This window comes from Sorangium sp. So ce1153, from assembly GCF_051521595.1.
Taxonomy (GTDB): Bacteria; Myxococcota_A; Polyangia; order Polyangiales; family Polyangiaceae; genus Sorangium.
Genome location: NZ_CP150361.1, coordinates 14,352,411 through 14,467,297, shown reverse-complemented (window position 1 = coordinate 14,467,297; position 114,887 = coordinate 14,352,411). Strand labels below are relative to the sequence as shown.

The following is a 114,887-nucleotide window of genomic DNA, read 5'->3' as shown; positions in this document are numbered from 1 at the left end:
ATGCTCACCGGACAGCTGCCGTTCAAGGCGCCGACGCCGGCGGCCCTGCTCGCGGAGATCCAGCGCGTCAAGCCGATCCGCCCGCGCATGCTGCGCCCCGAGGTCCCCCACTCGCTGGACGTCGTGACGATGCGCGCGCTCGCGCTCGACCGCGAGGAGCGCTTCCCGAGCGCGGCCTCGATGCTGGACGCGCTCGAGCAGGTGCAGATCGAGGCGGCGATCGGCGGCGGCGCGCCGCCGGAGCCCACGGGCGAGCCCGCCGATCCGGACTCGGAGAAGGTGGAGTATTTCTACCGGAAGAGCGTCCTGCCGCCGCCCATGGAAGAGTGAGCGGCACGCTCCGGTAGGGAGCCAACGATGCGAGCAGTCGTCATTCGCGAGCCAGGCGGTCCTGAGGTCCTCGAGGTGCGCGAGGTGGAAGCGCCCGACGTGCCCGAGGGGCACGTGCGCGTGGCCGTCCGCTTCGCCGGGGTGAACCGCGCCGATCTGCTGCAGCGGCTCGGCATGTACCCCGCGCCGCCGGGCGCGCCGCCGGACGTGCCGGGGCTCGAGTACGCGGGCGTGATCGAGGCCGCGGGGAAGGGCGCGCGCCGCTTCGCGCCGGGCGATCGCGTCTTCGGCCTGGTGCCGGGCGGCGCCTACGCCGAGCGGATCGTCGCCCACGAGCGCGAGGTCGCGCCGGTGCCGGAAGGGCTCTCCGACGAGGAGGCGGGGGCGGTCCCGGAGGCGTTCGTGACCGCCTACGACGCGCTCGTGACGCGCGCCCGGCTCGCCCCCGGCGAGCGCGTGCTCGTCCACGCGGTCGGCAGCGGCGTCGGGACGGCCGGCCTCCAGATCGCGCGCGCGCTCGGGTGCTTCGTCGCCGGGACGTCGCGCACGCAGGACAAGCTGGACCGCTGCCGGGAGCTCGGGCTCGACGCCGGCATCGTGGCGTCGGGCGGGAAGTTCGCGGACGAGGTGCTGAAGGCGACGCGCGGCGCCGGGGTCGACGCGGTGCTCGATCTCGTCGGCGGCGCGTACGTCAACGAGGACCTCAAGGCGTGCGCGGCGCGGGCCCGCATCGCGCTGGTCGGGCTGACGGCCGGCGGCGCCGCGGAGCTCGACCTGCGCGAGCTGCTGCGCAAGCGCGTCGAGCTGATCGGCACCGTGCTCCGCTCGCGCCCCCTCGAGGAGAAGATCGCGGCGGCGCAGGTGCTCGAGCGGAACATCTCTCCGTGGCTCGCGCGCCGCGCGGTGCGGCCGATCGTCGACCGGGTCTTCCCGCTCGGCGAGGCAGCCGCAGCGCACAGTTACGTGGCCAGCAACGCCTCGTTCGGGAAGGTGCTGCTCCGGCTCGACGCGTGAGGGGCGCGTGCGCGTGAACGATCGACGACGGCGTCACTCACCGCGGCCGAGGAGCCGCGCGAGCGCGCCGGCCTCGGCGTCGTGGGCCGCGGCCTCGTCGGCCGGCGTCCACGACATGTCGAGCTCCAGCCGGTACGAGCCCTCGAACGCGTGCGGCGGCGCGCCGCCCCACTCCTCGGGCGAGAGCATCGAGAGGTAGCGGACGCCGTCGCCGCGCCGGTAGAGGTGGTAGACGTGGCCGGGCCGCTTCTTGAAATTGCACGCCGCCCGGTGCAGCTCGCTGTCGCGCTGCGCGGCCTCGAGGACCTGGCGCGCCTGCTCCTGCAGCGCCCGGATCTGCCGGGCGATCTGCGCGAGCTTGCCGCCGGTGACCGCGCCGAGCAGCGCGTCGGCCTGCTGGATCTCGCGCGCCACGTCGACCAGCTCGTGCGGCGCGGAGAGCCGGCTCAGGGGATAGGGCGAGGTGCTGGCGGGACCGTCGTGGCGGCCGGCGCCGTGCTTCGTGTAGCCGTCGTCGCTCATGCGGAGACCCGGAGCTTAGTGCAGCGCGCCGCCGCGCTGTAGCGGCGACGGCGCCGGAAGGCCGTTCCGGCCGGCTCGGGCGACCGCCGCGGCGGGCTCGTCGGCGCGTCCGCCGGCGCGTCCGCTATCGCCGGGGTCGCCGGGGCGCCGCCCCGACGGCCGTCACGGGTCGGGGCACCCGTCCTCGTCGGCGACGCCGTCCTCGTCCTCCGCCTGCGCGGGGCAGCGGTCCTCGTCGTCGACGACGCCGTCCTCGTCGTTGTCCCCCTCGGGGCACCCGTCGTCGTCCTGGAAGCCGTCGCGATCCTCCGCGAGCTCGCTGCACTGGTCGGCCTCGTCGTCGACGCCGTCGCCGTCGACGTCGTGGACGCGCGGGGACCAGGCGACCGAGAGGACGGCGCGCAGCGGCGTGGTGCCGACGCCGCCGATCAGCGCGGTGCCCACGCCGCCGAGGAGCGACACGTCGCCGAGCGCGTAGCGCGCCGCGAGGCCGAGCTCCAGCGCGGCCATCTCCTGGCGCTCGAACGGCGCGACGGGGGCGAGCGGCAGGTGGCCGTGCGCCTCCAGGAAGAACGTCGCGCGCCCCTCCGGGTCGATGCCCAGGATCTGCGGCCGGAACGAGAGGCCGAGGCCGAAGGGGAGCTCGTGGCCGAACACCGTGGGGCACGGGTCGACGCCGCGAGGATCGATCGGGGTCGCCTGGCACGCGAAGCGGGCCTGGCTGCCGCGGAGCTTGAGCCCGGCCGCGAGGTGCGCGCCGAACGCGATCAGCCGGTACTCGGCGAGGAGCCTGAGCTCGTTCGTGACGCTCCCCTCGCCCACGAACGACGCCTCGTCGCCCGTGGGCAGCGTGAAGCGGTTGTGCAGCGCGAGCGCGAGCCCGCCGAGATCGCCGCCGGTGGGCTGCAGCAGCGTCAGCTTGCCGACGAGGCCGAGGTCGCCGATCGCCTGCGCCGGGACCCACGTCTCGCCGAGCACCCGCGTGGCGTCGGACGTCGGCTCGTCGCCGGTCTGGTACGCGACGACGGGCAGCGTGAGCCCCACGAGGAGGCGCCGCGCGATGCCGACGCCCGCCGCGAGATCGGCGCTGACCTGGTGGCGGATGACGTCGAAGTGGACCGCGGCCGACCCCGGATCGCGGAGCACGATGGGGCGATAGGCGTACGAGGCCCAGAGGCTCGCGCTCCACTCGCCGGTGTCCGGGGTCGCGGCGGGCTCCAGGTAGACGCCGGCCCCGGGGTCGATCGAGGCGCGGAACCCGCGGAGATCCGCCGAGGGCTGGGCGGCGGCGAGCGAGGCGACGGAGGCGGCGAGCAGCGAGGACAGGGCGATGGCGCTCGGTCGCATGGCCAGACGAGACTAATCCAGCGCAGCGAAAAGTGGGGGCCCGTCGTCCGCGCCGCGCCGATGGCCGGCGCGGCGCGGACGACGGCCAACGCCCCGCGCCGGCCGCCAGCGCTGGGCGGACGTCGACGGAGGGCGCCGGCGCGACGGCCGGCCGTGACGGAGCGCGCGGATGCCCGAAACATCGCGTTCCGCTGCGGGTTGTGCGATAGCGGGGGCATGGACTCCATCCGGATCCGGGGCGGGAAGCCGCTGTCCGGCAAGATCCGCGTCAGCGGCGCGAAGAACGCGGCGCTGCCGATCCTCTGCGCGACGCTGCTCTCCGACGGCGAGAGCCTGCTGCGCAACGTGCCCGCGCTGCGCGACATCGACACGACCTCGGCGCTGCTCCGCTTCCTCGGCCGCAACGTCGAGACAGCGCCGCCGATCGTCAAGGTCGGGGCCGGCGACAACGTGCGGCCCGAGGCCCCGTACGAGCTCGTCAAGCAGATGCGGGCGAGCGTCATGGTCCTCGGCCCGCTCCTCGCGCGCTTCGGCCGCGCCAAGGTGTCGCTCCCCGGCGGCTGTCAGATCGGGACGCGGCCGGTGGACCAGCACCTCAAGGGCCTCGAGGCGCTCGGCGCGACGATCCGGCTGTCGCGCGGCTACATCGTCGCCGAGTGCAAGCGGCTGCGCGGCGCCGAGGTCGTGTTCGACCTGCCGACCGTGACCGGCACCGAGAACCTGATGATGGCCGCCGCGCTCGCCAAGGGGCGGACCACGCTGGTGAACTGCGCGCGCGAGCCGGAGGTCGAGGAGCTCGGCCGGGTGCTCAACAAGATGGGCGCGCGCGTGAGCGGCGCCGGCACGGACGTCATCCACATCGAGGGCGCGGACGAGCTGGAGCCGTTCGACCACGCGATCATCTCCGACCGGATCGAGGCCGGCACGTACATGGTCGCGGCGGCCGCGGCCGGCGGCGACGTGCTGATCGAGAACGCGCCGCTCGAGGACCTCGAGGCGGTCGCGGCCAAGCTGCGCCAGGCGGGCGTCGAGGTGGGCCGCGAGGGCGACTGCGTGCGCGTCCGCCGCGAGGGGCGGCCGCTGCGCGCCGTCGACGTCACCACCGCGCCGCACCCGGGCTTCCCGACCGACATGCAGGCGCAGTTCATGGTCCTGATGTGCCTCGCGCAGGGCACGTCGCGGATCGTGGAGACGATCTTCGAGAACCGCTTCATGCACGTGCCCGAGCTCTCGCGCATGGGGGCGCACATCGACGTGGACGGCCACACGGCGCACGTCCACGGCGGCGCGCCGCTGTCGGGCGCGACCGTGATGGCGACGGATCTGCGCGCGAGCGCCTCGCTCGTCATCGCCGGGCTGGTGGCGACCGAGGGCGAGACCGAGGTGCTGCGCGTCTACCACCTGGATCGCGGCTACGAGTTCATGGAGCGCAAGCTCGCGCAGCTCGGCGCCGACACGGTCCGCGTCGAGGGGCGGGCCGGATGAAGAAGCCGCTCACCATCGCGGTGCCCAAGGGCCGGATCCTGAAGGACCTGATCCCGCTCATCCAGCGCGCCGGCCTCGACAGCACGCCGCTCCAGGAGAACGACCGCCGCCTGGTCCGACCGACGGCGGACGGCGCCTTCCAGTACGTGTTCCTGAAGCCGGACGACGTGCCCACGTACGTCGAGTACGGCGCCGCGGATCTCGGGGTCTCGGGCCGGGACACGCTGCTCGAGCGCCGCCACGACCTCTACACGCCGCTCGATCTCGGGATCGGCCGCTGCCGCCTCGTCGTGGCGGGGCCGGAGGAGACGCCGATCCCGGATCTGCCGCGCGTCGCCACGAAGTACCCGCGGATCGCCGGGGACCACTTCGCGAGCAAGGGCGTGGTGGCGGAGATCATCCCCGTCCACGGGTCGGTGGAGCTCGCGCCGCTCGTCGGGCTCTCTCACCTCATCGTCGATATCGTCGAGACGGGCGCCACGCTGCGCGAGAACCGCCTCGAGGTGCTCGAGACGGTGACCGAGGTGAGCACGCTGCTCATCGCGAACCGCGCTTCGTACAAGCTGCGGAGCGACGATGTCCGCCCGCTGGTCGAGCGGCTGCGGGCCGCGACGGCCAGCGTGCAGCGGTGAGCGACCCCGCGCTCGCCATCGCCGCTCGCTGATCGAGGAAAGACGCGACCGGAGACGCCACCGGAGACCGGAGAGGAGGCCCCGCTGCTATCGCTATTCGCCGCGCTGCCGGCCGACATCGACACGTGGGTGGGAGGTGGGACCAGCGTCGTCGCGGGCGTCCACCGCGACCCGCCGGGGACCCACCGCCTCGACGCCTTCGCGCAGGCCGAGGTCGGGCTCCGGATCGCGAGCGACTCGCTCTACTTCCGGCTCGATCTCGACATGCAGGCCGCCTCGGCGCCGCTCGGCCTGCCGGCGTTCGGCCTGCCGGCGTTCGTCTACCCCGAGTGGTCCTTGCCGGCGCCGGAGCTCAAGATCGGCCCTCCCGAGTGGGCGATGCTCCAGATCGGCCGGGAGGATTACCACCTCCGGCTCGGCATCATCACGCACGCGATTGGCATCGAGGACTGGGACAACTGGGTCAACTACTTCCCGACGTACTCGACGATGATCAGCACCGTGCCGGGCCGGATGCTCGGCGTGGAGCCAGGGCTCGTGCTCGGCGAAGGGTACGAGGTCAACGTGTTCGGCGGCTTCGACCTCGACGTCAACGCGCCGACGTTCGGCGCCGGCCTGACCACCATGCAGGCGCTCTGGTCGACCTGGTCGGGCGTCGCGTTCTACCCGACGATCGACTTCTACTCGGCGGTCGTCGCCCTGGAGCTCTATCCGGCCGAGGCGCTGACCGTGTCGATCGACGGCAGCGTGGGGCTGGTCGGCTTGCCGGACGAGGCCGGGGCGACGAAGCTGAAGCCGTGGGTCGGAGGCGAGTTCATCGCCAACATCCTTCCGACGATGGCAATCCATCCGCTCGTTCGAGTCCAGGGTCTCCACGAGCCCGGGGGCGCGCTCTCGGCGTTCCTCTTCGCGCCGCAGCCGAGCCTCTCCGCGAGCGCCGGGCTCACCTATTCGCCGTTCGACGAGCTCAAGATCAGCCTCGAAGGCAAGGCTTCCCGGGTCGAGGACGACATCCTTCCCGGCCTCTTCGCCCTGGTGGCCCTCCGCCGGCCCGAGCCGCCGCCTTACGCCGCCAAGTGACGAGACCACGGCGCGGAAGGTTTCGTATGTTTCCAGGAATCATCCGGGTTGGCTCCGTTGGGCCCGGAAGAGCGCGCCGGACCGTGACCGACCGTGACCGACCGTAACCAAGCGTTACCGATCGTTACGATCATTCCCTGAGCGGCTACGCCCCCCACGCCCGCGACGCCGTCGCCCCTCTTTCGCGTCTAGCCCGGGCTCGCCCTTGTGATAGGGTGGCGGCCCCTCTCATGAAAATCCACGAGTATCAAGGCAAGCAGGTCTTCGCCCGCTACGGGGTACCGGTACCGAAAGGGGAGCCCGCTTTCCAGGCGAGCGAGGTGGCGCCGATCGCCGAGCGGCTGATCGCCCAGACCGGCACCCCGGTCACCGTCGTGAAGGCGCAGATCCACGCGGGTGGGCGCGGCAAGGGCGGCGGGGTCAAGGTCGCGAAGGGCGGCAGCGCCGAGGCGACCGCGCTCGCCGAGAAGATCCTCGGCATGCAGCTCGTCACCAAGCAGACGGGCCCCGAGGGGCAGAAGGTCCGCCGGCTCTACATCGAGCAGGGCCTCGACATCGCGCGCGAGCTCTACTTCGCGATGCTCGTCGATCGCGAGCGCCGCCGCATCGCGGTGATCGCGTCGACCGAGGGCGGCATGGACATCGAGGAGGTGGCCCACAGCACGCCGGAGAAGATCTACAAGCTCTTCATCGATCCGGTGCTCGGCCTCGCCCCGTACCAGGGGCGGCAGCTCGCGATCGCGCTCGGGCTCACCGCGAAGGAGACGCAGCGCCAGTTCCTCAAGCTCGTGGCCTCGCTCTACGCGTGCTTCACCGCGGAGGACTGCTCGCTGCTCGAGATCAACCCGCTCGTCGTGACCGGCGCCGGAGACGTCTTCGCGCTCGACGCGAAGGTCAGCTTCGACGACAACGCCGAGTTCCGCCACCCCGAGTGGAACGCGCTGCGCGACGTCGACGAGGAGGACCCGGTCGAGCTCCAGGCGAAGCGGTCCGGGCTCTCGTACGTGTCGCTCGACGGCGACATCGGCTGCCTCGTGAACGGCGCCGGGCTCGCGATGGCGACGATGGATATCATCCTCCATTACGGCGGCAGGCCGGCGAACTTCCTCGATGTCGGCGGCGGCGCCTCGCAGGAGCAGGTGAAGACCGCGTTCCAGATCATCCTGCAGAGCGAGCGGGTCCGCGGCATCTTCGTGAACATCTTCGGCGGGATCATGCGCTGCGACGTCGTGGCGGGCGGGGTCATCGCCGCCGCGAAGGAGCTCGGGCTCAAGGTGCCTCTCGTGGTGCGTCTCGAGGGCACCAACGTCGAGGCCGGCCGCAAGCTGCTCGACGAGAGCGGCCTGACCATCCAGTCGGCGAGCTCCATGGCCGACGGCGCGCAGAAGATCGTCGCCGCCACGCGCGGCGGCAAGGCCCAACCCGGCGCCTAGGCGCCCGCGAGCACCGAGCCCCGAACCCAGTTGAGCAGCGAGCGACCGGCGACAGCCGAGCTCCTGTCCACGTCGAAGTCCACGTCGAAGGTAGAGTAATCAAGCGATGAGCATCCTCGTCAACAAGGACACGCGGGTCGTCTTCCAGGGCATCACGGGCGCCTACGGCTCGCAGCACGCCCGCGCCTGCATCGAGTACGGGACGAAGGTCGTCGCCGGCGTGACGCCCGGCCGCGGCGGCCAGCGCTTCGAGGACAAGGTGCCGATCTTCGACACGGTCGAGCAGGCCGTGCGCAACGAGGGCGCCGATGTCTCGTGCATCTTCGTGCCGCCGGTCGGCGCCGCGGACGCGATCACCGAGGCCATCGACGCCGGGTGCAAGCTCGTCATCTGCATCACCGACGGCGTGCCGGTGCTCGACATGGTGCGCGTGCGTCGCTTCCTCGAGGGCAAGCCGGCGCGCCTCATCGGGCCGAACTGTCCCGGCGTGATCACGCCGGGCGAGTGCAAGATCGGGATCATGCCGGGCCACATCCACAAGAAGGGCCACATCGGCGTCCTCTCCCGCTCGGGCACGCTGACCTACGAGGCGGTCGGCCAGCTGACCGCGCTCGGCATCGGCCAGTCGAGCTGCGTGGGCATCGGCGGCGATCCGGTCGGCGGCATGGACTTCATCGACGTGCTCGAGCTCTTCAACCAGGATCCCGACACGCACGGGGTCGTGCTGATCGGCGAGATCGGCGGGACGGCCGAGCAGCGCGCGGCGGCGTGGATCAAGCAGAACATGAAGAAGCCGGTGGCCGCGTTCATCGCGGGCCGCGCGGCGCCTCCGGGCAAGCGCATGGGCCACGCCGGCGCGATCATCGCGGGCGGCGAGGGCACGGCGGCCGAGAAGATCGCGGCGCTCGAGGCGGCGGGCGCCAAGGTGGCCGCCACGCCGGCCGAGATGGGCGTCGCGATGCAGGCGGCGCTCGCCGCGGCACGTTGAGCCGCGCGCTGATCCTTCCCGCAACGATGTGACGATGTGAAGCAGCGCCGCCGCCTCGCAGAGAGGCGGCGGCGCCCGGTTCAGTCATCCAGCGTGATCGTCCGCCGCTCGGCCGCGCTCCGCATCGCGGCCTCGATGATGCGGATCACGTCGCGCGCCTCCTCGGCGCGCACGGGCGGCGGCGCTCCGTCGAGGATCGCCGCGGCGATGCCCTCGTAGTAGGCCTCGTACGCGCCGGGCAGGGTCTCGATCGTGCGGCGCTCGCCGTCGGCGGTGACCAGCGTGCCGAACCAGCGCGGGTCCTCGCGCCCCCACTCCGGCGTGCCCGGGCGCTTGCCCGCCTTGAGGGCGTCCTCCTGGCCGTCGATCCCGTGCTTGAGGAAGCTCCCGCCGTCGCCGTGGACCGCGAAGCGCGGGCCCGGCTCGCGCGTCAGCGTCGAGGAGCGCACGATGACCCGCCGCCTGCCGTGGTCGAGCGTGAGGTGGAAGTAGTCGACGGCGCGCGCCGCGGACCGCTGCGTCAGGAGGTCGGCGGTGACCGCGCGCGGCGGGCCGAAGAGCACGAGGGCCTGGTCGATGAGGTGCGCGCCGAGGTCGTAGAGGATGCCCGAGCCCGGCGAGTCCTGCTCTCGCCAGCCTTGCTTGATGGCGGGGCGGAAGCGGTCGAAGTGCGCCTCGTACGAGGCCACCTCGCCGAGCAGGCCCTGCTCGACGCAGCGGCGCACGGTGAGGAAGTCGGCGTCCCAGCGGCGGTTCTGGAACACGGAGAGGAGCCGGCCCCGGCGCGCGGCGAGCGCGATGAGCTCGTCCGCCTCGGCGCTCGTGATCGTGAACGGCTTGTCGACGACCACGTGCTTGCCCGCCTCGAGCGCCGCGCGCGCGAGCGGGAAATGGGTCTCGTTGGGCGAGGCGATGACCACGAGGTCGATCCCGGGCTCGGCGATCAGCACCTCGGGGGTCGGGTGCACGGCGACGCCCGAGTGGTCGGCCATGACCTGCCCCTCCCGGCGGGTCGCGATGGCGGCCAGGCGCAGCCGAGGGATGGCCCGGATCAGCGGGGCGTGGAAGACGGCGCCGGCGAGGCCGTAGCCGATGAGGCCGACATAGACGCGCTGGGACATGGCAGGACGGGCTCGCTGGCGACGCTAGCCCGAAGAGATGCGCGGGGGAAGGGCCGGGCGCTCAGCCTCGCACGCGCCGCCGGTCAGGCCGCCGGAGCGCCGCGTCGACCGCCTCGGCCAGCCCTGGAGCCCTGCGGCGCAAGCCCTTCAGGGTGAGGTCCTCTTCGAGGAACCATCGCCAATGCGTCTGCTCGTCGGCGATCGTCGCCGGATCGAGATCTTCCAGGCGACGTTGCACGGCCCTTCCGATCAGCGGAGCTTTCCTCGCGAGCCATGAGAGCGTGACCTCTCCGTTGAGGAATTCGTCGTACCACGACTGGCGTTGCTCGAGGATGGCGTCATCGTCCTGCAAACGTAGCTTCTTCAGCGTGAAGCGGGCACGATCTCGCTGATTGATGGGGATTTGCTCCTCGATCATCACGAGCTCGAGCGAAGGGAGGGGGATCTCGAACCAGCCGTCCTCGATCTCGAAGGGGTCGAGCACGCGGTCGTTCCACGTCCCCTTCCGGCTGTTCATCTCTCCGGACGCGAACCGATAGTTGTCCCACTCGTATGCCTTCTCCGGGTGCGTGGAGCGGCTCAGGTAGTGATCGACCGTGCCCCGGCGGGTCCACATCGCCGAGTACCCGCAGCGGTTCTTGAACCCGTCAGCGAGGGGATGCGCCATCGAGCGCCAGAGAGCCGGCATGGCCTCCGGCTGCGCGTCAGGATGCTGGGCGAGGCAGGCGTTGCCCGGCGACCGCACCTGCTCGTCGAAGCTCGCAGGCTCCGGAAGGTGTTCGATCCGGATCACGTCCCGCGCTCCTCGACGAAGGCCAGCCACCGTGGCCAGAACGGATCTTGATCGGCGAGCGTGTCGTGCAGCGCGCGGTCGACCTCCTCGCATGTTCGGGCGCGTCGAGGCTCCTCCCCGCGCATGAGCGCGCTCGCGTCGTCGATCGCCTGCTCCGCTTCGACCGAGCGCGCGCGGTGAAGGTTGAACGCTGGCGACGTGAGCCAACGGGAAGCGTCGCCGAAGCGCGCCCAGGGCACCTCTCGCAGCGATATGGCGCGGGCTTCGAGCTCGAACACGAAGAGCTTGTCCCGCTCGGAATCAAAGTGGGGCTCGAGCGAGGCGAGGACCATCGGCGCGTGCGTGGTGATGTGCGCCTGGACGTCCATCGATGGAGCGAGGGCAGCGAGCACCCTGAGCAGCGCAGGAGCGATGCGACGCTGCCACTCCGGGTGAAGGTGGTTCTCAATCTCGTCCACGAGGAAGACGAGCTCGCTCACGGGCTCCTGCTTCAGCAGGCGGCTCGCCTCGACGTGCTCGTGCCACGCCCATACGATCAGGTACGCAAGGCTGATGATGCGGCGCATCCCGGCGGAAGCATGGATGACGGGCACCTCACCGTAGCCGGTATCGATGGTGGGAAATTCTCGCGTGTCGTCCACGAAGAGGCGGACCGGCTTGCCCGCGAGGATCGTCTCGGCGCCGCCCCGTGGGTTGGGGGACAGCTGCTCGAGGGTCTCACAGAGGTGCTGAAATGCTCGCCCGCCTTGCGTCTCGGGCTTCTTCTCCTGCCAGCTCACCCAGTCGCGGATGAGACCATTGCAGATGGTCTTCCCCTGATGCAGTTTGCCATTCATGATCTCTTCGGGATCGAAGAAATACGCTGGCTGGCGTCGCGCTCTGTCGGCGTTGGCGTGCAGAGAGGTCTGCCCTGATCCTCGCGGTCGCTTGTAGTCCTCCGGATCGAGGTTTCGAGCTGGATCCCACAAGGCGAAGGACCCATCCGCCCGCGCATAGAGCACGATCGCGCGAGCCCGCACGCCGGCCGTGCTCCACTCCTGGGACTCGAAGCGGAACCGCGACGTGTTGCCGGTGCCGTCGTCCATTCGATAGGATATCTTGGGTTCTTTTGCTCCGCCCAGCGGCCACGCCGGGCTCCCTGCCCAGCTACCCGACAGCGCCCACCAGATCACGTCGAGCACGAAGCTCTTGCCGAGGCCGTTGTCCCCCGTCATCACGTTGAGCCGCCGGCCGAACTCCAGGCGCAGCGCCGGGGCTGGGCCGACTTCCACGAGTTCCAGAGCGCGCAGCATGACGCTGTTCCTGTACCAGAACGTCGAGCCGGCGCCCAACCGTCGACGTGCAGAGACACCTCGCCGGCAGCATGCGGGACCCCGAGGCGGCGGCGCCGGGGTCGCCCGCCGTTCAGTGCGTCCGTCCTCGCGCCACGGTCGCGAAGAGAGCAGGCGGCCGCGCCTCAGGCCGAACGGCGGCGATGAGCTGCGCACAGAGCCACCGACCCCCGCAACCGACAACCTGCCACATCATGTGCCGCAGGCTCACTCCTTGTGGTCCGAGCATGACGGTTCGAGCAGACACACGGGGGCTCCTTGCGATAGCGTCTCCCGTTTGGAGGCTTGTGATGCACGCCAAGAGCGTCCTTTCTGTAGTCGCGCTGACCACCTTGATCGCGGGCGGCGCCTTCGCGGCCGGGTGCAAGAGCAGCGCTGAGGCCACCGTGACCGAGGAGTCGGTCGAGGCGGCCCCGGTCGCCCTCGAAGAGCCGTTGACGGAGGAGCACGACGGCGGCTCGGTCGGGTGGGAGTTCGCGCCCGACGGCGCCGTGCGGGCGGTCGTGAAGGGGCCTGATGGCCGGCCTATCGACAAGGACGTGAGCGGCACGCTCACCTGGAAAGGGCCGAACGGCGACGCGCAGATCCCGCTCGCGGTCGACGCGAAGACAGGGCTCCTCATCGCGGCCGGGCCCAGGCTCGAGGCCGACCTCACCGAGGTGAAATACAACATCGTCGTCGCCGGGAAGCCGTGGAACGGCACGCTCCACGTGCCCGCGGGGGGCACGAAGGTCATCGTCGAGGGCGCGAAGAAGGCCGAGCGACGGCCCGTCCCCCCGGGCAAGACGGGCCCGAACGGCGGGGTCATCCAGGTGGTCGGCGACGACACGATCGAGGTGGTCGCGGACAAGGCCTCTGGCCAGGTCAGGGTGTATGTCCTCGACGACAACTTCAAGCCGGTCCCCGTCGGCGACCGCAAGATCAAGCTCGGCTTCGTGGGCTCGGGCTCCGAGCTCATCCTGCTGAACCCCGGCCCTGGCGGCCTCTACTGCGTCGGGACGATCTCGGCGAAGGTGAACCCCGTGAAGCTCACGGTCGTCGTGGCGCACCCGACCCACGCCGACGTGGTGCTCGTCGGCTATCGTCCCGGCGTGCACGTGGTGGTCGGCCCGAGCGCGCCGTCGCTGAACGTCGTCGTGGCGACGACGTGGAACGTGGGCGTGAAGGTCAAGGCGGCTCCTGGCGTGGTGGTGGTCCACGATGACGACGACGACGACGATGACGACGGGCGAATCCACGTCGTCCACGTGCACGGAAAGCACAAGGGCAAGCACAAGCACCACCACGGGCACGGCCACGGGCACTGGAAGTGAGCTCGCGCGGCGCTGGGCGGCGCACCTCACCGCCGAGGTCGACGCCGCCTCGCTCGCCGTCTTCCGCGTCGGCTATGGCGCCCTGATCGCCTGGGAGGTCGTCCGGTACGCCCTCCACGACCGGATCACCCGCTACTACGTCGAGCCCGGCTTCTTCTTCAGCTTCGTCCCCTTCGTCCGCCCCTGGGGCGGGACGGGGATGTACTGGCACTTCGCCGCCGTCTTCGTCCTCGCGCTCCTCTGCGCCGCCGGGCTCTTCTACCGGGTGAGCGCCGCGCTCCTCTGCGCCGCGCTCACGTATGTATTCCTCCTCGACAAGGCGCAGTACCTCAACCACCTCTATCTGCTCTGCCTCCTCGGCCTGCTGCTCGCCGTCGCGCCGGCGCACCGCGCGCTCTCGCTGGATCTCCTCCGCGCGCGGCGCGCCTCGACGGCCGGCGCCCCGCCCAGCGTGCCGACGGAGACCGTGCCGCGCTTCCACCTCTTCGCCCTGAAGGCCCAGATCGCGATCGTCTACTTCTACGGCGGCGTCGCGAAGCTGAACGGCGACTGGCTCCGCGGGCAGCCGCTCACGATGTGGCTCGCGGAGCACGCCGGCGCGCCGCTCGTGGGGCCGCTGCTCGCCTCGCCTGCAGCGGGGCTCGCGCTCTCGTATGCAGGGCTGCTCATCGACCTCTCGATGGGCTTCCTGCTCTTCTCCCGACGTACCTTCCCGTTCGGCGCGGCGATCGCGGTGACGTTCAACCTCTCCAACGCTTTCCTGTTCAAGATCGGGATCTTCCCCTACGCGATGATCGCCTCGCTCGCGCTGTTCGCCGATCCCTCGTGGCCGAGGCGGCGCCTGCCCTTCCTGTTCGGGCGCGCGGACCGCGCGGGCGGCGGCGCCTCGGTTCCTGGTCCCGCCCTCGCCCCCTCCCCCTCCCCGGGCTCCTCCCCCGCGGCGTCGTGGCGGCGCTCCCTGCCGCTCGCGGTGCTCCACGCGTACCTCCTGCTCCACCTCGTCGTGCCGCTCCGTCACTGGCTCTATCCAGGCGACGTCGCCTGGAACGAGGCCGGGCACCGCTTCTCGTGGCGCATGAAGCTGCGCGACAAGAACGTGAGCGAGCTCGACATCGGGGTGATGGATCCGAGGACCGGCGTGCGCGAGTCGCTCGATCTCGAGGAGTGGCTCACGGACCGCCAGCTCGGCGAGATGAGCACGCGCCCCGACATGATCGTCGACTTCGCGCACCACGTCGCCGACCGCTGGCAGGAGGCCTTCGGCGTGCGGCCGGTCGTCACCGCGAGGGTCGTCGCGTCCCTGAACGGAGGTTCCTTCCGCGATCTCGTCGACCCGACGCGCGATCTCGCGTCGCTACCGAGAGGGCTCTTCGAGGTCGTGCTGGCGCCCTGATGAAGAAGGGCATGATGAGGGGAAGAGATTCAACCGCCAAGACGCCAAGAACGCCAAGAGAACGAGAACAAGAATGTATCAAATTCTCTCTCACTCCTCTCTGCTTGGCGTCCTTGGCGCTTAAATCTCTTTCTCCCGGCGCTCCCGCGCGCGAGACGCGCGCTCCCCGATCGTCACCCCTCCTCGGCTGACGGGCCGATCATGCGCTCCGGCCTCACGACCTCGTCGAACTTCCGCTCGTCGAGGAGCCCGAGCGCGAGCGCCGCCTCGCGCAGCGTCGTGCCCTCCGCGTGCGCCTTCTTGGCGATCTTCGCCGCGTTGTCGTAGCCCACGTGCGGGTTCAGCGCGGTCACCAGCATCAGGCTCTCGCGGACGTTCCGGGCGATCCGCTCGCGGTTCGGCTCGATGCCCCGCGCGCAGTGCTCGTCGAACGACGCGCAGCCGTCGGCGAGCAGCCGGATCGACTGCAGCACGTTGTGGATGATGAGCGGCTTGTACACGTTGAGCTCGAAGTTGCCGCTCGCCCCGCCGAGGCCGACCGCGACGTCGTTGCCGAGCACCTGCGCGCACAGCATCGTCATCGCCTCGGCCTGGGTGGGGTTCACCTTGCCCGGCATGATCGAGCTGCCCGGCTCGTTCTCGGGGATCGCAATCTCGCCGATGCCGCAGCGCGGCCCGCTCGCGAGCCAGCGGACGTCGTTCGCGATCTTGAACAGGCTGCAGGCGAGCGTCTTCAGCGCCCCGTGCGCCGCGACGAGGGCGTCGTGCGACGCGAGCGCCTGGAACTTGTTCGGCGCGGTCACGAAGGGCGCCCCCGTGAGCTCGGCGATCCTCGCCGCCACCTTCGCGGGGAACTCCGGGTGGGCGTTGAGCCCCGTCCCGACCGCGGTGCCCCCGAGCGCGAGCTCGTGGAGCGGCGGGAGCGCCCGCTCGATCGCGGCGATGCCCGCGTCGAGCTGCGCCACGTAGCCGGAGAACTCCTGCCCGAGCGTGAGCGGCGTCGCGTCCTGCAGGTGCGTGCGGCCGATCTTGACGATGTCCGCGAACGCCGCGCTCTTCCGCGCCAGCGTGTCGCGGAGCCGCCGGACCTCCGGCAGCAGGCGGCGCTCGATCTGGAGCGCCGCGACCACGTGCATGGCCGTCGGGAACACGTCGTTCGAGCTCTGCGACCGGTTCACGTCGTCGTTCGGGTGGACCGGCGACTTCGAGCCCATCACGCCGCCGCTCATCTCGATCGCGCGGTTCCCGATGACCTCGTTCACGTTCATGTTGGTCTGCGTGCCGCTGCCCGTCTGCCAGACGACCAGCGGGAAGTGGTCGTCGAGCTCGCCCGCGATCACCTCGTCGGCCGCCGCGACGATGAGCCCGCACTTGTCCGCCGGCAGCAGCCCGAGATCGCGGTTGACCAGCGCCGCCGCCTTTTTCACCGTGGCGAGCGCGGCGATCATCTCCCGCGGGAATCGCTCGCCGCCGATCTTGAAGTTCTCGAGCGAGCGCTGCGTCTGCGCCCCCCAGTAGCGGTCGCCTTGCACCTCGATCGGCCCGAAGCTGTCCTTTTCGATGCGAGTCGCCATGCCCGCGTCTTAGCGACAGTGGACCGGCTCCTCAAGCGGCGCGAAGCCGGGTCGCCGGCCCCTGCGCGAGGTGCGTAAACACCTTCGCGGCGCGGGGGCGAAGAGCGGGCGTGCTCTTGTTTTCTCGCCTGTTTCCTGCGAAGTTCCGGCCCTCGCACGCGCGAGAACCACGGAGATTCAGTATGGCCGGCATGGACACGGTACCGCGGGAGCTGCTGCAGGCTGCCTACAGGCGCAATCCCATTCACCTGCTCAAGATCCCGCTTCATTTCGGCATCTGGGCCGCGCTCACGTGGGTGCTGTACGCGACGCAGCATCACCCGCTCGCCATCCCGATCGGGATCGCCTGCTCGTACGTGATCGCCAACCTGGTCCGTGGCCTCGGCGCCGTCGCGCACGACGCCGTCCACGGCAGCTGCTCGCGCTCGAAGCTCGTCTCGTACCTCATCGCCCTGGTCTGCTGGGCGCCGACGGGCATGAGCGTGACGCTGTACACGAACTACCACCTTCATCATCACAAGATCGCGAACACGTACCCTGACGTCGACAACTTCGTCGTCACGGACTACACGCGGAACCCCGTGCTGGCGAAGCTCCTGCTGCTCGCCGTCTACACGTTCGCCTACCCCCTCTACTTCCTCGGCTGCATGGCGCGGTACGTGAAGCGCCTCTCGCCGCTCCAGCGCGTCAGGATGAACCTGGAGCTCCTCGGCTTCTACGGCCTCATGGGCTTCTTCTTCTGGGTCATGCCGTGGCAGGTGTTCTTCTTCTTCTTTGTCCTGCCGTTCATCTTCGGCGCCATCCTCGCCAGCGTGACCTCGATGATCGAGCACTACGAGATGCTCCCGGGGGAGGACGCCTACAGCTCTCGCACCTACGGGACGAAGGCGCACTTCACGAACTTCCTCTGGAACAACGTCACGTACCACAACGAGCACCACAAGTTCCCGGGCATCCCGTTCTACAACCTGCGCAGCTTCCACGTGGCGGCGTATCCCCACTACGATGAGCGGGTGAAGTCCGCCTGCCACCCGTCGATCGTCGCTCTCGCTCTCGAGCTGTACGGGCGCATCCTGAGGCTCGACATCGCGAAGCTCGACGAGCGCTACCGCGACATCAACAAGGAAGCCGAGCGGCAGAAGATGATGGCGCTGAACGGCATCCAGCCCGGCGTGACCGCCTGAGCCACCGCCGCGTCTCCCGTGCCCGGGCGCTCCGGGCCTGATCCCCCTGCACGAAACCATGAGGAGAGCCCGGCCGCGGCGCCCGCCGCGCTCGCGGTGAACCTCGCCGCGGCGAGCGCCGCCATGGTCGCCGCGTCGGCTGCCGTCGCGGCAGCCCGACGGGTGCTACGGTGCGCTCCATGAAAATTGCCATCGTTGGGCCTGGCGGGATCGGGAGCACGTTCGCCTTCCAGCTCGCGCGAGCGGGGCACGAGGTGACGGTCGTCGCTCGCGGGAAGCGGCTGGAGCAGCTGCAGCGGGACGAGGCGATCGTGAAGGCCACCGGGGAGCGCGCCGCGGTGCGGGTGAGCGCCGCGCTCGACGCGACGACCGAGTGGGACCTGGTGCTCGTGACGGTGCTCGCGCACCAGGTGGACGCGGTGCTGCCCGCGCTGGCCGAGAGCGCGGCGAAGGCGGTGATGTTCATGTTCAACACCTTCGAGCCGCTGGGCCGCCTTCGCGATGCGGTGGGCGCGGCGCGCTTCGCCTTCGGATTCCCCGCGATCCTGGCGACCCTCGATGACGGCAAGCTGACGTCGAAGATCGTCACCCGAGGGATGGTCACCCCGGTGACGGACGCTGCCTGGGCGAAGGTCTTCACGGACGCTGGCATCCCCGCCGTCGTGGAGCCCGACATGCAGAGCTGGCTGCGCACGCACGCGGCGCTCGTCGCGCCGGCGATGGTCGCCACGGTCGCGGCGCACGCGCGCAAGGCCGGCGTGTCGTGGGCCGAGGCGACGAACCTGGCGCGCGCCATGGAGGAAGGGCTTCGCGTGGTGCGCCAGCTCGGAAACACCATCACGCCGGAGCCGGTCGCGAAGCTGAGCCGCTTGCCCAGGCCGGCGATGGCCGCGCTCGTGTGGACGCTCAGCAGGATCGACGCGGTCCGCAAGACGGGCGCCGCGGGGCCCGGCGAGCCGCGCGCGCTGATCGACGCGATGGCCGCCGCGGCCCCCGGTCAGACGCCGGCGCTGCTCGCCATCAGGCCCTGAAGCGGCCAGGGATCTCGTTCTGGACAGCTGACCGATCTGCAAGCGTCTGGACCCCTGACCCCCGCCTCGACCAGAGGTTCGCGTGCAGCCCCGGAGATATCCGCCCGCGCGCCCGTCGGTTACGATGGTCTCGAGCGGGCATGGTCCACGAATCCTCCACTGTCGACACCGGGAGCTCGCGCGGCATCCTCCTCGGGCCGCGCGACCACGAGGCGCCCGCCCTGATGATCGCGTGGGCCGCCGCCGAGCCGGAGCGCGTGGGCGAGGTGGCGCTGTTCGAGCGGGACGGGGGCGCGCGGATCCTGGGCCGCGGCGAGCCCGCGGGCGGAGCGGACGGCGCGCGGGTGGTGTTTCATCGCCAGCGCCCCGGCGTCCTCGAGCGGACAGCGCCGCTCGGCAGCCCCGGCCTGTCGCGCGAGCAGCTGCGCGTCCGGCTGGAGGGGAGCGGCCTCCGGATCGAGCGCGTCGGCAAGTGCGCCATGGAGCTCCACGGCGAGCGCGTCGATCGGTGCGTCCTCGAGCCCGGCGACGCGCTGCTGCTCAAGGGCCAGCTCCTGCTCTTCTGCGCGCGACGCCCGCGGGGGATCGAGCCGCTCCACAGCGCCTCTCTCGCCGACGCGCCCGCGTTCGGCGCGCCGGACGTCCATGGGATCGTGGGCGAGAGCCCCGCCATCTGGCGCCTTCGCGATCAGCTCGCCTGGGTCGCCAAGGCGGACGAGCACACGCTGGTCCTCGGCGGGAGCGGCTCGGGCAAGGAGCTCTGCGCGCGCGCCGTCCACGCCCTCTCGGCCCGCGCGCGCGGGCCGTTCGTCGCGAGGAACGCGGCGACCATCCCGCAAGGCCTCATCGACGCCGAGCTGTTCGGGAACGTGAAGGGGTATCCCAACCCGGGCATGCCGGAGCGGCCGGGCCTCATCGGCGCGGCGGACGGCGGCACGCTCTTCCTCGACGAGATCGGCGAGCTGCCGCAGGGCCTTCAGGCGAACCTCCTGCGCGTGCTCGACGAAGGGGGCGAGTACCACGCGCTGGGCGGGTCCGCCGCGAGGCGCTCCCGCTTCCGGCTGCTCGGGGCGACCAACCGGGACCCCGCCGCGCTGAAGCACGACCTCGCCGCCCGCCTGGTGCTTCGCCTCGACGTCCCCGGCCTCGACGAGCGGCGCGACGACATCCCGTTGCTCGCGCGCCACCTGCTCCAGCGCGCCGCCGCGAAGAGCCCCGAGGCCACGCGGCGATTCCTCGCCTCGCCGGGCGCCGGCGCGCCCCGGGTCAAGGCGAGCCTGATCGAGCACCTGCTGCGGACCAGGTACACGACCAACATGCGAGAGCTGGGCGCGCTGCTGTGGCGCGCGATGTCGGCGAGCACGGGCGATTCGATCGAATGGATCAGCGGCTCGACGACGACCACCCCGACCAGCCCGCCGCCATCGCAGGACGAACCCTCTGCGGCCGCGGAGGCGGCGACGACAGCGGAGGCGCGAGAGCCGTCCGAGGCCGAGATCCGGGCGCGCCTCGAGGAGCACCGCGGCAACATCGTGCGCACGGCGCAGGCGCTCGGGCTGTCGAGCCGCTATGTGCTGTACCGGCTGATGCGGAAGCACGGGATCGAAGGGTGATGGCCTGCCCGGCCTCGTGCGCCGGCGGAGCGTGCCAGCAGGGCCAGGACAGGCTGGACGAGGACCCCACGAGGGGATCGCGCTGAGCGGCGCGCTCCGGCGCTGAAGCGCGATCACGTCGCGCGACGCGCTGTGCGCGCCCATGTGCGCCCCCCAGGCGCGCAGGCAGCCGCACACCCGCGCGCCTCGCACGGCCAGGGATGCGCCCGCGGGAACGCCGCCATCCAGCGGTATGCGCCTTGCTGCGCGGCGTTGCTGAACGGCCGCCGGCGTCCGATGATGGCCGGCGATTTCCGGTTGCCCCTCACCAGCTCACGGAGAAGACGATGACCGACGATCCCCATCCCGCTCCGTCCGACATTCCGGATGACGTGAAGCCCGTCCTCGCCGCCACGAGGGAGCTGCTCTCCCGGATCGGCGGCGTCGCGCTCCTGGTCGGCGTCGAGAGCTACCGGGACCACGACAGGGAGGGCGGCAAGGACCTCCTGGCGGGCCGTAACGACGTGCTCGCGTACTGGAAAGTGTGCCGCCGGCTGGGCTACACGCACCTCCGGGTGCTCAGCACGCCGGCGCTCCAGAAGGAGGACCTGATCCGGGCCGAGCGGGAGCTGGCGCCCGAGCTGCACCCGGGCGAGGACGAGGCGGAGACCAGGCGCCGCGTCGAGGAATGGCTGTCGAGGGGGAGGCAGGGCGCTGACGCGCCCATCGAGCTCCACGACGCGGCCATGGCCTCGCGGCTCGAGGTCGCGGGCGCGCCGAGCGTGCTCCTCGGGGAGGCCACTTCCCTTCAGCTCAAGGAGAGCGCGCGGTGGCTGGCCAGCAGGCTGGTGTTCACCGTGAAGCTCGCGTGGGAGCAGTGGCGGCGCGAGGAGGAGCTCATGGCGCTGCCGGGGTTCATGGCGTACTCCGGCCACGGCGCGCAGCGGGACGGCGAGCTCCTCCTGTGCCCGAGCGACACCGGCCCCGCGCTCGAGAACGCCGTCTCGTTCTCGGAGCTGCGCGCGATCTTCGAGGAGGGGGGAGACCTCCCCGGCGGCAAGCGCCCGGCCGACAACCTCACCGTGGTGCTCGATTGCTGCTTCGCGGCCGCGAGCGGCCCGGCCGGCAAGGCGCAGCGGGGAACGAGCCTGACGCCGGCGGGATCGCCGGCGGGGAAGGCGCCCGCCAGGACGCCGGAGATCGCGCGGAGCGTGTTCTGCGCATCGGGGCGCGACGAGCAGTCCTACCAGGCGATGCTGGGCGGGCACTGGCACGGAGCGTTCACGTGGGCGTTCACAGTGGCGCTGGAGCAGTGGAAGCTCCAGCAGCAGGGGCAGTTCAGGCGGAGCACGATGTCGCACGCGGAGCTCCTGTTCCGGGCGAGGACGCTGCTCTCGGCGCTGTCGTTCCCGCAGCACCCGATCCTCGTGGACGAGCTCGGGAATCTACCGGTGTTCCACCACGGCGCGGCGGCGGGGGAGGCCACGAGCGCCGAGCCCGATGCAAGGCGGCCGGGAGGGCAGCTCGATCCATCCGTCAAGAACGGCGACGGCTTCGTCTACTACGAGATGCGTGAGCGGGGCACGAACGCCCCGCTGGCGCAGATCGTGGTCACCAATGACAAGGTGGACCACGGATTCACCCGCTACACGGAGTACTGGAAGGTGAACAGCGCCGGCCTCAGGTTCGATTCGGACGATTGGCGGAATGGGATCACGGTGACGAGGCAGGAGATGCGCTGGAGCGATCCGGTCCCGTTTCAGCTGGGCAGCGAGGACTTCCGCTGCGACGTGAGGGACCAGGATTGGAAGCGCACCACGCACGTCGATCCCTATCAGTTGATCACCAGGGACGGCATCACGTACGGGTTCAGGGTGAACCTCTCCCGCCAGACCACGGGCGATCGGTGGACAGGCGCGCTCTGGTGGAGCAGGTCGTCCGACGCGAAGGACGTCTTCGCCCTGTCGGGCAACATGCAGTGGACGGATATGAAGGGCCGGGTCACGTCATCGTGCCACGTCCCGATGACGTAGCCATGGCGCGCGCCACGCGCAGCCCCACGACCGGCCGCCGGACATCGGGCCGGCCGCCGAAGCGGGCTGCCGCCCGGCTGTAGGTCATCGCGCTGGCCCACGCGCCTCCCTTGATCGCGCGAAAATCAGGGTCCTCCGGCGCCGCGGCGTCCAGCCGGAGGCGGCCGCCCTCGACGAGCGGCCCCTCGTGCTTCCACACGTTGATGCACCAGTCCCGCGTGTTCCCCGCGAGACCTCGCACCCCGTACGGGCTCTCGTCGCACGGGTGGCCGTCCACCCCCTCGCGCGCAGGTTCACCCTCGCTCGTGTCGACCACGCAGGCGAACGTGGAATCGACGTGATTCCCCCACGGCAAGAGGCGACCATCCGCGCCTCGCGCGGCTTTTTCGCGCTCGACCTCGTTCGGCAAGCGCCACGGCAGGCCGGTCCGCTCGGACAGCCACCTCGCGTAGGCCGTCGAAGCGTGCCAGTCCACGAGGACCATCGGCCAGTCAGGGCGCCAGCACAGCCCCTTGCGATCGGGCGGCAGTGAAAACAGGCCTTCCGGACCACGGAGCAGCGCGAGGTCGTCACCATCCTCCGAGAGGCCGAGCTGAGCGCGCGGGCAGGCGGCGAGCGCCTCGGCCTCACGACCGCTCGACACGAGGTGGTTCAAGAAATCGATGTACTCGACGGCGGTGACCGGAAAGCGGCGCAGGACGAAGCCATCGACCCAGAGCCGCCGCCGCGGCAGGCCGTCCGCCGCCTCGGGATCGCCGCCGATCCAGCACCACCCCGCCGGCACGTACACATCATCGGGCCCGAGCTCTCCCTCGGCCGGCAGCTCGATCGGGCGGGATCTCTCCTCCCCCGGCGCCCGCCCGTCCCAGCGCCCATCCCGGTCGATCAGCACCGGATACCGCACCTCCGCCCGCCCCGGCGCGCGCAGCCGCAACAGGTAGCTCCCCCGCTGCAACGGCACCTCGACGAGCGGCGTCGGCCCCAGCGCCCGCTCGCGCACGGGCACGAGCCGCCGGTCCCGCAAGACGAACCGCTCGACGATCACCTCCGCGCCCGGCGGCTCGGTCACCAGCGTCAGCGCGCCGTCGCCCCGCAGGAACGCCGCGTGCCGGCCGCGATCGTGGATGCGCAGCATCTCCTCGGCGCGCGCCGCGTCCTCGTCGCGGTGGCCGAGCTCCGCCTCGACGAGGCGCGCGCGGTGGTGATCCGCGAGCATCGCGTGCGCCTCGGGCAGGTCCGGATCCAGGCTCAGCGCGCCGTGCACCGCCTCCAGCCACCGCGCCTCGGCGAGCGCCGCGGCGCGGCCCATGCGCGCGGCCTCGTCCTCCTGCGCCCAGGCCGGGCGCTTCTTCTCGACGGCATCGAACGGGCGCAGCTCGGCCTGGAGCGAGCGCGCCCTGGCCTCGGCCTCGGCCGCCTTCACGCGCGAGGCGGCGATCTCCGGCCCGAGCGAGCGCGCCTGATCCAGCGCGGCCATCGCCTGCTCGCGCCGCCGCACCCCGTCGAGCCACGCCAGCACGTCGGCCGCGAGCGCCTCGGCGCTCGGGTAGCGCTCGGCGATCTCGCGGCGCATGGCCCGCTCCACCACCGCGCACAGCTCCGCCGGCGCCGGCGGGCCGCCGCGCGCCGCCTCGATCACCGGCGCGGGGGGGCCCGCGAGGAGCGCCGCGAGGATCTCCCCGCCGCCTGCGCCGCGGTACGGCGGCTGGCCGGTGAGCAGGCAATACAGCACCGCGCCCAGCGCGTAGACGTCGCTCGCCGGGCCGTGCAGCGCCGTGTCGCCGCAGGCCTGTTCGGGAGGCATGTACGCGGGCGTGCCGAGGACGTCGCCGTGGCGCGTCAGGCCCTCCGCGACGGCGCCTCCCTGCGGGCCGCTGCTCCCGCGCTCGTCCGGATCGGCGGCGTCGACCCGCCGCGCGAGGCCCCAGTCCATCACCAGCACCTCCCCGAACTCGCCGACCATCAGGTTCTCGGGCTTGAGGTCGCGGTGGACGACGCCGCGGCTGTGCGCGTAGGCGACCGCCTGGGCGACGCGCGCGAACGCGTCGACGAGGCGGCGGAAGGTCCAGCCCGTCGCCGTGGCGCCGAAGCCGTCGGGGCCCGAGCACGCGTGCAGCTCGTCGATGGCGGCGCGCAGGGTGCGGCCGCGGACCTCCTTCATGGTGAACCACAGGCGGCCGTCCGGGAGCTCGCCGCGGTCGTAGAGGGCGACGATGCCGGGGTGCTGCAGCCCTGCGGTGATGCGCGCCTCGACGAGGAAGCGGCGGCGCAGGTGGGGCTCTGTCGCGTGCTGCGCGCGCATGAGCTTGAGGGCGATGGTGCGCTCGAGCAGGGTGTCGCGCACGCGCCGCACCTCGCCGAAGGAGCCGGCCGCGATCACGCCGAGGTCCTCGTAGCGGGCGGGGAGCCCGACCCCCAGGGCCGCGCCGCGGGCCGACGCCGCCCGCACGACGGCGCTGCCTTCGCGGCCGCTGTCGACCGTCATCGTCTCGTCGAATGAGGCGGTGAGGTCTCCGGCCGGATCGTCGTGGGGGCGCGCCATGAAGGTCTCGGGAGACGGGCGAGATTACCACCCGGCAATGCGGGTGTGCGGCCGGTGTGCGCCCCATGTGCGGCCTCGATGGCGCACACCTCGCAGGGCCCGCCGCGCGCTCCGATCAGCGAGCGCGCGGCGCGCCGCCCCGCGAAACTCGCCTCGAAACTCCCCTCGAAGCGCGCTGGCACCGCAGCTGCAATGCGGCCTCACCGGGAGTCGACGCCGCGGTGAGCGCGGCTCGACGATCCGAGGGCGATTCAGGACACGAGGAGATCACCATGGGACACGGCGCCAACATGACCATCAACAACTTCTCTCCGTACGACCTCCAGGTGGCGGTGGTGCGCAAGCACTGCATCTATCCCCAGAGCCAGGGCGGCAACGGCGCGCCCGGGATCGACGCCTTCAACCGGCGTCTCGCGCACGGCGAGTCCATCGGCGGGTACATCGAGAACAAGAACACGTCGACCGGCGGCGACCTGTGCGCCACCGACACGGGGTACTTCGAGCTGTCCTTCACGGTCGTCAGGAAGGACGGCACGCCGGATCCCCGGTACACGCCCTCCGCCCTGACGGTCGCGATCCCCCACCAGCACTTCGAGAAGGGCGACACCAACAGAGACGGCGCGGTCAAGGTCGACCTGGCCATCCTGGACGGGCAGCAGGACGTGATCACGGTCGGCCTCAAGGACAACGTCTGAGGCTCGCCCCCCGGGCGAGCACGGACGGCGGGCGCGGAGGACGGGGACCGGCGAGCGCGCCGGCTCCCCGTCCTCCGCGCCTGGCCAGCGACCTCGCGCGGAGCGCGGAGCACGGAGGAGGACGCGATGAGATACGCCGACACCGAAGCGTGCCAGTCGGGCGGGCACTGCCGGCTCTGCCGCGACCGGGACCGAGGGCGCAAGTTCCGCCTGGCCGTCGTCGAGGACTTCGAGGTCCCCGGGGGCGTGGTCGACTTCGATTGCCCCCACGGCATTCCGTGGGACACGGACGTCGAGACGAGCCGGTTCGCCCGGGCGATCACCCGCGCGCGGGCCGCGGCCCACGGAGCCCTGTCCGTGCTCAAGACCTCCCTGAAGGTCGGCCTCTTGCCTCGTCCGGAGGTCGAGGCGAGGCTGGATGTTTGCCGGAGATGCCCGGGCGGCCTCGCGGTGATGCGCGAGGGTGGCGACGACGTCCACACCTGCGGCAAGCTGCTCGAGATCCACCGCGAGCAGGGCCGCTCCACGTGCGGGTGTATCCTGAGGGCGAAGGCCGTCGACGCGGAGGAGGACTGTCCCAACGGGTGGTGGCCGCACCCCGGATAGCGGTCCTCCGGCGGCTCATGATGAGGCCAGCCCCGATGGCACGCCCTGTCCGGGCGGCGTTTGCGTCGGCGGCCTCTGTTAAGTCGAGGGATCGTCGAGCGGCGGCGGCGCGGACGGTAGCGGAGGCGCCGGAGGCACCGGCGGCACCGGCGGCGCTGGACGCACGGGCGGTGCCGCCAGCGCCGCCGGTGGCGGAAGCACGGGCGGCGGCGCTGACACGGGCGGCGACGAAGGACCGGGGCACGTGAGCGGTTGCAGGGTCGGGACGAGCCCAGCCGAAACACCGGTGCTGCCGTTCCTGGTCCGCCGAAGCGGGAGGACGCGTGACGACCGAACCGGAACGCTTTCAGCCCGCCGAGGCAGGAGCCGGCGGTCCCGCAGGAGCCGCTGGCTAGTCCTCATCAACAAGCTGGATCTCAGGGACCCCTGCTGCCACCGCATCAACGTCGAACATGGAGACGAATTCTATTCCTTCCGGGAATTTTACACGCGAGAGGTGGCTACCCTTGCCGCAGTGGGAACACCACAATATGGCGTATCCGAATCGCGTCGCGGGATCTCCCGCGAGCTTCCAGTTCACCGCACCGACACCGCACTCCGGACAACGCACCTCCTTCCCGCTCAACTTGGCAAGGTAGGCGGTGAGCCAAGCCTGGTACCCCATCTAGTAGCCCCCCTGAAAGAACGGCCAGAAGGAGCCCTCGGTCGCTGAAGCGGCTCGTTGCCGGACGCCGCAGCCTACTGATCGAACAAGCTCAATTGTATCATCCGGCTCGGCTCCGGCGCGGGCGGCGGCTGTGACGGCGGCGGCTCCGGAGCGGGGCGTAGGCGCCACGGGCGCAGCGGGCGCGCTCCCGACGAGCCGCAGGAACCCCCGCCCGTTCGGCAGGGCCCTGGCGGGCGCCGTGGGCGCCCCTGCGGGCGCGTCGGGCAGCTTCAGCGCCTTGGGCGTCGGCGGCTCCGTGGACGCCTCGGCGAGCGCTGTCGCGACGAGCTCCTCGATGCTCCAGACGTGATTCGTCAGCCCGGCCTCCATGGCGGGCGTCACGCGGAGCGCTTCGTGCGGGCGGCAGAAGTTGTAGAACGCCATGTGCAGCGCGACCGCCGCCTTGTGGTGCGGCAGGCGCTTGCTGAAGCCGTTGCAGAGCCTGGTGAACCGTCGGATATGCATGCGGATCGTGAGGTTCTGCCGCTCGACGTGGCTCGTGCTCGCCCGCTTCACGTCGGGCACCCCGAACACCGGCGTACGGGTGATGAACGGGTCGCGCGGCGGCTCGTACCGGTGATCGTCGTCCCGGCGCGCCTTCCGGCTGCAGTTCTTGACGACCTGGGCGTAGTCGACCGAACCCGCGAACGAGGCGCCCACCGCGGCGATGTAGGGCTGCCAGCCGTCGCTGTAGAGTTGCGGGATGGTCACCAGTCGAGCGCGCAGGTCGTCGATGAACGCCTTGGTGTTCTCCTCGTCGCGCTTGCCGACGCGGTAGGAGCTCACGAGCTTCGACGCGCTCGCCATGCCGACGAAGACGTAGGCCTCGCCGACCTCTGGCGGGTCGCCCGGCACGACGCGCACCTGCTTCTTCTGGACGTAGCTCCAGATCTCGTCGACCTGCACCGTGCGGCAGTCGACGTCGCGCACGAGCCGGTTGTGGAGCGCCGCGCAGCCGTCGCCGACGCGGAGCAGCAGCGACAGGATCGCTGGCTGGCTCACCTCCGTGAGCCGCGACGTCGGACGGATGCCCGCTCCCTCGACAAGATGCGCGACGACCGCAACGCGCTTCGCCATGGGCAGTACGTTCGCCATAAAGGGCCTTGCCTCTCCTCGAGCGACGACCCATGATCGCGGTGCGACGCGCGTTCGGCGGGCCACCGCCGGATGTTTCGCAGCCCCGTCTCGGGTTCCAGCCGAGGCGGGGCGCTTTGCTAAGTACCCTGCAATATAGCGCAAAACGCCTTGTTTTCCTGGGGTTTCGGTGCAGCTAGGACGTCCGCTGTCACAGCCACAGAGCGAGATCGCAGCCTGTTTGACGGCTCTTTCGCGTCGTCGCCGGAGACCGTCGGTAGATTAAGTGGCATGTTCCGGCGCCACTCGGCGTGCTAGAGTTCATCTGCTGATCCATGCACGTCGACTACATGCCCCCTGCAATGACCGGCCTCGTCGCGGGCATCGGGATGATGGCGGCGCCGGGGCGAGGGCGGCCGCTGGTCGAGGATCTCGACGAACTCCGTCATCTCCATGGCGCCAGCCTCCTCGTCTCGCTGGTCAGCGAGCACGAGCTCGAGCTTCTGGGGATCCAGGATCTGGCCGAGCGTGCGATGGAACGGGGCATTGTCGTCCTGCGCTGGCCCTTCGGCGACTTCTCGGTACCGTCCGACATCGCGGCCCTTCACGCGCCGGTCGATCGGATCCTCGACACGGCCGCGCGGGGGCGCGCCGCGATCATCCACTGTTGGGCCGGCCTGGGCAGGACGGGACTCGTCGCGGCAGCTTGCTTGGCCAAGCGTGGGCTCTCGCCGGTCGACGCGATCGCCGCCGTGCGGCGTTGCCGCCCTGGGGCCATCGAGAACAGCGATCAGGAAGAGGCGATTGCTGACTTCGCGCGCGCTCTCGGTCGGAGCACTTGACCCGACGGGTCCCCTGCTCGGGTCGACGCGGCTGCGCGCCTAGCGCACATCGCCTTCATGAATGCGGAAGGGTGAGACGTGGGAGGAGGCTGCGCTCCGGGCATGGCCCATGCACCGGATCGAGCGTCAAGACGGCGGGGGCCCATTGCTCAATTTTAAGCACTACCCTCAGCTGCCCCACGGAGACCAGATCCGGTCGTCAGGACAAGCTCAGCTGCCCCGGCGAGACCGGATCCGGTCGTCAGGACAAGCTCAGCTGCCCCGGCGAGACCGGATCCGGTCGTCAGGACAAGCTCAGCTGCCCCGGCGAGACCGGATCCGGTCGCCAGGACAAGCTCAGCTGCCCCGGCGAGACCGGATCCGGTCGCCAGGACAAGCTCAGCTGCCCCGGCGAGACCGGATCCGGTGCCTGGGAGCAGCTCAGCTGCCCCGGCGAGACCGGATCCGGTCGCCAGGGCAAGCTCAGCTGCCCCGGCGAGACCGGATCCGGTCGCCAGGACAAGCTCAGCTGCTCCCAGGCACCGGATCCAGTCTCCACGAAGCCGTCAGCTACCCCGCCGACGAGCGTCGCTCACCGTGGCGGCGCGGGCGAGGCGCGCTCATCACAGGGACAGGGGGTGCCGCGGGGGCCTCGGAAGCCGCCCGGCGCAGGCCCCGGCGCTCGCTACTGCCCGCCAGGGACGCAGATAGCCGTCGCCGTGCCGGCGCCCATGCACGAGAAGCCCGCCGCGCAGTCGGTGTTCGCGGCGCAGGGGAAGGCGCACTTGCCCACGGCCGTGTTGCACCTGTGCGTGCCGCAGATCAGGTCGTTCGTACACGGAAGGGCGAGCGCGCTCGGCTGCGACGTGGTCGTCGGGGCGGGCTGCCCAGGCTGCTGGTACTGCCCCGGCTGCTGGTACTGCCCCGGCTGCTGGTACTGCCCCGGCTGCTGGTACTGCCCCGGCTGCTGATACTGCCCTGGCTGCTGGTACTGCCCTGGCTGCTGGTACTGCCCTGGCTGCTGGTACTGCCCTGGCTGCTGGTTGTAGCCGTTGTACTGCTGGCTCGACGGATCCTCGGCTTCGCTGCCCCGGCACGCCGAGGACAGGAGCCCGAGGCCTCCGAGGGCAAGGACGACCGCCGCGGCCGAGCGCGCGCTGGTGAACCACATGGATTGCATCGTCAAGGTCTCCCGCAGGTGCGGGGGTTTCCCCGCGTGAGCAGCGGGCCTCGCCGACCCGCTGCCGAGATCTGAGACCCGACCCCGGGAGGAGCAACCGCGGACACTTCGCAGGCGAGCACCGCGCCGCGGGCCCGCTGCCCCGAGCACACCCCCGGTCGATGCCCTCACGCGCAGGGCAACGCCGTCAACGTCGCGCCCCAGGAGGAAAGCGAAAGCGAAGGCGTCCCGCCCCCGCCGCGGGCGCTCGCTACTGCGCGGCGCCCGGCAAGCAGACGGTGGCCGTGCACGTGAAGCCCGCCTTGCAGTCGTTGGCCCCGCCGCAGGGGAAGGCACACTTGCCCGCGCTCGTGTTGCAGCGGTGCGTGCCGCAGGGACCGTCGTCGGTGCAGGGGAGCGCGAGCGGGCCCGGCGTCGCCGTGGCCACCGCGGGCGTCTGGGCCGGCTGCTGATACCCAGGCTGCTGAGGCTGCTGATACCCAGGCTGCTGGTACTGCCCAGGCTGCTGGTACCCGGGCTGCTGATACCCAGGCTGCTGCTGATACCCCGGCTGCTGGTACTGCCCAGGCTGCTGCTGGTACCCGGGCTGCTGGTTGTAGGCGTTGTACTGCTGGTTCGACGGATCCTCGGCTTCGCTGCCACGGCACGCAGCGGCGAGGAGACCGAGGCCTCCGAGGGCAAGGACGGTCGTCGCGGCAACGCGCGCGCTGGTGAACCACATGGATCGCTTCATCAAGGTCTCCCGCAGGTGCGGGGTCTCCCCCGCGTGAGCGACGGGCCGATGCCGACCCGCCGCAGAGATCCGATCCCGGGCCCCCGGAGGGGCAACCTGGACCCTTCGCTGGCGAGCGCCGCGTCGCGGGCCCGCTGACGCGAGCCTACCTCCGGTCAGCGGCGATGCGCCCCTCAAAAAAGCGAGCCGCCGCGGCGCGCTCACCGCGCCGCCGCGTCCTTGCAGCAACGGAACCCCTGCTCGTAGCCGTAGTCCTCTTCCTTGTGGAACCCCACGGTCGGGCGGCAGCGGCCGCGCATCGGGCCCCACCAGCCGCCCTTCAGCCCGCTGCGATCGGGGGACTTGCGGCCCGGCCGCACGACCCACTCGTTGATGTTGCCGTTCAGATCGTAGGCGCCGAACGGCGACACGCACGCGGGCATCGACCCCGCGGGCACGCGCTGATCGAGCCGCTCGAGCTCCGCCTTGCACTTCGGGTGCTTCATGCACCGCTCGTAGCGGTAGAGCGTGACCTCGCGCTGGCGAAAGGGCCGGTCGATGTTGCACTTGGTCGGGTCGCGGACGTACCCGTACGTGTACGGGAGCATCTCCTCGCCCTCGCAGGCGAGGTTGAACTCGTCCTCGGTGCAGAGGCGCTTGCCGACGCCCTCGCACGCCTTGACCGCCTCGCGCCACGAGACGAGCAACGCGGGCACCTCGCCCTTCCGGTTGGGCCACTCGTAACGGTCGACGCAGTACCGCATCGGCGTGCGCTTCTTCGAGAGGCACTCGGTCGGCTGCTTGTACTCGAGGCAGCGCTCGCTGACGCTGCTCGGGTCCTCCGCCTCGCTGTAGGAGGTCGCCTGCCTCGCCTTGTCCTTCACGAACTCCTTGTGGTGCTTCAGGCAGACCTGATTGACCAGGGGGCAGTAGTCGCCCTCGACGAGGACCATGTCGTCCGGGCACCCCTCGGAGCTGCCAGGCAGCCCGCCGTCGGGTGAGCCGCCGCCCGGCGAGCCGCCGTCGGGCGAGCCGCCGTCGGGTGAGCCGCCGTCGGGTGAGCCGCCGTCGGGTGAGCCGCCGTCTTGCGACGGCTCCGACGTCATGCCGCCCGGCTCCGACGTCATGCCGCCCGGCTCCGACGTCGCGCCGCCCGGCTCCGCGGCGGCGTCGCCGGGTGGCGCGGGCTCCGCGTCCGCCGCCGCGCCGGCGCCCGTGGGGCCGGCGGGGGCCGCGGCGTCGGCCGCGGCGGGCCCGGGGCGATCGCAGGCGAGGGACGCGGCGGCGAGGCCGCACAGGAACGCGAGGCAGGCGGCGCAGCGCCGGCGCGGGGCCCGGCGCCGCCGTACCGGCATGGCCGGCGGCGCGGCGCGACGAGGGCGCCGGATCATCGGCCGGGGGCGGGGATGACCTTGAGCGGCACCCGGGCTCCGCCGCGATCGACCTCGATCTCGACCTCGCGGCCCGGCTCGAGGTCGCCGAGCGCGAACATGAAGTCGTGGATGTTGGTGATCGCGTGGGCGCCGATGCGCACGATCACGTCCCCCGCCTGCATGCCGGAGCGCGAGGAGGGCGAGTCGGGCCGCACGCCCGTGAGCTTCACGCCGGGCCCCTGGTACGCGTAGTCCGGCATCGTGCCGAGCGACGCCCGGAAGCCGCCGCGCATGCTGCGGTGCGGGTCGGCGGGCGCGTCGGTGAACGGCAGCCGCGCGTCGCGCCGCGACAGGGCGAGCGCCATCCGCGCGGTGAGCACCGCGCAGCGCGAGACGCCCACCGCGTTGATCTTGTCCGCCGTGTCGCTCGGCCGGTGGTAGTCCTCGTGGACGCCCGTGAACAGGAAGGCGACCGGGACGCGCGACGCCGTGAACGAGCTGTGATCGCTCGCGCCGAAGCCCTCGGCGCCGTACTGGAGCGCGAAGCCGAGCCCGCGGGCGGCGTCGTCCACGATCGGCTTCCAGGCGGGCGAGGTGCCCAGGCCGTCGACGAGGAGCTTGTCCTCGCGCATCCGGCCGACCATGTCCGCGTTGATCATCGCCACGACGGGCTTCATCCCCGCGAGCGCCGCCGGCGGGTGATCGACGAAGTGGCGCGAGCCGATGGTGCCGAGCTCCTCGGCGCCGAACGCGATGAACAGGACGTTCCGGTCCGGCCGCGCGGGGAGCGCGGTGAGCCGCCGCGCCACCTCGAGCAGCATCGCGGTCCCCGAGGCGTTGTCGTCGGCGCCCGGGTGGACCGCGTGCACGCCGGGCGCGCGCGAGTACGAGTTGCCCCCGAAGCCGAGGTGATCGTAGTGGGCCCCGAGGACGATGTACTCGCCGGCGTGGGGCGAGCCGTCCCGCGCCGGGAGCAGGCCGACGACGTTCGACGCCGGCGCCATCCGCGGGGTGACCTTCGTCGTGATCTCGACGGTGACGCCGTCGAGCGGCTTCGGTCCAGGCGCCTTGACCGCGCCCGGCTTCACGTTCACGGGCCTGGCTGCCGCAGGCTTCGCCGTGGTGGGCGCCGCGGCCGCGCCGCCTGCTGCGGGCTGCGCCCCGGCGGGCTTCTGCGCGGGCTTCACCGGCGGCGCGAGCCCGGCGGAAGGGAACAGCGCCCGGGCTGCGGAGCGCGTGATCATCACGGCCGGGATGCCCATGCTCGCGGCGTCGTCCGACACGCGCGGGAGCTCGTCGCCCGCGGCGACGAGGATCACGCCGGTGGCCTTGTGCTCGCGGGCGGTGCGGAGCTTGTAGCGGACGCTGCCGAAGTCGCGCAGCGCGTCCGCCGGCCGCGCAGAAGGCGCGTGGTGCGGATCGGCCGGCGCAGCTCCGTGGTGCGGATCGGCCGCCGCTCCGTGGTGCGGATCGGCCGGCGCAGCTCCGTGCGGCCCCGCGGCCGCCGCCCCGTGCGGCCCCGCGGCCGCCGCCCCGTGCGGCCCCGCAGCCGGCGCCCCGTGCGGCCCCGCGGCCGCCGTCCCGTGCGGCCCCGCCGCCGGCGCGCTGCCCTCCAGGCTGGGCACGCCGTCGAGCACGACCGCTATCTTCCCCTCGATGTCCTTGCCGCCGTAGTCGTCCCAGGAGAGCGCCGCCGCGGTCACGCCGTGGCCGACGAGCACCGCGGCCCCCGCGACCGTGCCGCTCGAGCTCCCGTCGGCGGTGACCAGCTTGCCGGCCTCGGCGCTCTGCTTCTTGCCCGCGCGCTGCACGGCGAGCGCCGCCGGCGCCACGTCCGCGCCCACCCGCGCGTCGAACCCCTGCCGGTACGCCTTCGCGTCGCCCCCCGGCCCGCCCAGCGGCGAGAGCTTGAGCTCGGCGAACCGGCGCGCGATGAAGTCCGCCGCGAGCTCGGCCCCCGGCTCGCCGGTGGCGCGGCCCGCGAGCTCGGGCGACGCGAGGTACGTGACGTCCGCCTTGATCCGCGCCTCCGCGGCGGGATCGAGGTCGATCGACGCCGTCGGCGCGGGCGCCGCCGCGGCCGGCTTCGCGGCCGGCGGCGCGGCCGCCTCGCGAGGCGGCGCGGCGGCCGGCGCGCACGCCGCGAGCGCCGCGCACGCCGCCAGCAAACCGGCGACGAGCCCGCAGCGCAGCCCCGGCGCGCGCGTCCGACGACCCGCGGCGGCGCGCGCGCTCGCGCTCGCGTTCACCACGGCGCGGCCTTCTGCGCCGCGCGCACCAGCTCGAGCGCGCGGCGGCCGATGTACTCCTCCACGTCGGCGGGCGCGATGTGGCGGTCCTTCGCGAAGTCGAACTCGCGCGGCTTGCCGTCGCCGAAGGTCACCCGGACGATCGCCGAGTCGCGCAGGAGCTCGAGGGCCAGGCTGAACTCGCCGAACGCGAGCCGGTGCTTGTCCTGCTCCTGGGAGAGCACGATCGGCTGCCCCTTCTCCTGCAGCTTCTCGTGCGCGAACTTCAGCGACTCGGCCCCCTGCGTCACGGCCGACTCCGCGGCCGCGAGCGCCTCGGCGACCCGCTTCTTGTGCCGCGCGAGATCCTCTGCCTCGCGCTCCGCCTTCGATTTCACGGCCTCGATGAGCTCATCTCGCCAGGTAGGCACGGTGCACCTCGGCGCGAACACTCTTCCGAAACGTGCATTTTGTCCAGCCCGACACGCGCCGGGCAGCCCGACGGCCCTGACCCCCGACGCGCGCCGGACGCGGGCTCGGCCGCGCCGCCGAACAAAACAGAAAGCCCGGGATCCCCGGGGGAGGACGACCTCCCCCGGCGAGCTCCCGGGCCCCTGCCGCCCGCGCCGCGGGCCTCTCCGACGAGCCGGCGCGCCGCTGCCGCGCGCTACGGAGCGCTACCGCGCGTCACTGCACGTCGGCGTTCCCGGTCTTGGCCGGGGCGAGCGCGCTCAGGTCCTCGGCCACGGTGGCCTTCGGGTTCATGAGCTCGTGGAACGCGCGCTTCGCGAGCGCGCCGGTCTCGCCCTGCTCGTGCCGCAGGGCCATGAGCACGCCCTTCTCCTTCATGAACTTGAGCGTGTCGATCGCGCCCTTCTTCTGCGCGCCGTCGCCGCTCTTGGCCGCCTGGTAGAGCCGGTAGCGCAGCACGACGCGGGTCTCCGAGTGCGGGCCGTTGTCGTACTTCAGGTTGTCGAACTGGGACTGGAGCCGCTGCCGCGCCCACTCCTGCGGCGCGTCCGCGACCTTCACGCGCGTGATCGCCTCGGCGTTCGCGACGTACCGGTAGAGGTTGCCGCGCTTGAAGTCCTCGTCCGACCAGTAGCCGAAGGCGCGGTAGTAGTGGTCCTTGAGGTCGTCGAGCGCCGACTTGTCGAAGTCGGCGTACATCGCGACCGTCCGCGCCGCGGTCTCGCTCGTGCCGCCGAGGATGAGCGCGAGCGCCGCCGCGTTCCGGACCTCGACGTCCTTCAGCTTCTCGAACAGCTGCCCCTGCACCGCCTCGTCGAAGCCGCCGATGCCGATGGCGCGCGCGATCGCCATGCGCACCCCGGGATCGACGTCGGCCGCGAGCAGCGAGACGAGCTCGCCGGCCGCGCTGGGCACCGGCCGGAGCGCGAGCGACGACGCGTAACACGCGCCGATGAGCTGCTTGCGCGGCTCCTTCTTGCTCGCGAAGTCCTTCGCCTTCTTCGCGACCTCGAGCATCGCCTTGTCGTCGGCGCACCAGGCGAGCGCCTCGCACGCGGCCTGGCGGGCCTCCTCGTGCCACGTCTCGTCCTCGATGAGCTTCGTCAGCGGCTCCACCGCGCGCGCGTCGCCCCACTCGGCGAGCCCCTGCGACGCGCCGTAGGCGACCGCGCGGAGCGCCATGCCCAGCATCGCGAGCCCAGCGCCCTGGAGCCCGTCCTGGGTGATGTCCATCTTCGGGTCCTTCTTCCTCCTGAACTGCTCGAGCAGCCGCGGGTAGGAGGGCTCGTCCTTCATCCGCCCGATGTAGCGGAGCGCGCTCTGCGCGGTCTCGAACGCCGCCGGGAACGGCGGCAGCTGCCCCTCCTTCGGGAGCGGGTCGGTCGGGAAGGCCCAGTCGCGCATGTCCTTCAGGATCTTCTCGGAGCGGACCGTGGCGAGGAAGCGCAGGCCGTTCGCGTGCGGCTGCGGGCGATCCTTGAGCCACAGGATGATCGGGGCCTCGGCCGCGGCCTTGAGCTCGGCGCTCTTGTCGGTGTGGACCGTGGCGAGGTCGGCGAGCATGCGGGCGCCGACGACGCGCGGCAGGTCGGTGCGCGACAGGTGGCCGCCCTCGTCCGCCTCCCAGAACTTCTCGAGCTTGTAGAGCTTCAGCGGGTCGGCCAGCATCCGCTCGCCGATGTACTTGGCGCCGCGGATGTCGCCGACCTCGGCGAGCCGCGTCCCCGCCTCGCCCTGCCAGTGCAGCGCCGGCTTCTTGGCCTCGATCCACTTCACGAGCGGATCGGCCGACCGCGGATCGGCGAGCTCGCGCAGCATCTCCATGATCTGCTTCGTCTGGAACCAGGTCGTCTCCTCCGGGTCCTGCTTCACGCTGTCGAGGGCGAGGACGAGCCCCTCGCCGCCGATGCCGTCGCGCAGCGCCTCGAGGAAGCGCTGGCGGCTGTCCTTGTCGGCGTTCGACAGCGCCTCGAGGAGCGGGGCGCGCGCCGTCTCGTCGCCGATGCGCCCGAGGCCGTTCGCGGCCTCGCGCGCGACCTCGACGTCCTTGTCCTTCACGAGCGTGATCAGCGCGCTCGTCCACTTGGATTCGGCGTTGCGCGACAGGACCGTCGCGACGAGCTGCCGCACCGACGCGCTCTCGTCGGTCGCGAGCTTCGCGAGCTCGTCGAGCGACACGAGGCCGGCGAGCTTCTCGGGATCGAACGCGATGCCGCCGCCGAGCCGCTCGACCTTCGAGAGGAACCCCTTCCGGTACTGGTCCATCGCGTCCTTGAACGCGGCGGGCTCCTTGAGCTCGATGAGGGCCCAGACGATCTGGGGCCTGTCGCTCTCGTCGGCGACCTTGAGCGCCTCGAGCAGCGCGGGCTTGGCGCTGTCGGCCTTGGGCGAGCCGTAGTAGGCGAGCACCTGCGCGGCGACGCCCTTCACGCGGTGGTCGGGGAGCGACAGCGCCTTGGTCGCGTGCGTGACGCCCTCGGGGTCGTCGGCCCACGCGAGCTGCATGAGCGCCTCTTGCTGGAGCGACCCCTCGGCGTTGGAGGCGGCCCACTTGCGCCAGAGGGGCAGCTGGTCCTTCTTCGGCAGGACGAAGATGTTCTTCTTCTCCTTGGAGATGTCGTCGACCGACATCTTCTGGCTGTCCTGCTTCACGCCGAACCAGATGGCGCCCGCGGCGCCGAGCGCGAGGAGGAGGCCGACGATGATCGACACCGGGCTGAACCGGCCGCGCTTGAAGTTGCCGTCGTCCGGGATGCCGCCCCCGGCGGGCGCGGGCGGGGCTCCGGGCAGGTCATCGCTGTCATCGGGGGGCCACTTGGCCGCCCACTTGGCCGGAAGGGGCCCGGGCGGTGGGCGCCGTCCGCGCGGCCCCGTGGGATTTTCTCGTGAAAGATTCGGACGATCGAGCATGGTTCCTCCAGCGCGCGGGCGACGACGTTACCCGAACGGCGGCGGCATCGCGCGACGAGCCGCGCTGCGCCCCCGACCCCCCACCAACGGCGGCGACGGCGGCGGCGTCGCGCGGCGAGCCGCGCTGAGCCCCCGACCCCGGGCCGGGCGGAGAAGCGCCCGGCCGGTCGAGGCGCCGGACCGTACCAGAGCCGCTCGGACGTAGGCCCAAAGATTTGCTATGAAGACCGGGGCCCCGTATGGCCGAACCCGAGTTCAATTCCGGTAAGATTCTCTACCCTGCGCTGGCGGTGCTGATCGCGCTGAGCGCGCTCATCGGCCTGGTGCTCCTGCCGCGCCTGTCGCCCGGGGCGGGGGGCATGGTCGGCGCGGACGCGCCCGACGTGACGCTGCCGGTCGCGGCGAACGGCGAGCCAGGCGCGCGCATGCAGCTCGCCGAGCTGCGGGGCCAGCCGGTGGTCCTCGATTTCTGGGCCACCTGGTGCGGCCCCTGCGCGGTCCAGGCGCCGATCCTCGACCGGATCGCGCGCCGGTACGAGAAGAAGGGGCTCGTGGTGCTCGGAGTCAACGTCGACGACCCGCCCCAGGTGGCGAGTCAGTACGCCCTCAAGAAGGGCCTCTCGTATCCGATCCTCATCGACGACGCGAGGGACGCGTCGGCCCGTTACGGGGTGGACAAGCTCCCGAGCCTCGTGGTGATCGACCGGCAGGGCAAGGTCGCGGCCTACCTGACCGGCGTCGTCGACGAGGCGAGCCTCTCCGAGATCATCGCCGCCACCCTCTGAGAGATCATCGCGGCCACCCCTTGACGATCATCGCGGCCGCCCCCTGAGAGAGCGCCGCGGCCACCCCCTGAAGATCATCGCGGCCACCTCCCGAGAGGTCGCCGCGGCCACCCTCTGACCTCGCTCCCGGTGTCAAAGCCCTCCCGTCCTCTGAGCCTCGCGCTCGCGGCGCTCGCCGTCGCCCCCCTGGCCTGCTCCCGCAACGACGCCGAGCGCGGCCGCGACGCCGGCGCGCCGCCGGCGGCCAGCTCGGCCGCGCCCGCTGCTGGCCCCGCGGCCGGCAGCTCGGCCGGCGCGCCGCCCGCTGCTGGCCCCACGGCCGGCAGCTCGGCCGGCGCGCCGCCAGCCGCGGACGCCGGCGAGGCGCCGCCGGCGGTCGGGGACCCGATGGCGACCCACTACGAGGCGCGCGAGGACCTGGTGCGGCTCTTCTCGTTCAAGGAGCTCACCGAGCGCGAGCGCAGGTTCAAGAACCCCGAGCTCTTCCTGGAGAAGAACTTCGGCGGCGGCACGCCGGCCCGCATCAACCAGGGCAACAAGGAGCTCGCGCGGCACACGCGCTCGAAGGAGCAGTGCCTCGAGGGCCTCCGGGGCGTCGTCCTCCAGACGGAGGAGCAGCGCGCGCGCTGCGGCGGCCACGAGAACATGGTGCCGGTCTCCAAGAGCGCCCGCGGGAAGCTGAAGCCCGCCGAGTTCTGCATCGACGTCTTCGAGTTCCCCAACAAGGCGTGCGAGCTGCCGATGGTGTGGGCGAGCCCGACGCAGGCGGCGTCCGTGTGCAGCCTGCAGGGCAAGCGCCTGTGCACGGAAGACGAGTGGAGCCTCGCGTGCCGCGGCGACCCCGAGGGCGGCAAGCCGACGACGTACGCCTACGGCGACGAGCTCGATCTCGCCGTCTGCCACACGCAGACGCGGCACCGCGAGATCGGCGGCAAGCCCTGTGACGGCGACACGGCGCGCTCCGCGTACCAGACCTGCGCGACCGACACCGAGCCAGCGGGGTCCTACCCCGCGTGCCGCTCGCGCTTCGGGGTCTTCGATCAGCACGGCAACGTGGCCGAGATCATGACCCGCCGCGACCGCGACGACGGCAAGCTGTACAGCCAGCTCAAGGGGAGCGCCTGGTTCTACGTCGAGGTCGCCCGGGAGCACGACGCCCCCCGGCCGAAGAACGGCCCGGAGACCTACCCCGATCACTGCGCCTTCAGTCCGCGGTGGCACGTGGAGCCGATGGAGAACGCGTGGCACGCGAACTACCACCTCGGCTTCAGGTGCTGCGCGACGGTCCGCTGAGGCGCGCCCGCGCGGCACGGCGCGACACAACGCGACACGACAGCTGAGTTGAAGATCGGCCGGGAGGCGCCCGCCTGCGATTGAGGCGCTGGCGGCTGGATTGAGCCCGCGTCGAGGGGTACCCTCGCCCCTCGATGCACGCGCTCGCCCCTCGTGCGCAGATCGCCCGCGGAACGTCCGGTGAGAGCCGGTGGGAGCTCGCGACGCGGCCCCCGTCGCCGCGGCTCCGCCCCTACATCCGCGACTACAGCGGTTACACGGAGCAGACGCCTGGACCGCTGCGAAGGCGCGAGTTCCCCGTGCCCCAGGTCGTCGTCATCATCGAGTTCGGACCGCCGCTTCGCGTGTTCGGCGCCGGGGGGGATCGCGGTCATTCCCTCTACCCGGGCGGCTTCGTCGCGGGCCTCGACGACACCTTCACGCTCACCGAGCACGACGGCTTCCAGCGCGGGCTGCAGCTGAACCTCACCCCCATCGGCGCGCGGCTCTTCTTCGGCGTGCCGATGGCGGAGCTCACCGGGCGCGTGGTCTCCGCCCGCGATCTCCTCCCCAGGAAGCACGCTCGCCTCGCGGAGCGCCTCGAGGAGCTCCCCACCTGGGACGCGCGCTTCGACCTGATCGAGCGCGCGCTCGGCGAGCGCATCGACGAGGCGCGGATCGAGACGGGCGTCGTCTCGTGGGCGTTCCGGCGCATCCAGGAGCGCGGGGGCGCGGTCGACATGCGGGCGCTCGCGCGCGAGCTCGGCTACAGCCAGAAGCACGTCATCGACCTGTTCCGCGAGAACGTCGGCGTCCCGCCCAAGCTCCTCGCGCGCCTCGTGCGGTTCGACCGGCTGGTGCAGCACCTCAAGGCGGGCGCCTCGGGGACGTGGGCGGAGCTCGCGCAGCGGTTCGGCTACTACGACCAGGCGCACCTCGCGCGGGACGTGAAGCAGTTCACGGGGACGACCCCGACGAGGGCGCGCGCCCAGCTGATCGATCTCTCCGGCCTGAGCCCCTGATCAACCCGCCGGGCATCACCGCGACGAGCTGCGCCGCGCGCCATCGCTAGAGCGGCAAACGGGTTGAAATCACGAGAAAAAGAAGAAATTTCACAGGGAGGCGGGGAGGCGGGGAGGGAGAGACGGCAAGAGAAAGAACTTCATTTGTCTTCCTCCCCGCCTCCCCGTCTCCCTGTGAAATTTCTCCGGGTTTCAACGTGAGCGGTGTTCTAGGGTCTGCGCCGCGGCCGCGGCTCCGGCTCGCCGACGGTCACGGTCCTCGGCGCCGGGCTCCGCGGCCGCGCCGTCGGCCCCGCGTCTGCCAGCCCCGCGTCCGCCGCCGCCGCGCCTGCCGGCTGACCTGTCATGGCCAATCGGTCGACGAAGAGCGCGATCGCGACGAGCGGGCCCAGCGTGAGCATGGCAATCAGCGCGCGAACCGCCGTCGAGGCCCTGGACCTGCCTGGGCGTCGCGCGGGCGGGGCGCCGTCGGTCCCGGACGCGGGCAGGGTGGCAGCGGCGGGGGACGTGTCGAGCGTCCTCTCCGCGCGTGCCGTAGGCGCCGGCCGCGTCGGCGCGATCGTGTCCATCACGGTGGGCGCGGCGGTCCTGTGCGCGCAGTCTGCGATTGCGGCCCGGATGGCCAGCGTCACGGAGGTCCACGCCTCGCTCTCGCGCTTCCACGACATCACGGGGACGCGGTTGGGGGGCAGCGGCGCCAGAGCGGAGAACGGCGTGCCCTCCCAGTCGCACGCGTCGAGGAGGATGGGGATGACCCGCGCCCGCCCGGCGTTGTGGCGCCCGAGCGCCCGCTCCATCTCTCGCCACTGCGCGTCGGCAGCGAGGTAATCGACGCTGATCAGAAGGACGATGAGGTGAGCCGCGTCGAGGCGCGCCGCGAGCTCGGCGTCCCGATCGCTGCCGACCCCGACGCGCCCGGTGTGCCAGGTGCGGACCTTCCCTTCGCGCTTCAGGGCCGACAGATGCTTTCTGAGCACGTCCTTCTGCCTCTCGTTCGCGGCTGCATACGAGATGAAGACGTCGATCGGCACAGGCGCGAAAAGCACGAGGATAGCGTATCAGGAAGGAGCCAGGCGGCTAGCGGAGCGGCCTTTGATCATAGTCTTTACTACCCGTCGAGATCCTGGCGAGTCTGTACATCGAGGAACCCTGTCCTCGAGGTGCAGGGCGCTCCCTCCAGGATCCGTCCTGCTTCCGAGGGGCCGCGGAGCTCGGCGTCGCGGACGTTCTCGCCGATCCGCCGCTTCAGAGCGGCGCGGTCGCGGCGCGGCTCGGCCCCCCTCTCCCGTCGAAATGCGCGCCGGGTCCCGTTCGAGAACTGAGTCCCGAAGGGACTGCCCGTGGCGAGCTCGATCACGGCCGTCGAGGGCGCGTGGTCGCCGAGCATCATCGCGAAGGCGTTGGCGTAGCAATACGGGCCCGAGCCGATGTAGGGGAAATGCATCTGGCGTGTCTCTCCCTGCGTTGCGAGCGGCGACGTGAGGTGTTCGTCGATTCGCGGGAATTGTCAATCAGGGTAAGGAGGCTTGCCGGTGGCTCCGGGCTCCGCGGGCAGCGTTCGCGCCGTAAAGCTGCGCGCGCACGTCGCGCGGGAAAGGAAACCTCCAGCCGAACGTAGACCCGTCTGTCCAGCGCTGTCGCCCGGGAGGCGCTCACGCCCGGCGCCTCCAGGCCCGGTGGCGTCGCTTCGAGGGCCGCGCGGGCACGCGCAGGTAAACGCACTTGTTCAAGGAGATCTCGAATGACACGGATGAAGCTTCTCGGGTTCCTGATGGCTGGTCTCGCGCTCGTGGCGTGCGGCGATGACGAGGTGGGCAACGGGGGCGAGACCGGGAACGAGCTCGATGGCAAGCAGCTCGGCGCCCTGACGGCCGCGGAGGCCGACGAGGTGTGCGACGGCCTCCGCGGGCGCTTCGAAGCGATCTCGAAGGAGGACATGTGCGAGGCGACCGCGGCGGTGCTCGCCTCCGTGCTCGGACTGGAGTGCGAGGAGATCAAGCCGGAGTGCATCAGCGCTCCGGAGGAGCCCGATCAGCCCGAGGAGCTCGATTCGTGCGGTGCGTCCGAGTTCGCCGGCTGCACCGCCACGGTCGCGGAGACCAGGGCCTGCATCGCCGCCATGGCCAGCACCGTCGAGGCGGTCACGTGTGAATCGGACATCGCCACGCTCGCGAAGCCCGCCGAGTGCGCCGCGCTCGACGAGAAGTGCCCGGGTCTCTTCGAGGACGAGGAGGAGGAGACCGAGGAAGGCCCCTGATCTCGGCGCCCGCCCCGCCGCGCATCTCGACGGCGCCGGCACGAGCCCGCGGCGAGGTAAAATCTTTACAATACCCCCGGCGTCGCGCTCCCCAAGGTGGCCCCCGAAGGAGCGAACACCATGTCGAACGGGTCTCCCACGAGCGTCCCCCCTGCATTCCGCTTGAATCAGATGATCATGAGCCTCTGGGTACCGCAGGTCGTCCACGCGGCCGCGGAGCTCGGCGTCGCCGACGTCCTCGCGGAGGGGCCGCTCCCGAGCGGCGACGTCGCGGCGCGGCTCGGCACGCACCCCGACGCGACGGAGCGCCTGCTCCGGGCGCTCGTCACGCTCGAGCTGCTCGTCGCGCGCGGGGAGCGGTTCGAGCTCACCGAGATGGGACGGTTCCTCGAGACGAGCTCCCCGCTCTCGAAGCGCGCATGGTCGCGCCTCATGGGCGGGCCGGGCGTCTGGCAGGCCTGGGGCCGCCTGACGGACTGCGTCCGCACCGGCAAGATGGCGTGGGGCTCCGGAGACGCCGCCGCGCCGTCAGGGACCGAGCACTTCGACGAGCTGGGGCGCGATCCGGCCGCCGCCGCGATCTTCCACCAGGCCATGGTCGAGCTCACCCGCGGGGTCGCGCCCGGCATCGTCGGGGCGATCGATCTCCGCGGCGCCCGCCGGGTGATCGACGTGGGCGGCGGGTACGGCGCCCTGCTCTGCGCGATCCTGGAGGCCCACCCGGACGTCGAGGGCGCCGTCTTCGACCTCGAGCACGTGCGCAAAGGAGCGCTCGAGCTGTTCGCGTCGCGCGGCGTCGCCGCCCGCGCTTCGTTCGTCGCGGGGAGCTGCTTCGACGCGGCGCCGCCGGCCGCCGACGTCTACGTGCTCAAGAGCGTGATCCACGACTGGGACGACGCGCGGAGCCTCCAGATCCTGGGCAAGTGCCGCGAGGCGATGGCCGGCGGGGCGCGCCTCCTCGTCGTGGAGCCGCCCGCGCCCACCGCGCGCGGGAACGCGACCCTCGAGTGGGTCCTCACCTTCAGCGACATCAACATGCTCGTGAACACCGGCGGACGCGAGCGCACCGAGGCCGAGTACCGCGCGCTGCTCGACGCCGCGGGGCTGCGCGTCGATGCGGTGCGCGAGACGCCGAGCTTCTTCCGGGTCTTCGAGGCGGCGCGGGCCTGAGCGACCGGCCGCGAGCGATGCGTCCGCGAAGGAAATGCGCGCTTCCGTCTTGCAAGGAAGAATTTTTTTGATCGTTCGTAGTACGGTCGGTCCCGCGCGGCCGCTCGGGGACATCACGCCCGGTTCGTCCGGGGCGAGGACGTCTCCTCGAGGGGCGCGCGGGCATGCTCGGGTGAGCAATCTCGATCGATCAAGGAGAGCTTGAATGACACGGATGAAGCTTGTCGGGGTTCTGATGGCCGGTCTCGCGCTCGCGGCGTGCGGCGGCGACGACGACGGTGGAGACACCGGGGGCAACAGCGGGGGTGACCTCGAGGGCAAGCAGCTCAGCAGCCTGACCGCCGCGGAGACCCAGCAGGTGTGCCAGGATCTCGCGGCGTCGATCACCCTCACGAAGGAAGACGTGTGCGAGTTCAGCGGCGCGTTCGCCGGCGCCTTCGGCGGTGACTGCGAGGCCACCAAGGCAGAGTGTATGAGCCAGCCGGAGCAGCCCTCGCAGGGCGGCGAGTGCTCCACCACGGGCTTCACGGACTGCACCGCCACGGTGGCGGAGTACAAGGCCTGCATGACGGCCCAGATCGAGGCCATGAAGGCGGTCACGTGTGCAACGCCGCCCGACACCTCCGGGGAGCCGCCCGCGGGGTGCGCGGCGCTCGACCAGAAGTGCCCGGCGATCCTCGGCGGCGGGGCCGCCGGCGGCGGCACCTGAGGTATCCCCTCGCCCCGGCTACCTGTCGATCTCGGGCGCCACGACGTCGAAGCTCGCGATGAGCGCCACGAGATCGGCCAGGAACAGGCCGGGGCTCTTGGCCTCGATCATCCCCATCGCGGTGAAGCTGCCGGTCCGGAACCGCGCCCGGTACGCCTCCTCCGCGCCCCGCCCGATCACGTAACAGCCCATGTCGCCGCGGGCGCTCTCGATCCGCGCGTAGGCCTCGCCGTCGGGCCTCATCTTCTTGGGCAGCTTGCCCAGGATGTCGTCCTCCGGGTGCTCGTCGATCTTGTCGAGCGCCTGGCGGAGGATCTTCGCCGACTCGCGGCACTCCTCGACCCGGACGTAGAACCGATCCCAGCAGTCTCCGACGGTCCCGTAGCGCCCGCTGCCCACCGGGACGTCGAACTCGAGCTCCGGGTAGACCGAGTAGGCGTCCTCCTTCCGGAGGTCCCACCGCACGCCGGACGCGCGCAGGTTGGGGCCGACGAGCCCCCAGTCCCTCGCCTCCTCGGCCGTGACCACGGCGACGTTGGCGAGCCGCTTGATGAAGATGTCGTTGAGGCTGATGAGTCGGTCGAACTCGACCATGATCGGCTCGAACCGATCGAGCCACCCCTTCACCTTGTCGGCCCACCCCTTCGGCATGTCGAACGAGACGCCGCCGATGCGGTGGTAGTTGAAGGTGAGGCGCGCGCCGCACAGCTCCTCGATGAAGTCGTTGATGTGCTCGCGCTCGCGCAGCGCCCACGGGAAGGGCGTGACGGCGCCGACGTCCATCGCCATCGCGCCGAGCGCGATCATGTGGCTGCCGATGCGGTTGAGCTCGCAGGAGATGACGCGCAGGTACTGCGCCCGCTTCGGCACCTCGATGCCCATGAGCTTCTCGCAGGCGGTCGCCCAGGCCTCGTTGGCGAACATCGCCGCGATGTAGTCGACGCGGTCGGTGTACGGCATGAAGCCGCTGTAGGTGCACCGCTCGCCGATCTTCTCGATGCTCCGGTGCAGGTAGCCGACGTCCGGCACCGCCTTCCGGATGATCTCGCCGTCCGTGGAGATGACGAAGCGGAGCACTCCATGGGTCGACGGGTGATGAGGCCCCATGTTGAGGGTCATCTCGTCTTCCATCTGCTGATCCGCGCCCGGGGCCGCGCCGCCGCGGTCGACGCTGAAGATGACCTGGCTCATGGCGCCTCCGCGTCCTTCTTCGGCAGCTTGATCTTGAAGAGCTCGATCGGGTTCGGCCGCTGGGTCGGGATGCCGCGGTACTCGGACTTCTCCTGCCAGTCCTTGCGGAGCGGGTGCCCCTCCCAGTCGTCGGGCAGGAGCAAGCGCCGGAGGTCCGGGTGCCCCTCGAAGCGCACGCCGAGCAGGTCGAAGCACTCGCGCTCCTGCCAGTTCGCGGCCGACCACACGTTGACGAGCGTCGGAACCGCCGGGCCCTCCCGGTCGAGGAACGCCTTGAGCACGACCCGGTGCTTCTTCGCGTAGGAATAGACGTGGTAGACGACGACGATCTTCTTGAGATCGGGGTAGTCGACCCCGGTGATGCACTCCAGGTAATCGAAGGCGAGCTCCGGCGCCTCGCGCAGGTGCTGGCACACGGCCTCGATCTTCTCCGGCGCGACCTGTAGCCAGGCGTCGCGGTCCTTCGCGGAGACGGGGTGGAAGTCGAAGACCGCCTCTTCGCCGAGGCTCGCCTTCAGCGCCTGAAAGATCTCTTCGGGTGTCATGAGGTGCCGGAGGGAATGGCTCAGCCGCGCGTCGCGCCGCGGCGGTCGAGGACCCGCTCGCTCTTGATCTTCTCCTGGATCTTCAGGAGCCCTTCGAGGAGCGCCTCGGGGCGCGGGGGGCAGCCGGGCACGTAAACGTCGACCGGGATGATCTGATCCACGCCCTTGCAGACCGAGTAAGCGTACTGGAAGAGGCCGCCGCAGTTCGAGCAGCTGCCCATCGAGATGACGAAGCGGGGCTCCGACATCTGGTCGTAGAGGCGCTTCACCCGGGTCGCCATCTTGTACGTCAGCGTCCCCGCGATGATGAACAGGTCGCTCGACCGGGGGCTCGGCCGCGGGGCCGCGCCGAAGCGCTCGAGATCGCCGCGGGGGCCGCCGGTCTGCATCAGCTCGATGGCGCAGCAGGCCAGGCCGAAGAGCATGTACCAGACGCTGTTCGACCGCCCCCAGTTGAGCAGCCAGTTGACCGTCTGGTCGACGCTCGTCGTGATGACGCCGCCGCCGTCGCTCTCGTACTTCGCTTCCCACCCGCGGGGCGGGGCCATCAGGTTCAGGTTCGATGTCATGACTCCGCACCTCCCTCGGCGACGGCCGCCCGCGCCGCGAGCGTCGACTGCGCCGCGAGGGCCGCCCGCGCCGCGAGGGCCGACTCCGCGGCTTCGCTCGCCCCCGCCAGCGACGCGCGCGGCTGGCTCCGGCTGCTCACGTTCTGCGCCCCCCGCGGATCCCCCTTGATGGCGCGGATCCAGTTGAGATCACCCTTCACGAGGACGTAGACGAAGCCGAGCATCAGGATGGCCACGAAGAGGAAGATCTCGATCAGCGCGAACAGCCCGCTGCCCTGGTCCACCCAGCGCTTGAACACCGCGGCGACCGGGTAGATGAAGGCGATCTCGACGTCGAAGATGATGTAGATGAGCGCGATGATGTAAAATCGCGGGTTGAAGTTGAACCAGGCGGGCCCGACGGGCGCCTCCCCGCACTCGTACGTCTCGACCTTCTCGGCGTACATGTTGTTGGGGCGCAGCAGCTTCCCGAACAGCAGCGAGCCAAGGACGAACCCGATCGCCACCAGGAAGAACGCGGCAACGCTGGCATAGGCCATCAACATCGGACGGAACCTCGCTCACCTCGCCCTCTCCCGCCACGGGCGAGAGAGCGCCTGATCCAGGGGGGTTATGTAGGTGAAATGATGAACCACGGCAAGCCGGCAAACCCTGAAGCGCCGGGACGCTCACCTGCTCCTTCACGGGGTATGTGGCGTCGCGCCGCAGCGCGGCAACGCGATGAGGCGGCGCTCGGCCGCTGCTGGGGCGGGGGCGCTGCTCGGGCGGGGGCGCTACTCAGGATCGACAGGGAGCGCCAGGCTGGAGTATCGGTCGAGCGTGGGTCTCGTGGACGTCGCGGTGCTCGCGGCCGTCGAGGGGGCGGCGCAGGCGCTGCCCATCTCGGCCACCGGGCATGGCGCGGCGGCCCGGCTCTGGCTCCGCGCTGTCGACGGCGGCGCGTGGGCCGTCGCCGCGCAGCTCGCGGCGGCGGCGGCGCTCGCGATCGCCGTGCGGCAGCGGCTCCGGAGCGCGCTCGGCGAGGGCGTCCGGGGGCTCGCGAGGCCGTCGCTCTTCAGGGCCTCGCCGCCGGCGCGCGACGCGGCGCTGCTCGCGCTGGGCGCCGCGGTGAGCCTCCTCGTCGCGGCGGCGCTCCGGCCCTACGCCGCGCGGTGGGGGCACGCGCCGCTCGCGGCGGGGCTCGGCCTGCTCGCCACCGGGGCGGCGCTCGCGAGCACCGCGGTCGCGCCGCGGCGGGCCGACCGCGAGGAGACCGACGCGCCGTCGCTCGCCGGGATGATCGCGGCCGGCGCGGCGCACGGGGTCGCGGCGCTGCCGGGCGGGTCGCGCGTCGGGGCGGCGCTCGTGCTGCTGCTCTGGCTCGGCGTCAGGCCGGCCCGCGCCGTCGAGCTCGCGCTCGCGCTGAGCATCCCCGCGCTGCTCGTCTCGGGGCTCGCGGAGGCGCGCGCGCTCTACGCGCCCGCGCCCGTGCCGGCCGCCGCCGCGGCGCTGGGCCTGTTCGCCGCCTTCGTGGGCGCCGCCGCGGGGGCCGCCGCGCTCCGCGCGCTCGCCGAGCGGCGGCGGACCGCCGCGCTCGCGCTGTGGATCATCCCGCTCGGCCTCGCGATGGTGGCCTACGCGCAGGCGCTGCCCGGCCCGTCCTGAGGAGGCCCTCTGCCATGATCGCGCCGCAAACCGTGCCGTACCCTTCGACAGCCCACTCCTGAACGATCGCCCATGAGCTCGACCGAGACCTCCGTCCATGTCCTGATCCTCGCTGGCGGCGCGGGCACGCGCTTCTGGCCGGCGTCCCGCGCCGCGCGCCCGAAGCAGCTCTTGCCGCTGCTCGGCGGCGAGCCGCTCATCACCGCGACGGCGCGCCGGGTGCTGCCGCTGTGCGCGCGCGGCGGGAGCGACGGCTGGGAGCGCATCTGGATCGCGACCGGCCAGCACCTCGTGGCGCCCACGCGCGCCGCGCTGCCGGACGTCTCGGAGCGGCGCCTGCTGGTCGAGCCGGCGCCGCGCAACACGGCGCCGTGCATCGGCTGGGCGGCGGCGACCATCGCGCGCGACGATCCCGACGCCGTCGTGGTCGTGCTCCCGAGCGACCACCACATCGCCGACGTGCCGCGGTTCCTGGAGGTGGTGCAGGCCGCCGTCGCCTCGGCCCGGGGCGGCGCGATCACGACGATCGGCATCCGCCCGACGCACCCGGAGACGGGCTTCGGGTACATCGAGGCGGACGAGGCGGCCGGCGCGGGGCGCGCGGCGCCCGCGGCCCCCGCGGCGCCCTGTAAGGTGCTGCGCTTCGTCGAGAAGCCGAGCCGGGAGCGCGCCGCGGAGTTCGTGGCGAGCGGCCGCTTCCTCTGGAACGCGGGGATGTTCATCTTCCGCGCGGGCGACATGCGGGCGGCGATCCGCGCGCACCTGCCGGCGCTCGCCGAGGGGCTCGACGAGATCGACGGCGCGGCCGCGCTGGGCCCTGCGGACGAGGCGGAGACCGTCCTGCGGGTGTTCCCGCGCCTGCCGGCCGTCAGCATCGACCACGGCGTGATGGAGCACGTCGCCGGGCTCGCGGTGGTGCCCGGCGACTTCGGCTGGAGCGACCTCGGCAGCTGGCAGAGCGCCTGGGAGCTCGCCGACAAGGACGAGCGGGGGAACAGCGCGCCCGCGGGGTCGGTGCTGGTCGACGCGCAGCACAACCACCTGGTCGATCTGCGCACGCGCTCCGGCGGCGCGCCGGACGACCGCCGGGTGATCGCGCTCGTCGGCGTGGAGGGCCTGGTGGTGGTCGAGACCGACGACGCGCTGCTCGTCGTGCCGCGCGACCGCGCGCAGGACGTGAAGCACGTGGTCGACGCCCTGAAGGCGCGAGGCCAGGGCCGGCACACCTGATCTCTCGTTCTACTCGCGCGGCGCCTCCCGCCGCGCCACCGCCCGCGCGTAGATCTCGCGCCGCGGCAGGCCGAGCTCCACCGACAGCTCCTCCGCGATGTGCTTGGCGCGCCGCCCCTGCGCGAGCTCTCGATCGATCCGCGCGTCGATCTCCTCATCGCTCGGGTGCGCGCCCGCGGAGGCCACGTCGGCGGGCGCGAGCACGAGCGTGATCTCCCCGAGCCACTCCCGCTCCAGGGCCGCGAGCTCCTCCACGGTGCCGCCCAGGATCTCCTCGTGCACCTTCGTCAGCTCGCGCGCGACGACCGCGCGGCGGCCGCGCATCCGCTCGGCGAGCTCCGCGAGCGTCTCGCGGAAGCGCCGCGGCGACTCGAACAGCACCACCGCCTCGGGCGTCGACGTGACGAGGGCCAGCGCCTCGCGCCGCTCGCGCCCGCCGCGGGGCAAGAACCCCACGAAGCGGAAGCCCCCCGTCACGAGCCCCGACGCGCTCACCGCGGCCATCACCGCGCTCGGCCCCGGGATCGCCACGACGCGCGCCCCGACCTGCGCGGCCGCGCGCACGAGCGCCGTCCCCGGATCGCTCACGACCGGCGTGCCGGCGTCGGTCATGAAGGCGATCGACTCGCCCGCCGCGAGCCGCGCGGCCGCCCGCGCCGCGTCCGCCTCCGAGGCGTGCGCGTCGAACCGATCGACCGCCTTGCCCGCGACGCCGAGGTGGCCGAGGAGCGCGCGGGCGCGCCGCGTGTCCTCCGCGAGGATCCGGTCCGCCCCGCGCAGCGTCTCGACCGCGCGCAGCGTGATGTCGCCGAGGTTGCCGATCGGCGTGGCGACCACGTAGAGGCAACCGCGGCCGCCCGACCCACCCTGCTCGCCGCCGATCGACAAGGCCTAGTCCGCCTCGACGGCGTCCCCGAGCTCCTCCTGCAGGTACGTCCGCAGCTTCGACTGGAGCCGCGCCTCGAGCTGGCGCACGCGCTCGCGCGAGATGCCGAACTCGTTGCCGAGCTCCTGGAGCGTCAGCGGGTCCTCCGCCGCCATCCGCTTGTCGAAGATGATCACGTCCTTGCCCTTCAGCGTCTCGCGGAACTTCGAGAGCCGGTCGTGGACGAGCATGCCCATCTCGCTCGCCTCGAACGCGCTGTCCGGGCTCACCCCCGACGAGACGAGCATCTCGACGCGCGGGATCGAGCGGCCCTCGAGGTCGCCGACGGGCGCGTCGAGCGACGCCTCGCCGCTCGAGAGGCGGCGGTCCATGTCGACCACCTCCTTCTCCTCGACCGACAGGCGCTTCGCGATCTCCGCCGCCGTCGGCTCGATCCCCATCGCCGAGAGCTTCGCCTTCTCCTTGTTCAGGTTGAAGAAGAGCTTCCGCTGCGCCTGCGTCGTGCCGAGCTTCACCAGGCGCCAGTTGTTGAGGATGAAGCGGAGGATGTACGCGCGGATCCACCAGGCGGCGTACGAGGAGAGCTTGACGCCGCGGTACGGGTCGTAGCGCTTCACGGCCTGCATCAGGCCGATGTTCCCCTCCTGGATGAGGTCCATGATGTTCTTGTAGGCGCGCCGGTACTCGTACGCGAGCTTGACCACGAGCCGCAGGTTCGCCGTCACGAGCCGCGCGGCGGTCGCGACGTCCTGCGTCTTCGAGTACTTGACCGTCAGCTCCTTCTCCTCGTCCGGCGTGAGCAGCCGGTGGCGCTGCACCTCGCGCAGGTAGGCCTGGAGCGGGTCCGTGCGCGACAGCGCCGCGTCCCCGCTGCCGCGGCCCTCGCTGGCGCCGACCCGCGCCGAGCGCGGGATCTCGATGTCGTTCAGGTCGATGCTCTGATCGTCGATGACCTCGCCGACGACCTCCACGACGTCGCCCTCGTCGACGTCGCCCGCCCTCTCGGCGCCGCTCTCGGGCGCGGCGTCCGCCTCGTCCTCGTCGTCGCCGCGCGCGCCCTCGTCGTCGCCCGTCGCCGGCTGCGCTGCCTCGCCGCGCGCGCGGCCGGCGGCCTTCGCGGTGGTGCGCTCGCGGCGCTTCGCGGCCGGGCGCGGGGCCGCGCGCTCCACCTCGCCCTCGCCCGTGTCGGGCCGGAGGTCCGCGTCGGCGCCCTCCGAGTCGGACCGAGGGCCCGCCTTCGCCGTGCCCTCGGGCTGCGGCGCTCCGGCCCCCTTCGTTCGCTTCGCTCGCGGCTCGCTCTTGCTCTTCGCCACCCGGACCTCGTCCTCGAAGTTCTAGTACAGCCCCGCCGCGTCGCGCCACCTGCGCCGGCGCGCAGTCGACGGTCAGCCCGCAATCCCCCGCGATCCAAGGCGACCCGAGGCCACCCGCCCCGCGATCCACCCGAGGCTACCCGCCCCGCGATCCACGGGAAGGCCGCGGGGGCGGCGGGTCAGGAAGACGGCGCGCGGGATCGGAGAACGTGCTACACGGCAGCCGTCACGTGGACTCGCACCGACCTCCGCGCCCGCGCTCGCTGCGCCCCTGGTACCTGGTGGCCACCATGCTGCTCACCTGGCTCATCGGCGTGCGCGGGTTCATGACCGGGTGCGGGACGGCCACGTACCTGCGCGGCGGCATGGCCCCCGACGTCATGGTGGTGGCCGAGCAGGCGCGCGACCAGGGCGATCCGTTCCAGTTCACGTTCCTCGTGCTCGAGGCCGCCCAGGCGCGCGCCCTGAGCCTGCACCAGGACGTCTCCTTCCCGCTCAGCGTCGGCAAGGTGCTCCTCTGCGGGCTGCTGGTGGTCGCGAGCGGGCTGGCGCTCGGCGGGCGGCCCGGCACCCGCGGCTTCGTGCTCCAGGTCCTGGCCGCCAACCTCGCCTTCGCCGCCGTCGAGTACGCGCTCACCCGGAGCGTCCGCGGCGCCTGGATCGACATGGTGGCGCAGGCGGGCGCGCTCCTGCCATCCGACGTCCCCGAGCGCGCTGGCCTCACGAACCCGGGCCTCTGGTGGACCGCCGAGCGCGTGCGCTTCGTCGTCTTCGAGCTGGCCATCCTCGCCTCCGCCGCGCTGGCCCTGACGCGGGAGCGCACCAAGCTGTATTTCCAGGCGGTCGCCCGGACCATCGACCCCAGCGACGAGCCATGAGCACCGCCGAGAGGATCGCCGGCGCGGATCCTCGATCGAAGCCCGCCCAGGCCGATGAGCGGAGGGTCGCCGTCCTGCCGGACGACCTCGCCAACCAGATCGCGGCGGGCGAGGTGGTCGAGCGGCCGGCGAGCGTGGTGAAGGAGCTCGTGGAGAACGCGCTCGACGCGGGCGCGCGCCGCATCCGGGTCGACATCGAGGGCGGCGGCGTCGGCCTGGTGCGCATCGCGGACGACGGGAGCGGGATGAGCCGCGAGGACGCGTCGCTCGCGGTGCTGCGCCACGCGACGAGCAAGATCGCCCGGCTCGACGATCTCCGCAGCATCCAGAGCTTCGGGTTCCGCGGCGAGGCGCTCCCGAGCATCGCCTCGGTCAGCCGCTTCTCGCTGCGGACGCGGCGCGAGGGCGAGTCCGAGGGGACGGAGATCCGCATCGAGGGCGGCGGCGCGGCGCAGGCCATCCCCTGCGGGTGCGCCGCCGGCACCGTGGTCGAGGTGCGCGACCTCTTCTACAACGTCCCCGCGCGGCGCAAGTTCCTGCGCGCGGTCGGGACCGAGTCGGCGCACGTGACCGAGATCGCGCAGGCGATCGCGCTCGGCGAGCCGGGCGTGACGCTGGTCCTGTCGCGCGACGGGCGCGTCGCGCGGGAGTGGCTGCGCACGACGAACCGCGCGGAGCGGGTGCGCGCGATGCTCGCGGGCGAGGAGCTCGCGACGTGCGCGGGGCAGCGGGGGCCGCTCACGGTCGAGGCGTTCGTGTCGCGGCCGGAGCGCGCCCGCTCGGGCGCCGGCTGGCTGTGGATGTTCGTGAACGGCCGGCACGTGCGCGACCGCTCGCTGGCGCGCTCGATCGCGCTCGCCTACGGCAGCGTCCTCGAGCCGGGCCGGTACCCGATCGGCGCTGTGTTCATCGACCTGCCCACCGAGCTCGTGGACGTGAACGTCCACCCCCAGAAGGCCGAGGTCCGCTTCGCCGACGGCCGCGCCGTGGCCGACGCGATCTACAAGATCGTCGCCGCGCAGGTGGCCGCGGCGTTCGGCCTGCCCGCGCCGGCCCCCGGCGGCTTCCAGGGCCGCAAGGGCAAGCTCTTCGAGGAGGCGCCGCCGCCGCCCGGGGACGCGTGGGTCTGGTCGAGCAGCCCCGCCGCCGAGGCGACCCCGGCGGGCGCCTCGACCGAGCGGCAGGAGCCGCCGGCCGATCGGCAGGAGCCGCCGGCCGATCGGCAGGAGCCGCCGGCCGATCCGTGGGGTCTCGGTGGCGACCTCGGCGGGGTCCCGCCAGCGCGCCCCGAGGCCGCGCGCGCCGAGGCTGCGCGCTCCGAGGCGGCGCGCGCGCGCCAGGAACCCGTCCCGTTCCCCGGCACATTCCCCGGCAGGGCGGCGCCGGCGTGGGCCGACGCGCCGCTGCCGGGGCCGCGCGTCGCGCCGGGCGAGCCGGCGGACGTGCCAGGCGCGCCGCCGCACTCCTACCCGAGCTTCCCGAGCGGCGGCGGGCCCGTGCTGGCCGCGGCCGAGCGGACCCTCGCCTGGCGCTCGCTGCGCTTCATCGCCCAGGTGCGCAACACGTATTTCGTCTGCGAGGGGCCGGACGGGATCTACTTCCTCGATCAGCACGCGGCGGCGGAGCGCGTGACGTTCCACCGGCTGCGCGCGTCGTACGACGGCCGCGACATCGCCACGCAGAAGCTCCTCTTCCCGGTGGTCGTCCCGGCGGCCCCCGCCGAGGTAGCGCTGATCGAGGAGGCGCAGGAGGCGACCGCGCGGCTCGGGCTCGACGTCCGCCCGGCGGGCGCGGCGCAGCTCGCGGTGCACGCGGTGCCGACGCTGCTCCGCCGCGCGGCGCCCGAGCGCCTCGTGCGCGACCTCCTCGACGAGCTGAGCCACTCGGGCGAGCGCGCCTTCTCGGGCGCGGTCGACCTCGCGCTGGCGACGATGGCCTGCCACGGCTCGCTGCGCGCGGGCGATCCGGTGGCGCCGGAGGAGGCGCGCGCGCTGCTGGCGGCGCTCGACGAGGTCGACTTCGCCGGTCACTGCCCGCACGGCCGGCCGGTCGTGATGCGCGTCGGGTGGCCGGAGCTGGAGCACCGCGTGGGGCGGCGGTGATCGAGGCGGAGCACGAGGCCGCGCCGGGGGCGACCGCGGCCGTCGCGCCGCCGTCGTGGGAGGCGGTCGAGCCGCCGCCGCCGGGCGAGCTGCTGGTCGTCGTCGGCCCGACGGCGAGCGGCAAGACCGAGCTCGCCATCCGGCTCGCGGAGCGCTTCGGCGGCGAGGTGGTGAGCGCCGACAGCGTGCAGATCTACCGCGAGTTCGACCTCGGCTCGGGGAAGCCGACGCCGGCCGAGCGGGCGCGCGCGCCGCACCACCTTGTCGACGTGGCCGACCCGCTGCAGGCGATCGACGCCCAGCGCTTCGCGGAGCTCGCGGAGGCGGCGGTCGCCGACATCCGCGGCCGCGGCCGGGTCCCGATCGTCTGCGGCGGCACGTTCCTCTGGGTGAAGGCGCTGGTCTTCGGCCTCTCGCCGGCGCCGGCCGCCGACGCCGAGGTGCGCGCGCGCCACCGCGCGATCGCCGACGCCGAGGGGCGCGCGGCGCTCCACGCGCGCCTCGCCGAGGTCGATCCGGAGAGCGCGGCGCGCCTCGCGCCCAACGACCTCGTGCGCGTGAGCCGGGCGCTGGAGGTCTACGAGCGCTCGGGCCGGACGCAGAGCGCGTGGCACGCCGAGCACGGCTTCCGGGAACGCCGGCACGCCGCGCGCCTGCTCGCGGTGCACAGGGACCGCGCCGAGCTCGACCGGCGCATCGAGGCGCGGGTCGCCGCGTGGCTGGAGCAGGGCTGGGTGGACGAGGTCCGCTCGCTCCTGGCCCGCGGCTACGGCGACGCGCGGGCGATGGGCTCGGTCGGCTACAAGCAGGTGCGGGAGCACCTGGAAGGCCGCCTGCCGGCCGAGGAGCTCGCCCCGGCCATCGTGCGCGCCACGCGCACCTTCGTGCGGCGGCAACGAACCTGGCTGAGGGACCAGGCGATCGCGCACGTCGCGCTCACGTGATCCATAACACCAACGAAATCGAGCACTTACAAGCAGAAGCCCGCCCGCGAGGGGCGCTCCGGTCGCGGGGCGCGCGGGGAGCGATCCGCGGGCGGGCGGCGGCGCGCGTCAGTAAGCGAAGGCCTGGTAGACCTCGGTCTCGTCCGGCGCGTCGAGCGAGTCGACGACGGGATTGAAGCGGAGCATGCGCTTCGCGCGCTCCGACAGCTGGGCGAGGCCCTCGCGCGGCACGCGGATCGAGACCTCCGGGCGGAAGAGCCAGCGGCGGCTGTACCCGATCACCACCATGGGCCGGGGCTCGCGCGTGCGGTTCGGGGTGCCGCGGTGGAGGCCGCGGACGTCGCGGACCATGACGTCGCCGAGCTCCATGGTGACCGGCTCGAGCGCGACCTCGCCCATCTCGAGGCGCCGCAGGCCCTCCGCCTTGGAGAGCATGTGCGTGCCGCGGGCGATCTCGACGGGGCCGTTCTCGGCGGTGACGTCGACGAGGGGGAAGTTGACGGCGAGCTGGAACGCGGGCGTCTCCTTCCCTGTCTCGGGGAAGAGCGGCGGGGTGTCGCGGTGGACATCCTGGTAGTCGGACCCGAGGAGCGGAGTATCGGTCGCGAGCTGGACCATGGTCATGTCGGCCCCGACCAGGCGCTCGACGACGCCGAGGAGGGTCTCCTCCTCGTAGATGCGCGGCTCGGCGAAGGGGGCCTTGAACGGGAGGGTCACATAATAGCGAGCTGGCCCCCGGTTCTTGAGGTGCCCCTCGCGCGCTATGTGCGCGTCGAGGAGCGGTGAAAAGGCCTCACGCCACGAGAGCAGCAGGCTCTTCGGAATGAGGTTCTTTATCACACAGAACCCATCGCGCTGCGCTGCGTGGGCGAGCTCATCCATCTGGGCGCTCGTGTGGCGGGCTTGGCTCATGATGTCGGCGCCAAGCTTGATGGGAGTCCGCTGGAGTCGTCAAGCTCAGCGCTTGCGCGCTGTCGATTGATGCGGACCCACCTTCCCCGGAATCATGGCCTCCGGATAGAAAGCACCGCTCGAGGTGCCTGGCTCACGCGCCCGGCAGAGGGTGGACAAGCGGGCTCAGCGACTTCGTCGCTGAGGCGCTCGCGGGCCGTCGTGCTCCCGGCTGTTCCCGGCTCCGCCCGTCGACATTCGCTCGACACCCGCTCCCGCCGCACGGGCGTGGCGCGCCCGCGGCGTCAGCGCGCCTGCCGCCTGACCTCGCCGTCGCAGCGCGGGCAACCCGCGCTGCGCGGCCGCGCCTCCTGCGCGAACGCGACGCGCCCGCAGCCCGCGCACACGGTCATGTGGCTCCGGTAGAGCTCCGCGTCGGAGAGGATCTCCGCGGCGAAGAGGCTGAGCACGATATCGCTGAGGAGGTCGCTCTCGCGCGGCGCCGGCAGCCAGCCGGAGCGCTCGCCGACGACGCTCCACCGCACGCGCGCGCTGTACAGCGCCGTGCGGAGGAACCCGCCGTCGGGGTTCGGCGCCACGAAGTCGAGCAGCGCGAGCCCCACGCGCCGCCGCGCGCGCTCGACGAGCGCCGCGACCTCGCGGTGCCGCTCGTCGATGCCGGCGAGCTCCACGGTCTCGGCGCCAGGCTCGCGCAGCGCGCGCGGGACCCTCATCCATCCGGGAGCGACGATGTGCTCGTGGAGCCACGCCGCGAGCTCGTGGGGCTCCCACGGGCGGGTCGTGACCTGCATGAACTGCAGCGCGCCGGCCAGGCTGGGGCTCGCGAGCATGCGCGCGCGCAGCGCCAGGAACGAGCCGGCCCGTCCGGCATCGACCTGGAGGCTCCGCCCGAGCACCTCGCTCCGGACGGAGCGGCTCGCAGGCCCGAGGCCAGCCATCGCGATCTTCAGGGAATTGCTCATAAGTTCCATGGAGGGGTTTCCGTCCCGCCGTGCGCTGCGGGGAGCGGCCGGTCTCCGGCGGTGTACGACGCGGTAAGCGCCTGGCGTGCCAGCCAGGAAATGCGGCAGGATCCCGCCACCCGGTGCGGGGGCGCGCCGGAAGCGCGCAGCCGGCCCGACGCCGCGAACGCAGCTGATGTCTCGAGGCCGCCACCCACCGCACTCGGCTGCTGTGCCGAGGCATCAGCCCGCAGGAGCGCCCCTGGCAGCGGCGCTCGGAGAGCACCCCGTGCTCATTCCTGGTCCGCGAGGGGGTCGATCTTGCGCACTGGCGCGGCGGACGGACCGATGTCCGCCCGCGACGAACACGATGTCATCGCGCGTGCCGAGATGGGGTGATCGGCGAGAGGGGGTGACGGCGAGATGCCGAATCAGACAGGCGACACGACGGTCTTCGAGGAGCTGCCGAGCGCGTGCGCGGCGCGCAGGGCCACGACCCGGAGGTGACCGTCCGGCAGGCGCTCTCGGCCTGCGACGAGCGACGTCAGCGGCACCCAGTGCAGCCGCCGGGCTGACGCGGGCGCCGGCGCGCCCGGGGGCGCCGCGGCGGCCGGGGCTGGCGCGGCCGGGGCTGCGGCTTCCTGGGCGACCGCGGCCACGACGAAGGCGAGCGGCTGGACCAGCTCCGGCGTCAGCCCGGCGGAGGGGCGGTAGGCGCCCCCGAGCTCGACGGCCTCCCCCACCTGGACGCCGTACTCGACCTCCAGCCGCGCTCGCACGAACGCCTCGGCGTCGGCGAGCGAGCGCGCGCTCCGCGGCAGCCGCCACGCCGGCGCGACGAGCAGCTCGCTGTTGCCCGAGAAGCTCTGGGCGGCGGGCAGATCGTGGTCGTCCACGCCGAGCAGGACCTCTCCCGACGGCGCGCGCGCGAGCAGCGCGGTCGAGACGGTCAGCGCGCCGAGCGGCCGCGGCACCACGTACTCCAGCTCGCGCGCGGCCACGACGCCGCCGCCCTCGGCCAGCTCCTCGAAGCGCGCCCGCCGCACCTCGAGGAACCCGGCGCTGGCGCCCGGGTCCACCCGCGAGAAGCGCCGGCGGCTCGGGCGCTCGAGCAGGGCGCCGAGCGGCGTCGGCTGCACGACGGCCGCCGCGCCGCCGCGCGCGCGCGAAACGTCAGAGGCGGCCGCCGCGCTCGATCCCGGCTGATCCGCGCGCGCCTCGGCGAGCGTGATCTCGTCGCCGATCCACGGCCCGAACGGCAGCCCGAAGCGCGCCAGCAGGTCGTAGACGTTCAGCTCGAGCCGCGCGTCGGGCAGGCCGCCGACCTGCGCGGCGCGCAGCAGCTGGCGCGCCTCGATGGCGCGGATGCGGCCCGACGTGCTGAAGCCGGAGACGTTGTCCGAGGGCGCGTTCACGAACGTGGGCTCGACCTCCACCAGCATCGAGCGCACCTCTTCGAGGATTCCGCCCGGCGACGGGTAGTACGTCGTCCCGGGGATCATCCGGTGGATCGCCGCCGGCGGCACCCCGGCCGCCCGCTCCAGCGTGCGCTCGACCGTGTGCCCTACCGGGAACTCGGTCTGCACCACCGCGAGCGGCTCGGCGAGGTAGTCGGCCGGTCCGCTGCCGTCGAGGGGCGGCGTCTCCTCGCGGCAGGCGTGCGCGATCGGCCGCGGATAGCTGGTCCGCGCCAGCACGTACGCGCTCTCGCCGGCGAAGAAGAAGGGCACGATGTCCAGCGTCGGGTGCGGCCTCGCCGCCAGGTCGAACACCCGCCCGGTGACGCGATCCTGGTGGTGCTCGATCCGCAGGAACTGCTGAGCGCCGCCCTCCGCTGCCCGGAGCCGGAACGCGACGCCCTGACCGGCCTTCACCTTCTCGCCGACGATCAGGTAGTTCGTGGGCGGATAGGGCAGCCGAGCCCCCGAGGTGTCGCGGAGGTCGAACCGGCCGGCGAACCGGTTCCGCACGATCCACGGGTTCCTGAGGGGCGTCGACGAGAGCACGCGCAGGCCGAGGCGGGCGAAGAGCGCCTCGAACTGCGCTTGCGAGAAGTAGGTGTACTCCTCCTTGACCTCGGCCTCCCAGTCGGCGCGGTAGTCCTTCCGCAAGACGAACTCGGCCGCGTGCTTGTGCGCGAGCCGGTACCGGCGCCACCCGGGGCGCGGCGCGGGCAGGGCGCCGGGAGGCTCGAGATCGACGCGCGCGAGCGGGAACCCGGGCTCCGCCGACAGCGAGCGGAACTCGCCCGCGAACCGCTCGAGCAGCGCCGCCGTCGAGGCGCTGCGGGGATCGGGGCCGTCGTCGCCGTCGTCGCCGGGCACGTCGAGCAGCACCTGCCCTGGCCCCGGGTCGACGAAATCCCGCACCACCAGCACGCCGCCCGGCGCGAGCTGCTGCACCTGCGCCGCGAGCGCGTCGGCGGCGTTCGCGTGGCGGTAGCCGCCGTACGAGGTCACGTGGTGCAGCACCGACGAGTCGAAGACCCCGTCGAGGCTCTCCGGGGGGAAGACCGGCGCGGCGATGTCGCCCAGCTGGAAGCCGAGGTTCGGGTGCTGATGGGCGCGGCGCGCGAGCTCGACCACGGTGGGATCGATGTCCACGCCGATCACCTCGAGGCGCGGGTAGAGCTGGGCCAGCGCGGCGCTGCCCTGCCCCGAGCCCATCCCCATGTCGGCGACGCGGCCCTCGCACAGGAGGTGCGCGGCGGTGAGCGCCACCTTCTGGCGCATCGACGCGTCCATCGCGGCCAGGTACCGCGCGTACGCGGACAGGTCGTCTCGCCGTTGATCCGCCTCGTATCCTGCAGGCTCGCGCGTCGTCATGGCGGCCAGTGTACGCCTGGCGGGGCGCGCGCGGAGCGCCGCTCCGGTCGCCTCAGGAGGCTGCCAGGCCCGGGAGCGGCGACTTCGACGGCAGGTTCGGATCGCCGAAGCCGCTGAAGCTCGTGACGCCCATCGCGTCGCAGAGGCTGAGCAGCACGCGCTCGTGCCGCTCGTTGCTCTTGACGTACCGGCCGCCAGGGCTCGTCTTGAGATAACCGCCCTCGCCGCTCGCCAGGACGAACTTCATCTCGTTCATGTTGTGGTTCGGGGAGTCGCCCATGTCGCGACACCACGCGATCAGCGTGTTGTCGAAGAGCGTGCCCGAGCCGTCGGCCTCGGGGATCGCCTTCAGCTTCGTGATGAGGTCGACGAACCGCTGCGACAGCCACTTCTCCAGCTTGATCAGGTCGAGGTGCGCGGGAGCGCCGGTGTGGATCATGGAGCCGTGCTCCTCGCCCCGCAGCCCGATGTCCGGCAGCTCGACGTTCATGGCCTGATCCGAGCCCCACTGGATCGCGGCCACCCGCGTGATGTCGCACGCGAACGCGCCGACGATGAGATCCATGTGCGCGAGGTTGGCCGCCAGCGGGTTGGTGAGGTCGCCGGCGGGCGACGTCGGCGCCTTGCAGCCGCCGCCCTCGCCGGACGACGCATTCGACAGCCGCTCCTCGATCTGGCGGATCGAGTCGAGGTGCAGCTCCAGCTTGCGCTTCTGCTCGGAGCCGAGGCCCCCCTCCAGCGTCTTGATCTCGCTCTTCAGGTGATCGAGGACGCTCCGGCGGCGGCGCAGCAGGTCGTCCGACGTGGTGTTCGACGGGACGGCCGAGCCGAACAGGGTCGAGTAGGCGGACATCGGGGACGCGATGGTCGGCAGGTTGTCCGCGCGATAGTACGGCGATCTCCCGCCGCTCACCGTGCTCTCGGCGCCGAGCAAGAGCGAGGGGATGGACGTCTTCACCCCGGCGGCGATCAGCTTGTCCGCGATGAACTGATCGACGGAGATCAGCCCGGCGGGGCCGCCGCCGAAGCCGAGGCCGGTGAGGCCGTCGGGGGCGCCGTGGTTGTTCCCGGGGTTCCCGCTGGGGAGGCCGTCCACGAGCACGATGTGCTGCTTCACGTCCGCGAGCGGCGACGTGGCCTCGCTGAACGTGGGGGTCTCGCCGGAGACGCTCGTCGGCTTCCAGATCGAGGGGGCGGTGCCCATCGTGCAGAACAGGAGCAGCCGCTTGGGCTTCCGCCCGGGCGCCGCATCGGCGACCGAGTCGAGGAAGGGCGTGAAAAGGAAGCTGGCGCCGACGCTCGCCCCGAGCGCCTTCAGAAACTCTCTACGACGATGGCTGCGCATGGACGACCCTTTCACTCGCTACCGATGTTCGGCAGGTGCAGCCGTGGGGCACACGACCTTGAGCTCTCTGTGTTGTAACTGCGCGCTCGCCGCGACAGGCGCGTGGGGGCGCGCCCGTCGCGGCGAGGGGCGTCGCGCCCTTTATTTCAGGTCGCCGCCAGGCCGGGGAGCGGGGACTTGGCACCCAGGCCCGGATCGCCGAAGCCGGAGTAGTCCGTGACGCCCATCGCGTCGCACAGGCTGAGCAGCACGCGCTCGTGCCGCTCGCTGCTCTTGATGTACCGGCCTCCCGAGGCCGTCTTCAGGTAACCGCCCGTGCCGCTCGCCAGGACGAACTTCATCTCGTTCTGGGTGTGGGCCGGCGCGTCGCCCATGTCGCGGCACCAGGCGACCAGCGTGTTGTCGAGGAGCATCCCCGAGCCGTCCGCCTCGGGCGTCGTCTTCAGCTTCTTGATGACGCCGACGAACTGCTCGTGCAGCCACTTCTCGAGCTTGATCAGCTTCACGTGCCCGGGGTCGTTGCCGTGGATGAGGCCGTTGTGCTCCTCGTCCGCCAGGCCGATCTCCGGGATGCTCACGTTCATCGACTGATCCGAGCCCCACTGGATCGCCGCGATCCGGGTGATGTCGCACGCGAAGGCGCCGCAGATGATGTCCAGGTGAAGCTGGTTGGCCTTCATGTTGTTCGACATGTCGCCAGCGGGCGCCGTCGGGACGGTGCAGCCGCCGCCGCTCGTTCCGCCGCCGTTCGACATGGAGTTCGAGAGCCGCTGCTCGATCTGGCGGATCGACTCGAGGTGCAGGTCCAGCTTGTACTTCTGCTCCGAGCCGAGGTTCCCCTTGAGCGAGGTGATCTCGCGCGTGAGGTTGTCGAGGATGCTCTTGCGCCGGCGCAGCTGGTCCGCCGCGGCGGTGTCGTTGCCGCCCGGGGTGGGCGTCGTCGGCGCGACGCCGGTGAACACGGTCGAGTACGCCGACATGGGCGAGCCGATCGGCACCAGGTTGGTGCCCTTGTAGAAGCCCGTCTTGCCGCCGCCTGTGTCGGCGCCGAGCAGGAGCGAGGGGATCGGCGTCGACAGCCCGGAGCCCTTCAGCTTCTCCACGATGAACTGATCGACGGAGATCAGCCCGTAGGGGCCCTGGCTGGAGTAGCCCATCCCGGTGAGGCCGTCGGCGGACCCGTGGTTGTTGCCGGGGCTCGCGCTCGGGAGCCCGTCGAGCATCACGATGTTCTCCTTCACCTCGGCGAGCGGCGAGGTGGCCTCGCTGAACGTCGGGGTCTCGCCGGAGACGCTCGTCGGCTTCCAGACCTCGGGCGCCGTCCCCATCGTGAAGAAGATGAGGAGCCGCTTCGGCTTCTTGCCGGGCGCCGCTTCAGCAAGGGAGTTGTAGAAGGGAGAGAACAGCAGGCTCGCCCCCAGGCTAGCCCCGACACCTTTGAGAAAATTCCTGCGACTGTGGCTGCGCATGGCCGATCCTTTCACTTCCTACCGATCATCTCGCGGGTTGCAGCCGTGGGGTCACGGGCCTTGAACTCTGCGGGTGAAGTGCGGCGCGCGCGTCAGCGCGAGCCACACGCTCTTGATGGCGAAGTTGCCGGCGTCCGCCTCTTGCCGGACGCTCTCGTACGTGCAGCCGTCCTGCTCCCAGGTGTCGCCGAACGCGTAGTAGGACCAGTAACGAACCATGCAGTCCTTGACATCCTCGCTCGCAGCGAGGTAGTCGGCCAGCTCGGTGATACCGTTGAAGTTGACGTCTGCATCCCCCGAGGGCGGCTCGACGACCGTGCCGGTCGCGTCGATGGGGAGCCCGCCCTCGTCGTTCCGCCACCGGCCGAACGTGTCGTAGTGCTCGAAGCCGACGCCGATCAGGTCCATCTTCTTGTGGCAGCCTCCGCAGAACTCCGCCGTCGTGTGCTGCTTGAGCAGCTCGCGCGTCGTCATCGGGGTGTCCGAGACCTTGATGTTCGGATCGACGCCGGGCGGCGGCGGGTCGAGCGGCTGGCAGAGGAGGCGCGTGCGGACCATCTTGCCGCGCTGGGTCGGCGAGGACAGCTTGGCGCCGCCGTGCCCGGTCAGGAAGCTGCCGTGGGCCAGGATGCCCCGGTCGCGCTGCCCCGCGGCCAGCATCACCCTGGTCAGCTCGGTTCCCCCGGCGCCGCCGAGGCCGTAGTGGGTCGCCAGGTTGCTGTTGATGAACGTGTAGTCCGCCTGCAGGAGGTTGGAGAACGTGCCGTTCTGGTTCAGCGCGGTGTCCACGATGAGCGCCTTCGTCTCGTTCATCATGTCCTGGCGCGTGACGTCCGTGAGCTCGAACACCGTGTTGTCCTTCACGGTGGTGACCAGGCGGTTGAGCTGGAGCCAGCCGCGCATGAACCGCATCATCTCTGCCTCGACGCGCGGCCTCATCGCCGGGTCCTCCATGATGCGCAGCGCTTGCTCGGCGATCTGCTCGCCGGTCAGGGTGGCGCCCGCGCTGGCGGCCGCGTCGGCGGCCTGCAAGAGCGTCTCGTCCGGCATGGTCCCGGTCAGCAGGTACGAGATGTTGCTCGCGATCTCGTGCGGGGTGAGGTTGAAGGTGCCCGAGCCGTTGTCCGTCCCGAGCTCGTGGCGATAAAGGAAGTACGGCGACTGCAGCATGGCGCTCACGACCACCTTGGCGCCTTCCTCGAACGACTTCTCCGCCGTGAACAGCGCGCTGTACGAGGCGACGCGGTCGTCCGTGAGCTTCTCGCGGAACGCGCGGCGGCCGAAGTCGCGAATGAACTCGGCGGCGCAGCTCTCGTCCACGGTGCCGCACGTGGCGGTGGTGATGCTGCTGAGCTTGTTCGTCACCGCCCAGTCCGCGGTCGTCTCGGCCCAGTCCATGATCTGCTGCGCGGTCAGGTCGCGGATGACGAGCGCGTTCGCGTCGGCCGTGAACCCGAGCACCTGCGGATCGTTGAAGATGCTCGGCAGGGCGACGCTCTCATCCCGGAAGAGGTCGCGGACGGTGGACTCGAACTGGTCGACCGTCAGACGCCGCACGGTGCGCGGCCCCGGGGTGCTCTTGTCCTCCACCATGCAGGCCGACACCTTCGGGATGTCGTGGGGCTGCGGCGGCGGATCGTCGATGGACGGCGTGCCATCATCAGGGGGGTTGCTGGAGTCGTCGTCGGGGGGCGAGCCGTCGACATCGCCCAGATTGCCCAAGCAACCGAGCGGGCCGGCGAGGAGCAGGAGTGCCACCCCCGAGTAGCGCCGGCACGCGCTCGCCGAGATTAAGCTATTAAGCGTGCTCATCATTGCTTGAGAAAAGCTGATGTCTGTCATGTTGTCAAGCCCCGATAAAGCGGTGTCGCCTCTAGATACCCACGATCTACCCGCGATGCTCACGTGCCCCAGCTTCAACTCATCACGTTCCGTCAGCGCTTGTTCGCGCCTCTCAACGCCTCTGCCCGCCTCCGGGCTCCGCCTCGTCGCCGTCGGACCTGTCGTCCGCGCTCGTCCGCGCTCATTCGCGCTCGGACGCGCCGCGTCGTTCCGGCTCACGAGGCTGTCCGCCACGCGAGCGAGCTCGTACCGTCCTCGATGCCGTGGCAGGGCCGGACCCGCTGGCCTGTCCAGCGCGCTTCGACCCCGAGCCTCGAGGCGAGCAGCTGGGCGATCGCCTCCGTCTCCGTGAGCATCGAAATGCGGTCCATGCCCGGACGATAAGCAACCCGTGTGCCGCGCGATTTCCCGGAGATCACCGGGGAGCGAGGTGCCGGTTTCTTGATTTTTTCGAGGAATGACGGGGGTGGACGCGAAGCGGTCCAGGAAGCGTGATCCACCTGTACCGCGATCCATCGGCGCTTTCCTGTGGCCGAGCCCGCCATGGGCCGGCCGCCGTCAGCCCTTGGACCAGGCGCTGATCGACCGATAGCTCGCGACGGACTCCTCGATGACCTCCAGCGCGCGGTTCCGGTCGTACATCGTGTCCACCTCGGCGAGCTTGTTCTCCAGCGTCTTGTAGTCGATGAAGAACCGCATGAGCTCCTTGGTCACGTGCGGAGGCAGCTCCTCGTGTGTCAGGTAGTGGCCCACGGAGGGGTCATCGACGGCGACGGCGATGATCTTGTCGTCAACACCCTTGTCGTCGCGCATGAAGAAGCCGCCGATCGCGCGCGCCCGCACGATCGTGAGCGGCACCACCGGCTCCTGCATCAGGACGAGCACGTCGAGCGGGTCGCCGTCGCCCGCGTGCGTCTGGGGGATGAAGCCGTAGTTGGCCGGGTAGTGCACGGACGAGTAGAGCACGCGGTCGAGCATCAGGAGCCCGGTCTTCTTGTCGAGCTCATACTTGCACTTCGATCCCTGCGGGATCTCGATGACGACGGGGAAGAAGTCATGTCGGCTGTCGGGGAGCAGGATGTCGTGAAGCGGATGGGTCATTGAGGCGTCCTGGGCTTTCGCCCCGCCCGGGACCGGGCGAGGGGCGCGCAGGATAGCAGAATTCCAGGGAAATTGGCGCGCGGCGTGCCGCGCGCCACCGGCGCCGCCCTGCCGCCGACCGCGCCGGCGCGGCCGTGTGGACCGGCGCCGGCGCTGGTCGCGCCGGTCGGCGGCGGGGTGGTAGGGCTTTAGGGCGATGCGCCGCCGCCGCCGCGGCTCACTCCCGCCAGCAGAAACCGAAGCTCGCGGACGCGCTCTTCTCGATCTGCGCGTTCCAGTCCACGCCGGTGAACTTCACGCCCGCGTTGCCCGCCTCGGCCACGGCGTTCCACACGTCGGAGAGCGTGCCGTCGACCTGGAGGGTGATCTCCCACGCCGCCTTGGCGTCGCCCAGGTTGGTGACCGTGACCGACTTGCAGCCGCCGCTGTCCCACACCGAGTCCACCTTCTCCTCGACGTCGAAGTCCGCGTTCGTGGGCGGGGGGTCGTTGTCGGTGCCCGACGGCTCCGAGTCGCCGCCGGGATCCTCCGTCGAGGAGCCCGGATCCGCCGCCACCTCGGCGAGGCGCTTCGTGAAGCGCGGCGACTGCGCGATCGCCTTGATGACGCCCGCGATGGTGAGGTTCTCTGGCCCGAGCTGCCCGGTGATCTGCTCCGCCATGCAGGAGAGCTCGGCCTGGTCCATGGCGCCGAAGCCGAAGCGGAGCCACTGGAGGGTGAAGCACGCCTGCGCGTCGGGGCTCTGCGCGAGCTTCTGGGCGAGCTCGCCGGTGCCGTCGAACTCACCGCTCGTGCTCGGCGCCCCGACGATGTTGCCGCTCGCGTCCACCGGGTGCCCGTCGTCGTTGTCGCGGTAGCGGCCGACGCCGTCGAAGTGCTCGAAGCCGAAGCCGATCCCGTCGATGAGCGTGTGGCAGCTGCCGCACGCCTCGTTGTTGGAGTGCTCGGCGAAGCGCTCGCGGGTCGACTTCGTGGGGTCGGGCTGGGGCGGCTTGACGTCGAGGCCCGCGGGCGGCGGCGGCAGCGGCTGGCAGAGGAGCTGCTCGCGCACGAACTTGCCGCGGTGCACGGGCGACGACTCGGCGGCGTGCGCGTGGGAGCTGAGGACGCTGCCGAGGGTGAGGATGCCCATGCGGTTCGACCCGGTGAGGTCGACCCGCGTCATGCCGTCCTCGTCCGCGGCCCCGCCGGGCGCCTCCAGGCCATAGAACGACGCGAGCTCCTGGTTCACGTAGGAGTAGTTCGCGGTGTACATCTCGTCGAGCGAGCCCGAGCCCTCGCGGATGAGGTGGCGCACGAAGGCGGCCGTCTCCTTCTCGATCGCCTGCCGGACCGCCTCGGTGTACTCCGGGTACGCGGCCATGTCCTTCGACGGCTTGGCGTTGAGCTGCAGCCAGGTCCTGAAGAACCGGAGGACGCCGGCGTCGGCCCGCGGGTCCTGCATCATCCTGTCGACCTCCGCGGAGATGACCGCCGGCGTCGCGAGCTCGCCCGACTCGGCCTTGCTGAGGAGCTCGTCGTCCGGCATCGAGCTCCAGATCATGTAGGAGAGCTGGGACGCGATCTCGTGCGGCAGGAGCTGGTACGTGCCGTCGGCCGCGACGGCGCCGATCTCCGGCCGATAGAGGAAGTAGGGAGACTGGAGCGCGGCGGTGATCATCGCCTGGATGCCCGCCGCGAAGCCCTCGTCGGCCTTCACGCTGCGGTAGAGCTCCATGTACCGCGCGCGGTCCTGCTGCGTGAGCGGCCTGCGGAAGGCGCGTCGCGCGAAGCTCTCGAAGAACTCGGTGGCGCACGCGTCGTCTCCGGTCGCGAGCTCGCAGGGGACGAGCGCGCCCGGCTCCTCGATCACCCTGGCGGAGATGTCCTCGGCGGCGTCGCGCATGAGCTGGACGTCGGTCCCCGCGAGCATGAGCGCGTCGGCGTTGTTGTCGAAGCCCTCGACGTTCGCGTCGGTCGGCAGGATGTAGCCGGTCGCGTCGACGCCGAGGAGGTCGGCCACCGTCCTGTCGAACTCGACGCGGGACATCCGGCGCAGGACGCGCCGCCCGGACACCATGTTGGGCTCGCAGGCGATCGGCTGCTGGTCGCAGCCGACGCCGAGGGTGACGCGGTTGACGAACTTCTCGAACACCGCGTATTCCTCGCTCTGGAACGGGATGAGCGCGCCGCCGGCGTGGCCATCGGGGTGCCGGCCGGAGGGGCGCAGGAGGAGCGTCGACTCGCCGTTCACCTGGAGCGAGGCGATGTCGCGCACCGCCTCGAAGTTCGCCTGGAGCGCCTCGTCGGTGCCCGAGGTGTCGAACACCATGCGGGTCCCCTTCGCGAGGCCGGTGTCGGTGTGACAGACAGTGCACTTCGAGGACATGATCGGGTCCCAGAGGTTCGCCTTGAAGAACGCGACGTCGTCGGCGCACCCCGAGTCCAGGGCGCCCGCGTTGTCTCCGCCGTTCGTCTCGTCGTCTCCTCCCCCGCCGAGCAGGTTGGTGCAGCCGACGCCGGCGGCGGCCACCGTGGCGCACGAGAGCACGAGCGCGTAGCCGAGGCGCTGCCGCAGCGCGCGCCGCGGGGCGTCGCTCGTCGGCAGAGGCCCGGAGAGCGACGCATCCACCTGGTCGAGGGGTCCCGTCGTGTTTGTGTTCATGAGCTTGTTCCTCGTGATCCCAAGGTAAGTGGGCGGACGGACATGCGGATGACGGCGCATCACGCGAGCCCGTCCAGCGGGCCGGTGCCCTTCGAGGCGTCGCCGAAGGTGCTGTTGCTGAGGCCCATGGCCTGACAGATGGAGACCAGGAGCTGCTGGTGGGGAGCGCCGCCGAAGTTGACGTAGCGGCCGGGCGTGAAGGCCTTCCCGCCGGCGAGGACGAACGGGACCGACTCGCACCGGTGCAGCGGCGCGTCGCCGAGCTCCTTCGCCCACACGACCAGCGTCTCGTCGAGCAGGGAGCCGCCGCCGGAGCCGGCGGTCGCCTTGAGCTTCTTGAGGAGATAGGCGAACTGCTCGGCGAACCATCGCTCCGCGATGCGGAACTTGTCGACGTCCTCGCCCGAGCTCGCGTGCGAGAGCGAGTGATGGTCCGAGCCGGAGAGGCCGAGCCACCGGAGGTGCAAGGGCGAGACCGTGTGAGAGAACTGGACGGTCGCGACCCGGGTCCGCCCGCACGCGAGCGCGGCGGCGACGAGGTCCATCTGCGCGGTGGCGATGTCGGGGACAGCGTCCTCGTCGGTCGGGTTGAACGAAGGCGGCGGCGCGGGCGCCGTTCCGCAGCTCGCGCCGACGGGGCCTGTGCCCGTGGCAGCGCCGGGCGCGATCAGCTTGAGCCCGTCGATGTGCGCGTCGAGCTTCGCCTGCTCGCGCGCGGGCACGCCGGCGCGCAGCGCCTCCATCTCGCCGTTCGTGACGCGGAGGATGCTCTCCCGCCGCTTCTTCTTCGGATCGACCTCGTTCGATCCCGTACCGGTCGAATCACCGGTGCCCGTGAAGCCGTCGAAGATCTGGTTGTACGCGGTCCGCGGCTCGTCGATGATGGGGGCGAACTGCCCCGCCGCGCTGTAGGACATGCGGGTCTGCGAGTTCGTCCCCCACGGGCTCGTGTAGATGCCGAGGTTGACCGGTCGGCTGCCGAGCTCCTGGGCGACGTACCAGTCGAGGCTCTGGCCGCGGCTCGCGCTGCCGGCGTTGCCGCCGCCCGTGAGCATGTTGACCATGCCAGGCTCGTGGTTGTCGACGCCCTTGAAATCGATGCCGTCGCACACGATGAGATCGGACTTGTGCGCCGCGAGCGGCTCGAGGATCGAGCCTGCGGGGAAAGAGAAGCTCGATCCGGACCCCTGAGGCCGCCAGAGATGGTGGTGGGTTCCGTTGGGAGAGAAGAATATAACCAGATTTCGGGCAGTCCCACCGTCGGCGCGAAGGTGGTTTATCCTCCCAAGGAACGGAGCGGCGAGGAGCCCGGCGCCCAGTCCGGCGGCGAAGCGACGTCTGGATATACGATTCATGACGACGCGCTTCTGCAGAGGTCATGCCCGCGAGACAAGCACCAGAAAGACGCTTGATTTCACGCGATAGGCATCGTGCCACATGTCGCCTGAACCCGGAGCGGTTCTGGGGATGGGATCCAGTCATCGAGAGACCGATCCAGGACCCGAATGAGTTCAGCGCACATTCACCACAATGGGCGAGCGAGCATGGTGTGGCGCGGCACCAGAGCTTCCAGCGCGCGTCGGCGGCCCTCATTTCACCGGAGAATCCTTCAGAAAATGTGTCAAAATCCTTTGAGAGCACATCGAGAGCATCCAAGGAACGTGCCGAGATCTCTCGAAGGCACATCAAGAATCTTCAGAAAACGTGTCAAAGTCCTCTGAGAGCATATCGAGGGAACTCAGGGCACATGCCCAGATCGTTCGGCGAGCTCATCAAGAATCTTCAGAAAAGGTGTCAAAGTCCTCTGAGAGCGCATCGAGACACATCCAAAGGTGCGTGCCGAGATCGCTCAACAAGCTCATCAATGAACCGTCAGAGAACGTGTCAAAATCCTCCGAGGACATATCAATAGCATTCAAGCAACATGCCGAGATCTATCGAAAGTGCATGGATGATCCCAGAAAGCGTGTCGAGATCCTCTGAGAGCGAATCAAGGGCATTCAGGGCCGCGTCGAGCGCTTCCGGATACCTCCACGGCGCGGCCTCCCGTCTCGAGCTGGCGGCCAGCGAGCCCCGGCCCGAGGCGCGCCGCGGCGATGGGCAGGAGGCGCCGCTCGTGCGATGAGCTAGGCGCCGCCGCCGGGACACACCCTCGTCGATCCCGGTACCTGTCGAGCTCGCCATGAGACCGTGCCCCACGCACGCCCCACCCCAGCGACCGGAGCCCGCGCCCGAGCTCTCGCGCGCCCCCGCGCCGCGGCACAAGGCGCCCGGCGCGCTCGCGTTGCTCGCGCTGCTCGCGCTGGCCGCGGCCCTCGGCGGCCCTCCCCTGGCGGCAGCCGGCGCGCCGGGCGCGCCCCCGGCCGGTCCGCCGGCGCCCGCCGCGAGCGCGCGGGCCGCGGCTCCCCCCGGCGATGCCGCCGCTCCCCCCGGCGATGCCGCTCCCCCCGGCGATGCCGCCGCTCCGGACGCCACCCCGCCGGCCGAGGGCCGCCCCGTCGTCTCGCCGGTGCAGCGGCCCGAGGAGCGCGACGCCCCGCAGCGCGCCTGCTCCTTCACGCTGCCCGTCTGCGTGCACGCGCCCGCCGATGTCCCCGGCGCCGCCCTCCTGGAGAGCCTCGCTCACCTGGAGGCCGCGATGCGCGCCTACGACGCGCTCGGCCTGCCACGACCCGTCCAGGACGGAATTATGGGCGGCGGGCCGGCGTACGATCTCTACCTGGAGCGCGGCCCACGCCGCGGCCCCCTCCGCGTCGGGCACGACATGCGGGCGCTCGGCGAGCGGTTCGACGCCGCGAGCGCGTTCGCCGTGGTCGCGGCGCCGGCGGGGCCTGGACGAGGCGGGTGCGCGAGCGCGTCCGACGCGGCCTACGCGCTCGGCCACGCCGTCGCCGCGCGCCTCGACGCCGGCGCGGAGGAGGGCGCGCTCGCGATGACGGCGAGCTACCTCGCCGCCGTCGCGGCGCCGTGCCCGGCCGAGGAGCTCGCCGCCGTCGATGCCTTCCAGCGGGCGCCCGAGCGGGCGCTCACGGGCGCGGCGCTCGGCGCGCTCGACGGCGCCTTGCTCTTTCCGTGGTACCTCGACGACGCCTACGGCACCGGGACGCCGGCGCAGATCGCCGCGTCGCTGCTCGCCATCGCGGCGCAGTCCACGCCCGCGGGCGCGGCGCGCTTCCACGCCGAGCCCGACATCTTCGACGCGCTCCGGGCGTCCCTCCGGTCCCGCGGCAAGGACCTCGACGACCTGCTCCTCGAGTTCGCGGTGGCGCGGGCGTTCCTGGGCAGCCGCAGCGACGGCGCCCACCTCACCGACGCCGAGCGCTTCGGCGACTTCGGCCGGGTGCGCTTCGAGTGGTCGCTCCCCTACGCCACGCTCCCGCGGCGGGTCGCGCCCCTGCGCCCGATCGAGCCGACCGGCGCCACGTACCTCTGGCTCGACCTCTCGGCCGAGAGCGCGGCGGCGCCCGGCCTCGAAGCGGCCGAGATCACCTTCGTCGCCGACTGGGAGCTGCCCGCGCTGTTCCGCTGGGCGATCGTGAAGGTCGACAGGCAGGGCGCCGAGGCCGGGCGCGTCGATGTCGCCGGCATCTTCGGCAGCAGCCGCGCGCAGCGCACCGTGGTGGGGCTCGACGGCCTGTCGGGGCTGCTCATCGTGGGCGTCAACGCGGGGAGCATGATCCGGAGCCACCCGTTCGACCCCGACGATGCGCCGTTCATGCCGCACGGGTACACGGTCTGGCTCTCCAGGTAGCGGAGCAGGCCGCCAGGGCATTGTTCAGGTTGAAACGCCAGGGAATGGAGAGATTTGAACCACAGAGGCACAGAGGACACAGAGGGACAACCCAGAAACTCTGTGCCCTCTGTGCCTCCGTGGTTCATCTTCTCTGGGTTTCGACCTGTTCGGTGTTGTCCTGGAGGCGTCACGCCCTCGCCTCGTCTCCCCGCGGGGGCAGGTGCTGCGCGAACCACTCCCCGGCGAGCCGGGCGACGGCCGCGAGGGCGCCAGGCTCCTCGAACAGGTGCGTCGCGGAAGGCACGATGGCGAGGCGGCGCGGGCCCGCGAGGCGATCGAGGGCGTCCTGGTTCAGCCCGAGCACGGTCGTGTCCGCGCTGCCCACGATGAGCAGCGTCGGCGCCCGCACCCGGGCCAGCGCCGCCCCCGCGAGGTCGGGCCTGCCGCCGCGCGACACGACCGCGCCGACCTGGCGAGGCCGCGCCGCCGCGGCGATCAGCGCGGCCGCCGCGCCGGTGCTGGCGCCGAAGTAGCCGACGCCGAGGTGACGGAGCTCGGGGCGCGCGAGGGCCCAGTCCGTCGCCCCGAGCAGCCGCCGGGCGAGCAGCTCGACGTCGAAGCGGAGGCGCCCGCTCCGGCCATCTTCCGCCTCCTCGCCCTCGGTGAGCAGGTCGAAGAGCAGCGTGGCCAGCCCCCAGCGCCAGAGCGCCTCCGCGACGGAGCGGTTGCGAGGGCTCCTGCGGCCGCTGCCGCTGCCGTGCGCGAAGATCACGAGGCCGCGCGCCCGCTCCGGGATCGCGAGATCCCCGGGGAGCGCCGCCGTCCCGGCCTGGACGCAGAAGGGGCGCTCCGAGCCCTCCGGCGGCCGCGGCAGCTCGCGCTGCGCCTCGGCGAGCAGCTGCGAGACCGCCTCGTCGGACGTCTGCGAGAAGTCCTCGTAGTAGGCGCCGATCGCCTGGAGGCTCGGATCCTCCTCGATGCAGGCGACGCCGTCGACCTCGCGGCAGAGCGACGACAGGCTCGACGGCGCGGCGACCGGCGTCGCGAGCACGAGGCGCCGCGGCGAGCGCTTGCGCAGATCGCGCAGCGCGGCCCGCACCGTGCCGCCCGTCGCGATGCCGTCGTCCACGACGATCACGGTCTGCCCTTCGATGGAGGGCACCGGCCTGTCGCCCCGGAACTTGCGCACCCCGCGCTCCACCTCGGCGGCCTGCTGCGCCGCGATCGCGGCGAGCTCCGCCTCGGAGATCCCGAGCAGCCCGACGAGGCTCCTGTCGATGTACACCTCGCCGCCCTCGGCGATCGCGCCCACGCCGAGCTCCGGCTGCCCGGGCGCGCCGAGCTTGCGCACGATCCACACATCGAGGGGCGCGCCCAGCGCGCGCGCCACCTCGTAAGCCACCTCGACGCCGCCTCGCGGCAGGCCCAGCACGAGCGGCGCCTCCCTCCGGTACCCCGAGAGCAGCCGCGCGAGCCTGCGCCCGGCGTCCCTGCGATCCTGGAACAGTTTGGCTCGACCCATCGCCGCCTCCCCTCACCCCCGCCCTTCCTCCCTTCAAGAGCGGTGCCGCGCGGCGCGCGCGGGGCGAGAGGCGCCGCCCCGCCGGCGGCGCTGCGCGGCGGCGGCGAGGGGCGACGCCGGGGCCGGCTCAGCCGCGCGATTTGACGCGGCGGCCGACGCGGCGCCCGACGCGGCGGCCCGTCAGCCGAACAGGCTCCACTCGTCCTCGATGAGCGAGAGCGCGTTGATCAGCTCGACCGCGAGCTCGCGCTCCAGCCACTCGTCGATGCGCTGGCCGGCCGCGATCGCGCTGTAGCTCGCGCGCGGGATGCGCTTCGCGAGGTGCATCAGGCACGTGCCGGTCCGCTCGAGGCGCGCGACCCAGTCGGTGTCGCGGTAGGCGTACATGGCCTGGTGGAACAGCGAGTCGCTGAGCGCCGAGATCCTGTCGCGGACGACGTCGGCGGGCTCGGCGCGCGACGCGATCGCCTCGCGCACCTCGACGATGGCGCGCAGCACGAGCCCGACCGGCGCGCCGGGGTGGAACGAGGCGCGCTTCGGCACGAACGTCAGCTCGTCGAGCGCCAGGAAGTACCAGGCCTGCGGCGAGGACACGCGGTAGAGGTACGCCGCGCCGCAGGCCTCGGCCGCCGCCATCGCGATCTGCCAGGCGCCCGCCTCGTCGACGCTGTCCTGCTCCGCGGGCATCCCGTCGACGCGCTCGATCCCGGCGCCGCTGACGAGCGGATCGGCCCACGCCATGAGCAGGACCGAGGTGGCGCGCGACAAGCTGCAGAGGAGGCGCGCGCGCGCCTCGGCCGACACGCGGCCGCCCGGCGCGATCCAGACGAAGCGCCCGTCCTTGAGGTCGGCGCGATACTCGTGCGCCGAGACGCCGTGGGCGGCGAGCTGCTCGAAGAGCGCCTCGCCCCGCGCCGCCCAGCGCCGGGCGAGCGCCTCTTCGGCGCTGCCGGACGGCGTGTCGTCCCAGTCGAGCTCCGGCGGCCGGGGCGGCGCGAGCTCCGCCTCGCTCTCCGCCTTGGCGCGCCGGCGTCGCCGCTTCGGCGGCGCGACGCGGGCCTGCTCGTCGGCGCGCGCCCTCGCGGCGCGTCCCCTCGGCGCCGCCGGCCGGTCGGTCGCCGCGCGCTTGCCCGGCCGCGCCGGCCGCTCCGCCGCCGCGCGCTTGCCAGGCGCCGCGGGTCGCTCCGTCACCGCGCGCGCCGCGCGCTTGCCAGGCGCCGCCGGTCGCTCCGCCACCGCGCGTTTGCCAGGCGCCTCGGGTCGCTCCGTCACCGCGCGCGCCGCGCGCTTGCCAGGTGCCGCCGGCCGCTTCGTCGCCGCGCGCTCCGCCAGCGCGGCCGCTGCCTTGGCCTTCCTGGGCCGAGCCCGCGAGCTGGCCGGCTTGCGCTCCTGCCGGTCGCGCAGCGCGACCGGCGAGCCCGCCGCCGCGCCTCCGCGCTCGCCCGCCTTGGCGCGGGGCTGCGCGCGCGCGCGCCCGCTCGATGCCTTGACGGTGCGCCTGGGTTCGGCCGATGTCCCCCGACCGCGCGGTTTGGGCATTGGGACAGGCTATCACGAGGTCAACGGACAACACCGGTGGAGGCGCGCGGGGAAACGCACATGGCGGGCCGGTCGCTCGGCCGCCGAGCGCCGGGGCGCCCGGGGCCCGCGCGCTCCTCCCCTGGCCGTGCGGTTCAGCGCGCTTCGTCGAGGGCGCGGCGCACGACCTTCTTGAATTTGGCGAGCGGCTGGGCTCCGCTGATCAGGTAACCGTTGATCACGAACCCAGGAGTGCCGGTGATGCCGGCGCTCCGCGCGATCTGCATGTCGGCCTCGACCGCGGCCCGGTGGGTGCGCTCATCGAGGGCCCTGGCGAAGCGCGCCGCGTTGAGCCCGATCCCCGCGGCGTGCTGCTCCAGGGCCGCGCGGTCGAGGTTCGAGGTCCTGTTGTCCTTGAAGAGCCGGTCGTGCATCTTCCAGAAGCCGGCTGGCCCCTGCTGCGCCATCGCCTCCATGGCCGCCTCGGCGGCCAGCTGCGCGTCCGGGTGGAAGGGCAGCGGCAGGTGCCGAAAGACCACACGGACCTTGCCCGGAAAGGCCTTGAGGACCTCGTCCATCGTGGCCGCGCCGCGCGCGCAATAAGGGCACTGGAAGTCGGAGAACATCTGGATGACGACCTTGCCGGCGGCCGCCCCCTTGCCCGGGTTCTCCTTCGACGGCGGCGGCAGGGACACCCGCGGCGGGGGCGCCGGCGGGACCGCCTGCTTCTGGATGGCCTCGTAGACGCCCGCGCGCGGCGTCCCCGCGACGACCATGGCCTCCGCCTTCGCGATCTCCTCCTCGATGATCGCCTGGAACTTCTCGATCGGCTGCGCCCCGACCAGCTGGCGTCCGTTGATGAAGAAGTGCGGCGTCCCCACGGCGCCGAGATCGTCCGCGAGCTCCACGTCGGCCTCGATCTTGGCCGCGTGCTTGCGCGAGGCGATGGCGCGCTTCGCCGCCGCCACGTTCAGCTGGAGGTCCGCGGCGACGGCCTCGAGGGCGGCGTCGTCGAGGGCGGCCTCGCCCGCGAGGAGGCGGCCGTTGGCCTGCCAGAAGGCGGTATCCCCCTTCTGGGCCCGGGCCTCGCGCGCGAGCTCTGCGGCGGGCTCGGCCCGCGGATGGAACGGGAGCGGGTTGTCCTTCCAGACGACGCGCAGCTTGTCGCCGTACTGCGCCGCCAGCTTGTCGACCGTCGGCGTGACCCGCCTGCAGAAGGGACACTGGTAGTCGCTGAACAGCACCATCGTGACCAGCGCGGTGTCCTTGCCGCGCACCGGCGAGTCGCCGACGGGCACGAGGTGCACCACCTTGCTGGCCTCCGCCTCCTCGTCGTCCTCGGGCTCCTCGGCAGGGGGGGCGAAGTTCTTCTTCGCGAGCGCCGCGTAGACCTGCTCCGGCGGCGTCCCCTCGGCGCGGAGCGCCCGCGCCGAGGCGAGCTGCGCGTCGATGATCTCGGCGAACCGCTCCGCCGGCTGCGCGCCGACGACGAGGACGCCGTTGATGAACGACGCCGGCGTGCCGTCCACGCCGAGCCGCGCGGCGAGCGCCATGTCCGCGTCGACCTTCCGCGCCGCACCGCTCTGCTGGACGAGCTGCTTGAGCTGCCCCGGCGTCACGCCCGCCCGCCGGAGCGCCACGGCCTCGAGCTCCGGCGAGAGCCGCTCGTCCGCCTCGAAGATGGCGTCGTGGAACGACCAGAACGCGCTGGGGCCAGCGTGGGCGAACACCGCCATCGCGGCCTCCGCGGTCGGCCGAGCCTGCCTGTGGAAGGCGAGCGGGAAGTTCTTCCACACGACCCGCAGCTGCTCCGGGCCATACCGCTGCTCCAGCTGCCGCAGCGTGCCGCCCAGGCTCTTGCAGAAGGGACACTCGAAGTCGGAGAACACGACGACCGTCACGGGCGCGAGCCGGCTGCCGCGCGTCGGATCGGCGCGGGTCACCGGCACGGGGCCGGGGTCGCCCTCCGCGACCATGATGTCGTCGAGCGGCGCTCCCGGCGCGGCGCTCGGCGGCGCGCCGCCTGGCTTCGCCGCCCGCGAGGCGTCCGGAGGGGGCGGCGGCAGGGCGGAGCTGCACGCGAGGGCGAACAGCAGCGTTAGCCAGGCGACGGCGGCGATGGCGCGGCGGAGCATCGCGCGAGTGTACTCTCGTTCCACGACGGCGCCGGCGCCGCGCGGCGCCGCTGCGCCCGGCGCGGAACACCGCTGCACGTCCCGAGCAGCGAAGGAGACGCCCGCCCGAGGCGCGATTGACGCCCTCGCCGCCTTCGGCCATGACGGGCCCCGGCGCGCCGCTCGGCCGCGCCAGGAGAGCGCACCGGGAAGCCATGGAGAAGGTCTACAGCGCCGCTCGCGTCCAGCCCGAAGAGCACAGGGACGTCCTCGCGCAGCTCTGGAAAGAGAACCTCGCCCACGGCGAGGTGTCGCAGGAGTTCCTGGAGCGGCGGATGCGCTGGTTCCAGGAGCAGAACCCGGCCGGCCCCCCTCGGACGTGGATGGGCTTTCACGGCCCGGAGCGCGAGATCATCGGCAGCGGCTCGTTCTACCCGCGCGACATCTACGTCAGCGGGCGGAAGCTCAAGGCGGGCGTGCTCGGCGATTTCGGCGTGACCAAGGCGCACCGCATCGCCGGCGCCGCCATGAGCATCCAGCGCGAGCTCGCCAGGGGCTGCCGCGACGCCGGGGTCGACTTCCTCTACGGCTTCCCCAACAAGGCCTCATTCCCGATCTTCCAGCGCGCCGGCTACAAGAAGATCGCCGACTCCATCATCTGGGTCCGGCCCCTCATGGCCGCGTACAAGCTGCACGAGCTCGCGTCCTCGTCGGCCGGCGAGCAGCACAGCACGGTGAGCGCGGTGGTGCAGCGGGTCGCCGAGCGGGCGGCCTCGGCGATCCCCCACCCCCGCTGGCGCGCGCTCTGGGAGGCGGCGGAGCCGGCCGCCGCGCCCGCCCCGCTCACGCAGGCGCTGTCGACGGCCGCCGAGCGCCTGGTGCAGCGCGCGACGGTGAAGCCGGACAACGCCCTGGTCCGCGCCGCGGGGCGCGCTGTCGACGGCTCGATGGCGCTCCGGGACGCCGCGGCGCTGCTCGCGCGGGGCAGCCGCGTGCGCACCGAGCTCGTGGACGCCGCCGACCACCGCTTCGACGAGCTGTGGTCACGGGCGAAGCCCGCGCCGATCGCCGGCGAGCGCAGCGCTCAGTTCCTGAACTGGCGCTACGCGCAGCTCGGCAATATCCGGCACCGCTTCTTCTGCATGCTCGACAGGCACGACGGGCGGCTGCTCGGCTACGCCGTCTACGCGGTGCGGAACAACAAGGTCGAGGTGACCGACCTGTTCTGCGAGGACGACGGCCCCCTGCTCGACGCCCTGCTCCTCGAGTTCTGCCAGGCGATGCGGCGCGAGGGGCACGTCTCCGTGGGCATGCTCCTCGTGACCCCGCCCGCGTTCAACGCGCGCCTGCGGGCGCTCGGGTTCTTCTCCCGCCCCCACCCGCCGAAGGTCGGCTCGCGGTGGCTCGTCGTACACCTCGACCCGAGCTTCCCGGAGGAGCTGCGGCGCGTGCTGCTCGACCCGAACAGCTGGTTCATGACCGACGGCGAGCTCGACGTCTGATCGCCGGGGCCCTGCTCCCGGGGGCGTCCCATCGATTCGCTGGACCACCTCCGGCCGCCGATTACCCTTGCCTCCATGGATAACGAGGCGCCGGCCCTGTCCATCGCGCGGCTGCGCTCCGTCTGGGATGCGGAGGTGGGCCCCTCCGCGCGGCGCGCGCTCACCGCGGCGGCGTGCGCGGGGCTGTTCGGCGCGGCGCACGTGGCGCGCGTCGGGTCTCCGCTCGCCCGCGGGCTCGCCGGCGCCGGCCTCGCGCTGCTGCTCGCGGCGATCGCCGCGCGCGCGGTTGTCGCGCGGCGGCGCCGCGGCGACGCCCGGCGCACGGTGCGCGAGATCATCGGCCGCACCGACGAGGCGCTCGGCGCCGCCACCCTGAGGGCGCTCGCGCTCGTGGATCGCGCCCGGACCGACGATCGGGTCGGGTCGCCGGAGCTCGCCGGCCTCCACCTCGCGCGGCTGCTCGGGCGCGCCTCGCAGGCGAGGATCACCGCGCGCGCGCAGCGAGCGGCGGCGCGCTGGGCGATCGCGGGCCTCGCCCTCGGCGTGGCGGCGCTCGCGGCCGCCGCGATCGAGCCGTCGCGCGTCGTCGAGGGCCTGGACGTCCTCGCCGCCCGCCGCGGCGAGGCGCCGCTCGATCTGCCGTGGCTCGAGGACATCGAGATGACGGCCACGCCGCCCGAGTACCTCCACGAGGGCGCGGAGGTGCTCCTGCCCTTCGTGACGACGATGCAGCCCCGGGGGACGGTGATCACGGTGCGCGGCCGCCCCGTCCGCGCCGGCCGCGCGCTCGTGCTGACCGACGGCGGCGCCGAGGTCCCGTTCGTCGACGACGGCAAGGGCGGCGTGATCGCCCGGTGGACGCTCGGCGACTCGACGACCTTGCAGGCGGCCGCGCGCTTCGGGCAGGTGCGCGTCCGGCAGGCCGACGCGCAGCGGGTCGTGTCGATCCCGGACGACGCGCCGCGCGTCACGCTCGAGGGGGCCCCGCGCACGGTGAAGCTCCTCGACGAGCCCAGCATCCCGCTCCGCTACGAGATCACCGACGATCACGGCCTGCGCGAGGTCGATCTCGTCCTGCGCGCCGGCGCCAAGGAGGAGCGGCGCGTGCTCTCGCGGCCGGCGGGGGACGCGAAGGTCGATCGCGGGGGCTACGAGCTCAGGGCGCGCGACCCCTTCTTCCGCAGGACGTACGTGCCCGTCGAGGTGCGGATCGAGGCGCGCGACAACGACCCGATCGAGGGCCCGAAGTGGGGCAGGAGCGAGGCGATCCTGGTCGTCCCGCCGCAGGTGGGCGAGCCCGAGGCGCGGCGCTACGTCGCGCTCTTGAAGGCGCGCGACGCCCTCACCGACCTGCTCGCCGACCGCATCGGCCAGAAGGCGCCGGAGGCGGGCGGCGCCGCGGGGCACGCGGCGCACGAGGCCGAGGCGCAGGCGACCGCGAAGGCGGAGGTCGAGCGGGCGCTCTCCGCGGACTACGGCGGGCTCCGGGTGCGCGGGCGCATCGCGTCGCTCGCGCGAGGCCAGCTGGCGAGGCTCGACCAGGCGCTCGCCGCGGAGCGGAAGGCGACCACCCGCGCGGCGCACCAGAAGCTGCTCGACGAGACCGAGGGCGTGCTGCTCGCGTTCGACGCGGGCCTGCGCGGCCTCGGCTACCGGGACGCCCAGGCCGTCGCGCAGCGGCTGGCCGACGTCGCCGACGAGGCCGCGGCGGCGGCGGAGCTCCTCGACGGCGGCGACCGCGACAACGGCGAAGGGCGCCTCGAGGCGGCGGTCACGGTGCTGGGCGGCGGGGGGGTCGAGCTGAGCAAGCTCGGCGACCTCGGCCTCGACCTCGGGGAGATCGTCGCGAACGACCTGCGCAGGATCGCGCGCGCCCGCGGCGCGAGCGACTGGGCGCACGCCGAGCTCGCGGCGCGCGACCTCGCGGCGCGGCTCAGGCGGCCGGAGCCCTCGTTCGGCGGCGGCGGCCGCGGCGGGGTGGAGTCCGGGGCGCCGCGCGGGCCGGAGCCCGGCGACGCCTCGAGCGCCGACGAGAGCGTCGCGCAGAGCGAGCGCGACCTCGAGGAGCTCGCGCGCGACCACGCCGCCGAGATGAACGCGGTCGCCGAGGAGCTCGCGCGCGCGTCGACGCCCGAGGACATCGCGGCGCTCCGCGAGGAGGCGAAGAAGCACGCCGAGGCGATCCGCGAGGCGGTGCGGGGCCTGCCGCAGCCCGGCGCGGCGCCGGGCTCGGCCGAGTCCGCCGCGGCCGACGGCAGGGAGCAGGCCGAGGCGATGGCGGGCGCGCTGGAGCAGGGCCGCCCCGAGGACGCGGTCCAGAGCGGTCAGGGCGCGATGCGCTCGCTGGGCGAGGCGAAGCGGCTCGGGTCGAAGAGCGGCGGCTTCTTCCCCGAGGAGCGGGCGGGCCGCGAGGCCGCGGAGGCGCAGCAGGCGCTCGCCGACGAGCTGGCCTGGGCCGAGGAGGCGCTGCGCAAGCTGCGGCAGGCCGCGTCGGAGCGGGCGCGGGAGGGCCTCGAGAGGTCGAGCCAGCGCGAGGGCTCGCTCGCCGATCGCGCGCGCGACCTCCGCAAGCGCGGCGAGCGCGGCGACGGCCGCATGCCGGAGGAGATGCTCGAGCGCCTCGACGACGCCGAGCAGGCGATGCGCGACGCCCAGCGCTCGCTGTCCGAGGGGGACGGCGAGCAGGGCAGCGAGCGCCAGCGCGACGCGCAGCGGCTGCTCGAGATGTCGCGCAGCGAGGACCAGGGCCAGGAGGGCGACGGCGACCAGGAAGGGGACAGGGACATGGCGAGGAAGGCCGACATCCCGGACAAGGACAAGCACAAGGGCCCCGAGGAGTTCCGGCGGCGTGTGCTCGAGGGGCTCGGGGGCACCTCGGAGCCGCGGCTGCGAGAGGCGGTCAAGCGTTACGCGGAGGGGCTGCTGAAATGAAGCGCATCGGTGGTCCGGTGAGCCCGGCCAGGGCGCCTCGGCGGGGCGCGGCGGCCGCCAAGCGCGGCCTCCGGGCGGTGGTCCTCGCCGCGCTCGCGACCTCCTCGGCGACCGCGTCGGGCCGCCTGTCCGTGGGCGATCTCGACCGCGCCGTGCGGGCGCGGGCCGCGATCCTGGAGATCGACGCCCCGGCGGCGCGGGACATCCTGAAGGACGTGGACATGGCGGACCCCGCGCTCGCGCTCGAGCGCGGCCGGCTCGCCATCTACGAGGGCGACTGCGACGCCGCCGCGGCGATCCTCGCGCGCCCCGACCTCTCGGCGACGGCGGAGGGCGCGGCGCTCGGCGACATCGCGCGCGGCTGCGCCCGCGCCACCGCCGCGACGGTGGTCGTCAACGACGAGGCGCGCGGCGTGTGGGTGCGGCTCCAGGACGACGACGATCGCGCGCTCGTGCCGCTCCTCGTCGAGGTCGCGGCGAGGACGCGCGACGTGCTCGCGAAGGACCTCGGGGTCGAGCTCCTGAGGCCGCTGCGGATCGATCTCGTCCGGGACCAGTTCACGCTCTCGGCGATGACGGGCCTGCCCGAGGACGCGGCGCGGACGACGGGCACGGTCGCCATCGCCAAGTGGGGGCGGGTGACGATGCTCTCCCCGCGCGCGACGCCGAACGGCTATCCGTGGCTCGACACGCTCGCGCACGAGATCACGCACCTCGCGCTCTCGCGCGGGACGCGCGACAACGCCCCGCTGTGGCTGCAGGAGGGCGTGGCCAAGCGCGAGGAGGTCCGCTGGCGCGAGCCCGACCCGCTGGACGACGTGCCGTCCGCCGACGCTGTCGCCTGGCTGGGCATCCAGAAGGGCCTCGGGCGCCCGCTCGACAAGATCGGCCCCTCGATCGCGATGCTCCCGAGCGCGGAGGAGGCGGCGATCGTGTTCGCCGAGGTCGCGAGCTTCATCCGCTACTGGACGAGGGAGGCGGGCGACACGGCGCTCCCCCAGCTCCTGGTCCGGCTCAAGGCGGCGAGCAGCGACGCGGATCTGGAGCGGGCGATCGCGGAGATCTCCGGCGCGGATCTCGCGGCTTGGGACAAGCGCTGGCGCGCCTACCTCGCCACGGTGCCGGCGGACGTGCCGCCCGATCTCGCGCCCGGCGGGGACATGCCGCACCGGCAGGAGGTCGGCAAGCGCGTGCGGCTCGGGCAGCTGCTCCACGAGCGCGGCCACCACGCCGCGGCCGCCGTCCAGCACGCTCGCGCGCAGGCGCTCGCGCCGCACGAGCCGGCGGTGCGCTGCTTCCTCGCCGCCGCCCTGCTCGCGTCGGGCGAGCGCGCCAGCGCCGCGCCGCTCGTCGAGCAGGTGGAGGACGTGAACAGCCGCCACGGCCGGTGGTGGTCGTTGCACGGGCTGCTCCACGGCGGCCCCGGCGCGGACCGCGCCTTCTCGGCGGGTGTCGCGCTCGACCCGCTGAGCCCCGAGGTGGCCTGCGAGGAGAAGCTGCCGCCCGAGCTCCCCGCCGATCCCGTCCGATCAGCGCTCTGCGAGGCCGCGCGCCGCAGGGCGCCCTAGTTCCGCGCGCAGACGCCGCTTCGCGGCGGCTGCGCGCGGGCGGCCCTGGCTTTGTTTCCTCGGGGCTCGGCCCCGAACCCCGGCGTCCGAAAAGAACGACGATCTGAGGAAACGACGCCGCTGAACGCAATGCCTCGCTCGCGCCGGTTTCTGCGCGAGCCCGCCCGCGCCTGCTTCCGCGGCGCTGGAGCGCGCCTTTACGGTACGCGCGATGCTGAACGCTGGCCGCGTCGCCCTGGTGATCGCGCTGAGCCTCGTCCTGCCCGCACGAGCGTACGCGCGCGATCCCCGGAGCGCCCCGCCGCCGGGCGTCTACGGCGAGCTCCACGCCTCCTCCATGCTCGTGTTCGGCCTGATGCCCGTGACGGGCATCGGCGTCTCGTCCGCGCTCGCCCTCCGCTGGCTCGACGCCTCCCTGTGGCTGGAGGCGCGCGCGTTCAAGGCGCTGGGCCGCAATGACGGAGCGATCCTGGGCCAGGCAACCGGCGCCGGAGCGGGGGCCACCTCGCTCTGCAGGCACAGGGAGGCCGTCTTCCTCTGCTACGTCGTCCAGCTTGGAGCGCTCCGCGCCTCCGCCGTCGACGACCTGAGGCCCACAGAGTCCAGCTCCCCCTGGTTCGTCACCTCCGGCGCGCGCGGGGGCGCCGAGTGGCGCGTGTCCCGGCACCTCCAGGTGCGCGGCTTCCTCGAGCTCCACCTCGTGCTGCTGCGCCCTCTGCTGCGGGTCAGCACCCTCGCGCAGGAGCAGACCTCTCACGTCGCGGCGATCGCAGGGATCGGCCTGACGCTGCCGGTGAGCCTGCGCTGAGCGACGCGCCTCAGTTCTTCGCGCGGAGCGCCCGGGCCAGGGTGTTCCTGCCGACGCCGAGCCGCTTCGCCGCTTCCGTCTTGTTCCCCTCGCACGCCCGGACCATCGCCTCGACGTAGCGACGCGTCACCTCGTCGAGGGTGAGGCCGAGCGGCAGCGCGACCCGCTCGTCGCCCTCGTGCGCAGCCGCGGCGGGCGGCGGGGCGCCCTCGCGCCGCCGCGATGGAAGGTGCCCCGCGGTGATGCGGCCGTCGGGCGCGAGGGCGATCGCGCTCTCGACCCAGTGCTCGAGCTCGCGCACGTTGCCCGGCCAGGTGTGCGCGCGGATGTGGCGGAGCGCCTCCAGATCGAAGCGCGGCGCGGGCCTGCCGTACCTCGTCGCGTAGACGTCCGCGAAGTGCCGGGCCAGCGTCTCGACGTCCTCGGGGCCGCGCTCGCGCAGGGCCGGCAGGTCGATCTCGACGACGCGCGCCCGATAGTAAAGGTCCTTCCGGAAGCGGCCCTCGGCGACCGCGCGCTCGAGGTCGCAGTGCGTGGCGCACACGACGCGCACGTCGGCGTGGAGCGTCTGGCGCCCCCCGACGCGCTCGAACGATCGATCCTGCAGGAAGCGGAGGAGCTTGCCCTGGATGTCGAGCGGCAGATCCCCGAGCTCGTCCAGGAAGAGCGTGCCGCCCTCCGCGAGCTCCACCTTGCCGGGCACGCGGCGGTCCGCGCCGGTGAACGCCCCGCGCTCGTGGCCGAAGAGCTCGCTCTCCACGAGCTGCGCCGGCAGCGTCGTGCAGTCGACGGTGACGAAGGGCCTCGTCTGGCGCCTCGAGTTCACGTGGATCGCCCGCGCGAAGAGGCTCTTGCCGGTGCCTGTCTCGCCGCGCAGCAGCACGGTCGCGTCGGTCTGCGCCGCGAGCTGGACCTTCTCGTACACGGCGCCCAGCCGCTCGCTGCGGCCGACGATCCGGTTGAACGGCCCCTGCAGCACGACGCCCGGCCCGCCGCCCTCGGCGGCGCGGAGCGTCGTCAGCGCGAGCGCGCGGGCGAGCTGCGTCGCGAGCGCGACGAGGTAGCGCTCGTCCTCCTCGTCGAACGGCGCGCCCGCGCGGTTCAGCAGCTGGACGACGCCGCGGACCGGCGCGGCGCCGTCCTCCCGGATGGGCGCGACGAGCATCGAGCGCGTCGTGTAGCCCGTCGCCCGGTCGGCGGACGGATCGAAGCGCGGATCGCGCGCGGCGTCGTCGACGCGCACGACCTCTCCGGTCCTGGCGACGTGCCCCGCGATGCCGCGCCCGAGCGGCTGCCGCAGCGCGGGGAGCTCGGGCAGGAGGGCGACGCGCGTCACGAGATCGCCGCGCTCGGCGTCGACGAGCCAGATCGTCGCGCGGTCGGCGCGGAGCGCCTTCGCGAGCCGCTCGCACGCCGTGCCGAGGAGGGCGTCGAAGTCGACCTCCCGGGCGAGGAGGGAGGCGAGATCGACGAGCAGCGAGAGGCGCGACATGGATAGCGGAGCAGGATCCAGCATAGAGGTCGCCGCCCTTGTCGTCATCCGCGTCATCACGCGGCCCGCGCGAGGGCCTCGACGTTGATGCAGAGCCCCTCGCGCGCGGCGACCGAGGCGGGGAAGAGCTCGCGCGAGAGGCGCTCGATCTCGGCGACCCCCGCGTCCGTCCGCTGCGGGTCGTGGTGGAAGAGGACGAGCTTGTGCGCGCCGCACGCCCTCGCGATCTCGGCCCCCGCCACGTAGGTCGAGTGCCCCCAGCCGACCCTCGAGCGGCCGCCGTCGCCGCGGTACTCCTCGGGGGTGTACTGCGCGTCGTAGATGAGCACGTCGGCGCCGTCCGCGAGCGCGCGCAGCGCCGGATCGACGCAGGCGTAGTGCTCGGTGTCGGTCGCATAGACGACGCTGCGGCCCGCGTGCTCGACGCGGTAGGCGAGGACGCCGCCCGGGTGGTTCAGCTTCGCGGTGCGCACGTGGACCTCGCCCACGTCGAACGCCTCGCCGGGCCGCGCCTCCCGCAGCGCGATCTGCGCGCCGAGCTCGTCGAGCCGGACCGGGAAGCTCGGCGCCGCCATCTGCGTCGAGAGCGCGTCGCGGAGGCTCCCGACCCCGTGCGCGCTGCCCACGATCGACAGCTTCGAGCTCGGCAGGTACGCCGGCACGAAGAACGGCAAGCCCTGGATGTGATCCCAGTGCAGGTGGGAGAGCAGCACCGTCGCCTCGACCGGCCCCTCCCGGAGCAGCGCGTCGCCGAGCCTGCGCACGCCCGTCCCTGCATCGAGGATGATCCGCGACGATCCGCAGCGGATCTCCACGCAGCTCGTGTTGCCGCCCACCGACGCCGTCTCCGGCCCAGGCGAAGCGATGCTCCCGCGAACCCCCCAGAACCTGATCTCCATCGCCGTCTCGTGCCTCCTGGGCCTCCTTCAGCGAGCGGCGTGCCAGGACGTATACGCTTGAAACCGTTCCGTTTTTCTGCCTCGCTCCCCGCGGGCGATCGAAGTTGCAGCGCCTCGTCCGGATCGGCGCTTCAGAATGGAGCGCGCGGACCGGGGCGGTCCGCGGGCGAGCACCGCGCATTTGCGCGGAGCGGCGCTTCGCGGTTGACGCGCTCGCGGCGACGTGGAGAAACGGGGAGCACGGGGGACGGGCCTGGCGTCGCGCGACGGGGATCGCGCTGTGCGTCGCGCGTCGCGTCAAGGCTGAGCTCCTTCGCTGGCTGAGGGACCGCGCCTGGGTGGCCTGTGTGGACAGTTCGCTTGACCCGAGCGTTGACCCAGGTACTTCCCGAGGCCTAGCATTCCTGCACCGCTCTTTTTCCCGCATCGATAACGCCGCTCCGCACAATGACCGTTGCCACCTACGCCGCCGCACAGCTGTTGCGGGTGCTTCCGCGAGAGCGCATTACCCGGGCCGTTGGCCGCCTCTGCGACGCCAGGGCACCCGCCGCTGTCTTGAACACGGTGGTCAAGCTCTACGCGCGCGCGTACCGCGTCGACATGGACGCGGCCGAGGTGCTGACGAGCCCTTACGAGAGCTTCGACGCGTTCTTCACGCGCAAGCTCCGCGAGGGGATGCGCCCTGTCTGCTCCGACCCAGGAGCCATCACCAGCCCCGCCGACGGCCGGATCGCCGCGATCGGCCCCGTGACCGAGGGCGGGCGCCTGTTCATCAAGGGGCAGCCCTACCGGGTGGAGGACCTCGTGGGCGACCCCGCGGAGGCCACCCGCTACGACGGCGGGCAGTTCGCTGTCGTCTACCTGTCGCCCCGCGACTACCACCGGGTCCACGCCCCCGTCGCCGGCCAGGTGAGCGTCATCCGCTCGATGCCCGGGGAGCTCTTCCCGGTGAACTCGATCGGCGAGCGCCACGTCCCGGGCCTCTTCGCCCGCAACCGGCGCGTCGCGATCGTGATCGACACCGAGCGCCAGGGGCGCGTGACGGTCGTGATGGTGGGCGCGATGATCGTCGGACGGATCACGGTGAGCGGCATCGACGCGCGCGACGTGCCGCTCGGCGTGCACGCGATCTCGCCGGCCCTCCAGGTCGCGTGTGGCGAGGAGATCGGCAAGTTCCACCTCGGCTCCACGACGGTCATGTTCGTGGAGCGCGGGGCGGCGCCCCCGTGGAGCAGGGCTCCCGGGCCGGTCCTCTATGGAGAGCCGCTCGACGGGGGCAAGCGATGACGAGCGAGCGGCCGCGCAACCCCCTGGCTGCGTCCGCCCAGGAGGGCGGCGTCTCCGGAGAGCCCGGCGCGCCCCTGCCGGGCGATGCAGGGAGCGCGGCCGCATCAGCGCCGCAAGGAGAGCAGGGCTCGTTCTCCGCGCGCTCGTCGTCCCCTCCACGGCCCGAGCGCATGCCCAGCGCGCGCCCGCAGCCCGCGACCACGACGCCGCTGCCGCGCCTCGACGTCGTCGCGGGCATGGCCGACGGGAGCTCCAGCGTGCAGCGCTCGGAGATCCCGGATCTCGACCTCGACCCGCGCATCGCCGGGCCGCCCACGGAGCGCTCGCGGCACGGGACTCCCCTGCCGGCGAACCCCGCCGCCAGGCGAGCCTGGCAGTCGCTGGCCGCCGAGGTGGAGCGGACCGCGGACGTGGAGCGCGGCGACGGCACGAAGGCCGCGCGCCGCCGCTCGCGGCGGCTCGTGAACCTGGCTGGAGACGCGCCGCCGCAGGGCGACGACGAGGGCGCCGCGCCGGAGGAGGCCGCCGCGCACGGCGGCGCCGCGACCCCGCGCACGAGCGCGCTCCAGGACGTGCAGGACGACGACGGCTGGCTGGACGCGGCGAGGCCTCCCAGTCAGCCGGCGCTGGAGGAGCCCAGGCCGACCAGCAAGCCGGCGCCGGCGCCGAACCTGGCGGAGCTCGTGGCGCCCCGCGCGGTCCCGCGCCCGTCGCCGAAGTCGTCGTCGAGCGTGCCGCCGATGCCGATGCCGCTCCCCGGCGGCCTCATCATCGACCCGGACTCGGTCGCGGTGATCCGGCCGCTCCAGATCCTCAGCATCGAGTCGAACCTGCCGCCGGTCAGCTCGGCGCCCGAGCCCGCCAAGCCGCCGCTGCTGACGGAGCCGACCGAGCACGAGTGGCCGCCGCTCCAGTTCAGGACCCGGTCCGAGTTCCCGACCGCGCTCGGGCTGGAGGCTTTCCAGGACACCCCCGCGGAGGGCCCACCGACCTCGCGCGACGAGACCGACGAGACCGACGAGACCGACGAGCTCGATCCCGGGAGGCTGCGGCGACAAAGGGCGGCCTCGTCCCCGGAGATCGAGGCGCGCGCCCTGGACTGGCCGCTGGGGCCGAGCGCGGACGAGCTCGCGGAGCTCGAGCCGGAGCTGGTCGACGAGCCGAAGGCCGAGCTGCCGAGCGCCCCGCCCGAGGCGGGCGAAGGCGAGCAAGCAGCGGCCCAGGCGACGCGCAGCACCTTGCCGCCGAAGAGCAGCGAGGTCGAGCTCGAGGAGGTCGAGCCCGAGCGCGACGGTGAGACGGCGGACGAGCGCGCGGCCGCCCGGGCCGACGCGCAGGTGGCGCAGCCCAAGAAGCCGCCGCCGCCGCCGCCGCTGCCGCCGCGGCGCCCGCGCACGCACGCGCTGGCCTCGCCCGATCTCGCGACGTTCACGAGCTCGGTGCCGCCGCCGCCCGTGTCCGTGCCGCCCCCGCCCGCCGAGCCACCGGTGGCCGCGCGGCCAGCCGCCGCGGCGCCGGTGGCGGCGAAGCAGGTCGAGCTCGATCCGAACTCGGGCCCGTCAACCGAGCCCGCCGTGCGCCGCAAGCGCCCCTGGTGGGAGGAGCTCTTCGGCGACGACTTCCTGCGCACGCTCGACAAGATCGACGGGAAGGTGGTTCGCCGCGAAGCCGACTTCATCGAGGAGCGGCTCGGCGTCGAGAAGGGCGCGGTGATCCTCGACCTCGCGTGCGGCGCGGGCGGCCACGCGATCGAGATCGCGAGCCGCGGCTACAGCGTGGTCGGCTTCGACCTGTCGCTGGCGATGCTGGCCCGCGCCGCCGACGACGCGCAGGACCGCGGCCAGAAGCTGAACTTCCTCCAGGGCGACATGCGCGAGATGACGTTCGAGGAGACCTTCGACGGCGTCTACTGCTGGTCCACGAGCTTCGGCTACTTCGACGACGAGAAGAACCTGGACGTCCTCGCCCGCATCCGCCGCGCCCTCCGCGCGGGCGGCATGCTCCTGCTCGACATTGTCAACCGCGACTACGTGGCGTCCCGCCAGCCGAGCCTGGTCTGGTTCGAGGGCGACGGCTGCGTCTGCATGGATGAGATGCAGGTGGATTTCTTCACGAGCCGGCTCAAGGTGAAGCGCACCGTGATGTTCGAGGACGGCCGCTCGCGCGAGCTCGACTACTCGATCCGCCTCTACGGGCTGCACGAGCTCGGCAAGCTGCTGCACGAGGCGGGCTTCAAGGTCACCGAGGTGACCGGCCACCCCGCGCACCCGGGGGTCTTCTTCGGCTCGGAGTCGCCGCGGCTCATCATCCTTGCGGAGCGGACCTGAGGAGCTAGGGGCTCCTGAGCATGAGCTTCGAGGCCGCGATCGCGCGCGCGCTGCCGGGCATCCCGCATAGCGCCTCCCCCGTCGACCAGATCGCCTACGCCCGCGATCTCTGGCCGCGGCACCACCTCGCCGTGACGGAAGGCCGCATCGCCGAGCACCGGCCCGGGATGATCGTCTGGCCATCGTCCACCGAGGAGGTCGCCCAGGTCGTCCGCTTCTGCGCGGACGAGGGGCTCCCGCTCGTGCCGTACGGCGCGGGCTCGGGCGTTTGCGGCGGCGTCTTGCCGGACCACCGGACGGTGGTGCTCGACCTCAAGCGGCTCTCCCGCCGGCGCTCGCTCGACCGCCAGGCCCCGTCCGTCGAGGTCGAGGCCGGCGCGCTCGGCATCCGTTTCGAGGAGGAGCTCAACGCCGAGGGCTTCACGCTCGGCCATTTCCCGTCGTCGATCCTCTGCTCGACCGTGGGGGGCTGGGTCGCGGCGCGCAGCGCCGGCCAGTGCTCGGGGCTCTACGGCAAGATCGAGGACATGGTCGCGTCGCTCGAGTGCGTCGTCGGCCGCGGCGAGGTCGTCCGCCTCCACCGGCGCGCGCACGGCCCGGATCTCACGCCGCTCCTCATCGGCAGCGAGGGCGTGCTCGGCGTCGTCACGGCCGCGACGCTCAGGCTCCACCCCGCCCCGCCGGCGCGCGCGTTCGCCGCCTTCTCGTTCCCCAGCCTGGAGGCCGGGTGGGACGCGATGCGGGAGATGTTCCAGGCTGGCCTCCGCCCGGCGGTCTCGCGGCTCTACGATCCGTTCGACTCGTTCATGGCGCGGCTCGGCGCGGTGCGCCGGCAGCGCGCGCACGCCGGCGCGGGGGACGAGCCCTCGGAGGCGGCGGCGGCGGCGGCGCCGTCGCGCGGGGCGCGGGGCCCCGGGGCCGGCGCCGCGGTGCTGCGCGGCCTGCTGCGCGTGCCGGGGGTGCTCAACCAGGTCGTCGACGCCGTCGGGTCGCGCGTGCTCCGCGGCGCGACGCTCATCCTCATCTTCGAGGGCACGGCGCGCGCGAGCGCGGAGGATCTCGCCCGCGCCGCGGCGATCGCCGCGCGCGGCGGGGCCAGGCCGCTCGGCGAGGAGCCGGCGCGCCACTGGCTCGCGCACCGCTACAGCGTGAGCTACCGCCAGGCGCCCGTCTTCATGGCCGGCGCGTTCAGCGACACCATGGAGGTCGCCGCGCCCTGGTCGCGCCTCGACGCGCTCTACCGCGCGGTGCGCGGCGCGCTGGGGCGCCACGTGTTCGTGATGGCCCACCTGTCCCACGCCTATCCGGACGGCTGCAGCATCTACTTCACCTTCGCCGGCAGCGCGCCGAGCGTCGCGGCGGCCGAGGCGAAGTACGACGCGGCCTGGCGCGCGGCCCTCGACGCCGCGATCGACGCCGGCGGCACGCTCTCGCACCACCACGGCGTGGGCCGCAGCAAGGCGCCCCGGCTCGGCGCGGAGCTCGGCCTCGGCGCCGACGTCGTCCATGCGCTCCGGGGCGTCTTCGACCCGGCCGGCATCATGAACCCGGGCAACCTGCTCCCGCGCGACGCCGTCCCGCGCTCCCCGGTGCCGCGCCCGCGGGCGGCGCCGGCGTCGCCGGTGCTGGACCGCGCCTCCCTGCTCGTGCACGCCGCCGGCACCGCTCGCCTCGCCGACGTCGAGCGCGCGCTCGCGCAGCACGGCCTGACGCTGGGGCTCGAGCTCGACGCGGCCTCGCGCGAGCTCACGATCGACGCGTGGATCGCGGCGGGCGCGCCCGGCGCCCCGGATCCGTGGGGCGACCCGGTCGACCACCTGGTCGCCGGGTTCACCGCGCGGCTCGCGTCCGGCGCCGAGCTCGCGGTGCGGCCTGCCCCGCGGCGCGCCGTGGGCCCGGATCTCTTCGCGCTGTTCCTCGGCGTGGAGGGGCGCGTCGGCGAGATCACGTCCGTACACCTGCGCGCCCACGGCGCGTCGCGACCCCGCGCGCTGCCGACGTCGCTGCCCCGGCAGCCGCCGCTCGGCGAGGCGGAGGCGGCGTGGCTCGACGCGGTGGTGGGCGCCGCCCGCGACGTGCGCTGAGCGCTGCGCTCAGCCGGGGGGCCAGGCCATCGGCCGCCCGCCGATGACGTGCACGTGCAGGTGGAAGACCGTCTGGCCGGCGTTCGCGCCGTGGTTCACCACGGTCCTGAAGCCGCGCTCCGCCACGCCGGTCAGCTCGGCCACCCGCCTCGCGGCGAGCAGCAGCCGGCCGAGGACCGCCTCGTCCTCGGGCGCGGCGTCGCCGATCCCCGCGATGTGGCGCTTCGGGATGATGAGCACGTGCGTCGGGGCCTGCGGGTTCACGTCATGGAAGGCGAGCACGTGCTCGTCCTCGAACACGACCTTCGCCGGGATCTCCTTGTTCGCGATCTTGCAGAAGATGCACATGGTCGTCGTCTCCTAGGGTGCTTGCGTATCGCGCTGCTCCCGGTCACGCGGTAGCGCCCTGGTCGCCGCGTCCGGCTCTCCTGGCTCTCCCTGGCCAGGCGCTCCCGTGGCTCCGCCGCGGGCCTCCTCGGGCAGGAGCCGGGCGAGCGCGCGCTCGATGCGCGACGTGTCCGCCGGCTCGGGGAGCAGGTCCTGGGGCAACGGGGTGCCGATCGCCGAGCTCGTCCGGGCGACGTCGTCGCCCTGCGGCGCGGCCCGCGGGGCGGCGCCGCGGGAGACCGCGATGCGGAGCACCGCGAGCTCGAGGGCGTCGAGCGCGGCGGTGCGCTTCAGCCCGAGCGACGGCACGTCGTACGTGAGCAGCGCGCCCCCGCTCTCGGCCGGCGCGAGCCCGGCGCGGTCCGCGCCCGCGACGAGCTGCCGCACGATGCTCCGGAGGAGCGCCGCCCGCCGCCGCACCCGGCGCGTCTCCGGGTCGGTGTAGAGCGAGAAGAAGCGGTTGCGCGAGAAGGTCGTCGGCGCGAGCACGAGGGCGACGAACAGCGCCTCCAGATCGATGGGCGGCGCCCCCCTCACGTCGCGGACTCCAGCGCGCCCGCGGGCCCCGAGAGCCCGCCCCGCCGCAGGAGCTCCGCCTGACGGTGCGTGCGCAGCGCGCCGATGAGCTCCTCGAGATCGCCCTCGATGATCTTGTCGAGCTTGTGCAGCGTGAGGCCGATGCGGTGATCCGTGACGCGGTTCTGGGGGAAGTTGTAGGTCCGCACCTTCTGCGCGCGCTCCCCCGTCCCGACCATGGTCCGCCGCTCGGCGCTCTGGGCCTCCTCCTGCCGGCGCTGCTCGAGCTCGAGCAGCCGGCTCCGGAGCACCTTCATCGCCTTCGCCTTGTTCTTCAGCTGGGAGCGCTCGTCCTGGCACTTCACGATCATGCCCGTGGGCAGGTGCTTGATCTGCACGGCGCTGTTCGTCGTGTTGACGCCCTGGCCGCCGGGGCCGCCCGACGCGGCGATCGAGATCTCCAGGTCCTTGTCGTCGATGTGCACGTCGACCTCGTCGGCCTCGGGCAGGACGGCGACGGTCGCGGTCGAGGTGTGGATCCGCCCCTGCGTCTCCGTCGTGGGGACCCGCTGCACGCGGTGAACGCCGCCCTCGTAGCGGAGGTGGGAGTAGACGTCCTGCCCCGTGATCAGCGCCGCGACCTCCTTGTAGCCGCCGGCGGAGGCCTCGCTCAGGTTGAGCACCTCGACCTTCCAGCGCTTCGTCTCCGCGTACCGGCAGAGCATGCGGAAGAGGTCGGCGGCGAAGAGCGCCGCCTCCTCGCCGCCCTCGCCGCTCCGGATCTCGATCACGGTGTTGCGGCCGTCGTTCGGGTCCTTCGGCAGGAGGAGCACCTCGAGCTCGCTGGCGAGGCGCTCCCGCTCGAGCTCGAGCTCGGGCAGCTCCGCCTGGGCGAGCTCGGACAGATCGGGGTCGCTGAGCGCCTCGCGGTCCTCGGCGATGCGCCGCTCGACGTCGCGGAGCCGGGCGAACGCGGCGACCACGGGCTCGATCTCGGTCCGCTCTCGGTTGAGCCGCTGGAGCTCGGCCGGGGCCGAGAGCACCGCGGGGCTGCACATGAGGTGCTCGAGTTCCTGAAAGCGGCGCTGGACCGCCTCGAGTTTCGCGATAGGTAGCATCTGCAATCCGAAGACGGGCGGAGTTGGACGGCGAGGCGCGCGTCGGCGGCGCGCGGCGGCGGCGCGCGCTAGCCGTGGGCGCCAGCGTAGCCGGGGTCGGCCAGCAGCTTCGAGTAGTCCTCGAACACCCGATCAGGCTGGACCGGCGCGGCCACCGACTCCTCACGCCAGAGCGTCGCGCGGAGCGAGGCGAGGGCGACCTCCAGCTGCGCGTCGTCGGGCTCCGCGGTCGTGATCTTCTGGACCAGGAACCCCGGCCAGAGCAGCGCGCGGAGCGGGCCCGTGGTGCAATACCGCGCGAAGATCCGCTGGATCTCGAACGTCACCGCGGCGATGAGCGGGAGGAACGGCAGCTTCATCAAGAAGAAGCCGACGCTCTCCACGAGCCGGCCGCCGGGCAGCTTCGGCAGGAACGCGCCGAGGGACGCCCCGGCCACCGAGAACACCACGATGGACACGAGCGCCACCATCACCAGGAACGTCGTCCCGCAGCGCGGGTGCATGGCCGTCTTCCGCCGCGCGTTCTCGACCTCGAGCGCCTCGCGCGCCTCGTAGGTGGAGATCGCCTTGTGCTCCGCCCCGTGGAACTGGAAGACGCGCCGGACCTCCGGGATCTGGCGGATCAGGAGGAGGTAGGTGACGACGATGGCGAGCTTCGCCACGCCGGTGATCGCCTGGAACCCGGGCGACGTGACCTCCAGCCCGAGACCGAAGAGCTTGTTGACCAGCTCGGCGCCGGCCTGAGGCGCCGCCACGAAGAGCAGGACCGCAAAGGCGATCGGGAGCAGGCCCATGCCCCCTCCCCGCTTCTTCGCTTCCGCGCCGTCCGGCGCGGGGCTGCCCGCGGTCTGCGCCGGCTCGACGTCCTGCGCCGCGATCGCCGCCATGCTGAGCGCCAGCGAGGTGAGGCTGGCCCCGCTCGCTTGTCCGGCGCTCGGCCGCTTGGACGCCGGGCCCTTGGCCGAGTCCGCCTCCTCGGCCGCGAGGTCCTGCTCGTAGAGGTCCGCGGACCACCGGAGCGCCTGGGACCCGAGGCGCAGCGACTCCACGAGGGTCGCGATCCCCCGCACGAACGGCCAGTTACGGGGCCCCCTGGGCGCCGCGGTCATCGGCTGCTCGCGCACCACCAGCTCACCGGAGCGGCGTCGGCAGACGATCGCGACCGAGCTCGGCGATCGCATCATGACCCCCTCGATCACCGCTTGGCCGCCGATATACGGACGTGCAGGCTGCTCGCTCATACGCGTTCCAATCTAGCGCATAACCCGGCTGGCGCATCGCGCCTGGCCGACCAGCGCTGCGAATGTGGATGCATGACGTCGCGCGGGGCGACGCCTCGACCGCTCGCGCTCGCGGCGAGCGGGCTCGGACGTACCGGAGCCTCCGCCCACGCCCCGGGCGGGGCGCGGCGTGAAGGGAGTGTCTGTAAAGGAGGGATGCGACGGCGCGGGGGGCGATCAGCCCGCCTACTTGCCGGCGGTCGCCGCGTACTTCTTGCGGAAGCGGTCCACGCGGCCGGCGACGTCCATGATCTTGTGCTTGCCCGTGTAGAACGGGTGGCAGGCGGAGCACACGTCGGTGGTAAAGCTGCCGCGGGTGGAGCGGGTCTCGACGACGGCGCCGCACGCGCAGGTGATCGTGGAGTCCTTGTACTCGGGGTGGATGCCGGGCTTCATGGTGAGTCCTTCGGGTGTTACGAGGGAGGGCGCCTATAGCTCAGCGCGTCCGGGACCGCAAGAAGCCCCTCCGACGCGCGTCTCTTCCGGTTCCGGGCTGCTGCTCGGTCCGCGTGAGCCGCACGGCTCACGCGGCTCGCGCGTTTCGCGTGAACTCGCGTCAGCTCGCGTCAGACGGCGCGGCAGAGACCCCCGACGCGTTCGGGGAAGCCTGCCGTTCCGCTCCGGTGCGAGGCACCGGCTCGGGCTGCCGCGGCGCGAACATCGCGAAGCGCGGAAGCCGAACGTGCGGCCCGGGGGCGCTCCGGTCAAGGCCCGGACCTGGCCGGGGCCCGCGCACGGCAATTGCTAGGGGCGGCGTTGACGCTCGGATGCACATGGTTAGTTTCGCGGTCGCGAGCCAGCGAGCTCGCGAAAATCGGCGAAAGTATCCGAATTCCCAGCGGTTTTTGACGGCTCTGGAGCAGGGGCTCGCGGCAGCTGTCAGCCGAGCCCTGCTGGCCGGTCGGGTCTTCTCGCCCCCCGCGATAACCAAGCCGTCGCGCACACACTTCTCGGAGGGTTCAACGTCATGGGCAAGATCATCGGCATCGACCTCGGCACGACCAACAGCGTCGTCGCGGTGATGGAGGGCAAAGAGCCCAAGGTCATCGTGAATGAGGAGGGCTCGCGCCTCACGCCGTCTGTCGTGGCCTGGGACGACAAGGGCGAGGTGCTCGTCGGACAGATCGCCAAGCGCCAGGCGGTCACGAACCCCACCAACACCATCTACTCGGCCAAGCGCTTCATGGGGCGCCGCTTCGAGGAGGTCCAGGACGAGTCGAAGCGCGTCCCGTACAAGGTCAGCAAGGGCAAGAACGGCGACGCCGGGATCGAGGTGCGCGGCAAGCAGATGTCGCCGCCCGAGGTCTCCGCGAAGGTCCTCCAGAAGCTGAAGAAGGCCGCGGAGGACTACCTCGGCGAGAAGGTGACCGACGCCGTCATCACGGTGCCGGCGTACTTCAACGACGCGCAGCGCCAGGCCACCAAGGACGCGGGCCGCATCGCCGGGCTCGAGGTGAAGCGCATCGTCAACGAGCCCACGGCGGCCGCGCTCGCGTACGGCCTCGACAAGAAGAACGAGCAGGTCATCGCCGTCTACGACTTCGGCGGCGGCACCTTCGACATCTCGATCCTCGAGGTCGGCGACAACGTCGTGCAGGTCATCTCGACCAACGGCGACACCCACCTCGGCGGCGACGACGTCGACCACCTCGTGATGGACTGGCTGGCGGCCGAGTTCAAGAAGGACACGGGGATCGACGTCGCGAACGACAAGATGGTCGTGCAGCGGCTCAAGGACGCCGCGGAGCAGGCGAAGATCGAGCTGTCGAACGTCCAGGAGACGACGATCAACCTGCCGTTCTTGACCGCGGACGCGTCGGGGCCGAAGCACCTCCAGAAGCAGCTCACCCGGGCGAAGCTCGAGCAGATGATCCGGCCGCTCATCGACCGCACGCTCGAGCCGACGCGCAAGGCGCTGGCGGACGCGAAGAAGACGCCGCAGCAGATCGACGAGATCGTCCTCGTCGGCGGCTCGACCCGCATCCCGCTGGTCCAGGAGACGGTCAAGAAGTTCTTCGGCAAGGAGCCCCACAAGGGCGTGAACCCGGACGAGGTCGTGGCGGTCGGCGCCGCGGTCCAGGCGGGCGTGCTCTCGGGCGACGTGAAGGACCTCGTGCTGCTCGACGTCACGCCGCTCTCGCTGGGCGTCGAGACGCTCGGCGGCGTGATGACCGTGATGATCTCGAGGAACACCACGATCCCGACGCAGAAGAAGGAGATCTTCTCGACCGCGACCGACAGCCAGCCGAGCGTCGAGGTCCACGTCCTCCAGGGCGAGCGCACCGAGGCCCGCTACAACCGGACCCTGGGCCGCTTCCACCTGGAAGGCATCATGCCGGCGCCCCGCGGCGTCCCGAAGATCGAGGTGACGTTCGACATCGACGCGAACGGCATCCTGTCGGTGCACGCCAAGGACACGGCCACCGGCAAGGATCAGCGCATCACGATCACGGCCTCCGGCGGCCTGAAGGAGGACGAGATCAGCCGGATGGTCAACGAGGCGGCGACGCACGAGGCCGAGGACAAGCGGCGGCGCGAGGAGATCGAGCGGCGCAACAAGCTCGACAACCTCTGCTACACGCTGGAGAAGACGATCGGCGAGAACAAGGAGAAGCTGCCGGAGAGCGACGTCTCGGCGCTGAACGGGATCATCGCCGAGGGGCGCTCGGCCATCGAGAAGCAGGACGACGCGGCGGTGACCTCGGTTCTGGAGCGGCTCGAGAAGGAAGCGCACCGCATCGCGAGCGTGATGTACGAGAAGGCCGGCCCGCCGCAGGACGGCGGGGGCGCGGCGCCCGGCGGCGCTGCGGGAGGCCAGCCGCCGCCCCCTGCCGGCGGCAAGGGCAAGGAGTCGGTCATCGACGCGGAGTTCGAGGAGTCGAACTGACCACCGCGGGGTGAGCGAACCTCCACGAGCACGACGAGCGCGGCTTCGGCACGCGCTCGTCGTGCTTTTGTCGCGCTTGTCCGCGCCTGTTCGCATTTTGCAGCGCCATGTCTGGCGCGCGCCGCCACCTCGGCGCGCGCCGTCATCTCGTCCGTGACGCTCTCCTTGGGCGTCGACTCGGGTGTCCGGGAGCCGTATAACCGGCGCTCATGCGAACTCTCCTGCCGCTCGCCACCCTGGTCCTGATGGCCGGTCCCGTCGCCTGCGGGCCGTCCCCCACGCCTGCCGCGCCGACAGGAGGACAGGGCGAGGTCAAGGCCGGACCCTCAGAGGCCGCCAGCCCCGCGTTCGATCTGTCCCCGGTCGCCGAGCCCGCCGACGTCGTGGGCCTGCTCCGCTGGAGCAATCCGGCGGCCACGCTGTCGAGCGTCGCCACGTGCGCCGGGATGTCGCCGGCGCTCGCCGAGGCGGGCGCGCAGGGGCTCTCCTCGGGCCTCTTGAGCGAGCTCGTGAGCCCCTCGATCGACGCGAACCAGCTCGCCGCGGTGGTCGCGCTCGACGCGCCGGTGCACCTGCTCGTCGCGCTCGACGACAGCTCCAAGCGCGGCACCCCGGTCGCGGCGGTGTCGCTCGGGCTCACGTCGCTGGAGCGCGCTCGGGGCACGCTCGAGGCAGGCGCCACGCTGACCGAGGTGAAGCCCGGCCTGTGGAAGATCGGCGGCAAGGAGCCGTCCTCGTCGAGCTGCTTCCTCGCCGCGTCCGCGGGCTCGACGCCGGCGCGGCTCCTCTGCGGCGACCGGGACCGGGACGTGACGACCCTCGGGCCTTACCTCGCGCGCACGCTGCCGACGCTCGCGCCCGAGCAGCGCGATCTCCACGGCGAGGTCCGCTTCGTCCCGCTCAGCGCGAAGTACGGCGCCATGGCGAAGCAGCAGCTCGGGGGGCTCCCCATCCTCGCGCAGAGCCAGCTCTCGATCGGGCAGCCCCAGTTCGACCGGGCGCTCACCGACGCGACCACCGCCGTCCAGGAGGAGCTCGCGGCGCTGATCGACGACGCGAGCAAGGCCGTCATCGATCTCCGGGTCGACCCCCAGTCCTGCGTGAACCTCACGGCGGGCCTGGAGCTCCGGGGGCAGTCGTCGTGGCTCGCGAAGACCATGGCCGAGAGCGCGAACCGCGCCGGGCCCGCGCCGGCGCTCTACTGGCGCGTGCCCAAGGACAGCCACGGCGCCTTCTTCGACCACGGCTACGACCCGGCGCACTACGAGGGCATCCTGAAGACGCTGCGCGCGATGCTCGAAGGGTGGCTGGAGAAGGAGAAGATCGGCAGGCCCGCCGATCGCAAGGCGCTCGCCGATGTCCTCTCGCTGCCGATCAACCAGGCGCCCAGCGTGTCCGCCCACGGGTACGTCGACGCGCCGCCCGCCGCGGCGGCGGCGAAGGACGCCAGGCCGACGCCGAACCAGATGTTCGACGGCATGATGGGGAGCTTCGTCGGATGGAACCTGTTCGGGTTCGAGGAGGCGCCTGACAGGTTCGTCAAGTACCTGAAGAACGTCGTCACCGCCTACAACACGCCCGGGCTGCGCAAGCGGCTCCCGGAGCTCGACATCGATCCGAAGGACCTGCCGACGGTCAAGACGGTGGCGGCGCCGAAGGAGCTCGGGAAGACGTCGCTCGCGGTCGAGATCCAGATCGTCAACGAGCTGCCGTCGCTCGACGGCGACGCGGCGCAGGGCGCGACCCCCTCCAAGGCCAAGCCCAAGCCGAAGCTGACGGTGACGCTGCACCTGCTCCTCACGGGTGACGAGAAGACGACGTGGATCGCCTTCGGGCACGACAAGCGCGAGCTGCTGAGGCGGCTCGCCCAGGTGAAGGCGGGCGCGCCCGAGGCGGAGACGCTCGCGTCGCGTCCTGGGCTCGAGAAGCTGAAGACCGGGAAGTTCGTCTCTGGTGGATTCTCGACGCTCGCCCCGATCACCCGCACGCTCCAGAGCGTGCTCACGACCCTGTCCAAGCCCGGCGCGGGGGGCATGGCGCTGCCCCCGGAGGCCCAGCAGTTCGGCGACGCGCTGGCGAAGCTCCCCCACAAAGGGGAAGGGCTGATGTTCGTGACCACGCAGGAGCAGGGCGGCGCCGCGCCGCGCGCGGAGCTCTCGATCAACGTATCCAAGCCGGTGCTCGAGGATATCGGCGCGCTCCTCGCGGCAGGGCTCCAGATGGCCGGCATCACGAAGCCATAAGCTCCCGGATGCGCTATCACAGCCGGGAGCGTGGCCAGGCGGCTGCTCCTGCTCGGCCGTGTCCTTCTGTCGCCGGACCTCGCGCGTGCGTCGTCCGCCCACGCTCGAGACCGGTACGCGAATTGCCCCACCTGCCTGTAACGATGAGAGGAATCCAATGAACAACCGTGAAGGTGCGAGTCGCGACGGAACGAGCCCGGCGCGGCCGGAGACGTCCGGGAACGCCACGACGGCAGCCCCCATGCCGAGGCCGCCCGTGCGCCGCGCGGCGCCCGATACGGACGACTCCGATCTGCCCGAGCTGACGCAGGAGCAGCTCGACGAGCTCAGGCAGGCGCTCGAGGAGCGCCGGGCGAGCCTCGTCGCCAACATCGACGAGCGGCAGCACGCAGAGCGCGACGTCTCGCGAGAGGTGGGCGACGAGATGGACGAGGCGAACGCCGAGGGCGCGACCTCGCTGACATCGAAGCTCCTGGAGCGCGATGTCCGGGTGCTCGCCGAGATCGACCGCGCGCTCGCGAAGATGAAGGAAGGGAGCTACGGGATGTGCGAGGGCACCGGCGAGCCCATCGGCTACCGCCGCCTCAAGCTGCGTCCCTGGGCGCGCTACAGCGTCGCCTACCAGGAGCAGATCGAGCGCGAGGAGCGGACCGGCGGCGGCGCCTGATCCTGCCCTGCCAGCGGACAAAGCACGTCCAGCGCCGCGCCAGCGATGGGCGCTGGACGTGCTTTCCGCGCTAGCGAAACCGAGCGTCCAGCGGCGCGCTCGCGCTCGTACCGAGCGCCTTCGTCCACGCGATCACCGGCGCACGCCAGTCGAGGCCTGTCCACTTCGGGGACGGGTCCTGGGCTTGGAAGCGGAAGCCATCCCCGCCGAAGTAGAGGAAGTCGATCGTCGCGACCGTGTAGCGGCGGCCCTCGTCCAGCGGGGTGCCGTCGAGCAGGACATGACGGCCGTCGGCCGACGGTGACACGCCGACGAGCACCGCGTCGCTGTGGCGGAGGGTCTCGAGGATATCGCTGCCCCGGAGCGAGCAGATGACGAGCTTGTTGTCGAACGGGAGGACCGAGAACACCGTTGCTCTCGTGATCGGTCCCCTGGGCACAGCCTGCCGGATACCGTCCTTGTTCAGGATCGCGATGTCGACCCCGAGCTGGTCGCGCCAGGCCCCTGCGATCCAGCGCTGGATCTCGAGAGAGTCGCGCTCCATCCCGTCGCTCGAATAGCCGATCTGCTCACCGAGCGCCGCGTCCAGCTCGCGCTGCCAGCCGGCGCTCGCCCTGGCGAGCGCCTCGTCGGGCGGGGCGGCGGGCGCGCCCTCCGGGTGGGACACGTCGACCACCTCCGTGGAGGCCGACACGACGCGCTGCTGCAACGGACGCCGGGGGTCGATCTCGAGCGATACGCGGGCGTAGCTGCGCAGCCGCCAGCCAGGGTTGACGAGCGGGACGCCGCCGACGCGCAGCTCCGCCCTCCTGTGGCAGTGCCCGGCGCCGACGAACGAGAGGCGCCACTCGGGGTGACGGGCGAGGAGCGGCTCGAGCACGTCCTGGCACTCGTGGGCGAGGAGCACCAGCGCGTCCGGCTCGGCGCGCCAGGCCTCCGGGATGGCGCGCGAGAGCGCCGCCTCCTCTTCCTGGAAATCGATGCCTTCGAAGCGGCTCGCCGTCGCGGCCTCACGGGTGCGCGCGGTGGCCAGCCCGACGACGCCGAGGCGCAGCCCGCGCCGCTCGAAGACGGCGAAGGATGGCAGCGCGAACGCGGAGAGCGACGGGTCCGTCACGCGCAAGTTCGCCGCCAGGTAGGTGGCCCGAGAGCGCGTCCTGTTCTGGAGGAAAGCGTCTCTGCCGAAGTCGAACTCATGGTTCCCGAAGGCCGACGCGGCGTAGCCCATCCGCGCCATCGCGTCGGCCATCGGCGCCCCCGTGAAGTAGGAAGAGATCGCCGGGCCGGTCCAGTTGTCGCCGCCGGAGAGCGCGAGCGTCGACGGATCCTGGCAGGCCGGCGGCGGGGGGAGCTGGGGCGGAGCCCCGGGCGCCGGGCCAGCGCAATGGCCCTCCCGCGAGAGCCACAGCCCCAGCACCTCGGCAGCGCCGCCGAGGACCCGGCCCTGCTCGACCGTCGGCAGGAGCCACCCGTGCTCGTCGGTCGTGTAGAGGAGGGTGATCGCGGCCGGCGCGCGCTCGGCCGGGGCCGGCGCCTTGGCGGCCGTCGTCGCGTCCCTCGGGTCGCACGCCGGCAGGGACAGGAGCGCATGAGCGCCGAGCGAGAGGGCCGCGATCGCGCGCCGCGCGAGAGGCGCTCCGCGGGCCGCGTTCAGAGGCATCGTCGAGGCTCAGCGCGGCGATGCACCTCAGCCACCCATCCGCTGGATGAACGGGACGATGCGCTCGACAAAGGGCTGCTTGTGGTACCGATCGAACTCCGCCCAGGTGCAGAGCGTCCGCGGATCCTTGACGCGATCGACGAAGAGCACGCCGTCGACGTGGTCCTTCTCGTGCTGGAAGGTGCCCGCCGTGAGCCCGCGCACGACGCGATCGATGGGCCGCCCCTCGCGGTCCAGGCCCGTCAGCCGGATCTCGGTGAAGCGGTCGACGACGCCCCTCAGGTTCGGGACGCTCAGGCACCCTTCGTAGTTCTCGAACGTCTCCTGCGTGAGCGGCTCGATCACCGGATTGACCACGATGGTGAGCGGGATGTTGGGCTTGTACGGATAACGAGGGTTGTTTTGCACCTCGACCGCGAAGATGCGCACCGGCGCGTGGACCTGAGTGGCCGCGATGCCGGCGCCGTTCGCGTCGCGCATCGTCTCGACCAGGTCGTCGATGAACGCCTGCATGGCGGGAGAGGAGAGCTCTTCCGGCGTGACCTCGCGCGCTCGCTGCCTGAGGACGGGGTTGCCGATGTGGGCGATTTTCAGGAGCGTCACGGGCCAATCGTACCATAGGAGCGCGCCGCCGGCCTGGCCGGCCATTCCGGCGTCCGCGCCCGACCATGCTCCGCGCCCGACCATGCAGGGCGCGGCAGCGTCAGCTATGGAGAGGGGGCATGCACCACTTCCCCGACGAGCCGCGCGTGCCCGAGCAGCAACAGGCGACCGCCGCCATGCACCTCCGCTTCGAAGACGTCAGCCAGAACGGGCGGGTGATGCTCGACGCGCTGCCGCACGGCCTCGGGCCCGCGATCTGGGTGAAGCTCCTGCAAGCGAGCCCCATCGCGACGCTCATGAGCGCGGGAGTCATCCCGATCCTCACGCGCCTCATCATCGAGGGCGGAGAGGGGCCGATCGCAGCCCGGGAGCCGCTGCAGCTGCGGGGGCTCTACCAGCTCGCGCACACGGTGGACGCCGCGTCCGAGGTGAACCGGCTGGTCCTGCCGATGTGGCTCTCGGCCACCGCGCGCCGCAGCCGCACGTACGGCCCGCCGCCGCCCGGCGCCGGCGAGCCGATCCAGGTCGGTCGCGTGTTCGCGGAGCACGTCTTCACGCGGCCGTTCGCGGAGGCCGGCGCGCGCAAGGTGCTGCGCTTCGAGTCGCCGGATCTGCCGGCGGTGCCGCCCGAGCGCTACGCCTGGCGCTCACCCGAGGCGCTGATGGGCCTGCCAGAGGGCGCGGAGCCGCTCGACGCGGAGCCGACCCTGGATCCGGTCGCGGTCGCGTTCGGCCTGGATCACACCGACGGCAACCAGCACGTGAACTCGCTCGTGTACCCGCGGCTCTTCGCGGAGGCCGCGCTCCGGCGCCTCGCCGCGCAGGGACACAGCACGTCGGTGCTCGCCCGGAGGGTGGAGATCGCCTACCGCAAGCCGTGCTTCGCGGGCGCGCGGGCGAGGATCGTGCTGCGCACGTTCGTGATGGGAGGCGCGCTCGGCGCGCTCGGCGCGTTCGTGCCGGACCCGGCGGAAGGCGCGGCCAGCGCCGCCCCCGACGCGCGCGCCTACTGCACCATCCGCACGCTGTTCGAGCGCTGAGCGGGCCCGGCAGGCGAGCGCGCCGCCCTGCCAGCACGCGCGCCCTCGCGACGGCGCGCGGAGGTGCCGGGAGCGCTGCGCGCTCGCTCGCCCGCCGGCAGCGCTATGCGGTCGCCGGGCGGGGCAGGCCGGCGCGGTCGGCAATCTCGTTGTGGAAGGCGCGGAACGTCGACTCCTGCGGCCACGAGGGCGCGTTGGCGAGGAGCGCCTTGACCCGGGCGAGCTCGCCCTCGTCGATCGCGACGACGGCCGCGGCGTAGCGCATGGCCCAGAAGACGAGCGGGCTGGCCTCGCTCGCGCGCTCCAGCAGCACGCGGTCGCCCGGCACGCTCTGGTGGGCGAAGGCGCGGGCGAGCGCGCCTGCGGCCGCCCGCAGCGTGACCACCCGGTCGCGGAAGGGAGAGCTGACGTTCGGCAGCGGGAGCCGCTCCAGCCGGCCCGCCTGCTCGAGGGCCGCGTCGCGATCGCCCTCGAAGGTGTAGAGGAGCGTGTCCAGGAAGAGCCGGTGCTCGAGGGCCGCGTCCCACGCAGGCCCCCGCTCGGCAGCGGCCATGGCGGCGCGCGCCTTGTCGACCCAGCCATACGCCGCGAACGCCGTCGCCGTCATGAGCGGAGCCATCGTGGCCGGGTGCGGGATGCGGTGCAGCGTCGGCGACCAGCGCTGCAGGACCGACCGGACGTCGCCCGAGCGGAGCAGCCGGCGCAGCTTGCGGCGAGCGAGCCAGCGGGCCGCGGCGAAAGCGAGGACCACGCCGAGCACCGCCGCCATGACCACCGGCTGCTGCCAGGCGAACCGGAGCGCGGCCGCCGCCAGCGCTGCGGAACCGATGAAGATAAGCACCGGGATCAGCCGGCTGCTCCGTGCTTCGTCCTCGGAATCGAACGGATTCACGACACTTCCAAGCGTACGGTCCTTCCCGTACGAGGCAAGTCCCGGGCGACACTCGCTCCAGGCGGATCACCCCCGGAGCGCCCCCGGGGGAGTAGCGAGGGAGGGGCGGCGTTCGTCGCGGAGCCGGAAGCCGGGCGAGGGGCGGCCGGGACGCCGTGACCACAAAGCGCGCGGCGCGCTCCAAGGGGCTCGACACGGACCCGAGGTTCGGTTACGAAGTCGCTGCGTCAGGCGCTAGCGCCTTGACCTCATGGGTCCGCCGACAGCGCGCCGTGAACCCCGCCAGGCCCGGAAGGGAGCAACGGTAGCGGAAAGCGAGTGTGGCGGGCCCACTTGCTTTTTGTGGGTTCGACGCGCTCCCGCACCCACCTGCGCAGCCCCGATGCGCGGAGCCAGCGCGGCGCCGTGGTGGCTCAGGGGGCATCGAGCGCAGCGGGGGCGTCGGGCGCGACGGGCACGGAGAACAGCGCGTCCGGGCTCGTCGTGATGCGGGGGACATCCGCGCCGTACAGCGGGCTCGCGCCGTCAGCAGACAGGCGCTGCTGCACGATGCCTGTCGCCTCATCGCCGCCCTCCAGCGTCACGTCCGCGAGGCGGCTGTCCGGGCCGACGCCGCCGTCGATGAGCACGCTCGCGCGGCGCGACGGGTCGACGGAGGGGTTGCTGGACTCGAGCCCGTTGCCGCTCAGGACGAGCCCGGAGATCACCGCCTGCGCCCGCTCCTGCCAGCTCACGCCGTCGCCGACGACCTCCTGGGAGCGATCGCTGCCCGCGCTCACCACCGCCGAGTCGGCGAACGTCCCGGCGATGCGCATCCCGTCGATGATGATGCCGCGCGCGTCGCCGCTCATCCCCAGTCCGATCGCCCGGTTCTTCTCGAGGACGCCTCCCCTGAGCGTGACCGGCTGCTCCGCCGTCGTGTGCTGGATCCAGATCCCGGGCTGGTTGCCGCTCACCTCGAAGCCCTCCCCGTCGCCGCCGAGAGAGGCGCTCGCCTGATCGATCAGGAGACCAAAGCCGCTGTTGTCCGCGACCCTGAGCGCCGTCGCGTCGAGGGTCGAGCAGCCGGAGACGGAGACGCCGCCGCTCGGATCGAACCCGCGGAGAGCGTTGCCGCTCACCTCGACGCCGGACAGCGTGGCGCGCGCTCCGACGAGCGACACGCCGACCACCTTGTTGTCGCGAAGGATCGCGTCCTCGACCTGGACGTCGACCGGAGCCTCGCAGTCGCAGCCGCCGGTGCACTGCGCCCACAGGCCCGGCCCCTGCGAGCCGGAGAGGAGCGAGCGCGCCACGAAGAGGCGACCGGCGTCGAGCGCGCTCAGCCCGTAGCGAGCCGAGCCCTCGATCGCCGAGTCGACGAGATCGAGCGACGCGCCAGGGCCGAGCGTCACGCCGTCGGACGCGCTCCCGGCGACGCGCACCGCCTCGATCCGCGCCCGCGCGCCGGGCGCGATCTGCACGCCGCCCGCCCCGACCGTGAGCCCCCGCAGGACGGCGGCGTCGCCCGCGGCGAGCGACACCGCCGCGACGGTCACGGAGCCGGCGCCCCTGCCCAGCAGGCTCACGCCCGGGGGCAGATCGACAGGGCCGTAGGCGCCGGGGCCGAGCGCGATGCACGCCCCGGGGCGAGCCGCCCCGGAGGCCTGCGAGAGCGCCGCGTCGCTCGAGACCTCGACCACCTCCGCACAATCGACGGAAGCGGCGCAGAAGTCGCCGCCGCAGAGCGCTCCGGCGGGGACCCCGATGCACGCGCCGGAGGCCGTCAGGGCGCCCGGGCAACCGCTCGGCTGCGGTTCAGGATCCGACGCGCACCCGAGCGCCAGAGGGCCGAGCAGCGCGGCGCCCAACACGAGAACTGCCTGGTTCCAAGCCTTGATCATGACGAACGTCTCCCGCGCGGCGCGCCGCGCTAGCGAACGAGAAAGGGTCAGCCCCTCAGCTCCCTGAGAGCAGCGCGCGGCACTCGTCCGCGCGCGCGGCGAGCTCGCCCTCGCGGAAATGCGCCGCCAGCGAGGCGGTCAGCTGCGCCACGGCAGCCTCGGCGCGCGGGCGGGTAGAGGGGTCGCGGAGGGCCACGCCGCAGATCCGCGCGAGGCCGAGCGCCACCTCGCCGAGGTACACGCGCCCGCCGCCGACCTCGGCGAGGCGCAGCGCCGTGCACCCGGAGTCGAGCGCCTCGCCGACGTGACCGGCCGCGAGCAGCGCCGCGGCCAGGTTGCGGTAGGCGTCCGGGAGATCCGCGCCGGCGCCCGACTGCTCGCCGAGCCTCACCGCGCGCCGCGCGTGCTCCAGCGCGGCGTGCGGGCGCGAGAGCCGGAGCTCGACCTCCGCGAGGTTGTTGTGCCCCGACGCGACCGCCTGGAGGTCGCCGAGCCGCTCCTTCAGCGCGAGCGCGCGCGCGAACACCTCGCGGGCGCCGCCGAGATCGCCCTTCGCGAAGAGCACCGCCGCGACGCCGTTCAGCGCGAAGCTCAGCGCCTGCGGGGACGCGCGCTCGTCGGCGGTGCGCACGGCGCGGGCGGCCTGGCGGTAGCAGCGCTCGGCCTGCACCAGCCGGCCGCGCGAGTAGAACACCGTCCCGAGCGCGAGGAGCAGCTGCGACGCTGCCTCGCTGCGGCGGCCGTCGCCGGGCGGAAGCCTCCGGCAGATGCGCAGGCTGCGGAGCGCGACCGCGCGGCAGGCGTCGAGATCGCCGTCGCGCCGGTGCAGCGCCGCGAGGAGCGCGTACATGGGCAGCGCCTCCAGGGCGGCGCCGCCGCGCTCCGCGAGCGCGATCGCCCGCTCGACGAGCGCGCGCGCCTCGGGCGTCGCGCCGCGCATCTTGCGCGCGAGCGCGAGGCGGAAGTCGACGCGCGCATCCCAGAGCAGCGCCTCGGCCGGGTCGCGCGAGGCCGGCGGGGCGGCGCGCCGCTCCGCGCGCAGGATCCGCGCCCGCGCCTCGCCGTAGGCGCGCTCCGCCTCGTCGAGGCGGCCCGCCCTCCGGAGCGCGTCGCCGACCTCCAGGAGGAGCGCCGCGCGCTCGTGCCAGGCGAACAGCCGGCGCTCGTCGCCGCCCGGCGGCGAGACGGAAGGCGCGCGCGCCTCGAGGCCGCCCGCCGCGCCGCCGCCCGCCGCGCTCGCGTGGATCTCCCGGGCCCGCTCGAAGTGGCGCAGCGCCTCGGCGTTCTGCCCGAGCGCCGAGGCGCTGGCCGCCGCGCTCGCGTGGGCGAGCGCCGCCCTGCGCGCGTCGCCGCCGCGATCGTGGTGGAGCGCCGCGAGCGCGGCGCCGACGTCCCCGAGCCCCCGAGCCCCCGCGGATCGCCCGGCCGACAGTCCGTCGAGCCAGGCGGCCACCGCGCGGTGCATCGCGCGGCGCACCTTGAGGCTCAGCGTCTCGTAGGCGATCTCCTGCGTCGCCCCCTCGGCGAAGACGTACTCGAGATCGTCGGGGAAGGTCGACGCGTCGCGCGCCCGGATGAGCTGCTGCTCCCGGAGCCGGCCCAGCACCTCCGAGGTGCTCGAGCCGCCGCCGTCGAGCGGCGCGACCTCGCGGAGGTGGTCGATCGCGCCCTTCCAGAACGTCCTGCCGATCACGGCCGCCTGCGCCAGCGCCGCCCGGGCCTCGCCGTCGAGCCGATCGAGCCGCGCCTGGACGATGCCCTGGATCGTCGCCGGCAGCGCGAGCCGGGCCAGCTTCTCCTCGTGCAGGACCCAGGGCTCGCCCTGGCGGCGCTCGAGCGCGCCGACGTCGATGAGCAGGTACAGCGTCTCGGCCAGCGTGAGCGGGCTGCCCTCGGCGCGCTCCGCCAGGGCGCGGACGGCCTCCGCCGAGCAGCGCGCGACGAGGCGCAGGCGATCGCGGGCCATGTCCTCGATGTGCCGCCGCGACAGCGGGCCGAGATCGAGGCGCGCGTGGCTCGCCTTCCCCTCGCCCCAGTGCGGCCGCCGCTCGTAGAGCTCGGGCCGCGCGGCGCCGACGAGGAGCAGCGGCGCGTCCGAGAGGCGCAGGGCGAGGTCGTCGAAGAGGTCGAGGCTGGCCTCGTCCGCCCGCTGGATGTCGTCGAGCAGGACGACCACGGCCCCGCGCGCGGTCATCGCCTGCAGCAGCGTCGCGAGGGCCGCGGCCACCCGCGCCTTCACCTCCGCGCCTCCCTCGTCAGGGACGATCGCCGTGGACACGGCCGGCGCCGCCGGGGACGGGCAGAGCAACGACGCGATCTCGGCCAGCGCGTCCTCCAGCGCGAGCGGATGGGGCGCGTCAGCCGGGTCGCCCCCCGCCGCGCCGGAGGCGCCGCTCCTCAGCTTGCGCAGCACGACGTCGCGCGCGTCGTCGTCCTGGATCCGGAAGTGGGCGCGCAGGAGCGACGCGGCGAGGTGGTAGCTCGCGTCCATCGACAGCGAGGAGCACGCGGCGCCGAGCACGACGGGCGGGTCCGCCTGCGACAGCGCCCGCTCCCGGACCTCGGCGAGGAGCCGGCTGCGCCCGATGCCGCCCGGGCCGATCACCGAGACAAACATCGCGCGCCCCTCCGCGATGACCGTCTCCAGCGCCTCCGTGAGCCGCTGCACCTCCGCCGCGCGCCCGAAGAAGCGGGTGTCGAGGCCGAGGAAGTCGGAGCCGGCGCTCGCGCCGCGCGCGAGCCCGAGGACGCGGAAGCTCGACGGGCCGTCGCCCTCGGGCTCGACATGGAAGAGCCCGGCCACCTGCCGGAACGTCGGCTGCGCGATCAGCACCGCGCCCGGCGTGGCGGCCTGCTGGAGCCGCGCGGCCACCCTGAGGGCCTCGCCGGAGGCGTCGAGCGGGGCGCCTGGCCCCGCCGCGCCGCTCACGAAGAGCCTCCCCGTGCTGATGCCCACGCGCAACCTCGGCCGACACCCCGGCGGCAGCTGCGCCGGGAGCGACGCGGCGTCGGCCGCCGCGAGCTGCAGCCCGGCGCGGACGGCCCGCTCCGCGTCGTTGTCGCTCGCGCGCGGCGCGCCGAACAGCGCGGTGACGGCGCCGTCGCGCTGGCCGTTCACCGCGCCGCCGAGGCGCTCGACGCGCTCGCGGACGATCTCGAGGCAGGCGTCGCGGAGCTCCATCTCCTGCTCCGGGTCGAGCGGCGCCTGCCCCTCGCCTCCGGCCACGATCTCCGCGACGAGGACCGTGCAGACGCGGTACTCGCCTGCGGGCTGAGCGGCCCTCGAGGCGCGCGCGGGCGCCCTCGGGGCGGAGAGCGGCGCCGCGCTCCGGCCTGGTGCCGGCGCCGGCGGCGCAGCCGCTGGGGGGGAGCTCGACAGCGTGGCCGCCAGCGGGTCGATCGGCGGCCGGAGCGTCGCGCCGCGGCGCGCGGCCGCGAGCGCCTCCCCGAGCGCCCGCGCGTCGCCGAAGCGCGCTGCAGGCTCGACCGCGAGGGCTCGCGCGACGACCGCCTCGAGCGCGGGGCTCGCCGCAACGCCCAGCCCGGCGAACGAAGGCCGACTGAGCGGGTCGACCGAGGCGAGGTAGAGGTCGGCCCAGTCGCTGCCAGCGAGCGGCTGCCTGCCCGACGCCAGCTGCAGCAGGATGAGCCCCAGCGCGAACACGTCCGTCCACGGCCCGGTGGCGCCGAGCTTCGGGTTGAACTGCTCCGGCGCGCCGTAGAGCGGCGTGAACGCGTGCAGCGTCCGCGATAGCGCGAGCTCCTGTGTCGTGGCGCTGGCGGACCCGACCGGCGCCCTCGACGGCGCCGCCGCTCGCCGCGTCTCGACCAGCGCCCGCGACGGCGGCATCGACGCGTCGATCACCTTGGCGATGCCGAAATCGACGATCTTGATCGTCGTCCCGCCGGGCGCCCCGACGAGGAACAGGTTCGCCGGCTTGATGTCGCGGTGAGAGACCCGCTCATCGTGCGCCATGGCGAGCGCCGAGACCGCCGGCGCGAGGAGCTCGAGCGCCTCGTCGACGGAGCACGGCCCGCGCCCGGAGGCGCTCCGCGCCTCGATGTGCTGGGCGAGCGTCTCGCCCTCGAGCCACTCCATGACGATGTACGGCGTCCAGTGGCCCGCGGGCGAGGTCGCGGCGGAGACGTCGAGCGCCTGGACGATGCCGGTCGTCCGCCGCGAGAGCCGGTGCAGCAGCCGGGCCTCGCGCTCGAAGGTGTCGAGCAGCGACGCCCGCTCCTCCGACGAGAGATCCGCGGGTATTTTCAAGCACTTGACCGCGACCTGCTCCTGGAACCCCAGGTGCGTCGCCCGGTAGACGACGCCGAACGCCCCCTCCCCGGCCACGGCGTCGACCAGCAGCTTGTCGCCGATGGTGCTGCCCACCCAGCCGAACGGGTCTCCCGCGATCATCCGCGGAAACTCTACCGCCCGCGCCGCGGTACAGGGAGCGCGCCGCCGGCGCGGGATCGCGATCGCCGCCCCGCGCCTGGCGCCCACGCGCCAGGGCGCGCGAGGCGAGCGCGACAGCAGTCGCCGTGGGTGCGCGTCCGTGCTACGCAGCGGGCTGCTGGGTGCGGCATCGGTCCTGGCTACCGTCCTGCGAGAGCTGCCGCAATCGTCCCCGGGACGGATCGCACGCGTGCAGTGGAAAGGCGTCGTTCGTCGTCTGGCGCGACTCTGGGGTGCGTTGTGGCTGAGCCGGAGATTCTTCCCCGCGAGGGTGGCCCGTTCGAGCTCCTGATCATCACCCAGAGCTCGATGAGCACGCGAGCGCTGCCGCGCTCCGGCAGCGTCGTCCTGGGCAGGGAGGATGACGCCGACGTCTGCGTGCCGGACGCCTCGGTGTCGCGCCGTCACGCGACGCTGCACCTCGGCCCGCCGCTCCGCATCGAGGACCTCGGCAGCAGCAACGGCACCCGCGTGCGGACCCGGCACAGCAGCGCGGCGACCGAGCGCCTCATCGACGTCGGCAAGGGCGCCCCGGCGCGGAACGCCGCGGTCGAGCTCTCGCCCGGCGACGTCATCTACCTCGGCGCCGCGCGCGTCATCCTCCGGCAGAAGGGCGGCGAGCGCGACGCGCGCAAGGACGTCATCGTCAAGGACACCGCGATGCGCGCCGTCTACGAGCTGGCCGAGCGCGTCGCCAGGGGCCCGATCAACATCCTGCTCCTCGGCGAGACGGGCGTCGGCAAGGAGGTGCTGGCCGAGTCGATCCACAGGGCGTCGCCCCGCGCGCAGCGGCCTCTCCTGCGCCTGAGCTGCGTCGCCCTCTCCGAGTCGCTGCTCGAGAGCGAGCTGTTCGGCCACGAGCGCGGCGCCTTCACCGGCGCCGTCCGGGCGAAGCCGGGGCTGCTCGAGACGGCCGAGGGGGGAACCGTGTTCCTCGACGAGATCGGCGAGCTGCCGCTCTCGATCCAGGCCAAGCTGCTCCGGGTCATCGAGGAGCGGAAGGTGATGCGGGTCGGCGGCCTGACCCCCACGAAGATCGACGTCCGCTTCATCTCCGCGACGCACCGCAACCTCGAGGCCGAGGTGAGCCGCGGCGCGTTCCGGCAGGACCTGTACTTCCGGCTGAACGGCGTGACGCTCACCATCCCGCCGCTGCGCGAGCGCCCCGGGGAGGTCGCGGCGCTGGCGCAGCTCTTCGCGGAGCGCACCGCGAAGGAGCTCTTCCCCAGCGAGGCGAGCGCGGGCGCGGTTCCGATCTCGCCCGCGGCCCTCGTCGGGCTCCAGCGCCACAGCTGGCCAGGCAACATCCGGGAGCTGCGCAACGTGATCGAGCGCGCGGTGATCCTCGCCAACGGGGCGCCCATCGGGCCGGAGCACCTGCTCCTCTCGCCGCTGGCCGATCCCAACCAACCCTCGCATGCCTCGACCCTTCTGACGGACGCCTCTTCGACGTCGGCCTCGACGCCCGCCGGGGCGTCCGCTTCAGCCTCTGCGGCCCCTCTGGCTCCTCCTCCGAATGCGAAGAGCGTGCCCGACGGCGCGCAGCGCGCGCAGGACGACGCGGGCGCGAGCCCCACGCGGCTGCGCGACGCGATGGAGGCCCACGAGCGCGAGCGCATCGTCCAGGCGCTCGAGCAGTGCATGGGGAACCAGACGCGCGCCGCGGCGCTGCTCGGGATCTCGCGCCGCACGCTGGTGGAGCGGATCCGCGTGTACGGGCTGCCGCGGCCGCGCAAGGCCTGAGGGTTGCGCGGGGCGCCGCGCATGTTGCGCGAGGGCTCGCGCAACTGCGCACCCGCGCGCGCGACGCCTCAGCGCGTCCGCGCGCGGCCCTTCCCGCCCGCGCGTGCCTTCCCGCCCGCGCGGCGGCGCCTCAGGCGGGCGTCTCGCGCTGCTGCAGCGGGGCGAGCTCGATCCCGAGCTCCGTGGCGAACCGGAAGATGCGCTCGTCCCGGTAGAACTCGCCGAACACGACGCGCGAGATCCCCGCGTTCGCGATCATCTTGAAGCACCCCCAGCAAGGCGAGGCCGTCACGTAGACCGTCGCGCCGTCGATCCGCACGCCGTTCCGCGCGGCCTGGATGATGGCGTTGGCCTCCGCGTGGATCGTGCGCACGCAGTGCCCCTCCTCGATCAGGTGCCCCTCCTCGTCGCAGTGGGGCAGCCCGCGGATCGAGCCGTTGTACCCGGTCGCGAGGATGCTCTTGTCGCGCACGATCACCGCGCCGACGTGCTTCCGATCGCACGTCGCCCGCGACGCGACGACCTCGGCGATGCGCATGAAGTATTCATCCCACGAAGCCCGGTGAGTCATCGCTCGTCTCCACCACGGGGATCCGCGCCCGCCGCCCCTCCGCCGTCAG

88 protein-coding genes, 1 other RNA gene and 1 pseudogene (1 of these 90 only partly in view) are annotated in these 114,887 nt (G+C 72.6%); 41 read left to right on the top strand and 49 right to left on the bottom strand.

The genetic code is table 11. The features are described 5' to 3' along the window. Together WME85_RS52755 and WME85_RS52750 are read left to right on the top strand one after the other, a co-directional pair. On the top strand, positions 1–330 hold the end of the coding sequence (locus WME85_RS52755) for a serine/threonine-protein kinase (RefSeq protein WP_437306706.1). 798 nt of this gene lie to the left of the window's left edge; only the last 330 of its 1,128 coding nucleotides appear in the window; its start codon lies beyond the left edge, outside the window; its stop codon occupies positions 328–330. 27 nt (positions 331–357) lie between these two features. Continuing rightward, the gene (locus WME85_RS52750) at positions 358–1,344 is read left to right on the top strand and encodes an NAD(P)H-quinone oxidoreductase (RefSeq protein WP_437833403.1); all 987 of its coding nucleotides are present in this window, start codon (positions 358–360) and stop codon (positions 1,342–1,344) included. Positions 1,345–1,377: 33 nt separating this feature from the next. Here the strand turns inward: WME85_RS52750 and WME85_RS52745 are convergent, their stop codons facing one another. After that, positions 1,378–1,866, bottom strand: coding sequence for a DUF2452 domain-containing protein (locus tag WME85_RS52745; protein ID WP_437833400.1), 489 nt, complete (start codon positions 1,864–1,866; stop codon positions 1,378–1,380). Positions 1,867–2,028: 162 nt separating this feature from the next. Beyond that, positions 2,029–3,213 (bottom strand): hypothetical protein, encoded by a 1,185-nt coding sequence (locus WME85_RS52740; RefSeq protein WP_437833398.1) that lies wholly within the window; start codon positions 3,211–3,213, stop codon positions 2,029–2,031. A 216-nt stretch (positions 3,214–3,429) separates the two neighbouring features. Here WME85_RS52740 and murA point away from each other — a divergent pair, with 216 nt between their 5' ends. From murA to sucD, 5 genes are all read left to right on the top strand, one after another. Next, complete coding sequence (gene murA, locus WME85_RS52735) at positions 3,430–4,698, top strand: UDP-N-acetylglucosamine 1-carboxyvinyltransferase (protein WP_437306702.1); 1,269 nt, start codon at positions 3,430–3,432, stop codon at positions 4,696–4,698. Further along, complete coding sequence (gene hisG / locus WME85_RS52730; RefSeq protein WP_437306701.1) at positions 4,695–5,330, top strand: ATP phosphoribosyltransferase; 636 nt, start codon at positions 4,695–4,697, stop codon at positions 5,328–5,330. Before murA ends, hisG begins: the two co-directional genes overlap by 4 nt. A 129-nt stretch (positions 5,331–5,459) precedes the next feature. Then, complete coding sequence (locus WME85_RS52725) at positions 5,460–6,410, top strand: hypothetical protein (protein ID WP_437833394.1); 951 nt, start codon at positions 5,460–5,462, stop codon at positions 6,408–6,410. A 230-nt stretch (positions 6,411–6,640) separates the two neighbouring features. Next, positions 6,641–7,843 carry an ADP-forming succinate--CoA ligase subunit beta gene (sucC, locus tag WME85_RS52720; RefSeq protein WP_437833391.1) on the top strand — a complete coding sequence of 401 codons (1,203 nt, stop codon included), beginning with the start codon at positions 6,641–6,643 and terminating at the stop codon, positions 7,841–7,843. A gap of 106 nt (positions 7,844–7,949) precedes the next feature. After that, on the top strand, positions 7,950–8,831 hold the full coding sequence (gene sucD, locus WME85_RS52715) for a succinate--CoA ligase subunit alpha (protein ID WP_437306698.1): 882 nt from the start codon (positions 7,950–7,952) through the stop codon (positions 8,829–8,831). 80 nt (positions 8,832–8,911) lie between these two features. On the opposite strand, the gene WME85_RS52710 is transcribed toward sucD, so the two are convergent. The 3 genes from WME85_RS52710 to WME85_RS52700 all read right to left on the bottom strand — a co-directional run bounded on the left by WME85_RS52710 (position 8,912) and on the right by WME85_RS52700 (position 12,037). Further along, positions 8,912–9,952 carry an oxidoreductase gene (locus WME85_RS52710; RefSeq protein ID WP_437833387.1) on the bottom strand — a complete coding sequence of 347 codons (1,041 nt, stop codon included), beginning with the start codon at positions 9,950–9,952 and terminating at the stop codon, positions 8,912–8,914. Positions 9,953–10,013: 61 nt separating this feature from the next. Continuing rightward, complete coding sequence (locus WME85_RS52705; RefSeq protein WP_437833385.1) at positions 10,014–10,745, bottom strand: hypothetical protein; 732 nt, start codon at positions 10,743–10,745, stop codon at positions 10,014–10,016. Continuing rightward, positions 10,742–12,037, bottom strand: coding sequence for an AAA family ATPase (locus tag WME85_RS52700; RefSeq protein WP_437833383.1), 1,296 nt, complete (start codon positions 12,035–12,037; stop codon positions 10,742–10,744). The genes WME85_RS52705 and WME85_RS52700 overlap by 4 nt, the downstream gene beginning before the upstream one ends. A 329-nt stretch (positions 12,038–12,366) precedes the next feature. Between WME85_RS52700 and WME85_RS52695 the strand changes: the two genes are divergently transcribed. Further along, a complete protein-coding gene (locus tag WME85_RS52695; protein ID WP_437833380.1) occupies positions 12,367–13,389 on the top strand; it encodes a hypothetical protein in 1,023 nt (340 codons plus the stop codon). Next, positions 13,277–14,782 (top strand): HTTM domain-containing protein, encoded by a 1,506-nt coding sequence (locus WME85_RS52690; RefSeq protein ID WP_437833377.1) that lies wholly within the window; start codon positions 13,277–13,279, stop codon positions 14,780–14,782. The genes WME85_RS52695 and WME85_RS52690 overlap by 113 nt, the downstream gene beginning before the upstream one ends. 173 nt (positions 14,783–14,955) lie before the next feature. On the opposite strand, the gene fumC is transcribed toward WME85_RS52690, so the two are convergent. After that, positions 14,956–16,356 carry a class II fumarate hydratase gene (gene fumC, locus WME85_RS52685; protein ID WP_437833374.1) on the bottom strand — a complete coding sequence of 467 codons (1,401 nt, stop codon included), beginning with the start codon at positions 16,354–16,356 and terminating at the stop codon, positions 14,956–14,958. A gap of 191 nt (positions 16,357–16,547) precedes the next feature. On the opposite strand from fumC, the gene WME85_RS52680 reads away from it, so the two are divergent. From WME85_RS52680 to WME85_RS52665, 4 genes are all read left to right on the top strand, one after another. Then, positions 16,548–17,540 (top strand): fatty acid desaturase family protein, encoded by a 993-nt coding sequence (locus WME85_RS52680; protein ID WP_437833372.1) that lies wholly within the window; start codon positions 16,548–16,550, stop codon positions 17,538–17,540. A 179-nt stretch (positions 17,541–17,719) separates the two neighbouring features. Beyond that, positions 17,720–18,571, top strand: coding sequence for a ketopantoate reductase family protein (locus tag WME85_RS52675; RefSeq protein WP_437833369.1), 852 nt, complete (start codon positions 17,720–17,722; stop codon positions 18,569–18,571). Between the two features lie 140 nt (positions 18,572–18,711). Continuing rightward, the gene (locus tag WME85_RS52670) at positions 18,712–20,184 is read left to right on the top strand and encodes a sigma 54-interacting transcriptional regulator (RefSeq protein ID WP_437833366.1); all 1,473 of its coding nucleotides are present in this window, start codon (positions 18,712–18,714) and stop codon (positions 20,182–20,184) included. Between the two features lie 326 nt (positions 20,185–20,510). Then, entirely contained in the window at positions 20,511–22,196 is a 1,686-nt protein-coding gene (locus WME85_RS52665; protein ID WP_437833364.1) for a caspase family protein, read from the top strand. Here the strand turns inward: WME85_RS52665 and WME85_RS52660 are convergent. Next, positions 22,165–24,738 (bottom strand): protein kinase domain-containing protein, encoded by a 2,574-nt coding sequence (locus tag WME85_RS52660; RefSeq protein WP_437833362.1) that lies wholly within the window; start codon positions 24,736–24,738, stop codon positions 22,165–22,167. The two genes, WME85_RS52665 and WME85_RS52660, sit on opposite strands and share 32 nt — an antisense overlap. A gap of 272 nt (positions 24,739–25,010) precedes the next feature. Between WME85_RS52660 and WME85_RS52655 the strand changes: the two genes are divergently transcribed. Beyond that, a complete protein-coding gene (locus tag WME85_RS52655; protein WP_437833359.1) occupies positions 25,011–25,433 on the top strand; it encodes a hypothetical protein in 423 nt (140 codons plus the stop codon). A 126-nt stretch (positions 25,434–25,559) separates the two neighbouring features. After that, positions 25,560–26,039, top strand: a complete 480-nt coding sequence (locus WME85_RS52650) for a hypothetical protein (protein WP_437833357.1) — start codon at positions 25,560–25,562, stop codon at positions 26,037–26,039. Positions 26,040–26,430: 391 nt separating this feature from the next. On the opposite strand, the gene WME85_RS52645 is transcribed toward WME85_RS52650, so the two are convergent. Then, positions 26,431–26,703 carry a hypothetical protein gene (locus tag WME85_RS52645; protein WP_437833356.1) on the bottom strand — a complete coding sequence of 91 codons (273 nt, stop codon included), beginning with the start codon at positions 26,701–26,703 and terminating at the stop codon, positions 26,431–26,433. Positions 26,704–26,777: 74 nt separating this feature from the next. Beyond that, positions 26,778–27,840 (bottom strand): annotated as a pseudogene (locus WME85_RS52640) (IS1 family transposase). A gap of 314 nt (positions 27,841–28,154) precedes the next feature. On the opposite strand from WME85_RS52640, the gene WME85_RS52635 reads away from it, so the two are divergent. After that, positions 28,155–28,661 (top strand): phosphatase domain-containing putative toxin, encoded by a 507-nt coding sequence (locus tag WME85_RS52635; protein WP_437833353.1) that lies wholly within the window; start codon positions 28,155–28,157, stop codon positions 28,659–28,661. A gap of 664 nt (positions 28,662–29,325) precedes the next feature. Here WME85_RS52635 and WME85_RS52630 read toward each other — a convergent pair. The 6 genes from WME85_RS52630 to WME85_RS52605 all read right to left on the bottom strand — a co-directional run bounded on the left by WME85_RS52630 (position 29,326) and on the right by WME85_RS52605 (position 37,514). Then, positions 29,326–29,811 (bottom strand): hypothetical protein, encoded by a 486-nt coding sequence (locus WME85_RS52630; protein WP_437833350.1) that lies wholly within the window; start codon positions 29,809–29,811, stop codon positions 29,326–29,328. Positions 29,812–30,070: 259 nt separating this feature from the next. Continuing rightward, the gene (locus WME85_RS52625; protein WP_437833347.1) at positions 30,071–30,541 is read right to left on the bottom strand and encodes a hypothetical protein; all 471 of its coding nucleotides are present in this window, start codon (positions 30,539–30,541) and stop codon (positions 30,071–30,073) included. A 212-nt stretch (positions 30,542–30,753) separates the two neighbouring features. Next, positions 30,754–31,887 (bottom strand): formylglycine-generating enzyme family protein, encoded by a 1,134-nt coding sequence (locus WME85_RS52620; RefSeq protein WP_437833345.1) that lies wholly within the window; start codon positions 31,885–31,887, stop codon positions 30,754–30,756. A 32-nt stretch (positions 31,888–31,919) separates the two neighbouring features. Then, positions 31,920–34,157: a M20/M25/M40 family metallo-hydrolase gene (locus tag WME85_RS52615; protein WP_437833342.1), complete on the bottom strand. Its 2,238-nt coding sequence runs from the start codon at positions 34,155–34,157 to the stop codon at positions 31,920–31,922. Further along, on the bottom strand, positions 34,151–34,564 hold the full coding sequence (locus WME85_RS52610; RefSeq protein ID WP_437833339.1) for a hypothetical protein: 414 nt from the start codon (positions 34,562–34,564) through the stop codon (positions 34,151–34,153). The genes WME85_RS52615 and WME85_RS52610 overlap by 7 nt, the downstream gene beginning before the upstream one ends. 256 nt (positions 34,565–34,820) lie before the next feature. Further along, complete coding sequence (locus WME85_RS52605; RefSeq protein WP_437833336.1) at positions 34,821–37,514, bottom strand: HEAT repeat domain-containing protein; 2,694 nt, start codon at positions 37,512–37,514, stop codon at positions 34,821–34,823. A gap of 239 nt (positions 37,515–37,753) precedes the next feature. Between WME85_RS52605 and WME85_RS52600 the strand changes: the two genes are divergently transcribed. The 3 genes from WME85_RS52600 (at position 37,754) to WME85_RS52590 (ending at position 40,593) form a co-directional block, all read left to right on the top strand. After that, positions 37,754–38,299: a TlpA family protein disulfide reductase gene (locus WME85_RS52600; protein WP_437306678.1), complete on the top strand. Its 546-nt coding sequence runs from the start codon at positions 37,754–37,756 to the stop codon at positions 38,297–38,299. A 129-nt stretch (positions 38,300–38,428) separates the two neighbouring features. Beyond that, positions 38,429–39,592 (top strand): SUMF1/EgtB/PvdO family nonheme iron enzyme, encoded by a 1,164-nt coding sequence (locus WME85_RS52595; protein ID WP_437833333.1) that lies wholly within the window; start codon positions 38,429–38,431, stop codon positions 39,590–39,592. Positions 39,593–39,726: 134 nt separating this feature from the next. Continuing rightward, complete coding sequence (locus WME85_RS52590; protein ID WP_437833330.1) at positions 39,727–40,593, top strand: helix-turn-helix domain-containing protein; 867 nt, start codon at positions 39,727–39,729, stop codon at positions 40,591–40,593. A gap of 209 nt (positions 40,594–40,802) precedes the next feature. Here WME85_RS52590 and WME85_RS52585 read toward each other — a convergent pair whose 3' ends face one another. Both WME85_RS52585 and WME85_RS52580 read right to left on the bottom strand, forming a co-directional pair. After that, positions 40,803–41,639, bottom strand: coding sequence for a toll/interleukin-1 receptor domain-containing protein (locus tag WME85_RS52585; protein WP_437833327.1), 837 nt, complete (start codon positions 41,637–41,639; stop codon positions 40,803–40,805). Positions 41,640–41,701: 62 nt separating this feature from the next. Then, positions 41,702–42,037: a hypothetical protein gene (locus WME85_RS52580; protein ID WP_437842636.1), complete on the bottom strand. Its 336-nt coding sequence runs from the start codon at positions 42,035–42,037 to the stop codon at positions 41,702–41,704. A gap of 297 nt (positions 42,038–42,334) precedes the next feature. Here WME85_RS52580 and WME85_RS52575 point away from each other — a divergent pair, with 297 nt between their 5' ends. The 3 genes from WME85_RS52575 to WME85_RS52565 all read left to right on the top strand — a co-directional run bounded on the left by WME85_RS52575 (position 42,335) and on the right by WME85_RS52565 (position 44,729). Next, a complete protein-coding gene (locus WME85_RS52575) occupies positions 42,335–42,850 on the top strand; it encodes a hypothetical protein (protein WP_437833325.1) in 516 nt (171 codons plus the stop codon). Positions 42,851–42,970: 120 nt separating this feature from the next. After that, positions 42,971–44,020 (top strand): methyltransferase, encoded by a 1,050-nt coding sequence (locus WME85_RS52570; RefSeq protein ID WP_437833322.1) that lies wholly within the window; start codon positions 42,971–42,973, stop codon positions 44,018–44,020. A gap of 205 nt (positions 44,021–44,225) precedes the next feature. Continuing rightward, complete coding sequence (locus WME85_RS52565) at positions 44,226–44,729, top strand: hypothetical protein (protein ID WP_437833320.1); 504 nt, start codon at positions 44,226–44,228, stop codon at positions 44,727–44,729. A gap of 18 nt (positions 44,730–44,747) precedes the next feature. Here the strand turns inward: WME85_RS52565 and WME85_RS52560 are convergent, their stop codons facing one another. From WME85_RS52560 to WME85_RS52545, 4 genes are read right to left on the bottom strand one after another with little or no spacing between them, the layout of a single operon-like run. Continuing rightward, positions 44,748–45,920, bottom strand: a complete 1,173-nt coding sequence (locus WME85_RS52560) for an NADH-quinone oxidoreductase subunit D (protein ID WP_437833318.1) — start codon at positions 45,918–45,920, stop codon at positions 44,748–44,750. Further along, a complete protein-coding gene (locus WME85_RS52555; protein WP_437833316.1) occupies positions 45,917–46,465 on the bottom strand; it encodes an NADH-quinone oxidoreductase subunit C in 549 nt (182 codons plus the stop codon). The genes WME85_RS52560 and WME85_RS52555 overlap by 4 nt, the downstream gene beginning before the upstream one ends. A gap of 20 nt (positions 46,466–46,485) precedes the next feature. Beyond that, positions 46,486–47,034 carry an NADH-quinone oxidoreductase subunit NuoB gene (gene nuoB, locus WME85_RS52550; protein WP_437306669.1) on the bottom strand — a complete coding sequence of 183 codons (549 nt, stop codon included), beginning with the start codon at positions 47,032–47,034 and terminating at the stop codon, positions 46,486–46,488. Then, complete coding sequence (locus tag WME85_RS52545) at positions 47,031–47,579, bottom strand: NADH-quinone oxidoreductase subunit A (protein WP_437833312.1); 549 nt, start codon at positions 47,577–47,579, stop codon at positions 47,031–47,033. The genes nuoB and WME85_RS52545 overlap by 4 nt, the downstream gene beginning before the upstream one ends. Positions 47,580–47,853: 274 nt before the next feature. On the opposite strand from WME85_RS52545, the gene WME85_RS52540 reads away from it, so the two are divergent. Beyond that, the gene (locus WME85_RS52540) at positions 47,854–48,678 is read left to right on the top strand and encodes an undecaprenyl-diphosphate phosphatase (protein ID WP_437833311.1); all 825 of its coding nucleotides are present in this window, start codon (positions 47,854–47,856) and stop codon (positions 48,676–48,678) included. Positions 48,679–48,750: 72 nt separating this feature from the next. Next, positions 48,751–49,908, top strand: coding sequence for a mannose-1-phosphate guanylyltransferase (locus WME85_RS52535; protein ID WP_437833308.1), 1,158 nt, complete (start codon positions 48,751–48,753; stop codon positions 49,906–49,908). Positions 49,909–49,917: 9 nt separating this feature from the next. On the opposite strand, the gene rsmI is transcribed toward WME85_RS52535, so the two are convergent. Both rsmI and WME85_RS52525 read right to left on the bottom strand, forming a co-directional pair. Then, a complete protein-coding gene (gene rsmI / locus WME85_RS52530) occupies positions 49,918–50,796 on the bottom strand; it encodes a 16S rRNA (cytidine(1402)-2'-O)-methyltransferase (protein WP_437833305.1) in 879 nt (292 codons plus the stop codon). Positions 50,797–50,799: 3 nt separating this feature from the next. Beyond that, positions 50,800–52,107: an RNA polymerase factor sigma-32 gene (locus WME85_RS52525; RefSeq protein ID WP_437833302.1), complete on the bottom strand. Its 1,308-nt coding sequence runs from the start codon at positions 52,105–52,107 to the stop codon at positions 50,800–50,802. A gap of 230 nt (positions 52,108–52,337) precedes the next feature. Between WME85_RS52525 and WME85_RS52520 the strand changes: the two genes are divergently transcribed. Genes WME85_RS52520 through miaA form a run of 3 tightly spaced genes read left to right on the top strand, consistent with a single transcriptional unit; the run spans position 52,338 to position 56,031 of the window. After that, the gene (locus WME85_RS52520) at positions 52,338–52,985 is read left to right on the top strand and encodes a hypothetical protein (RefSeq protein ID WP_437833300.1); all 648 of its coding nucleotides are present in this window, start codon (positions 52,338–52,340) and stop codon (positions 52,983–52,985) included. Further along, a complete protein-coding gene (gene mutL / locus WME85_RS52515) occupies positions 52,982–55,087 on the top strand; it encodes a DNA mismatch repair endonuclease MutL (RefSeq protein WP_437833298.1) in 2,106 nt (701 codons plus the stop codon). Before WME85_RS52520 ends, mutL begins: the two co-directional genes overlap by 4 nt. Then, positions 55,084–56,031, top strand: coding sequence for a tRNA (adenosine(37)-N6)-dimethylallyltransferase MiaA (gene miaA, locus WME85_RS52510; protein ID WP_437833296.1), 948 nt, complete (start codon positions 55,084–55,086; stop codon positions 56,029–56,031). The genes mutL and miaA overlap by 4 nt, the downstream gene beginning before the upstream one ends. A gap of 108 nt (positions 56,032–56,139) precedes the next feature. Here the strand turns inward: miaA and WME85_RS52505 are convergent, their stop codons facing one another. The 10 genes from WME85_RS52505 to WME85_RS52460 form a co-directional block, all read right to left on the bottom strand. Continuing rightward, positions 56,140–56,943 (bottom strand): phytanoyl-CoA dioxygenase family protein, encoded by an 804-nt coding sequence (locus tag WME85_RS52505; protein ID WP_437833294.1) that lies wholly within the window; start codon positions 56,941–56,943, stop codon positions 56,140–56,142. A gap of 284 nt (positions 56,944–57,227) precedes the next feature. Continuing rightward, positions 57,228–57,905 carry a hypothetical protein gene (locus WME85_RS52500; protein ID WP_437833291.1) on the bottom strand — a complete coding sequence of 226 codons (678 nt, stop codon included), beginning with the start codon at positions 57,903–57,905 and terminating at the stop codon, positions 57,228–57,230. A 410-nt stretch (positions 57,906–58,315) separates the two neighbouring features. Continuing rightward, positions 58,316–60,709: a methyltransferase domain-containing protein gene (locus tag WME85_RS52495; protein WP_437833288.1), complete on the bottom strand. Its 2,394-nt coding sequence runs from the start codon at positions 60,707–60,709 to the stop codon at positions 58,316–58,318. 52 nt (positions 60,710–60,761) lie between these two features. Next, entirely contained in the window at positions 60,762–62,054 is a 1,293-nt protein-coding gene (locus WME85_RS52490; RefSeq protein ID WP_437833285.1) for a DUF1552 domain-containing protein, read from the bottom strand. Positions 62,055–62,200: 146 nt separating this feature from the next. After that, on the bottom strand, positions 62,201–63,523 hold the full coding sequence (locus WME85_RS52485; RefSeq protein WP_437833283.1) for a DUF1552 domain-containing protein: 1,323 nt from the start codon (positions 63,521–63,523) through the stop codon (positions 62,201–62,203). Between the two features lie 51 nt (positions 63,524–63,574). Next, positions 63,575–65,281, bottom strand: coding sequence for a DUF1592 domain-containing protein (locus WME85_RS52480; protein WP_437833281.1), 1,707 nt, complete (start codon positions 65,279–65,281; stop codon positions 63,575–63,577). 299 nt (positions 65,282–65,580) lie between these two features. Further along, positions 65,581–65,736, bottom strand: a complete 156-nt coding sequence (locus tag WME85_RS52475; protein ID WP_437833278.1) for a hypothetical protein — start codon at positions 65,734–65,736, stop codon at positions 65,581–65,583. A gap of 187 nt (positions 65,737–65,923) precedes the next feature. Beyond that, positions 65,924–66,466, bottom strand: a complete 543-nt coding sequence (locus WME85_RS52470; protein ID WP_437833276.1) for an inorganic diphosphatase — start codon at positions 66,464–66,466, stop codon at positions 65,924–65,926. 217 nt (positions 66,467–66,683) lie between these two features. Beyond that, positions 66,684–69,110, bottom strand: a complete 2,427-nt coding sequence (locus WME85_RS52465; RefSeq protein WP_437833273.1) for a DUF1592 domain-containing protein — start codon at positions 69,108–69,110, stop codon at positions 66,684–66,686. 59 nt (positions 69,111–69,169) lie between these two features. Next, the gene (locus WME85_RS52460; protein ID WP_437833271.1) at positions 69,170–70,465 is read right to left on the bottom strand and encodes a DUF1552 domain-containing protein; all 1,296 of its coding nucleotides are present in this window, start codon (positions 70,463–70,465) and stop codon (positions 69,170–69,172) included. 827 nt (positions 70,466–71,292) lie between these two features. Here WME85_RS52460 and WME85_RS52455 point away from each other — a divergent pair. Then, positions 71,293–72,861, top strand: a complete 1,569-nt coding sequence (locus WME85_RS52455; protein ID WP_437833269.1) for a hypothetical protein — start codon at positions 71,293–71,295, stop codon at positions 72,859–72,861. A gap of 169 nt (positions 72,862–73,030) precedes the next feature. Here WME85_RS52455 and WME85_RS52450 read toward each other — a convergent pair whose 3' ends face one another. The 3 genes from WME85_RS52450 to WME85_RS52440 all read right to left on the bottom strand — a co-directional run bounded on the left by WME85_RS52450 (position 73,031) and on the right by WME85_RS52440 (position 78,018). Then, on the bottom strand, positions 73,031–74,365 hold the full coding sequence (locus tag WME85_RS52450) for a phosphoribosyltransferase family protein (protein WP_437833266.1): 1,335 nt from the start codon (positions 74,363–74,365) through the stop codon (positions 73,031–73,033). A 180-nt stretch (positions 74,366–74,545) separates the two neighbouring features. After that, positions 74,546–75,904, bottom strand: a complete 1,359-nt coding sequence (locus tag WME85_RS52445; protein ID WP_437833263.1) for a DUF6882 domain-containing protein — start codon at positions 75,902–75,904, stop codon at positions 74,546–74,548. A gap of 134 nt (positions 75,905–76,038) precedes the next feature. Further along, positions 76,039–78,018 (bottom strand): DsbA family protein, encoded by a 1,980-nt coding sequence (locus WME85_RS52440; protein WP_437833260.1) that lies wholly within the window; start codon positions 78,016–78,018, stop codon positions 76,039–76,041. A 140-nt stretch (positions 78,019–78,158) separates the two neighbouring features. Between WME85_RS52440 and WME85_RS52435 the strand changes: the two genes are divergently transcribed. The 4 genes from WME85_RS52435 (at position 78,159) to WME85_RS52420 (ending at position 84,806) form a co-directional block, all read left to right on the top strand. After that, positions 78,159–79,499, top strand: a complete 1,341-nt coding sequence (locus WME85_RS52435; protein ID WP_437833258.1) for a GNAT family N-acetyltransferase — start codon at positions 78,159–78,161, stop codon at positions 79,497–79,499. 75 nt (positions 79,500–79,574) lie between these two features. Next, positions 79,575–82,430: a DUF4175 family protein gene (locus WME85_RS52430; protein ID WP_437833255.1), complete on the top strand. Its 2,856-nt coding sequence runs from the start codon at positions 79,575–79,577 to the stop codon at positions 82,428–82,430. Further along, positions 82,427–83,998 (top strand): hypothetical protein, encoded by a 1,572-nt coding sequence (locus WME85_RS52425; protein WP_437833253.1) that lies wholly within the window; start codon positions 82,427–82,429, stop codon positions 83,996–83,998. Before WME85_RS52430 ends, WME85_RS52425 begins: the two co-directional genes overlap by 4 nt. 211 nt (positions 83,999–84,209) lie before the next feature. Then, positions 84,210–84,806 (top strand): hypothetical protein, encoded by a 597-nt coding sequence (locus WME85_RS52420; protein ID WP_437833251.1) that lies wholly within the window; start codon positions 84,210–84,212, stop codon positions 84,804–84,806. Between the two features lie 10 nt (positions 84,807–84,816). On the opposite strand, the gene WME85_RS52415 is transcribed toward WME85_RS52420, so the two are convergent. Continuing rightward, entirely contained in the window at positions 84,817–86,322 is a 1,506-nt protein-coding gene (locus tag WME85_RS52415) for a sigma-54-dependent Fis family transcriptional regulator (protein WP_437306643.1), read from the bottom strand. 32 nt (positions 86,323–86,354) lie between these two features. Then, positions 86,355–87,197 carry an MBL fold metallo-hydrolase gene (locus tag WME85_RS52410; protein WP_437833248.1) on the bottom strand — a complete coding sequence of 281 codons (843 nt, stop codon included), beginning with the start codon at positions 87,195–87,197 and terminating at the stop codon, positions 86,355–86,357. Between the two features lie 564 nt (positions 87,198–87,761). On the opposite strand from WME85_RS52410, the gene asd reads away from it, so the two are divergent. From asd to WME85_RS52395, 3 genes are read left to right on the top strand one after another with little or no spacing between them, the layout of a single operon-like run. After that, a complete protein-coding gene (gene asd, locus WME85_RS52405; protein ID WP_437312339.1) occupies positions 87,762–88,484 on the top strand; it encodes an archaetidylserine decarboxylase in 723 nt (240 codons plus the stop codon). After that, the gene (locus WME85_RS52400) at positions 88,481–90,811 is read left to right on the top strand and encodes a methyltransferase domain-containing protein (RefSeq protein WP_437833246.1); all 2,331 of its coding nucleotides are present in this window, start codon (positions 88,481–88,483) and stop codon (positions 90,809–90,811) included. Before asd ends, WME85_RS52400 begins: the two co-directional genes overlap by 4 nt. Positions 90,812–90,831: 20 nt before the next feature. Then, a complete protein-coding gene (locus tag WME85_RS52395) occupies positions 90,832–92,895 on the top strand; it encodes an FAD-binding protein (protein WP_437833243.1) in 2,064 nt (687 codons plus the stop codon). Between the two features lie 9 nt (positions 92,896–92,904). Here WME85_RS52395 and WME85_RS52390 read toward each other — a convergent pair whose 3' ends face one another. From WME85_RS52390 to rpmE, 5 genes are all read right to left on the bottom strand, one after another. Beyond that, positions 92,905–93,243 carry a histidine triad nucleotide-binding protein gene (locus WME85_RS52390; RefSeq protein WP_437833240.1) on the bottom strand — a complete coding sequence of 113 codons (339 nt, stop codon included), beginning with the start codon at positions 93,241–93,243 and terminating at the stop codon, positions 92,905–92,907. 12 nt (positions 93,244–93,255) lie between these two features. Further along, positions 93,256–93,819 (bottom strand): hypothetical protein, encoded by a 564-nt coding sequence (locus WME85_RS52385; protein ID WP_437833238.1) that lies wholly within the window; start codon positions 93,817–93,819, stop codon positions 93,256–93,258. Then, positions 93,816–94,916 carry a peptide chain release factor 1 gene (gene prfA, locus WME85_RS52380; RefSeq protein WP_437306637.1) on the bottom strand — a complete coding sequence of 367 codons (1,101 nt, stop codon included), beginning with the start codon at positions 94,914–94,916 and terminating at the stop codon, positions 93,816–93,818. The genes WME85_RS52385 and prfA overlap by 4 nt, the downstream gene beginning before the upstream one ends. 68 nt (positions 94,917–94,984) lie before the next feature. After that, positions 94,985–96,100, bottom strand: coding sequence for a DUF1385 domain-containing protein (locus WME85_RS52375; RefSeq protein WP_437833235.1), 1,116 nt, complete (start codon positions 96,098–96,100; stop codon positions 94,985–94,987). A gap of 282 nt (positions 96,101–96,382) precedes the next feature. Next, complete coding sequence (gene rpmE / locus WME85_RS52370; protein ID WP_437833232.1) at positions 96,383–96,592, bottom strand: 50S ribosomal protein L31; 210 nt, start codon at positions 96,590–96,592, stop codon at positions 96,383–96,385. A gap of 571 nt (positions 96,593–97,163) precedes the next feature. Here rpmE and dnaK point away from each other — a divergent pair. The 3 genes from dnaK to WME85_RS52355 all read left to right on the top strand — a co-directional run bounded on the left by dnaK (position 97,164) and on the right by WME85_RS52355 (position 101,993). After that, the gene (gene dnaK, locus WME85_RS52365) at positions 97,164–99,083 is read left to right on the top strand and encodes a molecular chaperone DnaK (RefSeq protein ID WP_437833229.1); all 1,920 of its coding nucleotides are present in this window, start codon (positions 97,164–97,166) and stop codon (positions 99,081–99,083) included. Between the two features lie 209 nt (positions 99,084–99,292). After that, entirely contained in the window at positions 99,293–101,326 is a 2,034-nt protein-coding gene (locus tag WME85_RS52360) for a hypothetical protein (RefSeq protein WP_437833226.1), read from the top strand. Positions 101,327–101,483: 157 nt separating this feature from the next. Continuing rightward, positions 101,484–101,993, top strand: a complete 510-nt coding sequence (locus WME85_RS52355) for a TraR/DksA family transcriptional regulator (RefSeq protein ID WP_437833223.1) — start codon at positions 101,484–101,486, stop codon at positions 101,991–101,993. A gap of 70 nt (positions 101,994–102,063) precedes the next feature. On the opposite strand, the gene WME85_RS52350 is transcribed toward WME85_RS52355, so the two are convergent. Together WME85_RS52350 and def are read right to left on the bottom strand one after the other, a co-directional pair. After that, on the bottom strand, positions 102,064–103,653 hold the full coding sequence (locus tag WME85_RS52350) for a bifunctional metallophosphatase/5'-nucleotidase (protein ID WP_437833220.1): 1,590 nt from the start codon (positions 103,651–103,653) through the stop codon (positions 102,064–102,066). Between the two features lie 27 nt (positions 103,654–103,680). Further along, positions 103,681–104,256: a peptide deformylase gene (gene def, locus WME85_RS52345; RefSeq protein ID WP_437833217.1), complete on the bottom strand. Its 576-nt coding sequence runs from the start codon at positions 104,254–104,256 to the stop codon at positions 103,681–103,683. A gap of 119 nt (positions 104,257–104,375) precedes the next feature. On the opposite strand from def, the gene WME85_RS52340 reads away from it, so the two are divergent. Beyond that, the gene (locus WME85_RS52340; RefSeq protein WP_437833215.1) at positions 104,376–105,296 is read left to right on the top strand and encodes a hypothetical protein; all 921 of its coding nucleotides are present in this window, start codon (positions 104,376–104,378) and stop codon (positions 105,294–105,296) included. 103 nt (positions 105,297–105,399) lie between these two features. Here WME85_RS52340 and WME85_RS52335 read toward each other — a convergent pair whose 3' ends face one another. Then, entirely contained in the window at positions 105,400–106,188 is a 789-nt protein-coding gene (locus WME85_RS52335) for a hypothetical protein (RefSeq protein WP_437306628.1), read from the bottom strand. Positions 106,189–106,436: 248 nt separating this feature from the next. Here WME85_RS52335 and ffs point away from each other — a divergent pair. Beyond that, positions 106,437–106,526, top strand: an RNA gene (gene ffs / locus WME85_RS52330) — signal recognition particle sRNA small type. Positions 106,527–106,601: 75 nt separating this feature from the next. Here the strand turns inward: ffs and WME85_RS52325 are convergent. Together WME85_RS52325 and WME85_RS52320 are read right to left on the bottom strand one after the other, a co-directional pair. Next, positions 106,602–108,071 carry a right-handed parallel beta-helix repeat-containing protein gene (locus WME85_RS52325; protein ID WP_437833212.1) on the bottom strand — a complete coding sequence of 490 codons (1,470 nt, stop codon included), beginning with the start codon at positions 108,069–108,071 and terminating at the stop codon, positions 106,602–106,604. A 55-nt stretch (positions 108,072–108,126) separates the two neighbouring features. Next, entirely contained in the window at positions 108,127–112,485 is a 4,359-nt protein-coding gene (locus WME85_RS52320) for a protein kinase domain-containing protein (protein WP_437833211.1), read from the bottom strand. 348 nt (positions 112,486–112,833) lie between these two features. Between WME85_RS52320 and WME85_RS52315 the strand changes: the two genes are divergently transcribed. Then, entirely contained in the window at positions 112,834–114,267 is a 1,434-nt protein-coding gene (locus WME85_RS52315; protein WP_437833208.1) for a sigma 54-interacting transcriptional regulator, read from the top strand. 130 nt (positions 114,268–114,397) lie between these two features. Here the strand turns inward: WME85_RS52315 and WME85_RS52310 are convergent, their stop codons facing one another. Further along, entirely contained in the window at positions 114,398–114,838 is a 441-nt protein-coding gene (locus WME85_RS52310; protein ID WP_437622509.1) for a deoxycytidylate deaminase, read from the bottom strand. Positions 114,839–114,887 lie beyond the last annotated feature (49 nt).

What these genes read in the sequence shown, in the direction of transcription:
- WME85_RS52750 (WP_437833403.1), top strand. Translation starts at nt 358, where the DNA reads ATGCGAGCAGTCGTCATTCGCGAGCCAGGCGGTCCTGAGGTCCTCGAG.
- WME85_RS52745 (WP_437833400.1), bottom strand. Translation starts at nt 1,866, where the DNA reads ATGAGCGACGACGGCTACACGAAGCACGGCGCCGGCCGCCACGACGGT.
- WME85_RS52740 (WP_437833398.1), bottom strand. Translation starts at nt 3,213, where the DNA reads ATGCGACCGAGCGCCATCGCCCTGTCCTCGCTGCTCGCCGCCTCCGTC.
- murA (WP_437306702.1), top strand. Translation starts at nt 3,430, where the DNA reads ATGGACTCCATCCGGATCCGGGGCGGGAAGCCGCTGTCCGGCAAGATC.
- hisG (WP_437306701.1), top strand. Translation starts at nt 4,695, where the DNA reads ATGAAGAAGCCGCTCACCATCGCGGTGCCCAAGGGCCGGATCCTGAAG.
- sucC (WP_437833391.1), top strand. Translation starts at nt 6,641, where the DNA reads ATGAAAATCCACGAGTATCAAGGCAAGCAGGTCTTCGCCCGCTACGGG.
- sucD (WP_437306698.1), top strand. Translation starts at nt 7,950, where the DNA reads ATGAGCATCCTCGTCAACAAGGACACGCGGGTCGTCTTCCAGGGCATC.
- WME85_RS52710 (WP_437833387.1), bottom strand. Translation starts at nt 9,952, where the DNA reads ATGTCCCAGCGCGTCTATGTCGGCCTCATCGGCTACGGCCTCGCCGGC.
- WME85_RS52700 (WP_437833383.1), bottom strand. Translation starts at nt 12,037, where the DNA reads ATGCTGCGCGCTCTGGAACTCGTGGAAGTCGGCCCAGCCCCGGCGCTG.
- WME85_RS52695 (WP_437833380.1), top strand. Translation starts at nt 12,367, where the DNA reads ATGCACGCCAAGAGCGTCCTTTCTGTAGTCGCGCTGACCACCTTGATC.
- WME85_RS52690 (WP_437833377.1), top strand. Translation starts at nt 13,277, where the DNA reads ATGACGACGACGACGACGATGACGACGGGCGAATCCACGTCGTCCACG.
- fumC (WP_437833374.1), bottom strand. Translation starts at nt 16,356, where the DNA reads ATGGCGACTCGCATCGAAAAGGACAGCTTCGGGCCGATCGAGGTGCAA.
- WME85_RS52680 (WP_437833372.1), top strand. Translation starts at nt 16,548, where the DNA reads ATGGACACGGTACCGCGGGAGCTGCTGCAGGCTGCCTACAGGCGCAAT.
- WME85_RS52675 (WP_437833369.1), top strand. Translation starts at nt 17,720, where the DNA reads ATGAAAATTGCCATCGTTGGGCCTGGCGGGATCGGGAGCACGTTCGCC.
- WME85_RS52670 (WP_437833366.1), top strand. Translation starts at nt 18,712, where the DNA reads ATGGTCCACGAATCCTCCACTGTCGACACCGGGAGCTCGCGCGGCATC.
- WME85_RS52665 (WP_437833364.1), top strand. Translation starts at nt 20,511, where the DNA reads ATGACCGACGATCCCCATCCCGCTCCGTCCGACATTCCGGATGACGTG.
- WME85_RS52660 (WP_437833362.1), bottom strand. Translation starts at nt 24,738, where the DNA reads ATGGCGCGCCCCCACGACGATCCGGCCGGAGACCTCACCGCCTCATTC.
- WME85_RS52655 (WP_437833359.1), top strand. Translation starts at nt 25,011, where the DNA reads ATGGGACACGGCGCCAACATGACCATCAACAACTTCTCTCCGTACGAC.
- WME85_RS52650 (WP_437833357.1), top strand. Translation starts at nt 25,560, where the DNA reads ATGAGATACGCCGACACCGAAGCGTGCCAGTCGGGCGGGCACTGCCGG.
- WME85_RS52645 (WP_437833356.1), bottom strand. Translation starts at nt 26,703, where the DNA reads ATGGGGTACCAGGCTTGGCTCACCGCCTACCTTGCCAAGTTGAGCGGG.
- WME85_RS52635 (WP_437833353.1), top strand. Translation starts at nt 28,155, where the DNA reads ATGCACGTCGACTACATGCCCCCTGCAATGACCGGCCTCGTCGCGGGC.
- WME85_RS52630 (WP_437833350.1), bottom strand. Translation starts at nt 29,811, where the DNA reads ATGTGGTTCACCAGCGCGCGCTCGGCCGCGGCGGTCGTCCTTGCCCTC.
- WME85_RS52625 (WP_437833347.1), bottom strand. Translation starts at nt 30,541, where the DNA reads ATGTGGTTCACCAGCGCGCGCGTTGCCGCGACGACCGTCCTTGCCCTC.
- WME85_RS52620 (WP_437833345.1), bottom strand. Translation starts at nt 31,887, where the DNA reads ATGCCGGTACGGCGGCGCCGGGCCCCGCGCCGGCGCTGCGCCGCCTGC.
- WME85_RS52605 (WP_437833336.1), bottom strand. Translation starts at nt 37,514, where the DNA reads ATGCTCGATCGTCCGAATCTTTCACGAGAAAATCCCACGGGGCCGCGC.
- WME85_RS52600 (WP_437306678.1), top strand. Translation starts at nt 37,754, where the DNA reads ATGGCCGAACCCGAGTTCAATTCCGGTAAGATTCTCTACCCTGCGCTG.
- WME85_RS52590 (WP_437833330.1), top strand. Translation starts at nt 39,727, where the DNA reads ATGCACGCGCTCGCCCCTCGTGCGCAGATCGCCCGCGGAACGTCCGGT.
- WME85_RS52580 (WP_437842636.1), bottom strand. Translation starts at nt 42,037, where the DNA reads ATGCATTTCCCCTACATCGGCTCGGGCCCGTATTGCTACGCCAACGCC.
- WME85_RS52575 (WP_437833325.1), top strand. Translation starts at nt 42,335, where the DNA reads ATGACACGGATGAAGCTTCTCGGGTTCCTGATGGCTGGTCTCGCGCTC.
- WME85_RS52570 (WP_437833322.1), top strand. Translation starts at nt 42,971, where the DNA reads ATGTCGAACGGGTCTCCCACGAGCGTCCCCCCTGCATTCCGCTTGAAT.
- WME85_RS52565 (WP_437833320.1), top strand. Translation starts at nt 44,226, where the DNA reads ATGACACGGATGAAGCTTGTCGGGGTTCTGATGGCCGGTCTCGCGCTC.
- WME85_RS52560 (WP_437833318.1), bottom strand. Translation starts at nt 45,920, where the DNA reads ATGAGCCAGGTCATCTTCAGCGTCGACCGCGGCGGCGCGGCCCCGGGC.
- WME85_RS52555 (WP_437833316.1), bottom strand. Translation starts at nt 46,465, where the DNA reads ATGACACCCGAAGAGATCTTTCAGGCGCTGAAGGCGAGCCTCGGCGAA.
- nuoB (WP_437306669.1), bottom strand. Translation starts at nt 47,034, where the DNA reads ATGACATCGAACCTGAACCTGATGGCCCCGCCCCGCGGGTGGGAAGCG.
- WME85_RS52545 (WP_437833312.1), bottom strand. Translation starts at nt 47,579, where the DNA reads ATGTTGATGGCCTATGCCAGCGTTGCCGCGTTCTTCCTGGTGGCGATC.
- WME85_RS52535 (WP_437833308.1), top strand. Translation starts at nt 48,751, where the DNA reads ATGAGCTCGACCGAGACCTCCGTCCATGTCCTGATCCTCGCTGGCGGC.
- mutL (WP_437833298.1), top strand. Translation starts at nt 52,982, where the DNA reads ATGAGCACCGCCGAGAGGATCGCCGGCGCGGATCCTCGATCGAAGCCC.
- WME85_RS52505 (WP_437833294.1), bottom strand. Translation starts at nt 56,943, where the DNA reads ATGAGCCAAGCCCGCCACACGAGCGCCCAGATGGATGAGCTCGCCCAC.
- WME85_RS52500 (WP_437833291.1), bottom strand. Translation starts at nt 57,905, where the DNA reads ATGAGCAATTCCCTGAAGATCGCGATGGCTGGCCTCGGGCCTGCGAGC.
- WME85_RS52495 (WP_437833288.1), bottom strand. Translation starts at nt 60,709, where the DNA reads ATGACGACGCGCGAGCCTGCAGGATACGAGGCGGATCAACGGCGAGAC.
- WME85_RS52490 (WP_437833285.1), bottom strand. Translation starts at nt 62,054, where the DNA reads ATGCGCAGCCATCGTCGTAGAGAGTTTCTGAAGGCGCTCGGGGCGAGC.
- WME85_RS52485 (WP_437833283.1), bottom strand. Translation starts at nt 63,523, where the DNA reads ATGCGCAGCCACAGTCGCAGGAATTTTCTCAAAGGTGTCGGGGCTAGC.
- WME85_RS52475 (WP_437833278.1), bottom strand. Translation starts at nt 65,736, where the DNA reads ATGGACCGCATTTCGATGCTCACGGAGACGGAGGCGATCGCCCAGCTG.
- WME85_RS52470 (WP_437833276.1), bottom strand. Translation starts at nt 66,466, where the DNA reads ATGACCCATCCGCTTCACGACATCCTGCTCCCCGACAGCCGACATGAC.
- WME85_RS52465 (WP_437833273.1), bottom strand. Translation starts at nt 69,110, where the DNA reads ATGAACACAAACACGACGGGACCCCTCGACCAGGTGGATGCGTCGCTC.
- WME85_RS52460 (WP_437833271.1), bottom strand. Translation starts at nt 70,465, where the DNA reads ATGAATCGTATATCCAGACGTCGCTTCGCCGCCGGACTGGGCGCCGGG.
- WME85_RS52455 (WP_437833269.1), top strand. Translation starts at nt 71,293, where the DNA reads ATGAGACCGTGCCCCACGCACGCCCCACCCCAGCGACCGGAGCCCGCG.
- WME85_RS52450 (WP_437833266.1), bottom strand. Translation starts at nt 74,365, where the DNA reads ATGGGTCGAGCCAAACTGTTCCAGGATCGCAGGGACGCCGGGCGCAGG.
- WME85_RS52445 (WP_437833263.1), bottom strand. Translation starts at nt 75,904, where the DNA reads ATGCCCAAACCGCGCGGTCGGGGGACATCGGCCGAACCCAGGCGCACC.
- WME85_RS52440 (WP_437833260.1), bottom strand. Translation starts at nt 78,018, where the DNA reads ATGCTCCGCCGCGCCATCGCCGCCGTCGCCTGGCTAACGCTGCTGTTC.
- WME85_RS52435 (WP_437833258.1), top strand. Translation starts at nt 78,159, where the DNA reads ATGACGGGCCCCGGCGCGCCGCTCGGCCGCGCCAGGAGAGCGCACCGG.
- WME85_RS52430 (WP_437833255.1), top strand. Translation starts at nt 79,575, where the DNA reads ATGGATAACGAGGCGCCGGCCCTGTCCATCGCGCGGCTGCGCTCCGTC.
- WME85_RS52425 (WP_437833253.1), top strand. Translation starts at nt 82,427, where the DNA reads ATGAAGCGCATCGGTGGTCCGGTGAGCCCGGCCAGGGCGCCTCGGCGG.
- WME85_RS52420 (WP_437833251.1), top strand. Translation starts at nt 84,210, where the DNA reads ATGCTGAACGCTGGCCGCGTCGCCCTGGTGATCGCGCTGAGCCTCGTC.
- WME85_RS52415 (WP_437306643.1), bottom strand. Translation starts at nt 86,322, where the DNA reads ATGCTGGATCCTGCTCCGCTATCCATGTCGCGCCTCTCGCTGCTCGTC.
- WME85_RS52410 (WP_437833248.1), bottom strand. Translation starts at nt 87,197, where the DNA reads ATGGAGATCAGGTTCTGGGGGGTTCGCGGGAGCATCGCTTCGCCTGGG.
- WME85_RS52400 (WP_437833246.1), top strand. Translation starts at nt 88,481, where the DNA reads ATGACGAGCGAGCGGCCGCGCAACCCCCTGGCTGCGTCCGCCCAGGAG.
- WME85_RS52395 (WP_437833243.1), top strand. Translation starts at nt 90,832, where the DNA reads ATGAGCTTCGAGGCCGCGATCGCGCGCGCGCTGCCGGGCATCCCGCAT.
- WME85_RS52390 (WP_437833240.1), bottom strand. Translation starts at nt 93,243, where the DNA reads ATGTGCATCTTCTGCAAGATCGCGAACAAGGAGATCCCGGCGAAGGTC.
- prfA (WP_437306637.1), bottom strand. Translation starts at nt 94,916, where the DNA reads ATGCTACCTATCGCGAAACTCGAGGCGGTCCAGCGCCGCTTTCAGGAA.
- WME85_RS52375 (WP_437833235.1), bottom strand. Translation starts at nt 96,100, where the DNA reads ATGATGCGATCGCCGAGCTCGGTCGCGATCGTCTGCCGACGCCGCTCC.
- rpmE (WP_437833232.1), bottom strand. Translation starts at nt 96,592, where the DNA reads ATGAAGCCCGGCATCCACCCCGAGTACAAGGACTCCACGATCACCTGC.
- dnaK (WP_437833229.1), top strand. Translation starts at nt 97,164, where the DNA reads ATGGGCAAGATCATCGGCATCGACCTCGGCACGACCAACAGCGTCGTC.
- WME85_RS52360 (WP_437833226.1), top strand. Translation starts at nt 99,293, where the DNA reads ATGCGAACTCTCCTGCCGCTCGCCACCCTGGTCCTGATGGCCGGTCCC.
- WME85_RS52355 (WP_437833223.1), top strand. Translation starts at nt 101,484, where the DNA reads ATGAACAACCGTGAAGGTGCGAGTCGCGACGGAACGAGCCCGGCGCGG.
- WME85_RS52350 (WP_437833220.1), bottom strand. Translation starts at nt 103,653, where the DNA reads ATGCCTCTGAACGCGGCCCGCGGAGCGCCTCTCGCGCGGCGCGCGATC.
- WME85_RS52340 (WP_437833215.1), top strand. Translation starts at nt 104,376, where the DNA reads ATGCACCACTTCCCCGACGAGCCGCGCGTGCCCGAGCAGCAACAGGCG.
- WME85_RS52325 (WP_437833212.1), bottom strand. Translation starts at nt 108,071, where the DNA reads ATGATCAAGGCTTGGAACCAGGCAGTTCTCGTGTTGGGCGCCGCGCTG.
- WME85_RS52320 (WP_437833211.1), bottom strand. Translation starts at nt 112,485, where the DNA reads ATGATCGCGGGAGACCCGTTCGGCTGGGTGGGCAGCACCATCGGCGAC.
- WME85_RS52315 (WP_437833208.1), top strand. Translation starts at nt 112,834, where the DNA reads ATGAGCACGCGAGCGCTGCCGCGCTCCGGCAGCGTCGTCCTGGGCAGG.
- WME85_RS52310 (WP_437622509.1), bottom strand. Translation starts at nt 114,838, where the DNA reads ATGACTCACCGGGCTTCGTGGGATGAATACTTCATGCGCATCGCCGAG.